93 protein-coding genes, 14 tRNA genes, 1 other RNA gene and 1 riboswitch (1 of these 109 running past the window's edge) are annotated in these 115,015 nt (G+C 72.6%); of the genes, 52 read left to right on the top strand and 56 right to left on the bottom strand.

Going from position 1 to position 115,015, the window contains the following annotated elements:
• The 3 genes from lhgO to OG776_RS22500 form a co-directional block, all read left to right on the top strand.
• Positions 1–134 carry the end of an L-2-hydroxyglutarate oxidase gene (lhgO, locus tag OG776_RS22510; protein ID WP_329322440.1) on the top strand. It extends 1,102 nt beyond the left edge of the window, so only the last 134 of its 1,236 coding nucleotides appear in the window; its start codon lies beyond the left edge, outside the window; its stop codon occupies positions 132–134.
• Positions 135–420: 286 nt separating this feature from the next.
• Complete coding sequence (trmB, locus tag OG776_RS22505) at positions 421–1,242, top strand: tRNA (guanosine(46)-N7)-methyltransferase TrmB (protein WP_443077374.1); 822 nt, start codon at positions 421–423, stop codon at positions 1,240–1,242.
• A gap of 64 nt (positions 1,243–1,306) precedes the next feature.
• A complete protein-coding gene (locus OG776_RS22500) occupies positions 1,307–2,689 on the top strand; it encodes a PrsW family intramembrane metalloprotease (protein ID WP_148009141.1) in 1,383 nt (460 codons plus the stop codon).
• Positions 2,690–2,729: 40 nt separating this feature from the next.
• Here OG776_RS22500 and OG776_RS22495 read toward each other — a convergent pair whose 3' ends face one another.
• From OG776_RS22495 to OG776_RS22475, 5 genes are all read right to left on the bottom strand, one after another.
• Positions 2,730–3,674, bottom strand: coding sequence for an aldo/keto reductase (locus OG776_RS22495; RefSeq protein ID WP_148009142.1), 945 nt, complete (start codon positions 3,672–3,674; stop codon positions 2,730–2,732).
• A gap of 67 nt (positions 3,675–3,741) precedes the next feature.
• Positions 3,742–4,779, bottom strand: a complete 1,038-nt coding sequence (locus OG776_RS22490; RefSeq protein ID WP_148009143.1) for a M23 family metallopeptidase — start codon at positions 4,777–4,779, stop codon at positions 3,742–3,744.
• An 11-nt stretch (positions 4,780–4,790) separates the two neighbouring features.
• Positions 4,791–4,948, bottom strand: a riboswitch (cyclic di-AMP (ydaO/yuaA leader).
• 215 nt (positions 4,949–5,163) lie between these two features.
• Positions 5,164–6,330 (bottom strand): PP2C family protein-serine/threonine phosphatase, encoded by a 1,167-nt coding sequence (locus OG776_RS22485; protein WP_148009144.1) that lies wholly within the window; start codon positions 6,328–6,330, stop codon positions 5,164–5,166.
• Positions 6,331–6,650: 320 nt separating this feature from the next.
• A tRNA-Met gene (locus tag OG776_RS22480) sits at positions 6,651–6,724 on the bottom strand.
• 164 nt (positions 6,725–6,888) lie between these two features.
• Complete coding sequence (locus OG776_RS22475; protein WP_148009145.1) at positions 6,889–8,028, bottom strand: dihydrofolate reductase family protein; 1,140 nt, start codon at positions 8,026–8,028, stop codon at positions 6,889–6,891.
• A gap of 111 nt (positions 8,029–8,139) precedes the next feature.
• Between OG776_RS22475 and OG776_RS22470 the strand changes: the two genes are divergently transcribed.
• Together OG776_RS22470 and OG776_RS22465 are read left to right on the top strand one after the other, a co-directional pair.
• The gene (locus OG776_RS22470) at positions 8,140–8,643 is read left to right on the top strand and encodes a MarR family winged helix-turn-helix transcriptional regulator (protein ID WP_148009146.1); all 504 of its coding nucleotides are present in this window, start codon (positions 8,140–8,142) and stop codon (positions 8,641–8,643) included.
• Between the two features lie 177 nt (positions 8,644–8,820).
• Complete coding sequence (locus OG776_RS22465; protein WP_148009147.1) at positions 8,821–9,447, top strand: GTP cyclohydrolase II; 627 nt, start codon at positions 8,821–8,823, stop codon at positions 9,445–9,447.
• Between the two features lie 63 nt (positions 9,448–9,510).
• Here OG776_RS22465 and OG776_RS22460 read toward each other — a convergent pair.
• The 4 genes from OG776_RS22460 to OG776_RS22445 form a co-directional block, all read right to left on the bottom strand.
• Positions 9,511–9,583 (bottom strand) — tRNA-Lys (locus OG776_RS22460).
• Between the two features lie 131 nt (positions 9,584–9,714).
• The gene (locus OG776_RS22455; RefSeq protein WP_148009148.1) at positions 9,715–11,250 is read right to left on the bottom strand and encodes an amino acid permease; all 1,536 of its coding nucleotides are present in this window, start codon (positions 11,248–11,250) and stop codon (positions 9,715–9,717) included.
• Positions 11,251–11,764: 514 nt separating this feature from the next.
• Positions 11,765–14,008: a DEAD/DEAH box helicase gene (locus tag OG776_RS22450; RefSeq protein ID WP_148009149.1), complete on the bottom strand. Its 2,244-nt coding sequence runs from the start codon at positions 14,006–14,008 to the stop codon at positions 11,765–11,767.
• Positions 14,009–15,053: 1,045 nt separating this feature from the next.
• Positions 15,054–15,404, bottom strand: a complete 351-nt coding sequence (locus OG776_RS22445) for a metallopeptidase family protein (protein ID WP_187285606.1) — start codon at positions 15,402–15,404, stop codon at positions 15,054–15,056.
• Positions 15,405–15,564: 160 nt separating this feature from the next.
• Here OG776_RS22445 and OG776_RS22440 point away from each other — a divergent pair, with 160 nt between their 5' ends.
• The 8 genes from OG776_RS22440 to OG776_RS22405 all read left to right on the top strand — a co-directional run bounded on the left by OG776_RS22440 (position 15,565) and on the right by OG776_RS22405 (position 22,785).
• A complete protein-coding gene (locus OG776_RS22440) occupies positions 15,565–17,181 on the top strand; it encodes a metallophosphoesterase (RefSeq protein ID WP_329322428.1) in 1,617 nt (538 codons plus the stop codon).
• Between the two features lie 81 nt (positions 17,182–17,262).
• Positions 17,263–17,335, top strand: a tRNA-Glu gene (locus OG776_RS22435).
• A 46-nt stretch (positions 17,336–17,381) separates the two neighbouring features.
• Positions 17,382–17,456 (top strand) — tRNA-Asp (locus OG776_RS22430).
• Between the two features lie 24 nt (positions 17,457–17,480).
• A tRNA-Phe gene (locus OG776_RS22425) sits at positions 17,481–17,554 on the top strand.
• Positions 17,555–17,701: 147 nt separating this feature from the next.
• Positions 17,702–18,076: a hypothetical protein gene (locus OG776_RS22420; RefSeq protein ID WP_329322426.1), complete on the top strand. Its 375-nt coding sequence runs from the start codon at positions 17,702–17,704 to the stop codon at positions 18,074–18,076.
• A gap of 66 nt (positions 18,077–18,142) precedes the next feature.
• Positions 18,143–22,111 (top strand): ATP-dependent RNA helicase HrpA, encoded by a 3,969-nt coding sequence (hrpA, locus tag OG776_RS22415; RefSeq protein ID WP_148009150.1) that lies wholly within the window; start codon positions 18,143–18,145, stop codon positions 22,109–22,111.
• 93 nt (positions 22,112–22,204) lie between these two features.
• A tRNA-Asp gene (locus OG776_RS22410) sits at positions 22,205–22,279 on the top strand.
• Positions 22,280–22,596: 317 nt separating this feature from the next.
• Positions 22,597–22,785 carry a DUF6274 family protein gene (locus OG776_RS22405; RefSeq protein WP_329322423.1) on the top strand — a complete coding sequence of 63 codons (189 nt, stop codon included), beginning with the start codon at positions 22,597–22,599 and terminating at the stop codon, positions 22,783–22,785.
• Between the two features lie 526 nt (positions 22,786–23,311).
• On the opposite strand, the gene bldC is transcribed toward OG776_RS22405, so the two are convergent.
• Both bldC and OG776_RS22395 read right to left on the bottom strand, forming a co-directional pair.
• Entirely contained in the window at positions 23,312–23,518 is a 207-nt protein-coding gene (bldC, locus tag OG776_RS22400; RefSeq protein WP_003949541.1) for a developmental transcriptional regulator BldC, read from the bottom strand.
• Between the two features lie 694 nt (positions 23,519–24,212).
• Positions 24,213–25,061 carry a hypothetical protein gene (locus tag OG776_RS22395; protein ID WP_148009152.1) on the bottom strand — a complete coding sequence of 283 codons (849 nt, stop codon included), beginning with the start codon at positions 25,059–25,061 and terminating at the stop codon, positions 24,213–24,215.
• A 245-nt stretch (positions 25,062–25,306) separates the two neighbouring features.
• Between OG776_RS22395 and OG776_RS22390 the strand changes: the two genes are divergently transcribed.
• On the top strand, positions 25,307–26,395 hold the full coding sequence (locus OG776_RS22390; RefSeq protein WP_329322420.1) for a Leu/Phe/Val dehydrogenase: 1,089 nt from the start codon (positions 25,307–25,309) through the stop codon (positions 26,393–26,395).
• Positions 26,396–26,740: 345 nt separating this feature from the next.
• Positions 26,741–26,995 carry a DUF3073 domain-containing protein gene (locus tag OG776_RS22385; protein ID WP_037615441.1) on the top strand — a complete coding sequence of 85 codons (255 nt, stop codon included), beginning with the start codon at positions 26,741–26,743 and terminating at the stop codon, positions 26,993–26,995.
• 186 nt (positions 26,996–27,181) lie between these two features.
• On the opposite strand, the gene purM is transcribed toward OG776_RS22385, so the two are convergent.
• The 7 genes from purM to purS all read right to left on the bottom strand — a co-directional run bounded on the left by purM (position 27,182) and on the right by purS (position 34,943).
• Positions 27,182–28,282: a phosphoribosylformylglycinamidine cyclo-ligase gene (purM, locus tag OG776_RS22380; protein ID WP_329322418.1), complete on the bottom strand. Its 1,101-nt coding sequence runs from the start codon at positions 28,280–28,282 to the stop codon at positions 27,182–27,184.
• 43 nt (positions 28,283–28,325) lie between these two features.
• A complete protein-coding gene (gene purF, locus OG776_RS22375) occupies positions 28,326–29,852 on the bottom strand; it encodes an amidophosphoribosyltransferase (RefSeq protein ID WP_329322416.1) in 1,527 nt (508 codons plus the stop codon).
• A 61-nt stretch (positions 29,853–29,913) separates the two neighbouring features.
• A complete protein-coding gene (locus OG776_RS22370; protein WP_148009156.1) occupies positions 29,914–30,705 on the bottom strand; it encodes an META domain-containing protein in 792 nt (263 codons plus the stop codon).
• Between the two features lie 78 nt (positions 30,706–30,783).
• Positions 30,784–31,617, bottom strand: coding sequence for a sterol carrier family protein (locus OG776_RS22365; protein ID WP_148009157.1), 834 nt, complete (start codon positions 31,615–31,617; stop codon positions 30,784–30,786).
• Between the two features lie 109 nt (positions 31,618–31,726).
• Complete coding sequence (purL, locus tag OG776_RS22360; protein ID WP_148009158.1) at positions 31,727–34,003, bottom strand: phosphoribosylformylglycinamidine synthase subunit PurL; 2,277 nt, start codon at positions 34,001–34,003, stop codon at positions 31,727–31,729.
• Positions 34,000–34,680: a phosphoribosylformylglycinamidine synthase subunit PurQ gene (gene purQ, locus OG776_RS22355; protein WP_148009159.1), complete on the bottom strand. Its 681-nt coding sequence runs from the start codon at positions 34,678–34,680 to the stop codon at positions 34,000–34,002. Before purQ ends, purL begins: the two co-directional genes overlap by 4 nt.
• A complete protein-coding gene (gene purS / locus OG776_RS22350; RefSeq protein ID WP_148009160.1) occupies positions 34,677–34,943 on the bottom strand; it encodes a phosphoribosylformylglycinamidine synthase subunit PurS in 267 nt (88 codons plus the stop codon). The genes purQ and purS overlap by 4 nt, the downstream gene beginning before the upstream one ends.
• Before the next feature lie 361 nt (positions 34,944–35,304).
• Here purS and OG776_RS22345 point away from each other — a divergent pair, with 361 nt between their 5' ends.
• The 8 genes from OG776_RS22345 (at position 35,305) to OG776_RS22310 (ending at position 40,418) form a co-directional block, all read left to right on the top strand.
• The gene (locus OG776_RS22345) at positions 35,305–35,622 is read left to right on the top strand and encodes a histone-like nucleoid-structuring protein Lsr2 (RefSeq protein WP_148009161.1); all 318 of its coding nucleotides are present in this window, start codon (positions 35,305–35,307) and stop codon (positions 35,620–35,622) included.
• Positions 35,623–35,790: 168 nt separating this feature from the next.
• A tRNA-Gly gene (locus tag OG776_RS22340) sits at positions 35,791–35,862 on the top strand.
• 67 nt (positions 35,863–35,929) lie between these two features.
• A tRNA-Gly gene (locus OG776_RS22335) sits at positions 35,930–36,005 on the top strand.
• Positions 36,006–36,313: 308 nt separating this feature from the next.
• Positions 36,314–37,336, top strand: coding sequence for an ABC transporter ATP-binding protein (locus OG776_RS22330; RefSeq protein ID WP_148009162.1), 1,023 nt, complete (start codon positions 36,314–36,316; stop codon positions 37,334–37,336).
• Entirely contained in the window at positions 37,333–38,133 is an 801-nt protein-coding gene (locus OG776_RS22325; RefSeq protein ID WP_148009163.1) for an ABC transporter permease, read from the top strand. The genes OG776_RS22330 and OG776_RS22325 overlap by 4 nt, the downstream gene beginning before the upstream one ends.
• 22 nt (positions 38,134–38,155) lie before the next feature.
• Positions 38,156–39,688 carry a sensor histidine kinase gene (locus OG776_RS22320; protein ID WP_329322409.1) on the top strand — a complete coding sequence of 511 codons (1,533 nt, stop codon included), beginning with the start codon at positions 38,156–38,158 and terminating at the stop codon, positions 39,686–39,688.
• Positions 39,685–40,323: a response regulator transcription factor gene (locus OG776_RS22315; protein WP_329326471.1), complete on the top strand. Its 639-nt coding sequence runs from the start codon at positions 39,685–39,687 to the stop codon at positions 40,321–40,323. Before OG776_RS22320 ends, OG776_RS22315 begins: the two co-directional genes overlap by 4 nt.
• A 22-nt stretch (positions 40,324–40,345) precedes the next feature.
• A tRNA-Gly gene (locus OG776_RS22310) sits at positions 40,346–40,418 on the top strand.
• A gap of 58 nt (positions 40,419–40,476) precedes the next feature.
• On the opposite strand, the gene OG776_RS22305 is transcribed toward OG776_RS22310, so the two are convergent.
• From OG776_RS22305 to ffs, 6 genes are all read right to left on the bottom strand, one after another.
• Complete coding sequence (locus tag OG776_RS22305) at positions 40,477–41,376, bottom strand: phosphoribosylaminoimidazolesuccinocarboxamide synthase (RefSeq protein ID WP_148009165.1); 900 nt, start codon at positions 41,374–41,376, stop codon at positions 40,477–40,479.
• Between the two features lie 134 nt (positions 41,377–41,510).
• Positions 41,511–43,019, bottom strand: a complete 1,509-nt coding sequence (locus OG776_RS22300; protein WP_148009166.1) for a N,N-dimethylformamidase beta subunit family domain-containing protein — start codon at positions 43,017–43,019, stop codon at positions 41,511–41,513.
• A 234-nt stretch (positions 43,020–43,253) separates the two neighbouring features.
• Positions 43,254–45,146, bottom strand: a complete 1,893-nt coding sequence (locus OG776_RS22295) for a hypothetical protein (protein ID WP_187285630.1) — start codon at positions 45,144–45,146, stop codon at positions 43,254–43,256.
• 309 nt (positions 45,147–45,455) lie between these two features.
• On the bottom strand, positions 45,456–46,733 hold the full coding sequence (gene purD / locus OG776_RS22290) for a phosphoribosylamine--glycine ligase (RefSeq protein WP_148009168.1): 1,278 nt from the start codon (positions 46,731–46,733) through the stop codon (positions 45,456–45,458).
• 152 nt (positions 46,734–46,885) lie between these two features.
• A complete protein-coding gene (locus OG776_RS22285) occupies positions 46,886–49,279 on the bottom strand; it encodes a DNA polymerase III subunit gamma and tau (RefSeq protein WP_329322403.1) in 2,394 nt (797 codons plus the stop codon).
• A 92-nt stretch (positions 49,280–49,371) separates the two neighbouring features.
• Positions 49,372–49,470: signal recognition particle sRNA small type (ffs, locus tag OG776_RS22280), an RNA gene on the bottom strand.
• A 119-nt stretch (positions 49,471–49,589) separates the two neighbouring features.
• Here ffs and OG776_RS22275 point away from each other — a divergent pair.
• The 4 genes from OG776_RS22275 (at position 49,590) to OG776_RS22260 (ending at position 52,737) form a co-directional block, all read left to right on the top strand.
• Positions 49,590–49,677 (top strand) — tRNA-Ser (locus tag OG776_RS22275).
• A gap of 196 nt (positions 49,678–49,873) precedes the next feature.
• Entirely contained in the window at positions 49,874–50,173 is a 300-nt protein-coding gene (locus tag OG776_RS22270) for a hypothetical protein (RefSeq protein WP_187285607.1), read from the top strand.
• Positions 50,174–50,302: 129 nt separating this feature from the next.
• Entirely contained in the window at positions 50,303–51,820 is a 1,518-nt protein-coding gene (locus tag OG776_RS22265) for a wax ester/triacylglycerol synthase domain-containing protein (RefSeq protein WP_329322401.1), read from the top strand.
• Positions 51,817–52,737, top strand: a complete 921-nt coding sequence (locus tag OG776_RS22260; RefSeq protein ID WP_329322399.1) for an SDR family NAD(P)-dependent oxidoreductase — start codon at positions 51,817–51,819, stop codon at positions 52,735–52,737. The genes OG776_RS22265 and OG776_RS22260 overlap by 4 nt, the downstream gene beginning before the upstream one ends.
• Here OG776_RS22260 and OG776_RS22255 read toward each other — a convergent pair.
• Together OG776_RS22255 and OG776_RS22250 are read right to left on the bottom strand one after the other, a co-directional pair.
• Entirely contained in the window at positions 52,666–53,886 is a 1,221-nt protein-coding gene (locus tag OG776_RS22255) for a beta-ketoacyl-[acyl-carrier-protein] synthase family protein (protein ID WP_148009171.1), read from the bottom strand. The two genes, OG776_RS22260 and OG776_RS22255, sit on opposite strands and share 72 nt — an antisense overlap.
• A gap of 8 nt (positions 53,887–53,894) precedes the next feature.
• The gene (locus OG776_RS22250; RefSeq protein WP_148009172.1) at positions 53,895–54,113 is read right to left on the bottom strand and encodes an acyl carrier protein; all 219 of its coding nucleotides are present in this window, start codon (positions 54,111–54,113) and stop codon (positions 53,895–53,897) included.
• A gap of 111 nt (positions 54,114–54,224) precedes the next feature.
• Between OG776_RS22250 and OG776_RS22245 the strand changes: the two genes are divergently transcribed.
• Positions 54,225–55,484 carry an aminotransferase class I/II-fold pyridoxal phosphate-dependent enzyme gene (locus OG776_RS22245; protein ID WP_329322396.1) on the top strand — a complete coding sequence of 420 codons (1,260 nt, stop codon included), beginning with the start codon at positions 54,225–54,227 and terminating at the stop codon, positions 55,482–55,484.
• Positions 55,485–55,587: 103 nt separating this feature from the next.
• Here the strand turns inward: OG776_RS22245 and OG776_RS22240 are convergent, their stop codons facing one another.
• The 3 genes from OG776_RS22240 to OG776_RS22230 form a co-directional block, all read right to left on the bottom strand.
• Positions 55,588–57,600 carry a copper resistance CopC/CopD family protein gene (locus OG776_RS22240; protein ID WP_329322394.1) on the bottom strand — a complete coding sequence of 671 codons (2,013 nt, stop codon included), beginning with the start codon at positions 57,598–57,600 and terminating at the stop codon, positions 55,588–55,590.
• A 96-nt stretch (positions 57,601–57,696) separates the two neighbouring features.
• A complete protein-coding gene (locus OG776_RS22235) occupies positions 57,697–58,356 on the bottom strand; it encodes a GNAT family N-acetyltransferase (protein WP_329322392.1) in 660 nt (219 codons plus the stop codon).
• Positions 58,346–60,568, bottom strand: a complete 2,223-nt coding sequence (locus OG776_RS22230; protein ID WP_329322390.1) for a penicillin acylase family protein — start codon at positions 60,566–60,568, stop codon at positions 58,346–58,348. Before OG776_RS22230 ends, OG776_RS22235 begins: the two co-directional genes overlap by 11 nt.
• Positions 60,569–60,646: 78 nt before the next feature.
• Here OG776_RS22230 and OG776_RS22225 point away from each other — a divergent pair, with 78 nt between their 5' ends.
• From OG776_RS22225 to OG776_RS22210, 4 genes are all read left to right on the top strand, one after another.
• Positions 60,647–61,375 carry a siderophore-interacting protein gene (locus OG776_RS22225; protein WP_329322388.1) on the top strand — a complete coding sequence of 243 codons (729 nt, stop codon included), beginning with the start codon at positions 60,647–60,649 and terminating at the stop codon, positions 61,373–61,375.
• 53 nt (positions 61,376–61,428) lie between these two features.
• Positions 61,429–62,001: an HhH-GPD-type base excision DNA repair protein gene (locus OG776_RS22220; RefSeq protein WP_329322386.1), complete on the top strand. Its 573-nt coding sequence runs from the start codon at positions 61,429–61,431 to the stop codon at positions 61,999–62,001.
• Positions 62,002–62,698: 697 nt separating this feature from the next.
• Positions 62,699–63,055: a hypothetical protein gene (locus tag OG776_RS22215; RefSeq protein ID WP_329322384.1), complete on the top strand. Its 357-nt coding sequence runs from the start codon at positions 62,699–62,701 to the stop codon at positions 63,053–63,055.
• A gap of 51 nt (positions 63,056–63,106) precedes the next feature.
• A complete protein-coding gene (locus OG776_RS22210; RefSeq protein ID WP_148009179.1) occupies positions 63,107–63,301 on the top strand; it encodes a hypothetical protein in 195 nt (64 codons plus the stop codon).
• Positions 63,302–63,375: 74 nt separating this feature from the next.
• Here OG776_RS22210 and OG776_RS22205 read toward each other — a convergent pair whose 3' ends face one another.
• A complete protein-coding gene (locus OG776_RS22205; RefSeq protein ID WP_329322382.1) occupies positions 63,376–65,019 on the bottom strand; it encodes a helicase HerA-like domain-containing protein in 1,644 nt (547 codons plus the stop codon).
• 170 nt (positions 65,020–65,189) lie between these two features.
• Between OG776_RS22205 and OG776_RS22200 the strand changes: the two genes are divergently transcribed.
• Positions 65,190–65,486, top strand: coding sequence for a type II toxin-antitoxin system VapB family antitoxin (locus OG776_RS22200; protein WP_003955420.1), 297 nt, complete (start codon positions 65,190–65,192; stop codon positions 65,484–65,486).
• Between the two features lie 146 nt (positions 65,487–65,632).
• Positions 65,633–66,274, top strand: coding sequence for a LytR C-terminal domain-containing protein (locus tag OG776_RS22195; RefSeq protein ID WP_148009485.1), 642 nt, complete (start codon positions 65,633–65,635; stop codon positions 66,272–66,274).
• A gap of 325 nt (positions 66,275–66,599) precedes the next feature.
• Here the strand turns inward: OG776_RS22195 and upp are convergent, their stop codons facing one another.
• Positions 66,600–67,235 carry a uracil phosphoribosyltransferase gene (upp, locus tag OG776_RS22190; protein WP_148009181.1) on the bottom strand — a complete coding sequence of 212 codons (636 nt, stop codon included), beginning with the start codon at positions 67,233–67,235 and terminating at the stop codon, positions 66,600–66,602.
• A gap of 96 nt (positions 67,236–67,331) precedes the next feature.
• Here upp and OG776_RS22185 point away from each other — a divergent pair, with 96 nt between their 5' ends.
• The 9 genes from OG776_RS22185 to OG776_RS22145 all read left to right on the top strand — a co-directional run bounded on the left by OG776_RS22185 (position 67,332) and on the right by OG776_RS22145 (position 73,208).
• Positions 67,332–67,616, top strand: coding sequence for a hypothetical protein (locus OG776_RS22185; protein WP_148009182.1), 285 nt, complete (start codon positions 67,332–67,334; stop codon positions 67,614–67,616).
• Positions 67,617–67,854: 238 nt separating this feature from the next.
• Positions 67,855–68,394 (top strand): tRNA adenosine deaminase-associated protein, encoded by a 540-nt coding sequence (locus OG776_RS22180; protein WP_148009486.1) that lies wholly within the window; start codon positions 67,855–67,857, stop codon positions 68,392–68,394.
• Between the two features lie 82 nt (positions 68,395–68,476).
• Positions 68,477–68,908 (top strand): tRNA adenosine(34) deaminase TadA, encoded by a 432-nt coding sequence (tadA, locus tag OG776_RS22175; protein WP_148009487.1) that lies wholly within the window; start codon positions 68,477–68,479, stop codon positions 68,906–68,908.
• A gap of 88 nt (positions 68,909–68,996) precedes the next feature.
• Positions 68,997–69,081 (top strand) — tRNA-Ser (locus OG776_RS22170).
• 350 nt (positions 69,082–69,431) lie between these two features.
• Positions 69,432–69,611, top strand: coding sequence for a hypothetical protein (locus OG776_RS22165; RefSeq protein ID WP_148009183.1), 180 nt, complete (start codon positions 69,432–69,434; stop codon positions 69,609–69,611).
• 34 nt (positions 69,612–69,645) lie between these two features.
• Positions 69,646–69,939, top strand: coding sequence for a Dabb family protein (locus OG776_RS22160; RefSeq protein WP_148009184.1), 294 nt, complete (start codon positions 69,646–69,648; stop codon positions 69,937–69,939).
• A gap of 336 nt (positions 69,940–70,275) precedes the next feature.
• Positions 70,276–71,181: an RNA polymerase sigma factor SigF gene (locus OG776_RS22155; RefSeq protein WP_410093183.1), complete on the top strand. Its 906-nt coding sequence runs from the start codon at positions 70,276–70,278 to the stop codon at positions 71,179–71,181.
• A 244-nt stretch (positions 71,182–71,425) separates the two neighbouring features.
• Positions 71,426–72,364 (top strand): RNA polymerase sigma factor SigF, encoded by a 939-nt coding sequence (locus OG776_RS22150; protein WP_148009185.1) that lies wholly within the window; start codon positions 71,426–71,428, stop codon positions 72,362–72,364.
• Positions 72,365–72,431: 67 nt separating this feature from the next.
• Positions 72,432–73,208 carry a hypothetical protein gene (locus OG776_RS22145; protein ID WP_329322376.1) on the top strand — a complete coding sequence of 259 codons (777 nt, stop codon included), beginning with the start codon at positions 72,432–72,434 and terminating at the stop codon, positions 73,206–73,208.
• A gap of 28 nt (positions 73,209–73,236) precedes the next feature.
• Here the strand turns inward: OG776_RS22145 and OG776_RS22140 are convergent, their stop codons facing one another.
• Entirely contained in the window at positions 73,237–73,437 is a 201-nt protein-coding gene (locus tag OG776_RS22140) for a hypothetical protein (protein WP_148009188.1), read from the bottom strand.
• 226 nt (positions 73,438–73,663) lie between these two features.
• Between OG776_RS22140 and OG776_RS22135 the strand changes: the two genes are divergently transcribed.
• The 4 genes from OG776_RS22135 (at position 73,664) to OG776_RS22120 (ending at position 78,178) form a co-directional block, all read left to right on the top strand.
• Positions 73,664–74,173: a MarR family winged helix-turn-helix transcriptional regulator gene (locus OG776_RS22135; protein WP_148009189.1), complete on the top strand. Its 510-nt coding sequence runs from the start codon at positions 73,664–73,666 to the stop codon at positions 74,171–74,173.
• 28 nt (positions 74,174–74,201) lie between these two features.
• Positions 74,202–76,736 (top strand): MFS transporter, encoded by a 2,535-nt coding sequence (locus OG776_RS22130; protein ID WP_148009190.1) that lies wholly within the window; start codon positions 74,202–74,204, stop codon positions 76,734–76,736.
• 91 nt (positions 76,737–76,827) lie between these two features.
• A complete protein-coding gene (locus tag OG776_RS22125; RefSeq protein ID WP_148009191.1) occupies positions 76,828–77,649 on the top strand; it encodes a YceI family protein in 822 nt (273 codons plus the stop codon).
• 58 nt (positions 77,650–77,707) lie between these two features.
• Positions 77,708–78,178, top strand: coding sequence for a PPOX class F420-dependent oxidoreductase (locus OG776_RS22120; RefSeq protein ID WP_148009192.1), 471 nt, complete (start codon positions 77,708–77,710; stop codon positions 78,176–78,178).
• Positions 78,179–78,224: 46 nt separating this feature from the next.
• On the opposite strand, the gene OG776_RS22115 is transcribed toward OG776_RS22120, so the two are convergent.
• The 8 genes from OG776_RS22115 to OG776_RS22080 all read right to left on the bottom strand — a co-directional run bounded on the left by OG776_RS22115 (position 78,225) and on the right by OG776_RS22080 (position 88,231).
• The gene (locus OG776_RS22115; protein WP_148009193.1) at positions 78,225–79,010 is read right to left on the bottom strand and encodes a TetR/AcrR family transcriptional regulator; all 786 of its coding nucleotides are present in this window, start codon (positions 79,008–79,010) and stop codon (positions 78,225–78,227) included.
• 266 nt (positions 79,011–79,276) lie between these two features.
• Positions 79,277–81,577 (bottom strand): ArnT family glycosyltransferase, encoded by a 2,301-nt coding sequence (locus OG776_RS22110; protein ID WP_148009194.1) that lies wholly within the window; start codon positions 81,575–81,577, stop codon positions 79,277–79,279.
• The gene (locus tag OG776_RS22105; RefSeq protein ID WP_148009195.1) at positions 81,574–83,085 is read right to left on the bottom strand and encodes a bifunctional glycosyltransferase family 2/GtrA family protein; all 1,512 of its coding nucleotides are present in this window, start codon (positions 83,083–83,085) and stop codon (positions 81,574–81,576) included. Before OG776_RS22105 ends, OG776_RS22110 begins: the two co-directional genes overlap by 4 nt.
• Before the next feature lie 14 nt (positions 83,086–83,099).
• A complete protein-coding gene (locus OG776_RS22100) occupies positions 83,100–84,749 on the bottom strand; it encodes a sensor histidine kinase (RefSeq protein WP_148009196.1) in 1,650 nt (549 codons plus the stop codon).
• Positions 84,746–85,486, bottom strand: a complete 741-nt coding sequence (locus tag OG776_RS22095; protein ID WP_187285610.1) for a response regulator transcription factor — start codon at positions 85,484–85,486, stop codon at positions 84,746–84,748. Before OG776_RS22095 ends, OG776_RS22100 begins: the two co-directional genes overlap by 4 nt.
• A 99-nt stretch (positions 85,487–85,585) precedes the next feature.
• Positions 85,586–86,494, bottom strand: coding sequence for an amidohydrolase family protein (locus tag OG776_RS22090; protein ID WP_148009198.1), 909 nt, complete (start codon positions 86,492–86,494; stop codon positions 85,586–85,588).
• A gap of 179 nt (positions 86,495–86,673) precedes the next feature.
• Positions 86,674–87,546 carry a DUF2797 domain-containing protein gene (locus OG776_RS22085; RefSeq protein WP_329322367.1) on the bottom strand — a complete coding sequence of 291 codons (873 nt, stop codon included), beginning with the start codon at positions 87,544–87,546 and terminating at the stop codon, positions 86,674–86,676.
• A gap of 232 nt (positions 87,547–87,778) precedes the next feature.
• Positions 87,779–88,231 (bottom strand): MarR family winged helix-turn-helix transcriptional regulator, encoded by a 453-nt coding sequence (locus tag OG776_RS22080; protein ID WP_148009200.1) that lies wholly within the window; start codon positions 88,229–88,231, stop codon positions 87,779–87,781.
• A gap of 106 nt (positions 88,232–88,337) precedes the next feature.
• Between OG776_RS22080 and OG776_RS22075 the strand changes: the two genes are divergently transcribed.
• Complete coding sequence (locus tag OG776_RS22075) at positions 88,338–88,751, top strand: DUF1398 family protein (protein ID WP_329322363.1); 414 nt, start codon at positions 88,338–88,340, stop codon at positions 88,749–88,751.
• A 359-nt stretch (positions 88,752–89,110) separates the two neighbouring features.
• Here the strand turns inward: OG776_RS22075 and OG776_RS22070 are convergent, their stop codons facing one another.
• A complete protein-coding gene (locus OG776_RS22070; protein WP_261994523.1) occupies positions 89,111–91,156 on the bottom strand; it encodes a cell wall-binding repeat-containing protein in 2,046 nt (681 codons plus the stop codon).
• A 289-nt stretch (positions 91,157–91,445) separates the two neighbouring features.
• On the opposite strand from OG776_RS22070, the gene OG776_RS22065 reads away from it, so the two are divergent.
• Positions 91,446–94,016 carry a hypothetical protein gene (locus OG776_RS22065; protein WP_148009202.1) on the top strand — a complete coding sequence of 857 codons (2,571 nt, stop codon included), beginning with the start codon at positions 91,446–91,448 and terminating at the stop codon, positions 94,014–94,016.
• Positions 94,017–94,485: 469 nt separating this feature from the next.
• Here the strand turns inward: OG776_RS22065 and OG776_RS22060 are convergent, their stop codons facing one another.
• The 3 genes from OG776_RS22060 to OG776_RS22050 all read right to left on the bottom strand — a co-directional run bounded on the left by OG776_RS22060 (position 94,486) and on the right by OG776_RS22050 (position 96,388).
• Positions 94,486–95,736, bottom strand: a complete 1,251-nt coding sequence (locus tag OG776_RS22060) for a calcium-binding protein (protein ID WP_187285611.1) — start codon at positions 95,734–95,736, stop codon at positions 94,486–94,488.
• Positions 95,737–96,031: 295 nt separating this feature from the next.
• Positions 96,032–96,104 (bottom strand) — tRNA-Arg (locus tag OG776_RS22055).
• A 193-nt stretch (positions 96,105–96,297) separates the two neighbouring features.
• Positions 96,298–96,388, bottom strand: a tRNA-Ser gene (locus OG776_RS22050).
• Positions 96,389–96,557: 169 nt separating this feature from the next.
• Between OG776_RS22050 and OG776_RS22045 the strand changes: the two genes are divergently transcribed.
• Together OG776_RS22045 and OG776_RS22040 are read left to right on the top strand one after the other, a co-directional pair.
• Complete coding sequence (locus tag OG776_RS22045) at positions 96,558–97,121, top strand: SSI family serine proteinase inhibitor (RefSeq protein ID WP_148009205.1); 564 nt, start codon at positions 96,558–96,560, stop codon at positions 97,119–97,121.
• A gap of 501 nt (positions 97,122–97,622) precedes the next feature.
• Positions 97,623–101,900 carry a hybrid sensor histidine kinase/response regulator gene (locus OG776_RS22040; protein ID WP_329322358.1) on the top strand — a complete coding sequence of 1,426 codons (4,278 nt, stop codon included), beginning with the start codon at positions 97,623–97,625 and terminating at the stop codon, positions 101,898–101,900.
• Between the two features lie 315 nt (positions 101,901–102,215).
• Here OG776_RS22040 and OG776_RS22035 read toward each other — a convergent pair whose 3' ends face one another.
• The 8 genes from OG776_RS22035 to OG776_RS22000 form a co-directional block, all read right to left on the bottom strand.
• Positions 102,216–103,892, bottom strand: a complete 1,677-nt coding sequence (locus tag OG776_RS22035) for a long-chain fatty acid--CoA ligase (RefSeq protein ID WP_148009206.1) — start codon at positions 103,890–103,892, stop codon at positions 102,216–102,218.
• A gap of 200 nt (positions 103,893–104,092) precedes the next feature.
• Positions 104,093–104,665, bottom strand: coding sequence for a SigE family RNA polymerase sigma factor (locus OG776_RS22030; RefSeq protein ID WP_148009207.1), 573 nt, complete (start codon positions 104,663–104,665; stop codon positions 104,093–104,095).
• Positions 104,666–104,862: 197 nt separating this feature from the next.
• On the bottom strand, positions 104,863–106,053 hold the full coding sequence (locus OG776_RS22025) for a lipid-transfer protein (protein WP_329322355.1): 1,191 nt from the start codon (positions 106,051–106,053) through the stop codon (positions 104,863–104,865).
• The gene (locus tag OG776_RS22020) at positions 106,050–106,499 is read right to left on the bottom strand and encodes a MaoC/PaaZ C-terminal domain-containing protein (protein ID WP_148009209.1); all 450 of its coding nucleotides are present in this window, start codon (positions 106,497–106,499) and stop codon (positions 106,050–106,052) included. Before OG776_RS22020 ends, OG776_RS22025 begins: the two co-directional genes overlap by 4 nt.
• Positions 106,496–107,641: an acyl-CoA dehydrogenase family protein gene (locus OG776_RS22015; RefSeq protein WP_148009210.1), complete on the bottom strand. Its 1,146-nt coding sequence runs from the start codon at positions 107,639–107,641 to the stop codon at positions 106,496–106,498. The genes OG776_RS22020 and OG776_RS22015 overlap by 4 nt, the downstream gene beginning before the upstream one ends.
• A 1-nt stretch (position 107,642) precedes the next feature.
• Positions 107,643–108,560 carry a bifunctional MaoC family dehydratase N-terminal/OB-fold nucleic acid binding domain-containing protein gene (locus OG776_RS22010; RefSeq protein WP_148009211.1) on the bottom strand — a complete coding sequence of 306 codons (918 nt, stop codon included), beginning with the start codon at positions 108,558–108,560 and terminating at the stop codon, positions 107,643–107,645.
• A complete protein-coding gene (locus OG776_RS22005; protein WP_148009212.1) occupies positions 108,557–109,720 on the bottom strand; it encodes an acyl-CoA dehydrogenase family protein in 1,164 nt (387 codons plus the stop codon). The genes OG776_RS22010 and OG776_RS22005 overlap by 4 nt, the downstream gene beginning before the upstream one ends.
• A 299-nt stretch (positions 109,721–110,019) precedes the next feature.
• Positions 110,020–110,325 (bottom strand): hypothetical protein, encoded by a 306-nt coding sequence (locus tag OG776_RS22000; protein ID WP_329322351.1) that lies wholly within the window; start codon positions 110,323–110,325, stop codon positions 110,020–110,022.
• Positions 110,326–110,696: 371 nt separating this feature from the next.
• Between OG776_RS22000 and OG776_RS21995 the strand changes: the two genes are divergently transcribed.
• Complete coding sequence (locus OG776_RS21995) at positions 110,697–111,590, top strand: bifunctional DNA primase/polymerase (protein ID WP_329322349.1); 894 nt, start codon at positions 110,697–110,699, stop codon at positions 111,588–111,590.
• Between the two features lie 120 nt (positions 111,591–111,710).
• On the opposite strand, the gene OG776_RS21990 is transcribed toward OG776_RS21995, so the two are convergent.
• The 4 genes from OG776_RS21990 to OG776_RS21975 all read right to left on the bottom strand — a co-directional run bounded on the left by OG776_RS21990 (position 111,711) and on the right by OG776_RS21975 (position 114,995).
• Positions 111,711–112,256: a GNAT family N-acetyltransferase gene (locus tag OG776_RS21990; protein WP_148009214.1), complete on the bottom strand. Its 546-nt coding sequence runs from the start codon at positions 112,254–112,256 to the stop codon at positions 111,711–111,713.
• A gap of 120 nt (positions 112,257–112,376) precedes the next feature.
• The gene (locus tag OG776_RS21985) at positions 112,377–112,925 is read right to left on the bottom strand and encodes a hypothetical protein (RefSeq protein WP_148009215.1); all 549 of its coding nucleotides are present in this window, start codon (positions 112,923–112,925) and stop codon (positions 112,377–112,379) included.
• Positions 112,926–113,350: 425 nt separating this feature from the next.
• Positions 113,351–113,437 (bottom strand) — tRNA-Ser (locus tag OG776_RS21980).
• 46 nt (positions 113,438–113,483) lie between these two features.
• The gene (locus tag OG776_RS21975; RefSeq protein ID WP_148009216.1) at positions 113,484–114,995 is read right to left on the bottom strand and encodes a trypsin-like peptidase domain-containing protein; all 1,512 of its coding nucleotides are present in this window, start codon (positions 114,993–114,995) and stop codon (positions 113,484–113,486) included.
• Between the last annotated feature and the right edge of the window lie 20 nt (positions 114,996–115,015).

Below are 115,015 nucleotides of genomic sequence, written 5' to 3'. Positions count from 1 at the left end.
TGGACGACTTCCTGATCGAGGAGGGGGTGCGGACGGTGCACGTGCTGAACGCGCCGTCGCCCGCCGCGACGGCGGCGCTGCCGATCGGCAGGGAGGTGGCGCGCCGGGCACTCGCCGCGCTGGCCTCGACCTGAGTCCCCTCGCCGCCCGACCCGACCCCCGGGGCTCCGCCCCGGACCCCGCCAGGGGCGCTGCGCCCCCTGAACCCCCGCTTCGGCCTGAACGGCCTCGTCCTCAAGCGCCGGACGGGCTGGAGATGCCCGGGCGTCGGCCTTTGAGCGCAGGCGGACACACTCAGCCCGTCCGGCGTTTGAGGACGCCCTTCGGGCGATGCGGGGGCCTGGGGGCGGCAGCCCCCACCCGGCAGCGGACGGCACCCACGAGTCCTGGTCGTAAAATCGTCGCATTGTGTCTGAGTTCCTGAGCAGCTCCCCCGAAGAACCCCAGCCCACCCGCGACACCCCGCGGGAGCGCCCCCGTGCCAAGGGGGAGCCCCGGTTCCCCGACGGGCCGAAGGCCGATCCCGCCGGGTCGCACTTCGAGCGGCGGATCCGGAGCTTCCAGCCGCGCCGGAGCCGGGTGACGACCGGGCAGGCGGACGCGCTGCAGCGGCTGTGGCCCAAGTGGGGGCTCGACATCGACGGGCAGCGGGTCATCGACCTGGCCGAGCTGTTCGGCGCCGGCCTTCCCGTCGTCCTGGAGATCGGGTTCGGCATGGGGGAGGCCACGGCACGGATGGCCACGGAGGACCCGGGGACGGGCATCCTGGCCGTCGACGTGCACACCCCGGGCCAGGGCAACCTGCTCAACCTGGCGGACCAGAACGGACTGTCCAACATCCGGGTCGGCAACGGCGACGCGATCATCCTGCTCCGCGAGATGCTCCCGCCGGACTCGCTGAGCGGGCTGCGCGTGTACTTCCCCGACCCGTGGCCCAAGAAGCGCCACCACAAGCGCCGGCTGATCCAGCCGGAGTTCCTGGACCTCGCCGCGACCCGCCTCGCGCCGGGCGCCCTGGTGCACTGCGCGACCGACTGGGAGCCGTACGCCGAACAGATGCTGGAGGTGCTGACCGCGCACCCCGCGTTCGAGAACACCGCGCCGGACGGCGGTTTCGCGCCCCGTCCGGCCTTCCGCCCGCTGACCCGTTTCGAGGGCCAGGGGCTGGAGAAGGGTCATGTGGTGAACGACCTGCTCTTCCGGCGCGTACAGCACCGGCAGCAGCACACTCCGCGCGACTGACACCCCCGCGGACCGCCTCCGGCACCGTCGTGGGCGCCGCCCCTGCCTCGTTAGGGTCAATGCCGTGGCCAGCTTTCCCGCGTACCCCGCGCACCCCGGCCCGCCGGGCCGCGAGCAGGCCGCCGGTGCGCCCCGGCACCCGCACTGGTGGCAGCGGCCCTGGGTGCGCTACGGCGCGCCGACCACGCTGCTCGCGCTCTCCGGTCTCGTCATCCTGGCCCTGGTGCGCCGGCAGACCGGCACGGAGGGCTTCCTGGTGGGTCTTGGCCTCGCCGTGCTGCCCGTCCCGCTCCTGCTCACCGCGTTCCGCTGGCTGGACCGGGTCGAGCCGGGCCCCTGGCGGAACCTGATCTTCGCGTTCGCCTGGGGGGCGTGCGCGGCGGCCCTGATCGCGATCGTCGCCAACAGCTTCGCGACCCGGTGGATAGCGACCGCCACCGCCGACCCGTCGAGCGCGGACACGCTCGGTGCGACGGTCATCGCGCCGATCGTCGAGGAGTCCGCGAAGGCCACCGCCGTGCTGCTGGTCTTCCTCTTCCGCAGACGGGACTTCACCGGGATCGTCGACGGCGTGGTCGTCGCCGGGGTCACCGCGACCGGCTTCGCCTTCACCGAGAACATCCTCTACCTCGGCAACGCCTTCGGCACGGACCAGCTCAGCGGCGAGCGCGGACTGTCCTCCGTCACCGCCGCGACCTTCTTCGTCCGGGTCGTGATGGCGCCCTTCGCGCACCCCCTGTTCACCGTGTTCACCGGCATCGGCTTCGGCGTCGCGGCACTGTCCGCCGAGCGCCGGCGGCTGCGCCGTGTCCTGCTGCCCCTGGCCGGACTGCTGCTCGCGATGGGCATGCACGCGATGTGGAACGGCTCGTCGAGCTTCGGGGAGTACGGGTTCTTCGCGGTGTACGGCACGTTCATGGTGCCGGCGTTCGGCCTGCTCACCTTCCTCGTCATCTGGACGCGCCAGCGCGAACTGCGGACCGTCCGCGCCGAACTCCCCGCGTACGCGGCCGCCGGGTGGCTGACGCCGCCCGAGCCGTTCGTGCTCGGTTCGATGCGGGCGCGCCGGATCGCCCGTCAGTACGCGGCCCACCACTTCGGCAGGGCGGCGGCGCGGTCGGTCGCGCGGTACGAGGCGTGCGCGACCTCGCTGGCGTTCCTGCGGCATCGGGGGCGCCGCGGCCGCGCCGGCGCGGACTTCGTCGTACGGGAGCGGGAGCTGCTCCAGGAGTTGTGGCGGCGCCGTGAGGTCGCCCGTCCCTCCCTCGCGTACGCGGCTCGGGCGACCGCACCGGCGGTGCCGCCGCCGTGGCCTCCGTACGGCCATGGCCAGGGCGGCTACGGCTACGGGTACGTGCCGGCGCAGCCGTCCGCCCGGGACGGCCGGTCGTACCCGGGCCCGGACCCGGCGGCGCCCCGCCCCGCGTACGACCCCTACCGGCCCTGAGTGGTGCGGGGGCCGGACGGCCGTCCGGCCCCCGCGCCGCTCAGGCCGACGCCTCCGTCAGCCGTGCCAGTTCGTCGTCCTTCAGCGTCAGGTCCGCGACGGCGAGCAGCGCCGGAAGCTGTTCCACCGTCCGTGCGGAGGCGATCGGGGCCGCGACCGTGGGCCGGGCGGCGAGCCAGGCGAGGGCGACGGTGGCGACCGGCACGTCATGGGCCCGGGCGACCTCGTCGAGGGCGTCGAGGACCCGCGGGCCCCGCTCCGTCTCCAGGTGCTTGCCCGCGCCCTCGGCCCGTGCCGAGTCGACGGACGTGCCGGGACGGTACTTGCCGGTGAGGAAGCCCGCGGCGAGGGCGAAGTACGGGACGGCGGCCAGTCCGGTCCGGGAGGCGACCTCCTGGAGCGGGCCCTCGTAGGTGTCGCGCGAGACGAGGTTGTAGTGGGGCTGGAGCGCGGTGTAGCGCGCGAGGCCCTCGCGGTCGGAGAACTCCAGGGACTCCGCGAGCCGCTCGGCGGAGAGGTTGGAGGCGCCGATCGCCCGGACCTTGCCCGCCCGGACCAGTTCGTCGAGGGTGCCGATGATCTCCTCGACCGGGACCGACGTGTCGTCGAAGTGGGTGTAGTAGAGGTCGATGTAGTCCGTGCCGAGCCGGCGCAGTGACGCGTCGGCCGCCGCCCTGATGGTGTCCGGGGCGAGCCCCTTGTACTGGGGATGGGCGCCGACCTTGGTGGCGAGCACGACATCGGAGCGGTTGCCCCGCGCCGCGAACCACTTGCCGATGATCGTCTCGGACTCGCCGCCCTGGTTGCCGGGGGCCCAGGCCGAGTAGCTGTCGGCGGTGTCGACGAAGTTGCCACCCCCGGCCGTGTAGGCGTCGAGGACGGCGAAGGACTGTGTCTCGTCGGCGGTCCAGCCGAAGACGTTGCCGCCGAGGGCGAGCGGGAAGACCTCGATGTCGGAGGATCCGAGCGTGCGGAGAGGAGTCATACCCCATTTCAACAGCCGTACCGGACGGCCGCATTCCGCACCCGCCGTGTTCTCGGCGGGCACGGGGTCAGGGGTTGATGCCCTTGCTGTGCAGCCAGGCCATCGGGTCGATCGCGTCGCCGCCGCCGGGGTGGACCTCCAGGTGGAGGTGCGGCCCGGTCACGTTGCCGGTGGCGCCGACCCGTCCGATGACATCACCCGTGGCCACCTTCTGGCCGACGCTGACGCTGATGGAGGACTGGTGGCAGAACCACAGCTCCGTACCGTCGTCGAGGGTGAGGATCGTCCGGTAGCCGTACGCGCCGGCCCAGCCCGCCTCGGTGACGGTGCCGCTGTGGACCGCCTTGATCAGCGTGCCCGTGGGCGCGGCGAAGTCGAGACCGGTGTGGTAGCCGGAGGACCACATGGAACCGGCGTCGCCGAAGCGGGAGGTCAGGGTGTACGAGGAGGTCGGCAGCGAGAAGCTCTTGGCGAGCTTCGCGAGGCGGGCGGCCTCGGCCTTCTGCTTGGCCTCCGCGTCCGCCTTCTTCTTCGCGGCGGCTTCCTTGGCCTTGGCCTCGTCCTGCTGCTCGGCGGCCAGCGCGACCGCCTTCTTCGCGGCGGCGTCCTCGGCGGCGGCCTGGGCCGCGCTGTCGACCTGGTCCTGCTGGGACTCGGCCTGCTCGATGATGCGGGCACGCAGCGCCTCGCCGGCGTCCGCGTTGCCCTGCGCGGCGTCGGCGCTGGTCAGTCCGGCGCCGGTGAGCGGGGTGGAGGAGCCCTTCGGCGTGCTGGAACCGCCGTCGGATATCAGGGCCTTGGCCGACTCGGTGACCGAGGAGAGGTCGGGCAGCGAGATCGACACGGGCGGCTTGCCGGGCGCGGCGGTGGCGATGCCACCCGCGCCGACGGCGGCCAGCACACCGACGCCGAGAACGGTGGAGCTGCGGGCGAGTCCGCCCCCGCGCTGCTTGGAGACGCGGTGCCGGCCGCGGACGGGACGGACGGAATCCGCGGTGGGATTCCACTCCTCCCAGGGCCCCTCGTCGTCGCCGCGGGCGTAGCCGAACGTCTGGGTTTCGTTCGGCGCGAACGAGGTGGGCCGGGCAGGCGGGTTGGACGCCACGTGGGCGCGCTCCTTTCCTTCCTTCTCGCCTACCGGGTTAGCTGACGGGTTCGGAGCAGGAAGGTCTCCTACGCGCGTCAATCCACGGTGTCTCCACCGTGAAAGACGCTCGATTCACCCCAAGTTGGTGGTTCCCCGGTTCCCTCGCGGGATTCGGCGCGTGCGCACGGAGCCATCTCTTGTGACGGCTGAAACGACCGCGCTGCGTTATCGAACGTTAATAGACTCGGGTACCGGATTCCAAGCCGTTCGTTCGGATCATTGCGCACTCTTGGCCAGGACTTACGGGGCATGACCGGGGGAAAGCGGGCGAGTTGGCCCCAGCGGGTTTTCGCCATCCGTTCTGACGGTGTGTCAGTCGTTACGCGGAGGGACACCGTCCGGCTACTCCTCGTCACCGTGTTCGAGGAGCCCCGGCGTCTCCCGGGGGCGCCGGACCGCGAGCAGCGCCATGTCGTCGGCCAGGGCGCCCCCGGTGTACCGGCGGACACTCGTCGCGAGCGCGGTCAGCAGAGCCTCCGGATCACGGAACGTCCGCCCCGCGAGCCGTTCGGCAGGCTCGTAGAAGCGGCCGTGGCGGTCGCGGGCCTCGGACAGACCGTCGGTGTGGAAAAGGAGCGTGGACCCGGCCGGGAAGTCCACCGTCCCGGCGCGGTCGGGCCGGGCGTCCAGGTCGCCCATCCCGAGCGGCAGCGCGGGGTTCTCGACGGCGAGGACGGCCAACGTGCCGTCCTCGTGCAGGAGCAGCGGCGGCGGATGCCCCCGGTGGACGATCCGTACCGATTCGCCGTCGTGCGGGATCTCCGCGAGCACGGCCGTGGTGAAGCCCTCGAAGGCGTCCAGGCCGCCGCGCCGGGCGCCCTCGCGCGCCAGCGCGCGTTCCAGCCGCCGTGCGACCGCCTCCACCGTCGCCTCCTGTTCGGCCGCCTCACGGAACGCCCCGATGAGCACCGCGACGGCGGCCACCGCGCCCATGCCCTTGCCGCGGACGTCGCCCACCACCAGCCGTACGCCGTGCGGCGTGTCCTGCACCGCGTACAGGTCGCCGCCGATGGACGCGCCCTCCTGGGCCGCCTCGTAGCGCGCCGCCACCTCCAGGCCGCCGATCCGTGCCTCGGGTTCGGGCAGCACGGCGCGCTGCGCGGCCTCGGCGATCTGGCGGGCCGAGGCGAGCCGTTCGTCCGAGCGGCGGACGAGGACGTTGATGAGGAGCGCGATGACGACGACGGTCGCCACCGTGACGACCTCGGTGACCGAGCCGATCCCCATCCGCAGACCGAGCCTGAGGCGGAGCGCGAGCAGCGCGGCCAGCGTCAGGAGCCCCGTGAGGAAGGTGCCACGCAGCGAGAACAGCGGCGCGGCGACGAGCGGGGCGGCCGTGAAGAGCGGGGCGGCGGTGAAGTCGGGCGGCGTCGCGAGGTCGTAGGCCACCGCGCTGACGACGAGCAGTACCGGCAGTGCCCGTACCAGGGTCCAGGTGTGGGAGATCCGGCCCGGGTCCGTGCCGGCCCGCACCCGCGACGGCTCGCCGTCCGGTCCCGGACCGGGCACGGGGCCGCCGGGTGGCCGCCGGTCCGGCCGGCCGTCGGGCCTTTCGGCCCGCCACGCACCTCCTCGCTGCCCCACCCGTACAGGTTTCACGGAGCGGGGGGAGGGGGCCAGCGGTGTGGACCGACCGAGCGACGGCACCGGCGCCGGCACTCGTACGGGTGAGAGTGACCGTTCCCTCTCGCCGGGGGGCGGGCAACGCCGGGGCCGGAAACACCGAAGGGAGACATGAACGACCGAAAGCACCAGGGCCGGAAACACCAAGAGTCGGAAACACCAAAGGCCGGAACTCGTGAATCCGAGTTCCGGCCCTTGGCCTTCAGTAGCGGGGACAGGATTTGAACCTGCGACCTCTGGGTTATGAGCCCAGCGAGCTACCGAGCTGCTCCACCCCGCGTCGTTGACACCAGTGTACGCCATGTTCGACCCCCCGAGCACACCCGTTTACGCACGTCCCACGACCAGGCCTTTTCCCCGAGCCACGACCGTCGCCCGGTGCGCCGGAAGGCCCTCCGGGAGACGGGCCCCTCGCTCCCGGCCCCCGGGGTCAGCGCCCGGCGCTCAGCCGTCCCCGAGGAGGTGCCGGTTCGGTGCCGTGGCCCGCTCCTCGAACTCCGGGAGCACCACGACGTCCGCCCCCGCGGCCGCCAGCAGCCCGTTCCCGTCCGCGTCCGTCACGAAGGTGTCCGGTTCCCGCCAGGCGGTCACCACCCTGCGCACCCCCGCGTCGAGGATGAGCCGGGCGCAGGGCGCGGGCCGCGAGGCCCGGCGGGCGCACGGTTCCAGACTGCTGTAGACCGTGGCGGAGGCCAGCCGCGGATCCCCCGCGGGGATCTTGGCGAGGGCCGCCTCCTCGGCGTGCGCGACGGGGTCGTCCCCCTCCCGCGAGTGTCCGCGGGCCAGCTCGGTGCCGTCCGCGGCCACCACCACCGCGCCCACGCTGAACGCGGTCCGCGACGGCGGGCACAGCGCGGCCAGCTCGCACGCCACCCCCAGCCAGTGCCGGTCCGCGGCGGCGGCAAGGCCGCCGGTGCCGGGCGCGGTGGGGACGTAGCGGATGAGGACGACGTCGCCCACCGCCCGGGTCTCCACCAGCCGCATCCGGCCGGGCGGGTATCCCCCGGGGCCGAAGAGCCGCGGCGCGTCCGCCTGGCCCACGAAGAGCGGTGCGACGGCGAGCTGCAGCTCGTCGGCCAGCCCCTGGGTCATCAGCTGGGTGTGCACCCGTCCGCCGCCCTCGACCATGAGGCGGCGCACCCCCCGTACGTCATGGAGGTGTTCGAGCACGGCGCGCCAGTCGACTTCGGCCCCCGTCGCCACCACGTCGACGTCCGGACCGCGCAGCCCGGCGGCCCGTTCGGCCCCCTTGTCGGTGGTGTAGAGGATCTTCTCGCCGCCGGTGTGCCAGAAGCGCGCGCCGGGGTCGAGGTCGCCCGACCCGCTGACGGTGACCTTCAACGGGTAGGCGGGGCGGCCCCCGGCGACCCGGGCCGCGCGCCGCTCGGCGGAGTTGACGAGGAGCCGCGGGTTGTCCGAGCGGATGGTGCCCGCGCCGACCAGGATCGCGTCGCAGGACGCCCGCACCTCGTCGACCCGGTCGAAGTCGGCCGGACCCGAGAGCAGCAGCCGCTCGGGGCCGGTGTCGTCCAGGAAGCCGTCGAGGGAGACGGCGGCGGACAACAGGACATGGGGATGGGGCATGGGACGCTGCCTCCGGGTCTGCGCGCGCCGGGCGATCGGTGCGGGCTGGGGAACTGGGGACTGCTGGACGAACAAGTGGTTCAACTTTTGAACAATACCTAGACTGGTGGCATGACGACCCGCTGGCTCACCCCCGCCGAGCAACGCGCCTGGCGCTCGTACATCGCCGCCACCTCGCTGCTGGAGGACGCGATCGACCGGCAGCTCCAGGCCGAGACCGGCATGCCCCACCTCTACTACTCCATCCTGGCCATGTTGTCCGAGGCTCCGGAGCGCCGGCTGCGGATGACCGAGCTCGCCGAGGTCCTGAAGATCACCCGCAGCCGGCTGACGTACGGCGTGACCCGGCTGGCCAACGACGGCCTGGTGCGGCGCGAGGGCTGCCCCACGGACCGGCGCGGCCAGGTCGCGGTCCTCACCGACGAGGGTATGACGGTCCTGGAGCGGGCGGCGCCCGGGCATGTCGAGCAGGTGCGCACGGCGCTCTTCGACCGGCTGACCCCTGAGCAGGTGGGGCAGTTGGAGGAGATCTGCGCGAGCGTCACGCGCGGCCTCCAGGGGGAGACACCCGGGGCCCAGGGGGAAGATCTGCCCTGGCGCCGGCGTTCCTCCTGAGGGCGCACGGACGAGGCGGGCGGGCGGGGCGGACGAGCCGCGGTCGGCTCATCCCTCCCCGAAGTGTTGCTTGAACTTTAAAGCATCAGGTACGGTCGGCTTCCGAGGATGTGCTTCAAATATGAAGCACAGTTCCCGGAAACCACTGCCACCGACCCGCTGGACCGGAGAGACAACATGCGCGACTTCCCCACCGCCACGGTGCGCACCCGCGTCGCCGTGCCCCTGCGTTTCGGCGACGGCTACTCGGTCGACGCGGAGCTGGTCACCTTCCACGGTCTGGCCGACGGCCGGGAACACCTCGCCGTCGTACTCGGCGAAGTGGGCCAGGACCCGCTGGTGCGGCTGCACTCCGAATGCCTGACCGGTGACGTCTTCGGCTCGGCCCGCTGCGACTGCGGCCCCCAGCTGCGCGAGGCGGTGGAACGGATCGCGGAACGGGGCGGTGTGCTCCTGTACCTGCGTCAGGAGGGCCGCGGCATCGGCCTCTACAACAAGCTCGACGCATACGCCCTCCAGGACCAGGGCCTCGACACCTACGCCGCCAACGCCGCCCTGGGCCTCCCCGAGGACGACCGCGACTACACGGCGGCCGCCCAGATGCTGCGGGCCCTCGGCGTCGGTTCCCTGGACCTGCTCTCCAACAACCCCGACAAGGCCGAGCAGCTCCGCGACCTCGGCATCGAGGTCTCCCACCGCGTGCCGACGGGCGTCTTCACCACGGCCCACAACGTGCGCTACCTCCGCGCGAAGGTCCTGCAGACCCAGCACACGCTCCCGCTGCCGGAGCTCACGGCGGGCTGAGCCCGCCACCCCCAACACACCGGAGCCCCGGGCCGGATACGTATCCGGCCCGGGGCTCGTCGGTAGACCCTGTGGGACTCGAACCCACAACCAATGGATTAAAAGTCCACTGCTCTGCCAATTGAGCTAAGGGTCCACACACCGGCCCGCATCCCTCACGCGCCGACGCATCCCCGAGCATAGCCGGACGAGGCCCGGACTCCGATCGGGTATCGGCCTCCCGGCCGCGCCGAGGTGCGCACGGCCGGGGACCGGGCACGCGCGGGGCTACGGATCGACCGGCTCCGGCGCGCCCTTGCGCGCCGCCTCACGGGCGCGGGTACGGGCGTGGTCGGGGTTGAGGAACCAGTGGCGCGCCGAGGCCGTCCACCAGGCCGCGGCGGACCCCAGGACCACGAGGACGGCGACCGGGGCGTAGTTGAACGTCTCCCAGGTGACCGGGGAGACCTGCGGCAGCATGAACAGCACGGTGATGACGGCCACCCAGGCGACCGAGACCACGCCGATCGCCCGCGACCACCGGCCCAGATGCCACGGCCCCCGTTCGAACGCCTCCCCCTTGCGCAGCCGCAGCAGCGTCGGGATGACGTAGGCGATGTACAGCCCGATCACGGCGATCGACGTCACGGCCGCGTACGCGGTCACGTTGATGAGGTAGGGCAGCCCCAGCACCAGCGCCCCCAGCGCCGCCAGCCACACCGCCGCGACCGGGGTGCGCGTGCGCGGGCTCACGGTGTGCCAGACCCGGGAGAACGGCAGTGCCCCGTCACGCGAAAAGGCGTAGATCATGCGGCTGTTGGCGGTCACGGACGCCATTCCGCAGAACAGCTGCGCGCCGATCACGACCAGCAGCAGGAGCTTGCCCGCGGTGGCCCCCAGCGCGTCCAGCAGGATCTGGGCCGGCGGCGCGCCGGTCGCCGAGCCCAGCTCCTTGTCGTACGACTGGATGGCGAAGGTGAAGCCGAGCAGGAGGACGAAACCGGCCACCCACGACGTCCAGATGGACTGCACGATGCCCTTGGGACCGGCCGTCGACGCGTCGTGCGTCTCCTCCGTCATGTGGGCGGAGGCGTCGTATCCGGTGAACGTGTACTGCGCCATCAGCAGCCCGACGAGGACGACGTACACACCGCTGCCCCAGCCGGTGTTGTTCACGAAGTGCGTGAAGACGAAGGACGCGGACTGGTGGTGGTCCGGCACGAAGGCGAGGGCGCCCACGATCACCCCGACGCCCAGGACGTGCCACCACACACTGATGTCGTTCAGCAGGGCGACGATCCGCACCCCGAAGGTGTTGAGCAGCCCGTGCAGGACCAGGATGCCCGCGAAGAGCAGGATCGTCCGGCCCGGGGTGACCTCGAAATCGAACTGCAGGTTCAGGTAGGCGCCCAGGAAGGACGCGGCGCCGAAGTCGATGCCCGCGGTCACGGCGACCTGCCCGAGGACGTTGAACCACCCCGTGAACCACGCCCAGGCCGCCGCGGAACGCTCGGGGGCCAGGCGGTGCGCCCAGAAGTACAGCCCGGCGGAGGTCGGATAGGCCGAACAGATCTCGGCCATGGCCAGACCGACGAACAGCGTCATCAGTCCGACGGCGACCCAGCCCCAGGTGATCACGGCGGGACCGCCGGTGTTCATCCCGAACAGATACAGCGTCAGACAGCCCGAGAGCACCGAGATGATCGTGAAGGAGACCGCGTAGTTGGAGAACGCCGACATGCGGCGGGCGAGAACCTGCGTGTAGCCGAGCTGGGCAAGCCGCTCTTCGTCCGACGGCCCACTCGCCTTGACGTCGTTTGTCATGCCCCCAGCGATTCCCTCGCCGGGAGCCCGACATGCGTCGCACTACGGCCGAAACTCGACCGTGACCGGGCCGGAACAAGCCCCCACGCCCCCGCCCCCGGCCCGTCGGACCTCCGTGGCCCCGTCCCGCCGGTTGCGCGACCCGGGTCCGTGCGGGCGCACCGGTGCGGGCGCGCACCCCGCCGACCCGGCCCCGCGTGTGCCCGCCCCGGCCGTCGGCGGTCGCGGCCCGTCCGGTCCGAAAGGGGCCGGCGGTCTTCGCGGCGTAGGAGTACGCGGCACCTGCCGCCGGTCGGCCGTCGACGTACGGCCGGATCGCGTCCACCTCGTCGTCGTACAGTCGTCGTACACCAGTGCCACCCGCTGGACCCATCCCGGGTACGACGGCGCGCTCTCCGCGGCGACCGCGAAGTCCCCGTGGGACGCCGAAGGGCCCGTACGACGGGGATGTCGTACGGGCCCTTCTCAGTCCTGGTGGTGCGCCGGCGTCAGTTCACCGGATCGGTCCGGCGGATCAGCCGTTGCGCTTCCAGCGCGGCTTCTCGTCGCGGCGGAAGCCGCCGCCGGTGCCCGGGCCGGTGCCGGTGCCGCGGTGGTCGTCCCGGCGGGCGTAGGGACGGTCGTGGCCGCCGGTACGGAAGCCGCCGCCCGAGGGACGGTCGCCCTGACGGTCGCGGTTGAAGGGACGGTCGCTTCCCCGGTGGCCGCCACGGTCGTCACGGCGCTCGAACGAACGGCCGCCGGTGCCACGGTCGTTGTCGCGGCGGAAGCCACCACGGTCACCGTCCCGGCGGTCGTCCCGGCGGAAACCGCCACGGTCGCCGTCCCGGCGCTCGGGGGAACGGCCGCCGCGGTCGTCGCGGTTGAAGCCGCCCCCGCGGTTGTCGTCACGGCGGAAGCCACCACGGTCGTTGTCACGACGCTCGAAAGAACGGCCGCCACGGTCGTCGCGGTTGAAGCCGCCCCCGCGGTTGTCGTCACGGCGCTCGAAGGAGCGGCCGCCACGGTCGTCCCGGCGGTCGTTGTCGCGGCGGAAGCCACCACGGTCACCGTCCCGGCGGTCGTCCCGGCGGAAACCACCGCGGTCGTCGCGGTTGAAGCCGCCCCCGCGGTTGTCGTCACGGCGGAAACCACCACGGTCGTTGTCACGACGCTCGTAGTTGCCCCGCTCGTCACGGCGCTGACGCGGCTGCTCGTAGGACGGACGCTCCGCGGTCTGCTCGGACTCGACGGCCGGCGCCTCGGCGGGAGCCTCGGCCGCCGCCTGCTCGACCACGGCCTCGGCGGCCGCGGCGACCGCGGTCTCCGGGTCCTCGCCCCGCTCGCGCGCGGCACGGGCGACCAGACGGTCGGCCTCACCGCGCAGCTCGGCGGCACGACGCTGCGCGCGCTCCAGCTCCTTGGTGAGCTGCGTGACCTCGCGCTCGGCCTGCTGGGCGGCGTCGCCCGCCGACTGCGCCTGGACCTCGGTCATCGACCGGGCGCCGGTGATCTCGGCGACCTCGGGCTCGAAGGCCGTACCGGAGTTGATGATGTGACGCGCGGCGTCGACGCCCGCGTCCTCCATCAGCCGGAAGATCTGGCGGCGCTGGTGCGGCAGCGACAGCGACACGACGGTGCCGGAGCGGCCGGCGCGCGCGGTGCGGCCGGAGCGGTGCAGGTAGTCCTTGTGGTCACCGGCCGGGTCCACGTTCAGGACCAGGTCGATGCCGTCGACGTGGATGCCGCGGGCGGCGACGTCGGTCGCGACGAGCGCGTTGACGTAACCGTCCTTGAAGTCGGCCAGCGTCCGCGTACGGGCGCCCTGCGTCATGCCGCCGTGCAGCGCGTCGGCCTTCACACCGGCGTCGCGGAGCTGCTCGGCGATGCGGTCGGCGCCCAGCTGGGTGCGGACGAAGATGATCGTGCGGCCCTTGCGGGAGGCGATCGCCGCGGTGACCGGCGCCTTGTCCTTGGGCTTCACGATGAGGATGTGGTGCGACATGGTCGTGACGTTGCCCTGGGCGCTGTCGACCTCGTGCGTGACCGGGTTGCTCAGGTAGCGCTTGACCAGCGTGGAGATCTCGTTCTCCATCGTGGCGGAGAACAGCATCCGCTGGCCGCCGGCCGGGATCTGGTCGAGCAGCTCGGTGACCTCGGGCAGGAAGCCCAGGTCCGACATCTGGTCGGCCTCGTCGAGGACGGCGATCTGGGTGTTCTCCAGGGAGCAGGCGCCGCGGTTGATGATGTCGCGCAGACGGCCCGGGGTGGCGACGAGGACGTCGACGCCGCGCTCCAGGGCGTAGATCTGGTTGCCCATCGACGTACCGCCGCAGACGACCTTCATCTTCAGGCCGAGGACGTCGCCGTAGGGCTGCAGCGCGTCGGCGACCTGCATGGCCAGCTCACGGGTCGGCGTCAGGATGACGGCGCGCGGCTTCTTCTTCTCGGTGTGGCCGCCGGCGAGCTGCGCCAGGGTCGGCAGACCGAAGGAGAGGGTCTTGCCGGAGCCGGTGCGGCCGCGGCCGAGGATGTCCTTGCCGGCCAGGGCGTCCGGGATGGTCGCGGCCTGGATCGGGAACGGGCTGGTCACACCGTTCTGGGCGAGCTTGCGGACGACGCCCTCGGGGAGACCGAGGTCGGCGAAGGTGATCTCGGGGGCGGAGGCCTCGACGGCTTCCGTGGTCTCGACGGTGGTCTCGACGCCCTCGATGGTGTCGACGTTGACGCCCTCGTTGTTCTCGGGCACGACGACGTGATCAGTACTGGAAACAGACATGCGAAATGCGAACCTTCCGGAGTTCTTCGGCACGCGCCCAAACTCCGTGAAGTCGCAATCGACCGCCTCTATGCGGTCCGGCCACGGCAAGGGAGAGTACGCGCCACGCGGCGCTCTCTGCGTTGGCGCCGGGCAAATGGGATCAAACGATCTACTACCATACGCACCCCTCACCCCTGAAGGCAAACCGGCCCCGAAGAGCCAGGTCAGGCGCGTACGGGAAGAGGAACACGGCCGTCTCCGAACCTATTCCCCGGCCCCCTCACCTCTCTCGTCCCTCGCGTCCCCGCGTCCCCCGCCGACCTCATCCCTTCCGGTCCGCACCGTCCGCGTCACCACCGGCCGTGCGGTCCGCGTCACCAACGGCCGTGCGATCCGTGTCACCACCGGCCGTGCCGGACCGGCAGCCCGGCCCGCGGCGCCGGCATCCGGTTCAGCATCTGGGTGCCCTGTTCGTGCGCGGACGACGAGGGCTCCGCCGTACTCGGCTCGGGGGACGGCGACGAGGGCGGGGGCGGAGGCGGAGGCGGGGGTGTGGGATCGGACGTCGCGCGGGTGGGACTCGGCTCACCGCCGGACGGGCCGGGCCGGGCCGGCCGGCCCTTCCCGTCCCCGTTCCCGCTCGCCCCGCCGGACGGCTTCGCCGTGCCCGACGCCGACGCGGACGCGGACGCCTTCCCCGACGGCGACGCGCCGGGCCGGTCCGGGCCGCCCCCCTTCGCCCCCGTCCCCCCGTGGAACCCGGCGCCCCCGCCGCCCCCGGACCCTCCGTCCGGTGCCCCGTGGCCGCGGTGCCCGGCCGAGTGCGCGGGCTCGGGGCGGCCCGCGTCGTCACCCACACTCATGCAGCCGGCGGCGGCCGCGGCGACGATGACCGTGGCGGCCAGACGGACGGGTACGTACAGGGCGCGCACGGGCAGCCACCTCCGGTTGGGGTCTCCCCCGCTCGATCGCTCCCGAGAGCCCGGGGAAGTTCGGGGAGTCCCCCTGTCCAACTCCCGCCGCCCGCAGGAGGACACGCGAAGGCGCCCGCCCGCCGGACGGCTCACCCGTAGCCCAGCGCGTGCAGCCTCTCGTCGTCGATCCCGAAGTGGTGGGCGATCTCGTGCACCACGGTCACCTCGGTCTCCGCGATCACGTCCTCCCGGGTCGCGCACATCCGCAGCGTGGGACCCCGGTAGACCGTGATCCGGTCCGGCAACACCCCCGCGTACCACTCCCCGCGATCGGTCAGCGGGGTCCCCTCGTAGAGCCCGAGCAGCTCCGGGTCGGACGGGTCCGGCTCGTCCTCGACGAACACCGCCACGTTGTCCATCAGCCGTGTCAGCTCCGGGGGAATCCGGTCCAACGACTCGGCGACCAGTTCCTCGAACTCCTCGCGCGTCATCTCCAGCACAAGGCCATTGTCCGGCACGAGCGCCCCGCGGGAGAGCCGACGACGGCCCCGCACGGCACACCGGGGAGGCGCCGGGGGCACCGAACCCGCCGGGCACGGGCGCGTCCGCCCGCCCGTGCCGCACCGCATACCCGCCCGCCCCCTTGGGCATACGGGACCAATGGCCCGCGTCCCCGCTGCCGTAACCGTCCCCACGACCGCCCTGGCCCGCCGCTGCCGCGCCCTCGGCAGCCGCGTCCGCCGCACCCCGCGTGTCCGCCCCCTGGCCCAGGAACTCGTGCAGCAGCCGTCCCCGTACGCCCGAGCGCTCGGCCTGACGGCCGTCGTCCTGCTCGGCGCCTGGCTGGGCCTGCTCATCGTGGGCAACGTGCGCGTCCCGGTCGGCCCGATGAACACCACGATGACCCTGCGCCCGTCGGTGACCGGCGGCACGAAGATAAACGTCTCGCCGCTGGGCGCCCTCGAACTCGACAGCCATGTCGCCCCCGTCCGGCTCGACGTCAACGTCGACCAGCTGGACCCGGTCCGCGCACAGGTCCTGGTCGACCACCCGGAACGCCTCTCCGGCCTTCAGGAGGAGGTCGCGCGGGACGTCGAACACGGCACCCTCGACCTCGCCGTCCGGTCCTGCGTCGCGGTCGTCTCCGGGGCCACCGCGCTCGGCCTCGCGGTCTACCGCCGGCCCCGCCGCGCCCTGGCAGCCGGCGGACTGGCCCTCACCCTGCTCGCCGCCTCGGGGGCGACGGCCTTCGCCACCTGGAACCCGGACTCCGTGCTGGAGCCGAAGTACTCGGGCCTGCTCTCCTCCGCCCCCTCGCTGGTCGGCAACGCCCGCAGCATCGTCAGCGAGTTCGACGTCTACCAGAAGGAACTCGCCCGCCTGGTGACGAACGTGACGAAGCTGTACGACGTCACCTCCACGCTCCCGGCCTACGAACCGGACCCCAGCACCATCCGGGTCCTGCACGTCTCCGACGTCCACCTCAACCCGGCCGCCTGGAAGATCATCGCCTCGCTGGTGAAGCAGTACGACATCAACGTGATAGTCGACTCGGGCGACACCATGGACCACGGCACCGCGGCCGAGAACGGCTTCCTGGACCCGATAGCGGACCTGGGCGCCCCCTACGTCTGGGTCAGGGGCAACCACGACAGCCGCGTCACCCAGCGCTACCTGGAACACCTGAAGAACGCGCACGTCCTGGACGACGGCCGCGCGCTCACGGTCGCCGGCCTGCGCTTCGCGGGCATCGGGGACCCGCAGTTCACCCCCGACCGCTCGGTCGCGCCCGGCGGCGGCGCCGCGGAGGAACTGGCCGGCGCCCGCCTCGCCTCCGCCCTGCGCGACCAGCGCGCCGCGGGCACCCCCGTCGACGTCGCGATCGCCCACGAACCCTCCGCGGCCCGGCTGACGGACGGCGAGGTGCCCCTGGTCCTGGCCGGCCACCTGCACCACGAACAGACGGAGGTCATGAAGTACGGCACCCGCCTGCGCGTCGAGGGCTCGACGGGCGGCAGCGGACTGCGCGCGATCGAGGGCACCTACCCGGACCCCATCGAGGCCTCGGTCCTCTACCTGGACCGGGACACCCGCCGCCTCCAGGCCTGGGACGAGATCCGGCTGGGCGGCCTCGGGCTCACCACGGCCGAGGTCAGCCGCCACCTCCCGAAGGAGAACCACCCGGGCGCCCTCCCGTCCCCGTCACCCACGGTTCCCGGCGCCTCCGCCTCAACCACCCCGCCCACCTCTCCCGGCCCCTCGCGGACGGCCCCGTAAACCGTTTTGGCGATACCTCCCGCCATCCCATATGCTTCTCACGTCCCCGACGCGCTGAGGAAGCGCCCAGGCGGGCCGATAGCCCTCATCGTCTAGCGGCCTAGGACGCCGCCCTTTCAAGGCGGTAGCACGGGTTCGAATCCCGTTGGGGGCACGCAACACCGTGTGCGACACTGTTCACGCGTCGCACGCAACAGCTTGGTCCTGTGGAGCAGTTTGGAGTGCTCGCCACCCTGTCAAGGTGGAGGCCGCGGGTTCAAATCCCGTCAGGACCGCTGAGGTTTCCCCGGAAACCTCGTGGCTGGGTAGCTCAGTTGGTACGAGCGATCGCCTGAAAAGCGATAGGTCGCCGGTTCGACCCCGGCCCCAGCCACAAGAATGAAGGCCCCCTCCGGCTCGACCGGAGGGGGCTTTCGTCGCTCCTGGGCCTCCGGACGGGCCCGCTTGGCACCAGCACCCGGCCGCCGCTATGTTCTGGCCGGTCGGCCGATCAAGCAGGTTTCTTCGGGGCGGGGAAGACATGAGCCGGGACGAGTCCAGAGCTGTCCGGGACACCGAGCTGGAGAAGGAACGGGCCCGTTACGGGCTGCTCGCCGTGGTCGTCAGCATCCTCGCGATCTCGGGCGTGACGGTCTTCGGCGTCTGGCGGCTCGACGGCGACAAGGCCGTGATCGTCGGCGTGCTCACCGCCGCCTTCACCGCCGTGAGCAGCATGACCACCGCCTATCTGGGCATCAAGGCCGTCTCCAACACCGCCCGGTCCATGGCCATCGAGAACCGCCCCCGCCGGGAGCCAGCGCCCGAGTCCGCCGCCGCGCCCGGGCGCACACCCGCCGCCTCCCCCGGGCACACCGCCGCCGCCTCCCCCGAGCCCCCGGCACAGCGCACCCCCTGAGCCGCCCCACGCCCGGCCCAAAACCGTTCGCCAGGAATTTCGCCGAGGTGAGATCCTGGACCGCGTATGTCTACGCACCCTGCCCCCGCCCTCGGCGATCTCGCCCCCCGCCTGGCCGAGCTGTCCCTGCGCGACGCGCACCGGCTCGGCCGCAGGCTCGAGGGCGCGCGCCGGATCCGCAAGCCCGAGGCCCGCTCCGCCGTGTTCGCCGAGATCGACGCGGAGGTCACCAGGGCCGAGACCCGCATGGCCGAGCGCCGCTCCCGCGTGCCCGCCGTCACGTACCCCGAGCAGCTCCCGGTCAGCCAGAAGAAGACGGACATCGCCGACGCCATACGCGACCACCAGGTCGTGATCGTCGCCGGTGAGACCGGCTCCGGCAAGACCACGCAGATCCCCAAGATCTGCCTCGAACTCGGCCGCGGCGTCCGCGGCATGATCGGCCACACCCAGCCCCGCCGCATCGCCGCCCGCACGGTGGCCGAGCGGGTCGCCGAGGAGCTGGACACCCCGCTCGGCCAGGCCGTCGGCTGGAAGGTGCGCTTCACCGACCAGGTCGACCCGGACGGCACCTTCGTCAAGCTCATGACGGACGGCATCCTGCTCGCCGAGATCCAGACCGACCGCGAGCTGCGCGCCTACGACACGATCATCATCGACGAGGCCCACGAGCGGTCCCTCAACATCGACTTCCTGCTGGGCTACCTCGCCCAGCTGCTTCCCAAGCGGCCGGACCTCAAGGTCGTCATCACCTCCGCGACCATCGACCCCGAGCGCTTCTCCCGGCACTTCGGCGACGCCCCCATCGTCGAGGTCAGCGGCCGCACCTACCCCGTGGAGGTCCGCTACCGCCCCCTGCTGGAGGAGGAGGGCGACGACGCGGACCGCGACCAGATCACCGCGATCACCGACGCCGTGGAGGAGCTGCAGGCCGAGGGCAAGGGCGACATCCTCGTCTTCCTCTCCGGCGAGCGCGAGATCCGCGACACGGCGGACGCGCTCACCAAGAAGAACTACCGCTTCACCGAGGTCCTCCCCCTCTACGCCCGTCTCTCCCACGCCGAGCAGCACCGGGTCTTCCAGCCGCACACCGGCCGCCGGATCGTGCTGGCGACGAACGTCGCGGAGACCTCGCTCACCGTCCCGGGCATCAAGTACGTCATCGACCCGGGCACCGCCCGCATCTCCCGCTACAGCCACCGCACCAAGGTCCAGCGCCTGCCGATCGAACCCGTCTCGCAGGCCAGCGCCAACCAGCGCAAGGGCCGCTGCGGACGTACTTCCGACGGCATCTGCATCCGCCTGTACTCCGAGGACGACTTCGCCGCCCGGCCGGAGTTCACGGACGCCGAGATCCTCCGCACGAACCTGGCGAGCGTCATCCTCCAGATGACCGCGGCCGGCCTCGGCGACATCGAGAAGTTCCCCTTCATCGACCCGCCGGACCACCGCAACATCCGTGACGGCGTCCAGCTGCTCCAGGAACTGGGCGCGCTGGACCCGGAACAGAAGGACGCGCGCAAGCGCCTCACCGACACCGGCCGCAAACTTGCCCAGCTCCCCGTCGACCCCCGCCTGGCCCGGATGGTGCTGGAGGCCGACAAGAACGGCTGCGCGCGCGAGGTCATGGTGATCGCCGCGGCGCTGTCCATCCAGGACCCGCGCGAGCGCCCCTCCGACAAGCAGACGCAGGCCGACCAGCAGCACGCCCGCTTCCGCGACGAGACCAGCGACTTCCTCGCCTTCCTGAACCTGTGGCGGTACGTCCGCGAGCAGCAGCGGGAGCGCGGTTCCTCCGCCTTCCGCCGCATGTGCAAGCAGGAGTTCCTGAACTTCCTCCGCATCCGCGAGTGGCAGGACATCTACACCCAGCTGCGCACGGTGGCCAAGCAGATGGGCATCCATCTGAACGAGGAGGACGCGGCCGGCCAGGCCGTCCATGTCTCGCTCCTGGCGGGCCTGCTCTCGCACGTCGGTATGAAGGACGTGAAGGAGACCGGCGGCGAGAGCGGCCGTGGCGGCGGCAAGAACGAGTACCTGGGTGCCCGCGGCGCCAAGTTCGCGGTCTTCCCCGGTTCGGCGCTCTTCAAGAAGCCCCCGCGTTTCGTGATGTCGGCCGAGCTGGTGGAGACGTCCCGGCTGTGGGCGCGGGTCAACGCGCGGATCGAGCCCGAGTGGGTCGAGCCCCTGGCCGGTCACCTCCTCAAGCGGACGTACAGCGAACCGCACTGGGAGAAGGACCAGGCGGCCGTGATGGCCTACGAGAAGGTCACGCTGTACGGCGTGCCGATCGTCGCCCAGCGGAAGGTCAACTACGGGCGGATCGACCCGGAGACCTCGCGCGAGCTCTTCATCCGCAACGCCCTCGTCGAGGGCGACTGGCGCACGCACCACAAGTTCTTCGCGGACAACCGCAGACTGCTGACCGAGGTGGAGGAGCTGGAGCACCGCGCCCGGCGCCGGGACATCCTGGTCGACGACGAGACACTCTTCGACTTCTACGACCAGCGGGTGCCGGAACACGTCGTGTCCGGGGCGCACTTCGACTCCTGGTGGAAGCACAAGCGCCGGGACGAGCCCGAGCTCCTCGACTTCGAACGTTCGATGCTCATCAACGAGAAGGCGGGGGCCGTCACCAAGGACGACTACCCCGACTCGTGGCGGCAGGGGCGTCTCAAGTTCCGTGTGACCTACCAGTTCGAGCCGGGCGCGGACGCCGACGGCGTGACCGTCCACATCCCGCTCCAGGTCCTGAACCAGGTGACGGACGAGGGCTTCGACTGGCAGATCCCCGGCCTGCGGGAGGACGTCGTGACGGAGCTGATCCGTTCCCTCCCCAAGCCGATCCGCCGCAACTACGTGCCCGCCCCGAACGTCGCGCGGGCCTTCCTCGACCGTGCGGTCCCCCTCCAGGAGCCGCTGACGACGACGATGGCCCGCGAGCTGAAGCGCATGGTCGGTGTCACGCTCACCGCCGACGACTTCGACTGGTCCCGGGTCCCCGACCACCTCAAGATCACCTTCCGGATCGTCGACGAGCGGCGCCGCAACCTCGCCGAGGACAAGGACCTCCAGGCGCTGCAGCTCCAGCTGAAGCCGAAGGCCCGCAAGGCGATCTCGCAGGCCGCCGCGGCGACGGCGGAGCGCGAGGGCGGCGAGTCCCTGGAGCGCACGGGTCTCACGGACTGGACGATCGGCTCGCTGGCGCGCGTCTTCGAGACCCGCCGGGCGGGCCAGCCGGTCAAGGCTTACCCGGCCCTGGTGGACGACGGCGACACGGTCTCCGTGCGTCTCTTCGACACCGAGGCCGAGCAGGCCGAGGCCATGTGGAAGGGCACCCGGCGGCTGATCCTGCGGAACATCCCGGTGAACCCGGGCAAGTTCGCCTCGGACAAGCTGACGAACGCCCAGAAGCTCGCCCTGTCCGCCAATCCGCACGGCACCGTGCAGGCCCTCTTCGACGACTGCGCGACGGCCGCGGCGGACAAGCTGATCGGTGACTTCGGAGGCCCGGCGTGGGACGAGGAGTCGTACCGCAAGCTGTACGACAGGGTGCGCGCCGAGATCGTCGACACGACGGTCCGTACGGTCGGCCAGGTGCAGCAGGTGCTGGCCGCCTGGCAGGCCTGTGAGCGCCGCCTGAAGGGCGTCAGGAGCACCGTGCTGCTGGCCAACCTCGCGGACGTACGAGGGCAGCTGGACGCCCTCGTGAAGCCCGGCTTCGTCACGGCGACCGGTCTGCGGCGGCTGGCGGACCTCATGCGCTATCTGGTGGCCGCGGACCGCCGGCTGCAGCAGATGCCGACCAACGTCCAGCGGGACACCACCCGGATGGAGAAGGTCCACGAGATGCGGGACGAGTACGCCTGGCTCCTGGAGCAGTTGCCGCAGGGCCGTCCGGTCCCGCGACAGGTCCTGGACATCCGCTGGATGATCGAGGAGCTCAGGGTCAGCTATTTCGCCCACGCGCTCGGCACGGCGTACCCCGTCTCCGACAAGCGCATCGTGAAGGCGATCGACGCCGCGGCACCGTGACGGACCCCGCACGGTGGGTGAGTTCGACCCCGGGCTCACCCTCCTGTACAGTCTCTTCTCGCAGCACAGCGCAAGAAAGTGACTGCGAAACCTGGTCCTGTGGAGCAGTTTGGAGTGCTCGCCACCCTGTCAAGGTGGAGGCCGCGGGTTCAAATCCCGTCAGGACCGCAGTAGATACGAGAGCCCGGGTCTTCGGACCCGGGCTCTCGTGCGTCCGGTGCCCCTCCGTGCCCGGCGTCCCTCCGTGCCCGGCGTCCCTCCGTGCCCGGCGTCCCTCCGTGCCCGGTGTCCATACGTGTCCGGCACCCCCGTGCGTACCGCACCCCGTGCGTGCGGTGCCCCCGTACGCCTCTCCCGGGCGTGCTCCCCCCCACGCGTCCCGTGCCCCCGGGCGTGGCACCGCCCGCCGCGCTCCCGCGTCTTGACGACGCCACCTTCCCCCGGTACCCCGGAAGCCAGGGCTCTCGACCCCTTGGAGGTGGCCCATGGCGGCATCGGCCCGGCACGAGACGCGCGCCCTGCTCCGCGCCCATTTGTCGGCCGCCTCCGGGTACCGCCATCTGACGCGGCACTGCCCGATCTGCCATCAGCTCCTGCGACTGGCCACGGAACCCGCGGCGCTCGGGGAGGAGGACGAGATGGCGGCCGAGGACGAGACTCCCTCCAAGGCCTGAGCCCTCCGGGGAATACACCCGCGCTCCAACTCCTTTAGCGCAGGGGCGTCGTGAGCGACAAGGACTCTGGCATGTGACGGGTGTCACCGCATAAGTTTTCAGAAGAGCGAAACTTACACCCCACCTACAACTGGTCAATTTAATATGTGCAATTGCACCACCTGTCGAGGACTCCCACAGGAGATCCGACACCCCTCCCCAGACCCACACAAGGCCGCGCACAGACCCTCCGTACCGCCCACGCACCCGCCCTCCGGTCACCCGCACGGGGCGTCGAGGCGGCTCGCCCGGGGCGCCGACGGAGCACCGGGAGGGCGGCGGCGGCCCCGGCTCGGGACCCGGGCGGGGCACAAAAAAATCGCGCTGGACCCGGCGGAGTCCAGCGCGATCGACGACGCACCCTTGTCACGAGTGGAACTGGGTCGGGCGTGAGCCCTGTTGGGGCAGGACCCGCGTCGCTTGAAGCTGTGGTTCGGACCCTCCGGCGGGTTGGGGGAGCTGCCGGATTGTCCGGTTATGTAGTTGTTCAGGCCTCGCTGCGCTGCTGCGGAATGCCCGCGAGCAGTGCACGGACCTCCGCTTCGCGGTAGCGGCGGTGCCCGCCGAGCGTGCGGATCGACGTGAGCTTGCCGGCCTTCGCCCACCGCGTGACCGTCTTGGGGTCGACACGGAACATGGTGGCAACCTCAGCCGGGGTCAGCAGCGGCTCGGCATCAGGGGTGCGAGCGGTCATGAGCGGCCTCCTCGGGAGAACCGAACCTTCTCGGTTCTTTCCTCTAAATTCTGCACCTTGACCCGCGTTGCCCGAAATGGCGGACGCGAGTCGAGTCGGTTATAGGACGAACGGCTTGTCCTCGGCACTACAACTACACCATCCGTCCAGCCGCGTCGGCCAAACCGATGGAATTGCCCTCCCAGGTGTTCATCAGCGACGGAAGCCGATGGACCATGCCATAGCGGACAGTCACGACACTGTGACGATCAGTCACAGGACGATCAGGAGTCACCAGACCCCCCATAGCGTGCAATGCGGAGATTCCACCCGAACACGGGTAGAAGGAGTCCTCCCCGGACTCCTTGTCCTATTTTGGCACGGGGAGGGGTAAGCGATGCAAGAGCCAGGTAAGTGCCATCCGTCACGCTTGACACGCCGTTGACGCAAAAGACCGGATCGGGACCTACGTCCCGTAGTCAGGACGTACGTCCCACAGTGGCACCTCTTCGGCGTGCCAGGACCATACGTCAGTTCGGTTGCCGTCGGCCGAGATCCGCGTCACAGGGCACGGGCAGGACCATGACGCGACCCCGACGGCACCGCCTGCCGCACCGGCCCACCGCGTCGCGCCCGCCCCGCCCGTCCCGTCGACCCCGCGCAGCACGCGGGTCCCGGACGGTCCACCCGGTCCACCGGATCCACCCGGCGGACCTCAGTTCGACGACTGCCGGTCCCGGACCGAGCGCCAGCGCTCCACCAGCCGTCCGTACGCCTCGCCCGCGGTGGCGCCGTCCCCGCTCCGCAGCGCCTCGATGCCCTCCGCGACGTCCGCCGCCGAGTGGTCGTCCTCCAGCTGCCCGGCCGGCAGGGCGTGCACCAGACCGCCGTAGTCCAGCTCGACCAGCGAGCGCGGGTGGAACTCCTCCAGCCAGCGCCCCACGTCCACCAGGCCGTCGATGAGCGGCCCTTCGTCGAGGGTGTCGCGCAGTGTCTTCAGCGCCCGCGCGGTCCGCCGGCGGGCCTGCACCATCGGCGTCCGGTAGCGCAGCACCGGCGCCACCCCGTCGCCGCCCGTGCCCTTCTCGTACTCCCGCTCCTCGTCGGAGACGAGCACGAACCAGTTCAGCGGCACCTGCCAGGTCGAGGTGCGGATCCACGGACGGGCGTCGGGGTTGCGGGCCATCCACCGCTCGTAGTCCAGCGCGGCCTGACGCCGGACGAGCGGGGGCAGCACCGCGTCCAGGACGGGCGCCGGCAACTCCTCGGCGAGTTCACCCAGCGCCTGCCAGCCGCGCAGCCGGGTGCGCCACGGGCAGACGCAGACCACCCCGTCGACCTCCAGCACGAACGCGTCCGCGCTCTCGTGCACCGGCACGGGGATCGGCGGCGTGGGGAGCAGATCGGCCAGGGAGCGGCGCAGTTCGTCCTGGTACGACGGACGCCGCGCGCGCCGGGCGTAGCGCGCCCAGTGGCCGCGCTCCGGCTCCGCGAAGGCGGCCAACGGTTCGTAGACGCGCAGATAGGACGCGTACGGGACGACCACCGAGGACACCTTGGGCACCTCTGCTCCCTCCCCATCGGACCGGACACGAAACCCGGACGGGACCGTGTCCCACCGGCGCACGAGCGACCGGGAAAACACAGCAGATCGTCCCACGGCCGTGCGGAAACGTACTCCGGGAGAAGGTGATCCTGAACACTGCGCGGATGGTGACCGGGCACAGGCTCTACCCTCGTGCCCACGGGCGCCCGCCATCCGCACGGGCACCGTCCTCAACCGCCGCTACTTACCTGGGAGTCACCACAGTGACCGACGTAACCGACGGCGTCCTGCACACCCTGTTCCACTCGGATCAGGGGGGTCATGAGCAAGTCGTGCTGTGCCAGGACCAGTCCAGCGGCCTCAAGGCCGTCATCGCCATCCACTCCACCGCCCTGGGCCCCGCCCTCGGCGGAACGCGTTTCTACCCGTACGCGAGCGAGGAGGAGGCCGTCGCCGACGCGCTGAACCTCTCGCGCGGGATGTCGTACAAGAACGCCATGGCCGGTCTCGACCACGGTGGCGGCAAGGCCGTCATCATCGGCGACCCCGAGCAGATCAAGAGCGAGGATCTGCTGCTGGCCTACGGCCGGTTCGTGGCCTCGCTGGGCGGGCGTTACGTCACCGCCTGCGACGTCGGCACCTACGTCGCCGACATGGACGTCGTGGCCCGGGAGAACCGCTGGACGACCGGCCGTTCGCCGGAGAACGGCGGCGCGGGCGACTCGTCGGTGCTCACCGCCTACGGGGTCTTCCAGGGCATGCGGGCGAGCGCCCAGCACCTGTGGGGCGACCCGACGCTGCGCGGCCGCAGGGTGGGTGTCGCGGGCGTCGGCAAGGTGGGCCACCACCTCGTGGACCATCTGCGCCAGGACGGCGCCGAGGTCGTCATCACGGACGTGCGGCCCGAGTCCGTGCGCCGGATCCTGGACAAGCACCCGACCGGGGTCACCGCCGTCGCCGACACCGAGGCGCTGATCCGCGTGGAGGGGCTAGACATCTACGCCCCCTGCGCGCTCGGCGGGGCCCTGGACGACCACTCCGTACCGGTCCTCACGGCCCGGATCGTGTGCGGCGCCGCCAACAACCAGCTCGCGCACCCGGGCGTCGAGAAGGACCTCGCGGACCGCGGCATCCTGTACGCGCCGGACTACGTCGTGAACGCGGGCGGTGTCATCCAGGTCGCCGACGAGCTCCACGGTTTCGACTTCGACCGGTGCAGGGCGAAGGCCGCGAAGATCTTCGACACCACGCTGGCCATATTCGCACGTGCGAAGGAGGACGGGATTCCACCGGCCGCCGCGGCCGACCGGATCGCCGAGCAGCGGATGGCGGAGGCACGGCTGCGCGGCTGACGGAACCGGACAATCGGAACCTCTTATTCCGGCTCATTTTCCGCTTGCCGGCCGCTTGTCAGCTGCTTGTCAGGGACCCGCCGAGGGGACACTGGGAGAGAACTCTCACTCCTGTCGGCGGGTCGGGAGCCCAGAAGAGGTTAAAATCGCGGTTGACCAGCGGGGACAGGGCACCTCGCAGGTTCTGGGCGAAGGCGCGTCCTGCGGGCGACGTACCGTATGGGCGCGGGCTCAGGTACCGTGGAAGCCCTACGGACCGGTCTCTCCACGGAGAGCCCGTTCCAGATCATGAACGCGTGTCAAGACTCTGGGGCCACCGAGCCCCGTATCCGAGGGGGTCGAGCCATGGGGCGCGGCCGGGCAAAGGCCAAGCAGACGAAGGTCGCCCGCCAGCTGAAGTACAGCAGCGGCGGGACTGACCTCTCGCGCCTGGCCAATGAGCTGGGCGCTTCGACTTCGAGCCAGCCGCCGAATGGCGAGCCGTTCGAGGACGACGACGAGGAAGACGACCCGTACGCTCAGTACGCGGATCTCTACAACGACGACGACGAGGACGAGGACGACCAGTCCGGTCCCCAGTCTCAACGTCGCGGCGCTTGACGCAACAGCGTCCCTCGCGGATTCCGCGATCTCCCGTAGCAGATTCAGCTGGGCGGACTTCTGCCGACAGATCTTCGCCGCCGGTCATCCGTCGGCGGGTTCTGTCGGCAGAATTCTGACGAGAACCGCACTTCACCCGGTCCGGTGCAGCAGCGCCGGACCGGGTTTTGTGCTGCCCGGCGGGCATCAGCTCGCGTAGTCGCCGATCAGGGCCGCGCCTGTCGTGTGCTCGCCGCGCTCGGTGATCTCACCGGCGATCCAGGCGTCCACACCGCGGTCCCCGAGGGTGGCGAGCGCCGCGTCCGCCGATTCCTCGGGGACGATCGCGATCATGCCGACGCCCATGTTCAGCGTCTTCTCCAGCTCCAGCCGTTCGACCTCGCCGGTCCGGCCGACCAGGTCGAAGACGGGCGCCGGGGTCCAGGTCTCGCGGTCGACGATCGCGTGCAGACCGTCCGGGATCACCCGGGCCAGGTTCGCCGCGAGACCGCCGCCGGTGACGTGGCTGAAGGCGTGCACCTCGGTGGTCCGGGTGAGCGCCAGACAGTCCAGCGAGTAGATCTTGGTGGGCTCCAGCAGCTCCTCGCCGAGCGACCGGCCGAACTCCTCGATGTGCTGGTCGAGGCTGAGGCTCGCCCGCTCGAAGAGGACGTGCCGGACGAGGGAGTACCCGTTCGAGTGAAGTCCGGAGGCGGCCATGGCGATCACCGCGTCCCCGGAGCGGATACGGTCCGCCCCGAGCAGCCGGTCGGCCTCGACCACGCCGGTACCGGCGCCCGCGACATCGAAGTCGTCCGGACCCAGCAGGCCCGGGTGTTCCGCCGTCTCGCCGCCCACCAGGGCACAGCCCGCGAGGACGCAGCCCTCGGCGATGCCCTTCACGATGGCCGCGACGCGTTCCGGGTGGACCTTGCCGACACAGATGTAGTCGGTCATGAAGAGCGGCTCGGCGCCGCACACCACGATGTCGTCCATGACCATGGCGACCAGGTCGTGGCCGATGGAGTCGTACACGCCGAGCTGTCGGGCCAGGTCGACCTTGGTGCCCACGCCGTCCGTGGCGGAGGCGAGCAGCGGGCGCTCGTACCGCTTCAGGGCGGAGGCGTCGAAGAGGCCGGCGAAGCCGCCGAGGCCGCCGAGGACCTCGGGGCGCTGCGTCTTCCTCACCCACTCCTTCATCAGCTCCACGGCGCGGTCGCCCGCTTCGATGTCGACGCCGGCGGCCGCGTAGGAGGCACCGGAGGGGCGGCCCGCCGCCGGAGACGACTGATCAGAGACAGAAGACATTGCCTGGGATCTTTCGGGTTGGTGAAACGGGGCTCTGCGGCACTTACGGGCGACGGATGGCGTCAGCCGCGGCCGTGGCTGCGGGACCCGCGGCCAGCTCGGTCTCCAGGAGCTGCTTGCCGAGCAGTTCGGGGTCGGGAAGCTCCATCGGGTACTCGCCGTCGAAGCAGGCGCGGCACAGGTTCGGCTTGTCGATGGTGGTGGCCTCGATCATGCCGTCGAGGGAGATGTACGAGAGCGAGTCGGCGCCGAGCGAGGTGCCGATCTCCTCGATGGTCATGCCGTTCGCGATCAGCTCGGCGCGGGTCGCGAAGTCGATGCCGAAGAAGCAGGGCCACTTCACGGGCGGGGACGAGATCCGGATGTGGACCTCGGCGGCGCCGGCCTCGCGCAGCATGCGCACCAGCGCGCGCTGGGTGTTGCCGCGAACGATCGAGTCGTCGACGACGACCAGCCGCTTCCCCTTGATGACTTCCTTCAGGGGATTCAGCTTCAGACGGATGCCCAGCTGCCGGATGGTCTGCGAGGGCTGGATGAAGGTCCGGCCCACGTAGGCGTTCTTCACCAGACCCGCGCCGAAGGGGATGCCGCTGGCCTCCGCGTAACCGATGGCGGCGGGCGTCCCGGACTCCGGGGTCGCTATCACCAGATCGGCCTCGACCGGGGCTTCCGCGGCGAGCTTGCGGCCCATCTCGACACGCGACAGATAGACGTTCCGGCCGGCGATGTCCGTGTCCGGACGGGCCAGGTAGACGTACTCGAAGACACAGCCCTTGGGCTTCGCTTCCGCGAATCGGGAGGTCCGCAGGCCGTTCTCGTCGATGGCGACGAACTCGCCCGGCTCGATCTCCCGGACGTACGCGGCGCCGCAGATGTCGAGGGCGGCGGACTCGGAGGCGACCACCCAGCCGCGCTCCAGCCGGCCGAGGACCAGCGGACGGATGCCCTGCGGGTCGCGGGCCGCGTACAGGGTGTGCTCGTTCATGAAGACGAGGCTGAAGGCGCCCTTGACCTGCGGGAGGACCCTCGCGGAGGCCTCCTCGACGGTCAGCGGCTTGCCGTCGTCGTCGACCTGGGCCGCGAGCAGCGCGGTGAGCAGGTCCGTGTCGTTGGTGGCGGCCACCCGGGTGGTGCGGCCGTCCTGCTTGGGGAGGTCGGCGACCATCTCGGCGAGCTGCGCCGTGTTGACCAGGTTGCCGTTGTGGCCGAGCGCGATGGAGCCGTGCGCGGTGGCACGGAACGTCGGCTGGGCGTTCTCCCATACGGAGGCGCCGGTGGTCGAGTAGCGGGCGTGACCGACCGCGATATGACCCTGGAGCGAACCGAGCGAGGTCTCGTCGAAGACCTGGGAGACGAGACCCATGTCCTTGAAGACGAGGATCTGGGAGCCGTTGCTGACCGCGATACCCGCGGATTCCTGGCCTCGATGCTGGAGGGCGTAGAGCCCGAAGTAAGTGAGCTTGGCGACCTCTTCACCCGGGGCCCAGACTCCGAAGACGCCGCAAGCGTCCTGGGGGCCTTTCTCGCCGGGGAGCAGATCATGATTGAGTCGACCGTCACCACGTGGCACGACACCGAGTGTAGGCGAGATCGACCACTGGTCCGAATTGGGGATACGGGCCCGGAACGGCTCACTCCTCGGCGACCGCCGTCACCTGCGTGCCGTTTGCGCTGGTCAGAGCGAGGCTGCGGTGATCCAGCACGTAGTCCACCGTGCCGTCGAAGAGGCGCAGCAGCGTCCGCTCGGTGTCCATGAGTGAGGCGTCGCACACCATCCGGGTGGTCCTGGGGGCGCCGAGGGTGATATGTCCGTCGCGGACGGTGGCCTTCGCGGACACGCTGTTGCAGCCGAGGCGGCCGGAAAGCGATCCCCGGTGCCCGTCCAGGACGAGGTACGCGGAGGCTCCGGCGGGCAGGGACCCGGCCACGTCGCCGCCGCCCACGGACGTGATGGTCCACTTCGTGCCCAGGAGGGGGGCGTCCGCCTCCCTGGTGAGGGCGACGCGGTCGCCTGCGTGGGTGGTGAGGGTGAGGCCGTCGCCCTCGACCGCGGTGGTGAGCGTGTCCCCGTCGAAGGCGCGGGCCAGACCCTCCTCGAAGGCCATCGGGGTCTTCCCGCAGGCCATCTCCGTCGTCCGCAGGGAGCCGAGGTCGAGGCGGTCGCCCCGGACGGTGGCCGTCGCTCCGAAGCCGTTGCAGCCGAGGTTGCCGCTGACCCGGCCGTCCCGGTCGATCCGCAGATAGGCGCCGCCCGGCGAGCGGGTGGTCCGCCCGTCGACGGTGAGGCTGTCGACGTTCCAGTGGACACCGGTGACACCACCGTCCCCTGCCACGCCGACGGACGACGGGTCCGTCCCGGTGCCACAGGCCACGGCGAGCGGAAGCAGGGTCAGGACGCTGAGGGTCAGTCGCTGCTTGTCCATGGCGATGGGACGGGACGGGTGGGGTGGTCGGTTCCCCCGGGCCGGCGGGAGCCCGTCGCGGCGGCGTGCGGGCGCCGGTCAGCCCATGAGCGGCAGCAGCGGGCCGAGGTCCGCCCGCTCCCCGCTCGCGGCGACCCTGGCCTCGTCCAGCGCCGTCCGCCAGTCCGTCCGTCCCGTCGCGAGCCGGATCCAGGTCAGCGGGTCCGTCTCGACGACGTTGGGCGGCGTGCCCCGGGTGTGCCGGGGGCCCTCCACGCACTGCACGACGGCGTACGGCGGGATCCGCACCTCCGTCGACGCGCCGGGCGCCTTCGCGGCGAGCGCGTCGGCGAGCAGCCGGGTGCAGGTCGCCAGGGCCTGCCGGTCGAAGGGGATGTCGGTCCCGGCGGCGCGGTTCAGGTCGTCGGTGTGCACGACGAGCTCAACCGTGCGCGTGACGAGGTAGTCGGCGAGGGTCATGGCGCCGGTGGGGGCGCCGGCCTCCGCGGTGGAACCGGCGGTGCGGCGGAGGGTGGCGAGCGGCCGCCCGTCGGGGGCGGCGGCCAGCTGTTCGGCGAACCGCTCCCCGACGCGGGCGTAGAGCGCGTCCAGGTCGGGGTGGTCCGCGGCCAGCCGGCGCGTGCCGGCGGCGATGTCGTCCGCCCGTCCGGCGGTGGCGAGCGGCCAGTCGAGCAGCGCGACTTCCCGGCCCGCGGGTTCCGGCTGGTCGAGGCCCCGGCTGACGTTCTCCAGGGCCGTCGTGACGTGCGCGGCCAGTTCCCGCACGCTCCAGTCCCCGAGGCCCGAGGGGCGCGCCAGCCGCTCCTCGTCGAGGCCGCGTACGCCGTCGCGCACATGGGCGAACTGCGCGAGCACCGCCGCGCGGGTCTTGACGGGGTCGTAGGCGCGGGCGCGTTTCCTGGCCGGAGGCATGATCCCCAGGGTAGGCGGTGGGGGGCCGCGCTCGGTGGGCACGGGCGTGCGAAGGCCCCGGCCGGGATTCCTCCCGGCCGGGGCCCCGAGGGCTCCGAGGGCTCCGGTGCTACGCGAGCAGCGCCGGGATCGTCCCCTCGTGCGCCGTGCGCAGCTCCGTCAGCGGGAGCGTGAACTCGCCCTGCACCTCGACCACGGCGGTGGCGTCGGCCTCGGTGCCGTCCACGACACCGACGCGGGTGACCGGCAGGCCGCGCGCACCGCACATGTCGTTGAAGCGCAGCTCCTCCGACCGCGGGACGGCGACGACCGCGCGGCCCGCCGACTCCGAGAAGAGGAAGGTGAACGCGTCGAGCCCGTCCGGTACGACCAGTCGCGCGCCCTTGCCGCCGAGCAGCGCCGATTCGACCACGGCCTGGATCAGACCGCCGTCGGACAGGTCGTGCGCGGAGTCGATCATGCCGTCGCGGGAGGCGGAGATCAGGATCTCGCCGAGCAGCCGCTCGCGCTCCAGGTCGACCCGCGGAGGCAGTCCGCCGAGGTGGTCGTGGACGACCTGCGACCAGGCCGAACCGCCGAACTCCTCGTGGGTGTCGCCGAGCAGGTAGAGGAGATGGCCCTCCTCCTGGAAGGCGACCGGCGTGCGGCGGGCGACGTCGTCGATGACGCCCAGCACGGCCACGACGGGGGTCGGGTGGATGGCGGCCTCGCCCGTCTGGTTGTAGAGCGAGACGTTGCCGCCGGTCACCGGGGTGCCCAGCTGCAGGCAGCCGTCGGCGAGACCGCGGACGGCCTCGGCGAACTGCCACATGACGGCCGGGTCCTCGGGCGAGCCGAAGTTCAGGCAGTCGGAGACGGCGAGCGGCTTGGCACCGGTCGTCGCCACGTTGCGGTAGGCCTCGGCGAGCGCGAGCTGCGCACCCGTGTACGGGTCGAGCTTCGCGTACCGGCCGTTGCCGTCCGTGGCGATGGCGACGCCGAGGCCGCTCTCCTCGTCGACGCGGATCATGCCCGAGTCCTCGGGCTGCGCCAGCACCGTGTTGCCCTGCACGAAGTGGTCGTACTGGGAGGTGATCCAGGACTTGGAGGCCTGGTTGGGGGAGCTCACCAGCTTCAGGACCTGGTCCTTGAGCTCCTCGCCGGTCGCCGGCCGCGGCAGCTTGTTCGCGTCGTCGGCCTGGAGGGCGTCCTGCCACTCGGGGCGGGCGTACGGGCGCTCGTAGACCGGACCGTCGTGCGCGACCGTGCGCGGGTCGACGTCGACGATCTTGCCGCCGTGCCAGAAGATCTCCAGCCGGTCGCCGTCGGTGACCTCACCGATGACGGTGGCGATGACGTCCCACTTGTCGCAGATCTCCAGGAACCGGGCGACCTTCTCCGGCTCGACGACCGCGCACATGCGCTCCTGCGACTCGCTCATGAGGATTTCCTCGGGAGAGAGCGTCGAGTCCCGCAGGGGTACGTCGTCCAGGGTGACGCGCATGCCGCCGGAGCCGTTGGACGCCAGCTCACTGGTGGCGCAGGACAGGCCGGCCGCGCCGAGGTCCTGGATGCCGACGACCAGCTTCTCGGTGAAGGCCTCCAGGGTGCACTCGATGAGGAGCTTCTCCTGGAAGGGGTCGCCGACCTGGACGGCGGGACGCTTCGACGGCTTGGCGTCGTCGAAGGTCTCCGAGGCGAGGATCGACGCGCCGCCGATGCCGTCGCCGCCGGTGCGGGCCCCGTAGAGGATGACCTTGTTGCCCGCGCCGGACGCCTTGGCGAGGTGGATGTCCTCGTGCCGCATGACGCCGATGGCACCGGCGTTGACCAGCGGGTTGCCCTGGTAGCAGGCGTCGAAGACGACCTCGCCGCCGATGTTGGGCAGGCCCAGGCAGTTGCCGTAGCCGCCGATGCCCGCGACGACGCCCGGCAGGACGCGCTTGGTGTCGGGGTGGTCGGCCGCGCCGAACCGCAGCGGGTCGACGACGGCGACCGGGCGGGCGCCCATCGCGATGATGTCGCGCACGATGCCGCCGACGCCGGTGGCCGCGCCCTGGTAGGGCTCGACGTACGACGGGTGGTTGTGCGACTCGACCTTGAAGGTGACGGCGTAGCCCTGGCCCACGTCCACGACACCGGCGTTCTCGCCGATGCCGACGAGGAGCGCGTCGGACTGCGGGGCCTTCTCGCCGAACTGGCGCAGGTGCACCTTGGACGACTTGTACGAGCAGTGCTCGGACCACATGACGGAGTACATGGCGAGTTCGGCGCCGGTGGGCCGGCGGCCGAGGATCTCGACGACGCGCTCGTACTCGTCCTTCTTCAGGCCCAGTTCGGCCCAGGGCAGCTCGACGTCGGGGGTCGCGGCCGCGTTCTCGACCGTGTCCAGAGGCGTGCGGCTCATGCGGTGACCAGCTTCTTGAGGATCGAGGTGAAGAAGGGGAGGCCGTCGGTGCGGCCGGAGCCGACGAGGGGCTCGACGGCGTGCTCCGGGTGCGGCATCAGACCGACGACGTTGCCCGCCTCGTTCGTGATGCCGGCGATGTCGCGCAGCGAGCCGTTCGGGTTGACGTCGACGTAACGGAACGCGACCCGGCCCTCCGCCTCCAGCATGTCGAGCGTGCGCTCGTCGGCGACGTACCGCCCGTCCATGTTCTTCAGCGGGATGTGGATCTCCTGGCCGGACGTGTACTCGGCCGTCCAGGAGGTGCCCGCGTTCTCCACCCGCAGCTTCTGGTCGCGGCAGATGAAGTGGAGGTGGTTGTTGCCCAGCATCGCGCCGGGGAGGAGGTGCGCCTCGGTGAGGACCTGGAAGCCGTTGCAGATGCCGAGCACCGGCAGTCCGGCCTTCGCCTGGTCGATCACGGTCTCCATCACGGGCGAGAAGCGCGAGATGGCGCCGGCCCGCAGATAGTCGCCGTACGAGAATCCGCCCGGCAGCACCACGGCGTCGACCTGCTTGAGGTCCTTGTCCTTGTGCCAGAGGGCGACGGGTTCGGCGCCCGCGAGCCGGATCGCGCGCTGGGTGTCACGGTCGTCGAGGCTGCCCGGAAAAGTGACGACCCCAATACGAGCGGTCACTTTCCTGCCTCCACCTTCTCGTCCTCCACCTTCACGGTGAAGTCCTCGATCACGGTGTTGGCGAGGAAGGATTCCGCCAGTTCACGGATGCGGGCGAGCGCGGCGTCGTCGACCGGTCCGTCCACTTCCAGTTCGAATCGCTTTCCCTGACGTACGTCGGAGACGCCTTCGAAACCGAGACGCGGCAGTGCACGCTGCACCGCCTGGCCCTGGGGGTCGAGGATCTCCGGCTTGAGCATGACGTCGACTACGACGCGTGCCACTGGCACTCCCGGTGTGTGGTGCTGAGCAGGTCCCTTCAGACTACCCGTACAAAATTTCTACCCGCGTAGATTCGTAGAATCGTACGTGACCCCGATCACGATCTCGCATCGGCACGGGGGCCCGCACGGAAAATCCTGGGAAAAACCGCTGAAGAGCGGTGGGACCCCATTGCCTCCGGACACGCGGAAGGATTTAGTCGGACTTCACAATGCAATGCCCGGCACTGTACAAAGGAATTGGCAATAGCCGATACTTTGCCCAATAACAGCCGGACAGTCGACATCTCCCCGACAACTCCGTGACGTCCACGCACGTCATGGGGCGTGATCGCAGAGGTGTCGCACGAAGGGACCGATATTCGTGGCGCAGCGTGTCGTGGTCACTCTCTTTGACGACATCGACGGCTCGGAAGCGGCGGAGACGATCGCCTTCGGACTCGACGGCAAGTCGTACGAGATCGACCTCAATCCAACCAATGCCAAGAAACTGCGTAAGGTCCTCGCGCCCTACGTCGAGGCCGGCCGCAAGCGGTCGAAGTCCGGGAAGGCCTACACGCACACCGCGTTGACGCCCGACCCGGCCGCGGTCCGCGCCTGGGCCCGCTCCAACAAGCTGGACGTGCCGCCGCGCGGCCGCATCCCCAAGAAGGTCTACGAGGCGTTCGCCGAGGCCCACTGAGGCCCGCGCCCCTCCTCGCGCCGGGGCGCCCCCCACCGCCGGGGGTGCCCACGAGGGCCCGTCAGCGGCCCCCCGCGGCAACCGACTTGCGCAGACCCCCAGGTGATCAGCTACAGTCTGGAACACGCCGAGGGGCAAGGCCGAAAGGCCCGAACCCCGAGGAGTCACGCGGGTGTAGTTCAGTAGCAGAACATCCCCCTTCCAGGGGGAAGGCGCAGTGTGCAATTCCTGTCACCCGCTCTGCAACCCTTATCGATCAGGTAGGGTGGTGCTCGCACCGATCGGTGAAAGCCGGTCGGGAGAAAATGCGGACGTAGCTCAGTTGGTAGAGCGCAACCTTGCCAAGGTTGAGGTCGCGAGTTCGAGCCTCGTCGTCCGCTCCAGGAAGTAAAGACCCCGGTCAGTCGACCGGGGTCTTTCTCGTATGTCCGCCCGACCCGTGATCCGCCCGAGGTGTCCACGATCCGCCGCCCGCCCCGCACATGTGCCGAAAGCGCGTGTCCGCGTCGCGTGATGAGGGTCCGTGCCCGGGGCGTGTGCCGGAGGACCTTCCCGAAGGACCCGGCCATCCCTCGGAAGCCGGCGGAAGGGATCGACGGGAAGCACCGGCGTACGGGCGACTGACATGTGTCATGCGGAGTGATGACACCGCGCACTGCTGACGCGCCGGGTCCACGGGGACGCTGATTCCATGAACACGAACGAGCACGACGAGGTGATCGAGGTCACCGATCTGCGGCGCGTGTACGGGGGAGAATTCGAGGCCGTGCGCGGAATCACCTTCTCCGTGGGCCGTGGTGAACTCTTCGCACTGCTGGGGACGAACGGGGCGGGCAAGACCTCCACGGTCGAGCTGCTGGAGGGCCTCGCCCCACCGGCCGGCGGACGGGTCCGGGTCCTCGGGCACGACCCGTACGAGGAGCGTGCCGCCGTCCGCCCCCGGATCGGCGTGATGCTGCAGGAGGGCGGCTTCCCCTCCGAACTGACGGTCGCCGAGACCGTACGGATGTGGGCGGGCTGCACGAGCGGGGCACGGCCCGCGGACGAGGCACTTGACCTGGTGGGGCTCACCCGGCGGTCCCGGGTACGGGTGAAGCAGCTGTCCGGGGGCGAGAAGCGCCGCCTGGACCTGGCGCTCGCCCTCCTCGGCCGCCCCGAGGTCCTCTTCCTCGACGAACCGACGACCGGGCTGGACGCCGAAGGGCGCCGGGAGACCTGGGAGTTGGTACGGGAGCTGCGCGACACCGGCACCACCGTGCTGCTGACCACGCACTACCTGGAGGAGGCGGAACAGCTCGCCGACCGGCTCGCGGTGCTGCACGAGGGGCGCATCGCGGCCGCCGGCACCCCCGCCGAGGTGACCGCGTCCCAGCCGTCCCGGATCTCCTTCGAACTGCCCGCCGGCTACTTCCTCGGCGACCTGCCGCCGCTCGGCACGCTCGGCGTGACCGGCCACGAGACGGCCGGCCGGACCGTCAGGCTGCGCACCGACGAACTCCAGCGGACCGCGACGGAGCTGCTGGTGTGGGCCCGCGGTGAACAGGTCGACCTGCGGGGGCTCGACGTACGCCAGGCCTCCCTGGAGGAGGCGTTCCTGCGCATCGCGCGGGACGCGGCCGGCGCGGGCTCCGGATCCGCGAACGGGTCCGGGTCCGGGTCCGGGTCCGGCGACCGTGGGGCCGGGGCGACGGCGGAGACGGGGGTCGCGGCATGAGCGCGGCGACCGCGACCGCTCCCCGTGCGGGGACCACCACGGCGGCCGGGCGGATGGCAGCGCTGGCGCGCGCCGAGCTGACCCTGCTGAGCCGTACCAGGGCGACGCTCGCCGCCGCCGTGTTCGTGCCGGTGGCCCTGCCGTTCAGCCTGCGCTCGACCGTCGGCCAGATGGATCTGAAGGGCACCGGCCTCTCGGTCGGCTCGGTCGTCCTGCCGTCCTCCGTCGGCTTCTCCCTCCTCTTCGCCGTCTACGGCTCACTGGTCAGCGTGTACGCGGCCCGCCGCGAGGAACTCGTCCTCAAACGACTGCGCACCGGCGAACCGCGGGACGCGGAGATCCTCGCGGGCGCGGCCCTGCCTTCGCTCGCGATCGGTCTCCTACAGTGCCTGGCCCTGACCGTCGCGTGCGCCGCCGTGCTGCACGTCGGGGCGCCCGAAGCCCCCCATCTCGCCGTCCTCGGACTGCTCCTGGGCCTGGCGATGTGGCCTCCGCTCGCGGCCGTCACCGCGAGCCTCAGCCGGAGTGTCGAGGGCGCGCAGGTGGCCGCCATGCCCCTGACGCTGCTGTCCCTGCTCGGTTCGGGCACGTTCGTCCCCCTCCAGATGATGCCCGGCGCGCTGGCCTCGGCCTGTGAACTGCTGCCCCTCACCCCGGTGATCACCCTGGTCCGCGGCGGCTGGACCGGCGGCCTGTCCGCGCACGACGCCCTGGGCGCGATCGGCACGGCGGTGGCCTGGATCGTGTTCGCCGTGTTTGCTGTACGGCGGTGGTTCCGCTGGGAGCCGCGGCGGTGACCACGGACCTTCGGAGGTCGGCATGAGCGGGCCGGGAGGCTGGTGGCGGGGCAAGAGCACGCCGGCGAAGGTCGAGACGTACACACGGTGGTCGTTCCACTTCTTCGCCCTGATCGAGGTCGTCTCGATCGGACTGCCCCTGTTCTCGAACGTGTCCGGCACGCTGCCGTGGTTCCTGTTCCCGCTGGTGTGCGCGCACTCCGTGCTCTGCGCCGCGACCGCGTCGAGGGCGCTGGACTGGGCGCGCGGCACCCGGGAGCGTCCCCGGCGGATGCTGATCGCGCTGGCGGCGGCCACCGCCCTGGTGGCCGTGGTGGCGCTCACCCTCTCGGGCACGGACTGGCGTCCGGCGACCGACGCCGAGGTACGGCTGGGCGCCTCGATGTTCGTCGGCGTCATCGCCTTCGGCACCGGCACCCTCGCCCTCGGCACCCGGGACCGGCGCCGGATGACGCATGTGGTGTTCGGGGCGACGGTGGGCGCGGGCGCGGCGTCGTTCCCGCTCGGTTTCCCCGGGCCGGCCGCGCTGATCACCGCCGCCACGGTCCTGCTCGCCGCCGGGTTCCTCACCTTCACCGCCGCCTTCTCCGTCTGGCTGCTCGACGCCGTGTACGCGCTCGACGCGGCCCGCGAGACCCGGGCCCGCCTCGCGGTCGCCGAGGAACGGCTGCGTTTCGGTCGCGATCTGCACGACGTGATGGGCCGCAACCTCGCGGTGATCGCGCTGAAGAGCGAACTCGCCGTCCAGCTGGCCCGGCGCGGCCGGCCGGAGGCCGTGGACCAGATGACCGAGGTGCAGCGGCTGGCCCGGGAGTCGCAGCGCGAGGTGCGGGAGGTCGTACGCGGCTACCGCGAGGCCGATCTCGCCGTCGAACTCGCGGGCGCCCAGGGCGTGCTGAAGGCCGCGGGCATCACCTGCGAGGTGACCGGCTCCACGGCGGGACTGCCCGCGCAGGTGCAGTCGGCGCTCGCCTGGGTCGTACGGGAGGCGACCACGAACGTGCTGCGGCACGGGGACGCGCGGCGGTGCGGGGTCTCGCTTCGGGTGACGGAGGGGACGGTCGTCCTCACCGTGGAGAACGACGGAGTGCCGGACGCGGCCGCCGCGGCCCCCCGCGCGGAGGCGGACGCCCGGCCGGGCGGGGAGGACGCCGGGCGCGGCGGGGGCTCCCGGCCGGAGGGGGCCTCGGGAACGGGTGACGGCCCGCGGCCGGGTGGCGGCACGGGAACCGGTGGCCGCACGGGAACGGGTCGCGGCACGGGAACGGTTGGCGGTTCCGGGCTCGTGGGCCTGCGGGAACGGCTGACCGCGCTGGACGGGACCCTGCGGGCCGGGCCGGCCGACGGCGGCACGTTCCGTCTGACCGTCGAGGTCCCGATGCCGGACCGGCCGGGACCGGAAGCGCATCTCCCCGACCGGAATCCGCCGGGACCGGAGCTGTCCGGCCCGCGTCCGCCGGAACCGGGCCCCTCCGAGCCGTCCGAGCCGTCCGGGCCGATGCCGGGTCCGTCCGAGGCGCCCCTGTCGCGTCGAGTGAACGAGGTCGGATCATGACACCCCTCCCGCCCCCGCCCCCCGTACCGCCCGTCCGTCTGCTGCTCGCGGACGACGAGCACCTGATCCGGGGAGCGCTCGCCGCGCTGCTGGCGCTGGAGGACGACCTGGTGGTGGTCGCCGAGGCGGCCACCGGGCCCGAGGCGCTGGCGATGGCGCGGGCGCATCTGCCCGACGTCGCCGTGCTCGATCTCCAGATGCCGGGGGCGGACGGTGTGAGCGTCGCCACATCGCTCCGGGCCGAACTCCCCGGCTGCCGGGTGCTGATCGTGACGAGTCACGGACGGCCCGGTCATCTGAAACGGGCCCTCGCGGCAGGTGTGCGCGGCTTCGTCCCGAAGACCGTCAGCGCCCAGCGGCTCGCCGAGATCATCCGTACCGTGCACGCGGGAAACCGCTACGTGGACCCGGAGTTGGCCGCCGACGCGATCTCCGCCGGGGACTCCCCGCTGACCGCGCGGGAGGCCGAGGTCCTCGAGTTCGCCGCCGACGGGGCGCCCGTCGCGGAGATCGCGGAGCGGGCCGCCCTGTCGCAGGGAACGGTACGGAACTATCTGTCGTCCGCCGTCTCCAAACTCGGCGCGGAGAACCGCCACGCGGCAGTGCGTCTCGCACGGCAGCGAGGTTGGGTATAGTTGCTCTCGCACCACAGCGCACGCGGACGTAGCTCAGTTGGTAGAGCGCAACCTTGCCAAGGTTGAGGTCGCCAGTTCGAACCTGGTCGTCCGCTCCGGTGCAGAAGCCCCCGGCCTCCGGCCGGGGGCTTCTGCGTGTGCCCTCCGGCGTCCTCAGCTCCAGCTGGTGCCGGTCAGCCGCTCGAACGCCTCGATGTACTTGGCGCTGGTCGCCTCCACCACCTCCGCCGGGAGCGCGGGCGGCGGCTGCTCGCTCCTGCGGTCCCAGCCCGACTCGGGGGACGTCAGCCAGTCACGGACGAACTGCTTGTCGAAGGACGGCTGGGCACGGCCCGGCTCCCACGCGTCGGCCGGCCAGAAACGGGACGAGTCCGGGGTGAGCACCTCGTCGGCGAGGACGAGGGTGCCGTCCTCGTAGCCGAACTCGAACTTGGTGTCGGCGAGGACGATACCGCGGTCGCGGGCGATGTCGCGGGCGCGGCCGTAGACCGCGAGGGTCGTCCTGCGCAGCTCGGCAGCGGTCTCGGCGCCGACCTGACGGGCGACCTCCTCGTACGAGACGTTCTCGTCGTGCTCGCCGACCTCGGCCTTGGTGGCGGGGGTGAAGATCGGCGCGGGGAGTTCCGAACCGTCGACGAGACCCTCGGGCAGGGCGAGTCCGCAGACCGTCCGGGAGGCGTCGTACTCCAGGAGCCCGGAGCCGGTGAGGTAGCCGCGGGCCACGCACTCGACCGGGACCATCCGCAGCGACTTGCAGATCAGGGTGCGGCCGGCCCACTCGGCGGGGGCGCCGGGCGGGAGTTCGGTGCTCAGGACGTGATGGGGGACCAGGTCGGCGAGCTTGTCGAACCACCACAGGGAGAGCTGGGTGAGGACCCGGCCCTTGTCGGGGATCTCGGTGGGCAGCACCCAGTCGTAGGCGGACAGGCGGTCACTGGCGATCATCACGAGGTCGCCCGCCTCGTTCCGGTACAGGTCGCGCACCTTGCCGGTGTGCAGATGCACCAGACCCGGGACCTGGAGGGGCTCGGGCTTTTCGACGAATCCGGACACGGTTCCTCCCCGTATTTCTGTCCAAGTGGCTCGATTCTCCCGTACGCGGAGAGCGGTTCCGGCCACGGGGTGCCCGGACGGGCCCGGGGAGGTCCGGCGCCTTCCGCCCGGCGGGTGCGTGGCGCGGGGTGTGGTCAGTCCCGTTTGCAGATGCGGTCGAGGAGGTTGGCCGTGGCCCGCTGGACCCGCGTGTCGACGTGGCCCGGCCGGTCCAGGGCCGGCGACCAGGCGAACGTCCCGGATGCGAAGACCAGCGCGCCGGAGGGCGCCCGGTAGAGGGAGGTCTCCTGGTGACGGACGGCGCCCTCGCTGTCCCGGTACGGGGAGTGGGCGAGGAGGATGCGGCCGTGGTGCTCCGGCAGCGGGGCGCGCGGGAAGTAGCGGTCGGCCTCGCCCGCGACCATGCCCTCCAGTTCGTCGCCCTCGTGCGCGCCGGTGGCGTCCCACAGCCAGTGGTCGGCGTTGCGTACGACCAGCGGGTGCGGGTCGGGGACCCGGCCCGCGTACTGGATGCCGATCAGCTGCTGTTCGGGCCGGTCGATCTCGCGCCAGAGCGCGGGCTTCCCGGGGCCCCGCCGCTTGCGGCAGGTCAGCAGACGGTCCGCGACCCCGGACGGCGAGGGGCCCAACTCCACCTGCCAGTACATGGTGTTGGCGGACAGGAAGACCAGTGAAGTGCCGTTTCCGCCGGCGAGTTCCACGGTGCGCCGCATGGCCGGCGACCAGTACTCGTCGTGACCCGGGAAGACCAGTCCGCGGTAGCGGGAGGGGTCGACGCGCCCGGCGTGCAGGTCGCGGGCATCGGCGTAGGCGAGGTCGTAGCCGTAGCGCTCGGCCCAGCGGATGAAGTCGTAGGCGTGGCCGACGTGCAGGGGGAGGCCGGCGCCGGCGTAGGGGCGGTCGAAGGAAACGGTCGTCGCCGCGTCCGCCTCGCCGAGGAGCCGGCCGTGCTCGTCCCACGCGTGGTAAAGGCTGGCGCCCGTACGGCCGTCCTCCGGGTAGAGGTTGTACGCCTGCCAGGTGATGTCCGGGAGCAGGAGCAGCAGGTCGGCGGGGTGGTTGTCGCGGACCGTGAAGGGGACGTGGGAGCGGTAGCCGTCGGCGGTGGTCAGGACGGCCACGTACGCGCCGATGCTCCAGTAAGTCGGGATCTGCAGGCGCCAGGACAGCCACCAGTGATGGCAGGAGACGGTTCTGTCGGCGGTGAGCGGCGGTGGCTGGACGATCCCGGAGAGACGGGGGCTGGTGGTGATCTTGCAGGCGCCGTCGCCTCCGTAGTGCCCGATGCGGTAGATGTCGACGCTGAACTCCTGCGGCGGGTCGACGGTGACGTGGAAATCGATCGACTCGCCCGGTGCGGCGGCGCCGTTGGAGGCGAAGCCCTTGATCTGGCGGTGCACGTCGTCCGCGGAGCGGGGGCCCCCGATCCTGGGCTGGGGAATGGCGCCCTTCACCGGCTTCGTGGCGTCGCGCAGGAGGGTGGCGCCCGGCGCGTGGTCGATGTACCAGGGGACGACGTGCCCGGTGTCGTCGAAGTACTGCTCGTCGCCGCGGAGCCAGGGCACGGGTCCCTGGCCGAAGGGGTCCGTCACGGCGTGCGCGAGAGCTCCCGACTCCCAGCGGCGGATCTGTTCCGATCCCATGCCTGCTCCCCTCCCTCGGTGCCCCCGTCGGTTCTCTTGCTCTGCCCTGCGCGCCGGCCGTCGCCCCGCACGCGATCGGTCCCAGCACATCACATTACGCACGCACTCCGTCACCGTTCGTCGCGAATTGACGTGAACGGAACGGAGGGATCCGGACCGGGATGAGTGGGAGGGTCCCACCCACCGGGCGCCGGAACCGGCACTCGTCCCGGCACCGGCGCGTCGCCGCCGTGCTCAGACCAGCCGGACCGGCTTCTCCGGCCGGACGCCGAGGCGGCGGAGCCAGTCCCGGAGAGGAGCCGGGTCCCCGTCCTCGACCAGGGTCAGGACGCGAGGGCCCAGGTCGGCGGCGCGCTCCCCGCCGACCAGGAGGGACGGTCCGTCGAGCCAGTCGAGGCCCGGCGCCGCGCCCGCCGTGTCCATCGCGGCGCAGCAGACCATCGCGGTGACGTGGTCGGCCAGCAGTTCGCGTCCGGTGCGCGGGGGCTGGAGCGGGAAGAGCGGGAGCATCCCGTCCTCCCAGAACGCCAGGTCCGGTCCCGGCTGCTCCGCGCCGCCCCCCGGTACCGCGGCCGCCACCGCCGCGTCGTCCCGGGCCAGCTCCGCGCTGAGCCCGGCCGCGAGCGCGGCCGTCCGTTCGCTGCCGAGGCCGAGGTCGCCGTCCTCCTCGTCGATGCCCATCTGTTCGTAGGCTCCGCGGCGGCGGCCGACGAAGGGAGCGGGCTCCGCCCCCGGGGCCGTCCCGGCGGCGGGGTGCGGGCCGACGCCGGTGTCCGTGTCCGGGTCCTCAGCCGTGTCCGCGCCGGTCCCCGCGCCGGTCCCCGTGCCGGCCGCGGCTCCGGTCGGCGGTGCGGTCAGGTGGTCCAGTACGCGGGCCAGCGTCGGGCCGCCCCGGTCGGGAACCGCCGGGTCCGAGGAGTGGCGGACACCCAGCGCGTCCAGCACCCGGTGCAGCCGGGCCGCGTCGGCCCGCCAGGTGCGGTCGACGACCTCGTCCGGGTACTCCTGCCAGTCCACCGGGGCCCAGTCGGGTCCGGTCTCCGCGGGGCCGCCGTGGAAGAGCCGGGCGGCGAGCAGCGAGGCCGCCTCGTCCACCGTGCCGGGCTCTTCGAGCAGGTCGCAGGCGGGACGCTCACCGAGGCGCGAGGTGAAGCCCTCGGCCAGCCGGTCGCGGCGGGAGAGTTCGGTGAGGGCCGCGACGACACCCGCGTCCAGCCGGGACGGCCAGCGGCCCATCCGCCAGGCGGGCAGCGCGACGCGGTTCAGCAGCCGGTCCCAGCCCGCGTAGGCGAGGCCCACCTGTTCCTGGGCGACGATCCGCAGGCCGTAGTCCACGGCCTGGGCGCGCTCGGCGGCGGCGGCCGCCACTCCCCGCTCCATCTCGGCCGCGTGGCCCCGGCAGCTGCGCAGCAGCAGGCGGGTCACCCAGCCGACACCGGCCAGCACCGTACGGACCACGGGGCCGTGGGCGGGCGCCGAGGCCACGGCGACGGCCGCGTCGAGTCCGCGTACGAAACGGCGGGCCGCGGCTATGTCGGGGTGCGCGGAGGGTCCCGTACCGGCGACGACCGGGGCGAGGACCGCGCGCAGCTCACCGACGCGCATCCACCACAGGAACGGCGAGCCGATGACGAGGACGGGGGCGGCGGGGGTGCGGTGGACCTGCGCCGAGGCTCCCCGGACGCCCGCTATCTCGTCCCCGGCCCCGGTCGGCGGCGGACCGTGCGCCGGGTGGGTGCGGTCCTCCAGCCAGCTGTCGCAGTCCGGGGTGAGCGCTATCGCCGAGGGGGGCGGGACGTCCAGGCGGTCGGCCAGGTCCCGGACCATGCGGTACAGGTCGGGAGCGGACGTCTCCGCGATCGGGACCGTGGGGCTCACGGCGGGCCGGGCGCGGGCGACGACGAGCGCGACGCCCGCGGCGGCGAGGAGGACGAGACCGGCGAGGCCCGTCACGACCCAGCGCGTCACGGGCCAGGCCCCGCCGGTGAGGTGACCGGTCGAGCCGCCGACGAGCAGCACGACCGCGACGGCCGCGGGCAGCAGGGCTACGGCCAGCGCCCGGCTGCGGATCCGCAGCACGGCGAGAGCCCGGGAGCGCGCGGCCTGCGCGCCCACCTCCACACCCATACCGGTCACGACCGGAGGTCACCCCCTACTGTCCGCTCGTACGGGGCCGTGTGACAGGCCGCGTCGGCGAATGCCCTGGCTTTGCTCACTCCCCCACTGTGGCACCCGCCACCGACATCGCAATGCCGGTGGGCCAAGTGCCGGAATGCTTTCGCCGCACCCTAGTTGGGGCCCCGGTCCCCGTCAGGCGGTTGGGGCATCGCTCACTCGATGGAATGGCTTTGGGGAAAGGTGGATGACCGTGGGCAATGATCAGGCCCCGGATTCCGTACAGAATCCGGGGCCCGGGGGCTGGTCGAGGACCGGGTCCTACGCCGTCGTGGTGGCCCCCGCCGAGGCTTCCGCCGCGGCCTTCGCGGCGATGTCCGTACGGTGCTGGGAACCGTCGAGGCCGATCCGGGCGACGGCCGCGTAGGCGCGGGCGCGCGCCTCGGTGAGGCCGGTGCCGGTCGCCGTGACCGACAGCACGCGGCCGCCCGCGCTCACGACCGCGTCGCCGTCGCGCTTCGTCCCGGCGTGCAGGACGTACGCGTGCGGGGCGTCCTGGGCGGCCACCTCGTCGAGCCCGGTGATGGGGTCGCCGGTGCGCGGGGTGTCCGGATAGTTGTGCGAGGCCACGACCACGGTGACCGCCGACTCGTCGCTCCAGCGCAGCGGGGGGAGGTCGACGAGGGTGCCCTCGGCGGCGGCGAGCAGGACACCGGCCAGCGGGGTCTTCAGCCGGGCGAGGACCACCTGCGTCTCGGGGTCGCCGAAGCGGGCGTTGAACTCGATCACCCGCACACCGCGGCTCGTGATCGCGAGGCCCGCGTAGAGCAGCCCGGAGAACGGGGTGCCGCGGCGGCGCAGCTCGTCGACGGTCGGCTGGAGGACGGTCTCCATGACCTCCTCGACCAGCTTGGGGTCCGCCCAGGGGAGGGGCGAGTACGCTCCCATGCCACCGGTGTTCGGGCCCTGGTCGCCGTCGAGCGCGCGCTTGAAGTCCTGGGCGGGCTGCAGCGGGACGACCGTGACGCCGTCGGTGATCGCGAAGAGGGAGACCTCGGGGCCGTCGAGGAACTCCTCGATGACGACGCGTTCGCAGGCGTTGGCGTGCTCCCGGGCCTTCGTGAGGTCGTCGGTGACCACGACGCCCTTGCCGGCCGCGAGCCCGTCGTCCTTCACCACGTACGGGGCACCGAAGGCGTCCAGCGCCTCGTCGACCTCGCCGGGGGTCGTGCAGACGTACGAACGGGCGGTCGGTACCCCGGCCCGTGCCATCACGTCCTTGGCGAAGGCCTTGGAGCCCTCCAGTTGCGCGGCCTCCTCCGAGGGGCCGAAGCAGGGGATGCCCGCGGCGCGCACGGCGTCGGCGACCCCGGCGACGAGCGGTGCCTCCGGGCCCACGACGACCAGCTCGGCACCGAGTTCGGTGGCCAGCGCGGCCACCGCGGCGCCGTCGAGGGCGTCGACCGCGCGCAGCTCGGCCACCTCCGCGATGCCTGCGTTCCCGGGGGCGCAGTGCAGGGCGGTGACGGCGGGATCGAGGGACAGGGAACGGCACAGGGCGTGTTCGCGGGCGCCGCCGCCGATGACAAGGACCTTCACGGGGCCAGCCTAGCCGTCGCGGCCGAGCGGGTTAGTGGGGGCTTCCGAAGCGGGGGGCCTGCGGAGTTGGTGGGATCGTCCAAACGGTCCGGGAGCCGGTACCAAACCTCTGCGGAGCAGACCCGGGCGGCCCCCCGGCCCGACCGACCCGGCTACTCGTTCGAGAATTCCTCGACCACCGTCGCGCCCAGTTCGCGGACGATCAGGTCGTGGCCCGAGAGGGCGGACTCGTCGAGGTCGGGATCGTCGTCCTCCGGGATGTCGTCCTCGGGGGCGACCGGGGGCGGCTCGGGGGCCGGAGGCCCGCTGGGTCTGGACGCGGGCGCGGCCGGTGCCTGGCCCGCCTGCGGTCCCTGCGGCGCGGCGGGGCGCGAGGCCGGGGCCTGCGGCTGCGGGGCCGAGGGGCGCGGTGCGGCGGGTGCGCCGCCGTAGCCGCCACCTCCACCGCCGTAACCGCCGCCGCCACCCCCACCGCCGTATCCGCCGCCGGGTGCCGTCATCGGCGGGGGCGCCGAGCCGCCGGAGGCGTCGACGATCGCCTCGATCTTCCAATGGATGTTGAACTGCTCGGCGAGCGCCTGCTTCAGCACGTCCTCGCTGCCGCTGCCGGCGAAGTTGTCCCGCGCGCCCGCGTTCACGAAGCCGATCTGCAGCGTCGTGCCGTCGTAGCCGGTCACCTGGGCGTTCTGGCTGAGCAGGATCCAGGTGAAGCGGCGGCGGTTCTTGACCGCCTCCAGGATGTTCGGCCACAGGGCGCGGGGGTCGGGGCCGCCCGCCGCGGGCACCTGCGTCGGCGCGGCCGCGGGTGCCGCCGGGGTGCCGGGGGGTGCGGGAGCCGCAGCCGTCGGCGGTGCGGCGGGCGCGGACGGCGGCTGTCCGCCGCCCGCGGGGGCCGCCGTCGGCCACCCGCCGGGCCGCCTGCCGCTGCCGGCGGCCGTCGCGGTGGGCCACGCGCCGGGCGCGGCTCCCGACGGGGGCGCGGCCGCGGCGGCAGCCGGAGCGCGGACGGGCTCGGCCTCCGGAGCGGGGCCGGTGGGAACGGGACCCGCAGGAACGGGAGCCTGGGGCGCGGGAGCCTGGGGCGCGGGAGCCTGGGGCGCGGCGGCGGGTGCGGCCGGGGCCGGAGCCCCCGCACCCTGCACCGGAGACCCGGCACCCTGCACGGGAGCACCGGCACCGGCCGTGTCGTACCCCCCGGGCGCCTGCCCTGCGCCGCCGGGGCCCTGCGCCCGTACGGCGGCCCGGGCCGCCGCAGGGCCGCCGCCCGGCGGGACTCCGGGGCAACCGGGAGCCGGAGCGGGTGCGGGTGCGGGTGCGGCGGCCATCCCGTGCACCTCGGGACCGGGCACGTATCCCATGGCGGGGGTGCCACCACCGGCGGAGAAGTTCACCCCGCGCTCGATGCGGTCCAGCCGGGCCATGAGGGCCCGCTCGTCCCCGTAGGCGGCGGGCAGGAGCACGCGCGCGCAGATGAGTTCGAGCTGGAGCCGCGGCGAGGTGGCGCCGCGCATCTCCGTCAGTCCCTCGTTGACCAGGTCGGCGGCGCGGCTGAGCTCGGCGGCACCGAAGACCCCGGCCTGGGCCTGCATGCGCTCGACCACGTCGGACGGGGCGTCGATGAGGCCCTTCTCCGCGGCGTCGGGCACGGCCGCCAGGATCACCAGGTCGCGCAGCCGCTCCAGCAGGTCGGCGACGAAGCGCCGCGGGTCGTTGCCCCCCTCGATCACCCGGTCCACGACCTCGAAGGCCGCGGCGCCGTCCCCCGAGGCGAACGCCTCGACGACCGAGTCGAGCAGGGACCCGTCGGTGTAGCCCAGCAGCGAGGTGGCCATGGCGTACGTCACACCGGCGTCGGCCGCTCCCGCGAGGAGCTGGTCCATGACGGACATGGAGTCACGCACGGATCCCGCGCCCGCCCGTACGACCAGGGGCAGCACCCCGTCCTCGACGGGGATGCCCTCGCGACCGCAGACCTCGCCGAGGTACTCGCGCAGGGTGCCCGGGGGCACCAGCCGGAACGGGTAGTGGTGCGTACGGGACCGGATCGTCCCGATGACCTTCTCGGGCTCCGTGGTCGCGAAGATGAACTTGAGGTGCTCCGGGGGCTCCTCGACGACCTTCAGCAGCGCGTTGAATCCCGCCGACGTGACCATGTGGGCCTCGTCGATGATGTAGATCTTGTACCGGCTGCTCGCGGGCCCGAAGAACGCCTTCTCCCGCAGGTCACGGGCGTCGTCGACACCACCGTGGGAAGCGGCGTCGATCTCGATGACGTCGATCGATCCCGGGCCGCCCCGCGCGAGGTCCTGGCAGGACTGGCACTCTCCGCAGGGCGTCGGCGTGGGCCCCTTCTCGCAGTTCAGACAGCGCGCCAGGATGCGCGCGCTGGTGGTCTTCCCGCACCCGCGCGGACCGCTGAACAGGTACGCGTGATTGACCCGGTTGTTCCGCAGCGCCTGCTGCAGCGGGTCCGTTACATGCTCCTGCCCGATGACCTCGGCGAACGACTCCGGGCGATAGCGGCGGTACAGCGCGAGAGACGACACATCTACGAGGTTATAGGCGCCCACTGACAACAAGGACCGCCCGCGAGAACAGCGCACGGCGACGGGGACGGCTCTCCCTCACATCCCCGGCGGACGCAAGCGCCCCCCACGCACCCGCCAGAGCCGACCTACCCTTGCTGCCTTCCGGCCCTGGGGGAGTTCAGTCAGATAGCGCCACGTGAGGGGCTGCGCTCACAGTACCCGATCCGAGCGGGCGGAACGAACCCCGATCCGAGGGGCGGAACCAACCCGATCCGAGCCGGGGGAACGGGTTCGCGAGCACTCCTCAACGTCTTGTATTGTTTGCCGCGGAGGATTCGCCTAGAGGCCTAGGGCGCACGCTTGGAAAGCGTGTTGGGGGCAACCCCTCACGAGTTCGAATCTCGTATCCTCCGCCAGTGCCTCACCGGGCACGACTCGAAGGGCCCCACCGCGAGGTGGGGCCCTTCGACGTTGTCCGTCTCGGCCACCCACGCGCGCGATGATCTCGACAGGGGCCGTTCGCCTCTCCATCGCGGCGATCGAACCCGCACCTCAGAACAAGCCTCCGGCGGGGGCGCTCAGACTCCGGGACGGACGGGGCAGCGCACCCGGGTGCCGGCCCGTAGAGGGCGCGCCTGGGGTTCTTCCATCGCCCTGCGCACCATCACACCGGCGCTCGGCCCGGCCGCGGCGGACGAGGCCTGGGACTGGCTGTACGACGGCCGTATCGAGATGAGACAGGCACTGCTGCGCTCGGAACCCTGTTCGGTGTCGGTCGACAACGCGACGACCCGGCTCACCTGGACCGCGCGGCCCGTCCTCTTCCTGCCGCTCGCGCGCCGCGCGGACACCGGCCTCCCGGACTGCGCCGACCGGCCCACCGGCGGCGCCGACCGGCCCCGCCGCCGCTGAGCCGGCACCTCGCGCCGCCGGCCCGCGGCGGACCGGGACCGCCGGTTCTCCGCGGGGCACGCCGTGACCTTTCCGCCGCGCGTCCTGTTAGCGACTCTGCCCGCAGCCCACCCGCGCCAGGGAAGCCCCATGACGATGACCGGTCCGTCTCCTGCGGTGCCCGTGACCACGACGGTTCCCCGCCCCAGCGCGGTGGACGGCTGCTTCCTCAGCTACGAGCGGGACGAGCCCGGCTTCCGGCCGTACGTCGGAGCGGTCCTGGAGGTGACCGGCTCCTGCCCGGGTCCCGACCCGGTGCGTGCGCAGATCGCCGAGCGGGTGGCCCGGATGCCGAGCCTCGCCTGCCGGGTCGGCCTGCGGGGCGGCCGGACGGTCTGGGAGCTCGACCCCGGCTTCGACCCGCGCCGTCATGTCCACGAAGTCCGCGTGGACGACGGCCCGGCCTCGCTCGACCGGGCCGTGGACGCGCTGCTCGGCGAGCCGATCGACGCCGGCGCGCCGCGCTGGGGCGTCTGGCTCCTCCACGGCCACTCCCCCGACCGGTACGCGCTGTTCTACCGTGCGCACCACGCCGCCCAGGACGGGCAGGCGGTGCTGGACGCGCTGACGGCGCTCTTCGGGGTGGGCCCCGCCGTTCCTCCGCGCACGCCCGTCGCCGAGGCGCCCGGCGGCCGGGGCACCGGCGGGTTCAACCCGCTCGCCCGGGTGCGGAACATCCCGGCGCGGGCCGTCGCGCGGAACGCGGCCGACACCGTTCGCGGTCTGCGGTCCACCCTGACCTGGACACCGCACCGCCCCCTGACCGGCCGGACGCGGCTGCTGTCCGCGGCCGTGCCCGCGTCCTGGCCCCGGGACGTCGCCGGGGCCCTCGGGGCCACGCCCAACGACGTCTGCCTGGCCGCGCTGGCGGAGGCGGTACGGGAGTGGGTGCCCGCGGAGTGGCGGGCCCGCCCCGGGCGCGGCCGCGAACTGCACGTGGCGCTGCCGGTCAGTCTCCGCCCGCCGGAGGAGCGGTTCGCGGTGGGCAACAGGGTCTCCGCCGTGCGCGTACCACTGTCCTACTGGGCGGCGTCCCCCACCGACCGGGTGGTCGCCGTGGCCCGCGCGACCCGCCGGGTGCGGACCGAGGGGATGCGGCGGGTGCTGCGGGCGCAGTTGGAGTGCCTGCCGGAGTGGCTCGTCTACCGCTTCGTACGGCAGTCCTGCGCCGCGAGCAGCGCGGTGGACACCTCCGGGCTGCTGCGGGTTCCCCGCCGGCTGGCGCTCGGGGCGGATCCGGTCGAAGGCGTGGTGCCCACGCTGTTCCTGCACGGCGACCACCACTTCGCGGTGTCGTTCCTCTCCTACCAGGGGCGCGTCCGGGTGAGCTTCACCGTCGACCGGGCGCTGGACGACGCCGGTGATCTCGCCGCCCTGTGGGCCGGAGCCGTCGAGCGGCTGTGGCGTGAGGTCACCGTCGGTCCACGCGGTCCGCACGATCCCGTCAGTCCGCACGATCCCGTCAGTCCGGCCGATCCCGTCAGTCCGGCCGGTCCCACCGGTCCCGCTGATCACTTCAGTCACGAAAGCCGCGAAAGCCACGTAGAGCACGCACATCACGTCGAGCACAGGGACACGCACGCGTCCCGTCCGGGGGAGAACTCATGAGCACGACCGGTGGGGCCGGCTCCACGGCCCTGGTCACGGGCGCCAGTTACGGCATCGGCGCCGACATCGCCCGCGCCCTCGCCGCCCGCGGCCACGACCTCGTCCTGGTGGCCCGGAGCGCCGGGCCTCTGGGCCGGCTCGCGGCCGCCCTGGAGACCGAGTACGGGATCACCGCCCGGCCGCTGACCGCCGACCTGAGCACCGAGGCCGGTCTGGAGGCGGCCGCCGCGCTCGCGTGCGAGGCCGACGTCCTCGTCAACAACGCCGGTGCGGGGCTCGGTCTCTCCTTCGAGCGCACGGCGTGGGAGGAGGAGCGGCGGATGCTGGCCCTCAACGTCGTCGCCCCCTCCCGGCTCGTCCACGCGGCGCTGCCCGGCATGCTCGGCCGGGGCCGCGGGCGCATCCTGAACGTCTCCTCGGTGGCCGCCACCGCGCCGGTCTGGCTGGGCACCTCGTACGGGGCCTCCAAGGCCTACGCCCTGGCGCTGACCGAGTCGCTGGCCCGCACCCGCCGCGTCCGCCGCTCGCCGGTGGCGCTGACGGCCCTGGTCCTCGGGCACACCGTCTCGGAGTTCCACGAGCGGGCCGGTATCCCGCCGTCCCCTCCGTCGCTCACCCTCGGATCGCCGTACGTCGCCGAGCGGGCGGTGCGGGCCATCCTCCGGCGCCGCCCGCCGGTCGTCTGCGTGCCGAGCGTCCGCTACCGGGTGCTGGCCGGGCTGCTCGGGCATCTCCCGCACCGGATCGCCGCCCTGCCCCCGCTGGCCGACGACTTCACCGTCACCTCGTACGGGGCGCCGCAGCCGTCGTACGGGACCGGGGAGCCGCCGGCCGGCGGGCCGGAGTCAGCCGGGGGTGACGGCCAGGACGGCGTTCTGCCCGCCGAAGCCCATGGACAGCGAGAGCGCCAGCCCTAGCCCGCCGGGGCGGCTCTCGACCGGGATGTCGAGGTCGATCGCCGGGTCGGCCTCCGCCAGGTTGGCGGTCGGCGGAACGAGCCCCTGCTCGACGGCGAGGACGGTGAAGGCCGCCTCCACCGCGCCCGCCGCTCCAAGCAGATGCCCGGTCACCGGCTTCGTGGACGTCACCGGCGGGCGGTGCGGGAAGAGCCCCGCCAGTACCGCGGCCTCCGCCAGGTCGCCGGCCGGTGTCCCGGTGCCGTGGGCGTTGACATGGGTCACGTCCCGCGCGCTCGCGCCGGACTCCGCGAGGGCCTGCCGGACGGCCGCGCCGAGACCGGTGCCGTCCGGGTGCGGCCGCACCACGTGGTGCGCGTCCGAGGAGGCTCCGAAACCGCTGATCCGGGCCCGGGAGCGCGCCCCGCGGGCCCGGGCGTCGGCGGCCCGCTCCAGGACCAGCATCCCGGCGCCCTCGCCGATGACGAAGCCGTCCCGCCACCGGTCGAAGGCGCGCGGCGCTCCCGTGGGGTCGTCGAAGCGGTGGGAGAGCGCGCCGATCCGGTCGAACCCGCCGACGTAGAACGGTGTGATGGCGGCGTCGGCGCCACCGGCCAGCGCGATGTCGCAGCGGTCCAGGGCCAGCAGGTCCCGCGCCGTGCCGAGGGCGGTCGCCCCGGAGGCGCAGGCGGTGTTGACCGTGCAACTGGCGCCCGAGGCGGCGAACTCGATGGTCAGCTGGGCGGCCAGGGAGTTGCCCAGCGCGGCGGGCACCGCGTAGGGCGACATGTCCTGCGGGCCGCCCGCCAGCAGCGCGCGGTGCTCGGACTCCAGGGTCCGGGCGCCGCCGGTACCGGATCCCACGACCACCGCGACCCGCGCGCCGTCCCAGTGCGCCGGGTCCAGGCGGGCGTCGGCCAGCGCCTCCCGCGCGGCGAGCAGGGCCAGCTGGGCGCAGCGGTCCGGCCTGCGGGCCCGGGCCCCGCCCAGCCGGGCCGGGTCGAAGCCGCCCACCCGGCAGGCCAGGTGCGGCGGGACCGTCTCCCGCTCCTCCACCAGTACGGCGGTCGGCAGTCCCTTGCAGACCCGCTCCCAGCCGGCGGCCCAGCCGTCCCCGGCCGGGGTCACCAGTCCGAGGCCCGTGACGCGTACGTCCACGCGACCGGTCATGCGGAAGGTCACCTCGCTCCGACGAGGGCGGCCACGTCCGCGACGGTGTGCGTGGCGCCGATCTCCTCCTCCGTCACCGTCACCCCTTTCTCCCGGCGCAGCACCAGCGCCAGTTCGACGACGGCGATGGAGTCCAGGCCCGCTTCCTCGCGCGTGGCGTCCGGGCTGATGTCATCCTCGGACAGCCCGAGAGAAACAAGAACATTCTTGAGTTCTTCGTATGACACGATTTCTCCGTCGCATGGATAGCAAGGCAGACACCTCAAAGTACCATCTCCGGGAGAGCCGAATTATTCGGGAAAATTAATGCAACAGGCGAGCGACGGGTGAACGCAGTCATGGATATTCTGCAAAAGTGCCGGCCATGGACCGCGGAGCATCTGCTGGTGACGGGACGGGACTGTTACTTCCGGGCGGTCGGCGATACGTTCGACGGAACGGAGGCCGATTTCCAGGGCCGCCGGGTGATCGTCGCGGCCTCCCACGACTATCTGGGGCTCTCCGCCGAGCCCCGGGTGCGGGAGGCCGCCGTCGCCGCGGTACGGCGCTTCGGCACCTCACTGGGCGGCTCCCGGGCGGTGAGCGGCTCGCTGGAGCTGCACGAGGAACTGGAGCGCGGACTGGCCGCGTTCCTGGGCCACGAGGCGGCCGTCGTACTCCCTTCCGGATATCAGGCGAATTTGATGCTGGCCCCCCTCCTCGGGGACGGCGACATGGTATTCAGCGACTTTTCCAATCACGTTTCCCTGGAAGATGCCGTCCGCCTCGGCCGGGCGAAGGAACGCAAATTCCTGCACGGCGACCTCGGTCACCTGGAGGAATTGCTCGTCGTCGCCGACGGAAGCGGAACCGAAAACACCGGCGGAAAGCTGATCCTCACGGACGGGGTCTTCTCGGTGGACGGGGACGTCTGCGACCTCCCCGGCCTCATGAAGCTGGCGGACGCGCACGGGGCGCGGGTCGTCGTCGACAGTTCGCACGACCTCGGGGTGCTCGGCCCGACCGGAGCGGGCGCCGGAGAGCACTTCGGGCTCCGCCCGGACCTCGTCACCGGCGCCCTGTCCAAGAGCCTGGCCTCGGTCGGCGGGGTCATCGCGGGGCCGGCCGACGTGATCCGCTATCTGCGGTTCCACGCGCGGGCGGCGCTGTTCACCGCGGCGGCCTCACCGGCCAACGTCGCCGCCGCGCTGGCCTCGCTGCGCATCCTGCGCGCCGAACCGGAGCGGCGCGTACGGGTCCTGGACCTGGCCGAGCGGCTGCACAACGGTCTGCGCGCACTCGGCTTCGACACCGGGGCGTCCGTCACCCCCGTGGTACCGGTGCTGGTGAGCGGCCGTGAGCGGTGTCTGCGCGTGTGGCGGCGGCTGTTCGACGCCGGGGTGTTCGCCGCGCCCATGGTCCACCCGGTCGTCAGGGCCGGCCGTGAGGTGCTGCGGGTCACCCTCACCGCCGCGCACACCGACGACCAACTGGAGCGGGTCCTGGCGGCGTTCGAGCACGTGGGCCGCGTCGAGGGGGTCATCCCCGGCTCCGCGCCCGCTGCGCACACCCCGGTACGGATCGCCCGCCCGCGCGGTCCCCTGGCCACCGCGCGCTGACCACCGCGCACGACGGCGGGTCCCCCGGACCGAGGGAGACACGGCGCGCCGCCCACGGGGACGGCGGCGGCGCACCGCGGGGGACCGGCGGGTCAGCCGGTCCTCAGCCGATCCGCACGGTCTTCGAGACGGTGACCTGGTCGATGTCGGTGGTGCGGACCGTCGCCTTCATCGTCCAGATGCCGGCCACCGGGAGGGTGACGTCGTCGGCCGCCCAGTAGCCGCCCCGGTCCGAGAGTTCCGCGTCGATCGGGCCGATCCGCTGCGACTCCAGGGTGAAGGTGAGGCGGAGTTCGGGCACGGTCGAGATCCCCCCGTCGGGGCCGAAGATCACGGCCTGCACGGAGTTCTCGCCCACCCGGCCCGGCGCCAGTTCGATCTGCACCTTGCCGCGGCCGCCCGGTGTGCCCACGTCGAACGGGACGACCGTCGTGGTCCCCGTCTGCTCGCTGGCGGCCGCCGCCGCCGAGGCCTCGGCGGTCTCGGTGGCGGCCCGGCCCGGCTGGGTCCCGGTGAGCAGGGTGGTGATCACCAGCACGAGGATGCCGACGGTGATCTCGGCCAGGACCGAGCCCCGCAGGGCGCGCCGGTAGCGCGCGCTCTCGTCGGAGGAATCGGAGGGGGATTCGGTGGAGGAATCGGCCGGGGATTCGGTGGAGGAGTCGGCGGGGGGCGAGTCCGGAGCCGTGCCGGGGTCCGTCCCCGCGTCGGTGCCCGTGCCTGTTCCTGTGCCGGGGTTCGGAGCCTCCCCGGGGCCGTCACCCGCGTCGGCCGAGGCGCCGGACCCGGACCCGGCCTCGGCCTCGGGCACGGCCTCGGACACGGTCCCGCCCCGGCCCACGACGGCCGGCACCTCGCCCCGGCCCGCGGGCCCGGCCGCCGGCGCCCCTACGGTCTGCGGTACGCGCTCGGGCACCGCCACCGTCGCCGCCGCGGCCTCGACGCGCTCCTGCGCCGCCACCATCAGCCGCCCCGCCCAGCGTCGCGAACAGGCCGCCCCCGCCAGCAGACACAGCACGGCGAGCAGCTTGACGACGAGAAGGCGGCCGTACGAGGTCGAGGTGAGGGCGTCCCAGGAGCCGAGGCCACGCCAGGACTGGTAGACGCCGGTGACGACCAGGACGGCGACAGAGCCGAGGGCGAGCCGGGAGAAGCGGTTGACGACGGCCGCGGGGAGCGGTTCGGCCGACCGGTACAGCGCGGTCAGCAGGGCGCCGAGTCCGCCCAGCCAGACCGCCATGGACAGCAGGTGCAGGACGGAGGACGCCATCGCCACGGGCACCTGGATACCGGCGGACGCGTGCTCGGCGGCGGCCCAGGTGACGGCGAGGGAGACGGTGAGCAGCGCGCCGAGGGCGAGGACCGGGCGCTCCCGCCGGTCCGCGCGCACCGGGTAGAAGGCCACCGCGGCCAGCAGCACGAGCCGGGCCAGCAGGACGAGCCCCGGCCGGCCGGCCAGCGTCTCGTTGAGGACCCCCGGGTCCATGGCGTCGGCGAGGCCGGTGCCGCGTTCGTAGGGGCCCCGCAGCAGGAGGAGCGCGAAGGTCGACACGAAGAGCGTCGACCAGCCCGCCAGGAGCAGCCGCCGCACCGGGCCCGGGAATCCGCAGACCAGGACGAAGGACGCCGTCCCGATGAGCAGGGCCAGACCGCCGTACGCGACATAGCGCGCGATGTCGTAGAGCGTGGTGGAGAGGGTGTTCCCGGCGGGGTCGACGGGGATCGGCGCGACGCTCGCGGAGGGCTTGCCGATGGAGAAGGTGAAGGCGCCGGAGACCGGGTGGCTGTCGGCCGAGACGACCCGCCAGGCCACCGTGAAGGTGCCGGTGCCGAGCCCCTCGGGCAGGGTCACCCGGGCGGTGTCGGACCGTCCGTCCGCGTGCCCCGGCTCGCCGGTGCGGACGCGCCGGTTGCCGGGGTCGAGCACCCGGAAGGAGTCGTCGAGAAGGCCGATCGACTCGGTGAACGTGAGGGTCACCTGGCGGGGTGCCGTCTTCAGCACGCTGCCGTCCTGGGGATCGGCACCGGTCAGCGCCGCGTGGGCGGACGCGCCGCCCACCCCGCCGAAGAGGACCAGAACCAGCACCGTGCCCAGCAGGGCCAGGCCTCTGGCCACGCGCCGTCGCTCCCGCCGTCCTCGTCCGCTCACGCGCCGTTCCCGTCTCCGTGTTTCCCGAGTCACGGATACGTACGGACGAATCCGGCGCCGTGCTCACTCCACCGGCGAAGCGCCCGGTCCGGCCGGGGTGCCGGGCGCGTCCGCGCCGAACGCCGTCTCCCGGCCCAGGAAGGCGAGCCGGGCGCGCTTCTCGGGCAAGTAGACCCCGGGAAGGTCGATTTCGGGAAGCACGATCTCGGGACCCGGTTCGAAGCCCTGCCGGACCAGGCGGGAGATGGCCTTCGTGTTGCGTGCGTCGGGTTCGACCACGACCCGCCGCCGGTCGAGGCCGATCAGCACGTAGGTGGTGAAGGCGGTCAGCAGTCGCGCGGACCAGCCCGGCCGGGCGCCGTCCGCCCCGGCGGGGCCGATCAGCAGGTGGACCCCGATGTCTCCGGGCTCGACCTCGTAGCACTCGCCGACCCGGTCGGCCTCGGGCTCGTAGGTCTGGAAGAGCGCGGCGGGCTCACCGTCCTTGACCGCGAGGAAGGCGTGGTGCGTGTCGAGCAAGTCGAGATGGAGGTAGGTCTCCAGGACCTGTTCCCGGGTCAACCCGGTCATGCCCCAGAAGCCGGCGCGGTCCTCGGTCACCCACCGGTGGATGACGTCCAGGTCGGCGCGGGGGTCGACGGGCAGGACACGGACGGTGCCGAAGCCCTCGACCTCCTGTTCGTGGACGGCCTCGCGGGCGGGGGCGTAGGTCTCAGTGGTCATGGTTCTCCTCGTGGTCCCGGACGGCTGCCGGGGTGTCGTGCGGGACCGGTGACGGTTCCCGGGTCAGTCGGTTCCAGTCGGTGCTGACGGGGACCAGTTCCCCCCGCAGCCACAGGGGCAGCTGGTCGCGGTGGTGGGCCGAGCCGGGGACCCCGGAGGCGCCGAACGGCACCACCCAGAGACTGTTGTCACGGTCGGCGAGGTCCCAGACGTAGCGGGCGGCCGGGCCGCGTGCGCTCAGGTCGCCGACGCCGGGGACGGCCGAGGTGCAGAGCACGCAGTCGTGGTCGCCGGCGAGCCCCGGTTCCTCGTACGCGTCGCCGGTCAGTGCCCGCCAGGGGGCGAGGCGGTGGCTGTCACCCCAGACCCCGAGCGGCCGCGCGGCCGCCTCCTCGACCGCGGCACGCACCAGGTCGGCACGGTCGATGCCGTACAACTCCTCGGCCCTGAGCAGGTTTTCGAGGGCGAAGCCGACGCGGGGGAGCAGGGCGAGCCAGGGGCGCAGCACCTCGGGGTACGCGGGCGGGTCGGCCAGTACGGCGAGGACGGGGTGGGCGGCGAGCCGTCGTACGACTCCGGTGCGGACCGCCGCGTACGCCGCCGCTCCGGTGCTGTCGGCCTCCATCCGGCGGTCCCACAGCAGCAGCCGGTCACGCAGGGCCGCCGCCCGCGGGGTGAGCCCGTCGAGGGCGGCGAGGTGGTCCAACAGCGGGGCGGCGGAGGCGAGATGAGTATCCATGTGGACGGCCGCCATGTCGGGGGCCGGCCAGGCGGTCCGGGAGGTGAGCAGTTCGCGGATGCGCGCGGCGCGGTGCGGCGGGGCGAACTCGACGCCGAGCGGGGTCGCGGGTCCGCGCTGGTTGGCCATCACGGCGATGCCGTCCTCGACGGTCCCGTACGGCGTCTCGTGCCAGCCCCGCCACTCGTGTCCGGGCTCCCAGGCGGCGACGATCCGGGTGCGGTTGTCCCGGCCGCGGACCGGGACCCGGCCGGCGACCCGGTGCAGCACCCCGCCCGCGGTGTCGGCGGCCTGGACGACGTTGACGGGCTCGGCCCAGAGGTCGAACGCCCGGTCCACGTCGGCCACTTCGCGGGCCCGCAGCAGCGGGAGCAGGGCGCTGAAGCCGAGATCCCCGGTGACGCGGGGCGGATAGCGGAGGCTGACGGGCCCGACGGCTCCGCGGCCGTCGGCGCCCTCCGGACCCTCCGGGACCGCGCCGTGACCCTCCCGGCTCTCCTGGTCCTCCCCGCTCCCTTGGTCCTCCCCGCTCGCCTGGTCCGCGTCGCTCCCCCCGATGACGACCGGTCCGCGCGCGGTCTCGATCACCTCGACCTCGACCGGTGCGCCGCCCGCGACCTCGACCGTCTCCAGGTGCCGGGTCACCGCCCGCCACCGGCCGTCCGGATCGAGTGCCTCCAGGTCCTGGCCGCCGTTCCCGGTCCGGCGCAGCCGTTCCCGGTACAGGTCCTGGTAGTCGGCCATGGCGTTGGTGATGGCCCATGCGACCGTGCCCGTGTGGGCGAAGTGCGCGATGCCCGGGACGCCGGGGACGGCGAGGCCGACGACGTCGAACTCGGGGCAGGAGAGGTGGATCTGCTGGTAGACGCCGGGTTCCTCGATGAAGCGGTGGGGGTCGCCCGCGATCACCGGCCGCCCGGTGGCGGTCCGTTCCCCGGTGACGAGCCAGCCGTTGCTGCCGGAGGTGCCGGGGCCGTCGGTGGCGAAGAGCCCCACGGCCTCGGCGCCGAGCCGCCGGACGACCTCCTCGCGCCAGAGCTTGGCGGGGAATCCGGCGAACAGGATGTGGGTGGCCAGCCAGACGCCGAGCGGGGTCCAGGGCTCCCAGCGGCCGGGCACGAGCCCGGTCCGGGCGAACTCCGGGGTGCGGCGGGCGCCTTCGGGGAGTCCCTCGTTGACCCCGTCCACGTAGCGGACGACCCACGCGGCGGTCTCCGGGTCCCGCCTCTCCAGGGTGGTGAAGCAGCGTCTCGCGGTGTCGTCGAGCCGGGCCCGGCGGGCGAACACGTCCCAGGAGGCCTCCCCGGCGCCGAGGAACGCGGCGGAGGTGCCGCGCGAGCGGTGCCGTTCGACCTCCAGCTGCCAGGCGCGGTCGACGGCGGTGGTACGGCCCTGGGCGTGGGCGAGTTCGAGCGCGCTCCCGGCGCGCAGGTGGGGGATACCCCAGGGGTCACGGTAGAGCTCGGCGGTCACGGGTCCATCCCCACTTTTATCAGGTTAGGCTAACCTAACTTCAGTTGGGCGAGATCGTACGCGAGGGGTGGAGACAGGATGGGCCAGGGGCACGGCTGGGAGGGCGCGGTGCTCAAGCTGCTGCGCGGCAAGGACTTCACGTTCACCGTGACCGGAGCCGAGGACGTCACTCCGCACTACCGGCGGCTGCGCTTCACGGACGGCGGCATGCTCGCGGCGACCGGGGTCCACCCCACGCTGTGGGTCCGGCTGTGGTTCGACAACGCGGGGAAGCCGCACCAGCGGGCGTACACCCTGGTCGATCCCGATCCGGCGGCCGGCACCTTCGGTCTGGAGTTCGCCCTGCACGAGGGCCGCGCCTCGGACTGGGCACGGGCGGCCCGCCCCGGGGACACCATCGAGGCGACGGTCCAGGGCACCGCGTTCACGGACCCGGACCCCGCCCCCTCCCATGTCTTCGCGGTCGCCGACCCGGCCTCGCTGCCCGCCCTCAACTCCCTGCTGGACGCGATCGGGCAGGCCCCCGCGACGATCTGGTTCGAGACGGACCACGGCGTGGACGGGCTCCCCTTCCGCACGGTTCCCTCCCGCCACACCGTCCGCCCGGTGCCCCGCCGCGACCAGGGCGCCCACCTCGTCGCCGAGGTCAGGACGGACCTCCCCGGCCTCCTGGAGGGCGAGCCGGACCCGTACGTCTGGATCGCCTGCGACACCGCGACGACCCGCTCCCTGACGGCCTGGGTCCGCAGGGAACTCGCCCTGCCGAAGCAGCGCGTCAACGCCATGGGCTACTGGCGTACGACCTGATCCGCGCCGCGTGCGAGGAGGCGGCGGCGCCGTCCGCGCCGGATCATCGACGCATGGACATCAGTCTTCACATCGCCCAGGATCCCGACGCCGACGAACTCCTCGGCCGCAGCCCGCTCGCCGCCCTCATCGGCATGCTGCTCGACCAGCAGGTGCCGATGGAGTGGGCGTTCAAGGGGCCCCTCACCATCGCCGGGCGCCTCGGCACCGACGACCTGGACGCCCACGAGATCGCGGCGTACGACCCGGAGAAGTTCACCGCGCTGCTCTCGGCGAAACCCGCCGTGCACCGCTACCCCGGCTCGATGGCCAACCGGATCCAGCAGCTGTGCCAGTACCTCGTGGAGCAGTACGACGGAGACGCCGCCGCCGTCTGGAACGACGCCGGCACCGGCGCGGAGCTCCTCCGCCGCCTCCACGAGCTGCCCGGCTTCGGCGCCCAGAAGGCCCAGATCTTCCTGGCCCTCCTCGGCAAGCAGCTCGGCGTCCGCCCCAAGGGCTGGCGCGAGGCCGCGGGCGCCTACGGCGAGCCGAAGGCGTTCCGCTCGGTCGCCGACATCACGGGCCCGGAGTCCCTGGCGAAGGTCCGGGCCCACAAACAGGAACTCAAGGCCGCCGGCAGGTGACCAGGTCCCTGGGGGCTCCGCCCCCGGCGGGGACCCCCTTGGCCGGCGTGGGCGCCCTGTCCCTGGGGGCTCCGCCCCCAGACCCCCGTTCGGCCTGAACGGCCTCGTCCTCAAACGCCGGACGGGCTGAGAGTGCGGGCCCGCGCAGGACGGCCGGCAGAGGCTGACGGTCGGACGGCAGTGGCTGGCGGCCAAACCGGAACCATCCGGCATCGGCCCGCATCCCCAGCCCGTCCGGCGCTTGAGGACGAGCCCTTCGGGCGATGGCCCGGGACCCGATCAACCCAGGCGCGCATCTACAGTCCGTCCGGCGCTTGAGGACGAGCCCTTCGGGCGATGGCCCGGGACCCGATCAACCCAGGCGCGCATCTACAGCCCGTCCGGCGCGTGAGGACGAGCCCTTCGGGCGATGCGGGGGTCCAGGGGGCGCAGCGCCCCTGGCGGGGGTCCGGGGGCGGAGCCCCAGGGACGGGACCGCGGGGCCGAGCGTCGACTCCCTCCGAACCCCCGGCAGGGGTCCCGTGTGGGCCACCCCCGCTGGCGCACCACCTCCCACCCCCCAAACATGGGACGTGACGCACGGCCGAGGCACCCGAACCACCCCCACCGTCAACCCGACGCCTCATCCGTACGCCATGAGGGCGGATCTCCCCGCCACCTGATGAACCTCCCTCCCGCCGAGGGGACATGACCTGACATGAGTCCCGCCCCGCCGTGCCACCGGCCGCACCCGCGGCACCGGTACCGGCACGCGTGGATGCGGTTGCTGGCCCTGCTCCTCGTCGCGTTCCTCGCCGCGGGCGCGCAGGCCGGGGCACTCACCGCCGCGGCCCCCACGGCGGTCGCCGACGCCCCGGGCCACGGCGCCGAGCACGACGTGCTCGACACGGCCCTCCGGCCGCCCGGCCGCCCCGCGCACGGCCACCTCACCCGCCCGCGCCCCACCCCCCTCGCCGCACCCGGCCGCCCGGACCCCGCGTCCCGGCCCCGCCCCGCGGCGGCTTCGCCCCGACCCGCCCAGGACACCTCGCGCTCGGTGGTCCTGCGCTGCTGACGGACCCGGTCGACCGACGGACCAGGTACCAGCGAACGCAAGGACACAGCCATGCCCCACGATCCGTACGCGATCCTGCACGCCCTGCTGCGCGCGGAAGCCGCACGCGATGCGCAGAAGCCGAACCCGGACGCCACCCGGCCGCCCGCCCCGGACGAGGGCCGGTACACCTCGTCCCGGCCCTCGCCCCTGGCCTCCCCCGTGGTCACCCCGAGGAAGCGCGGACGCGACCAGTCCCCCGGGTAGCGCGGAACGGCCGTCCCGCGCACCGGGGCGGCCGTCCCTGGAACCCGTCGAGAACCCCGTCCCGGCGGCGCGCCCTACCGGCCGCGGCGGGCCGTCCCGAAGAGGGACCGGGTGATCTCCCGCCCGAGCTGCGTCCCCACCGACCGCGCCAGGGACTTGAACACACCGCTCGCGACGACCTGCTCGACGACCGAACGCTCCTCCCGCCGACGCCCCTTCGCCGGCGCCCTCCCGGGCGCGGGCGCGGCGTCCGCGGCCGCCTGCTCCCGCGCGGCCTCCCGCGCGGTGAGCTTCTCGTAAGCGGACTCGCGATCGACCGCCCGCGCGTACCGCCCGTACAGCGGGGACTCCCGCACCGTCCGGTCCAGGGCGTCGCCGTCGGCCGGACCCATCAGGGATCCCGGCGCCCGCAGCCGGGTCGCGGCGACCGGTGTCGGCGCGCCCCGCTCGCTCATCACGGTCACCACGGCCTCCCCGATGCCGAGCCCGGTGAGGACCTCCTCCAGGTCGTACCCGGAGTCGGGGAACGTCTTCACCGTCGCCGTCAGCGCCTTCCGGTCGTCCGGTGTGAAGGCGCGCAGCGCGTGCTGGACACGGTTGCCGAGCTGCGCGAGGACGTCGGCCGGCACGTCCTTGGGCGTCTGGGTCACGAAGAAGACGCCGACCCCTTTCGAGCGAATCAGACGGACCGTCTGCGTGACGGACTCCAGGAAGGCCTTCGAGGCGCCGGTGAAGAGCAGATGGGCCTCGTCGAAGAAGAAGACCAGCTTCGGTCTCTCGACGTCGCCGACCTCCGGCAGGTCGTGGAAGAGGTCCGCGAGCATCCACATCAGGAAGGTCGAGAAGAGCTGCGGCCTGTCCTGGACCTCGGGGAGTTCGAGGACGGAGACCACACCGCGCCCGTCCGGCGCCGTCCGCAGCAGCTCGCCGGTGTCGAACTCAGGTTCCCCGAAGAACGGGCCCATGCCCTGCGCCTCGAACGCGGTGAGGGACCGCAGGATCACCCCGGCCGTCGCCGTCGAGAGGCCGCCGATCCCCTTCAGCTCCTGCTTGCCCTCGTCCGAACTCAGGAACGCGACGACCGCCCGCAGATCCTTGAGGTCGAACAGTTCGAGGCCCTTCTGGTCGGCGTAATGGAAGATCAGACCGAGGGACTGCTCCTGCGTCGGATTGAGCTGGAGCACCTTCGACATCAGCACCGGGCCGAAGCTGGTGACCGTGGCCCGTACGGGAATGCCGTGCCCCAGGCCCCCCAGCGCGAGGAACTCGGCCGGACAGCCGGCTGGTGTCCACGCCTGCTGGACCTCCTCCGCCCGCGTCCGCACCTTCTCCTGTTCCGCACCCGGCTCCGCGATCCCGGACAGGTCGCCCTTGACGTCGGCCAGGAACACCGGCACGCCCTGCGCCGACAACTGCTCGGCCATCAGCTGCAGCGTCTTGGTCTTGCCGGTGCCGGTGGCGCCCGCGACCAGGCCGTGCCGGTTGAGCATGGCCAGCGGCACACGGATCTGCGCGTCCGGCAGACACCGCCCGTCCCAGATCAGGGCACCCAGGTCGAGAGCGGGTCCGGTGAACGCGTACCCGGCGGCGATCCTCAGCGCTTCGGCGGGGAGCGCGGCTCCCCCGCTCACCGCCTCCGGCCGGACGGCCGCCGCGCCGCTCACCCGTTCGGGTGCGGCGGTCGGGGGCGTGCCCGCCCCGGTGTCGCTGTCGCTCATGTCAGGCCCCTGTTCCCCTGTTCCCCGTCGCTTCCCGGTCCGGGTGTGCCCGGTGGGTCCCGGGCCGGCAGGGAGACTTACCGGTTCGCCCGGGTTTGGGACATCTTTTCCAGCGTCGCACTCCGTCGCCATGGCTGCGCCCGGAAGGCCGGGGCCGGTAGGCTTTCCGTGTGATCTTCAAGCGCATCGGAAACGGCCGGCCGTACCCCGACCACGGCCGGGAAAGCACCCGGCAGTGGGCGGACGTCGCACCGCGCCCGGTCCGCCTCGATCAGCTCGTGACGACGAAGGGCCAGCTGGACCTGGAGACCCTCCTCGCCGAGGACTCCACCTTCTACGGCGACCTCTTCGCGCACGTCGTGAAGTGGCAGGGCGATCTGTACCTGGAGGACGGCCTGCACCGCGCCGTCCGCGCCGCGCTGCAGCAGCGCCAGGTGCTCCACGCCCGCGTCCTGGAACTGGGTTAGTACCCGCCGGACCGGCGCCCGGCCTCCTCGATCGGACCAAGGTTGACCCTTTTGGGTTGGACTGCGTGCGGGTCAATGATCATTTAGTAGGCATCGCCGCCGCGGCACACTACGCTGCGCCCATGAGCATGCTCACTCCCCCTGGCATGGGCGGCCAGTACCGGATCACGGGGGACAAGTACCCACGGATGCGCCGGCCCCGAGGGCGCCGCAGGCTCGTGTTCCTGGTCGTCGCCTCCGTCACCGCGCTCGGGCTGATCGGGTGGGGAACCCTGCAGCTCATCGACGTCTTCACGGGCGGCGGTGACAAGGCCACGGCGGCCGGCACCAAGGCACACTGCGCGCCCAGCCCCGGTCCGTCGGCCAAGGCGTCCGCGGCCGCGTTGTCCACCGCCGCGGGCGCCCTGCCGGAGCCCGGCAAAATCACGGTCAACGTCCTGAACGCCACGCCCCGCAGCGGGCTCGCCAAGGACACCGCCGACGAGCTCAAGAAGCGCGGGTTCCGCATCGGCGACGTGGGCAACGCGACGAAGGCCTACGACAAGAAGGTCGCAGGCCCCGGACTGCTCCTCGGCTCCGCCGCGGCCGTCAAAACCGCGCTGCCGGTCCTGGGCACCCAGCTCGCGGGTGCCCAGGTGAAGTCCGACGGGCGCCCCCGGGCGGACCAGGTCGACCTCATCATCGGCACCGGCTTCACGTCGCTCGCCAAGAAGGCGGACGCGGACAAGGCGCTGGCCCTGCTGAGCGATCCGAAGCCGGACGCCTCCACCAGGCCGAAGAACTGCTGACCGGGGTGCGGTTCGGCCCCCGGGGTCCCGTCCCGGGGGCGCCGCCCCCGGACCCCCGTGTCGGCCCGGACGGCCTCGTCCGCAAGCGCCGGACGGGCTGAAGACGTCGGCAGGCGCCGGACGGGCTGGAGATGCCGGCCGGTGCAGGACGGTTCCGGTCCGGCCATCGGCCCCTGCCGTCCGGCCGCCGGCCTTCCGGCGCGGGCCCGCACCCTCGGCCCGTCCGGCCGCTCGAGGACGGGTCCTTCGGGCGATGAGCGGGCGTCAGGGGCGCAGCGCCCCCTGGCGGGGCCCGGGGCTGAGCCCCGGGGACGGACGCCGAGGCCTACTCGGCCGCCCCGTACATCCGGTCCCCCGCATCGCCCAGACCCGGCACGATGTACCCGTTCTCGTTCAGGCGTTCGTCGACGGAGGCCGTGACGACGGTGACGGGCGTGCCCGCGAGGTCACGTTCCATGACCTCCACGCCCTCGGGCGCGGCGAGCAGCACCACCGCGGTGACGTCGTCGGCGCCCCGCTTGATCAGCTCCTGGATCGCCGCGACGAGCGTGCCGCCGGTCGCGAGCATCGGGTCCAGGACGTAGACCTGCCGCCCGGAGAGGTCGTCGGGCATCCGGGTCGCGTACGTGGACGCCTGGAGGGTCTCCTCGTCGCGCACCATGCCCAGGAAGCCCACCTCGGCGGTCGGCAGCAGCCGCACCATGCCGTCGAGCATGCCGAGGCCCGCCCGCAGGATCGGCACGACCAGCGGGCGCGGGTGGGACAGCTTGACGCCCGTCGTGGAGGCCACCGGGGTCACGATGTCGACCTGCTCGGTGCGCACGTCCCTGGTGGCCTCGTAGGCGAGCAGGGTGACCAGTTCGTCGGCGAGCCGCCGGAAGGTCGCGGAGTCGGTGCGCCGGTCGCGCAGGGTGGTGAGCTTATGGGCGACCAGGGGGTGGTCGACGACGTGGAGACGCATGCCCCCCACAGTAGCCGGGCGCCCGCACCGCTCGCGCTGGCATCAAACCGCCCGTCCGGGGGAAGGCGGGAAGGACGAACCTGGGGTGGTGTGCGTATGCCGGACCGGAAAGACAAGTCCCCGGAGCAGTCCACGCGGCCGGAGCGGCCGGAGCGCTCGGCGCGGCCCGAGCGGCCCGAGAACGCCGGGCACCCGCAGCGGTGGCCCGAACGGCCCGTCCAGCGGCCGGAGCAGGAGACGGACGCCCAGCGCAGGCGGCGCCGGGCCCAGTTCCTGCGTGAACTCACCGAGGCGCGCGAACTGCGCGACCGTGTCCAGCCGCGCCGCGCCAAGGTCGCCCGCCTCCGTCACGCCATGCGCATGCGCACCTTCCGCTGGTAGCTCGCGGGATCCGCCCACGCCGTGAGGGCGTAGACATGCACGCGTGACGCCGAGTGCCGCGTACGATCCGCTGGTAGCGATCAAAAGAGGCAGACACAGCAGGCCGAAGACGTCCCCTGAACGCTCTGTTTCTGCCACGATTCCGAGTGGGTGGGGTCTCGGAGCAGCACTCCCCGCCCATCAACCTCCGCCGGGGGGACCCCCAACCGGCACGCCTATGACCAGTGGGAGAGTCACGGTGTACTTCGCCGCACTGCTCGCGCGCACCGAAGACGGGTGGGAAGCGAGCGACACAGAGCTCGACGATGTGGAGACCCTGTCGGATCTGACCGACCTGGCCCGTGAAGCCTCGGAGGAGGACACGGTGCTCGTACTCATCGAGCAGGAGGACGCGTGGTTCGGCGTCGTCCGCGTGGACGGCGAGGAGGACCCTCGTATCTACGTCTCGGACGCCGCAGCCGCCGCCCGCAGCTCGTACGGCGAGATCCTGCTCACGGACGAACTACTAGGACGGGACCCGGGCGACGACGACGCCGACCTGGACTCCCTCGACCTGGACGGCACCGAGGACGGTGAACCCGACGACGCAGACGACTCCGACGACGAGGACGAGGCCGTGGCCGCCGAGGCCGTCTCGCACAGCCCCGTCGGGGACCGCGAGATCCTCGCCGACCTCGGGGTGAGCGAGAAGGAGCTGCTCGCCCTGGACGAGGGCGACGCGCTCAGCACGATCGCCGACGCCCTCGGGGCGGCGGAGGTCCTGGAGACCGTCCGCTAGCTTCCCGGGTTAGGTTTCCCGGGTGAGCGGCACGACACAGACCATTCCACGAGATCCGGTACGCGACCGCTGGCGGGCCGCGATGCGGCTCGCCCTGGACGAGGCCGACCGGGCCGTCCGGGGCGGGGACGTCCCCGTCGGCGCCGTCGTGCTGTCCACGGACGGCACGACGGTGCTCGCGGCCGGACACAACGAGCGCGAGGCCACGGGTGACCCGACGGCGCACGCCGAGGTGCTCGCGATCCGCGGGGCCGCCCAGCGGCTCGGCGAGTGGCGACTGTCCGGCTGCACCCTCGTCGTCACCCTGGAGCCCTGCGCGATGTGCGCGGGCGCGCTGGTGCAGTCCCGGGTGGACCGGGTGGTCTTCGGCGCCCGCGACGAGAAGGCGGGCGCGGTCGGCTCCGTCTGGGACCTCGTGCGCGACCGCCGGCTCAACCACCGGCCCGAGGTGATCGGCGGGGTGCTGGACGAGGAGTGCGGGCGTCTCCTCACCGGATTCTTCCGCTCCCGCTGAGCACCGGGTTCCGCCGCCCCCGCCCGGCTCCGAGGGGTGCGGGAAACGGATTTCGGACCACGGCCCACCTTGGGGTAGGGTCTTCCTCGGTAGCGTGTCCGAGCGGCCGAAGGAGCTCGCCTCGAAAGCGAGTGTGGCGCAAGTCACCGAGGGTTCAAATCCCTCCGCTACCGCTTGAGAAGGGCCCCGTCGCGAGACGGGGCCCTTCGTGCGTGTCCCCGCCACTGGGGGCCGGGGGAAGCGGCGCGGGGGACGCGCCGCCGCCCCGGCGGGGAAAGACCTCAAGTCCGCGTCGCGGGATTCGGGTGATTCCCGCGACGTGGACCCCGCAGTGAGGTCCGTCCCCGGCCCTGCGGGCTCCCGACCGCCGGACTCGGCTCCATCCTGCGCCTCCGCCGCCCGGGACGGGACCGGCAAAAGGCCCCGGCCAGCAGGCCGTTGGTCCATAAAAAGGGCGTGAAGGTTACACTCGCCGCCGGCAACAGGGGGCCCACCGGGCGCAGCAGTCACAGGGGAGGCCGCGATGGCGGTGAATTCGAAGAAGATCGCCGTCTATGTGCTCGTGGTCTTCGCGCTGTACGTGATCATCACGGATCCGGCGAAGGCGGCCGACTACGTCCAGATAGGGTTCGAGGGCATTTCGTCCGCCGCTCGGTCCGTCGGCGACTTCATGACGTGGATCGCCGACGGAGCCAAGAACTGAGCGGGAACCCGCGCCGCGCCACCAGGGAGTACCCGTGATCCGCCATCTGGTCCTCTTCAAGCTCGACGAGGGCGTCCAGCGCGACGACCCGCGCGTCGTCGAGGGAGTGGCCGCCTTCCGCGCGCTCGGCGGCCTGATCCCCGAGCTGCGGTTCTGGGAATGCGACTGGAACATCACCGACCGGCCGATCGCGTACGACTTCGCGATCAACTCCGCGGTCGACGACCCGGACGCCCTGCAGCGGTACTTGGAGCATCCGGCGCATCAGGCCGGCGTCGCGCTCTGGCGTGAGTTCGCCACCTGGGTGATCGCCGACTACCCGTTCTGAGCCGCGCTTCACGCAGCCCCTCGCCACGACCGGCGAGGGGCTTCTTCGCGTCCCGGTCCTCCAACTCTCCACAATTCCCGCTCAACACGGCTTTATGCGGTGCTTGCACACAGTGCACATGTCTTGTGATGCTATGACCGCTTTTGACGGATGAGTTGACGGATCTGACGGATGATAGAGGTGGAGTTGACCGTGCCGGCCAGTACTGCGCCTCAAGCACCGCCCCAGGACCCGACGGCCTCCCTGGAGCGGCCGCCGCTCCACGAACAGGCACCTCCGAAGGAGCGGTCCCCCCTCCAGGAACAGCCGGCACCTCCCCAGGAGCGCGCCCCGCTCCTGGGACAGCCGGCACCTCCCCAGGGGCAGGCGCCCGCGCTCCAGGACCGCGCGCCGGAGCACGAGCGGGCGCCGGAGGGACACAGCGCGCCGGAGCAGGAGCGGGCGCCCGAGCACGAGCAGGAGGCCGCCCCCGAGCGCCGCCGCGGCGCCGACACCCGGGCCCTCACCCAGGTGCTCTTCGGCCGCCTCAAGACGCTGGAGCCGGGCACCGCGGAACACGACCACGTACGCGGGGCCCTGATCGAGGCGAACCTGCCGCTCGTCCGCTACGCCGCCGCCCGCTTCCGCAGCCGCAACGAGCCCATGGAGGACGTGGTCCAGGTCGGGACCATCGGCCTCATCAACGCGATCGACCGCTTCGACCCCGAGCGGGGGGTGCAGTTCCCGACCTTCGCGATGCCGACGGTCGTCGGCGAGATCAAGCGGTACTTCCGCGACAACGTCCGCACCGTGCACGTACCCCGCCGGCTGCACGAGCTGTGGGTGCAGGTGAACAGCGCCACCGAGGACCTCACGACGGCCTTCGGGCGCACGCCCACGACCGCCGAGATCGCCGAGCGGCTGCGCATCACCGAGGAGGAGGTGCTGTCCTGCATCGAGGCCGGGCGCTCGTACCACGCGACCTCCCTGGAGGCCGCCCAGGAGGGCGACGGACTGCCGGGACTGCTCGACCGGCTCGGGTACGAGGACCCGGCCCTGGACGGAGTGGAACACCGCGACCTCGTACGCCACCTGCTCGTGCAACTGCCCGAGCGCGAACAGCGGATCCTCCTGCTGCGCTACTACAGCAATCTGACGCAGTCACAGATCAGCGCTGAGCTGGGCGTCTCGCAGATGCACGTGTCAAGGCTCCTCGCCCGCAGCTTCGCGCGACTGAGATCCGCAAACAGGATCGAGGCGTAACCGGCAAGAGCGAATCGCTCACAGTTTCTTTTTCCGTCAGTTCACCCATGAAAAGCCGTCAGACCCCCTTTTTCCAGGGCCGATTCACCCCCTCCATGTCGACATGTCACTACAGCGTGTTGCCGACATGTGACATTCTGCCGGAAGCGCGTTTGCCGTGGCCTCCCGACCGGTATTCAGGTGGAGGCTGCGTTCCTCCGACGGGAGCGTCCGCCGCGACCGTCCGCGACCCAAAGGGGGTGGCATGTCCGCAGACCAGGGCAGCTCGAAGGTGCTCACGCTCGCCAAGAGCGACTCGGAGCCCGACGCGCTTCACGCAGTCGACGTCGTCGACGTCGTCGACATGGTCGACGCACCGGCCCTTCCGGCCCCGGACGCCGTCCCGGCCGCTCCGGCCGCCCAGGCCGCTCCGACCACGGAAGCCATCGACACCCGCACCCTGTCCCGCTCCCTGTTCCTGCGGCTCGCCGCGCTCGACGAGAACAGCCCGGAGCGCGGCTATGTACGGGACACGCTCATCGAACTGAACCTCCCGCTCGTCCGGTACGCGGCGGCCCGCTTCCGCTCCCGCAACGAGCCGATGGAGGACATCGTCCAGGTCGGCACCATCGGCCTGATCAAGGCGATCGACCGCTTCGACTGCGAACGCGGCGTGGAGTTCCCGACGTTCGCGATGCCCACCGTCGTGGGTGAGATCAAGCGCTTCTTCCGCGACACGTCCTGGTCGGTGCGGGTGCCGCGCCGCCTCCAGGAGCTGCGGCTCGCCCTCACGAAGGCCAGCGACGAGCTCTCCCAGAAGCTCGACCGCTCGCCGACGGTCGCCGAACTCGCCTCCGTGCTGGGCGTGTCCGAGGAGGACGTGGTCGACGGCCTGGCCGTGGGCAACGCGTACACGGCGTCCTCGCTGGACTCGCCGGCGCCCGAGGACGACGGCGGCGAGGGCTCCCTCGCGGACCGCCTCGGCTACGAGGACACCGCCCTGGAGGGCGTCGAGTACCGCGAGTCGCTGAAGCCGCTGCTCGCCAAGCTCCCGCCCCGCGAGCGCCGCATCATCATGCTGCGCTTCTTCGCGAACATGACCCAGTCGCAGATCGGCGAGGAGGTCGGCATCTCCCAGATGCACGTCTCCCGGCTGCTCACCCGCACCCTCGCCCAGCTGCGTGAGGGGCTCATCTCCGACTGAACCGCGAGCACACGAGAACGGCCGCTCGCGTCTTCATAATTGACGACCCGTCAGTCACACTGGCGCGATGCGTCGAGCGACTTGTGGTCCCAGCCGTCGAGGCGCCCTGATGGGCGCCTCGACGGCTGTGGTGTGCCTGGGTGCCGTGCTGGTCGCCTGCGGGAGCGGCGGGGGCGGCGGCCGGGTCGCCGTGGGCGTGCCCGGAGGGTCCGGCAGGGCCGTGGCCCCCACCGGGGACGTCTCACTGGCCCCCCTGGCCGGGAAAGGGGCCTCGGGCCCCGGACGGAGCCCGCACGGCGGCGACGGTGGCAGCGGTGACGGCAGCGGCACCTCCGAGGGCACGACGGCGGACGCCGGGGCTCCAGGAGTGCGCGAACCGTCCGCCGGCGTCACCGGGAGGACGGCGCCCGAAGGCGGCGCACCGTCGGCTCCCCCCTCCGGGGGAGGCGGCTCCGGGCCCGCGCGGCCGGGTTCCGGCGGTACGCCGGCGCCCGCCCCGCCCACACGGTCGACGCCGTCCGCGCCGTCCACGCCGGCGCCCGCCACCCTCGTGGTGGGCGCGCCCGAACGGGAGGCCACCGACCGGCGCTGGTGCGAGAAGGTGACCCTCTCGTTCCGCAACACCGGTGGCACCGCGGTGCGTTCGGGCACGGTGTCCCTCGGGACGCACATCATCGGGGCGCTCGGGATCGACTGGGCCACGATCGGTTCGACGCGGGACCTGCCCGCGCCCATCGCCCCGGGAGCGGGCACCGAGAAGTCCTGGACGGTGTGCGTCGACGCCTGGCGTGTGCCGCTGGGCATGCACGTCGAGACGCGGGACGTGTCCGTCCAGTGGGAGTGACCCGCCGCCGGTCAGCGGCGGGGCGTCGCTACGACAGGGCGAGCCACGCCACGGCGGCCACGACCGCCACCGCGACGACGATGCCGATGATGAGGCCGATGCGGGGCCCCGCCGAGGCGGTGACCTGCTGCTGCTGACGGGCCTGGGGGCCCTCGTCGACGAAAGCGCGGAACATCTGGGTGCTACCCGCGGGGTCGTAGTTGCCCTCGGGGCCCTGGGTGTTTGCCATGGCCCAGGACCCTAGCGAATAGCCGGGGTCAGCCCAAGTGCGGGGGGCCCTCCGGTGCGGAGCGGCCCCTCACAGCGAACTCTCAGTCTGGCACCGCTCTCACCAGCGGGTTTACATTCGCCAATCCTTGCCTTTGCCATCTTTTTGTTCCAGCGGGGCCCATTTCGTTTGCCTGCAGCAACCAACTGGATTTATGGTTGCCCCAAGCAACGAAAGTGGAGGGGCGATGGCCGAGCGGGCGCAGTACGAGGAGTTGGCCCGTCAGCTCAGCGCCATCGGCGCCGTGAAGCGGGAGCTGGCGCGGATCCTGCCGCACGACTGCCCGGCGGGTTCCGCCGCCGTGCTGACGCTGCTGGGCCGCCACGGGGACATGCGCATGAGCAGGCTCGCCGAGCTGCTCGCCGTCGACATGTCCGTGACCAGCCGCCACGTCGCGCACGTCGCCGACCGGGGCTGGATCGAACGCCTCCCCGACCCGGCCGACAGACGCTCGCGCATCCTGCGTCTCACCGACGCCGGACACGCGCGGCTCGACGAGCTCTCCCAGCGCTCCTCACAGCTCTTCGCCGACCGGCTCAGCGACTGGTCCGACCACGAGGTCGGGCTCCTCAGCCACCTGATGGGCCGGCTGCGCGAGAGCTTCGGCGACAGCCGCACCACCCAGCGGCTCCCCTGTCCGGCGGAGGCCGCGGCGGTCCACGCACCGGAACCGACCACCACCCGTACACCCGCGTAAGCACACGAAGCACTAGAGAAGGAAGCCCATGGCAACGACCACACCAGCCGGTGTGCGGGCTCACGCCAAGCACGGAGGTGGGTCCTCCGACGGCGCTCCGATGACGCACCGGCAGATCATGGAGGCGCTCTCCGGACTCCTCCTCGGCATGTTCGTCGCGATCCTGTCGTCGACGATCGTCACCAACGCCCTGCCCGAGATCGTCGGCGACCTGGGCGGCGGCCAGTCCGCCTACACCTGGGTCGTCACCGCCGCGCTGCTCTCCATGACCGCGGCCACACCCCTGTGGGGCAAGCTCTCCGACCTGTACAGCAAGAAGGCGCTCGTACAGATAGCCCTGGTCATCTACGTCCTCGGGTCCGCCGCCGCGGGTCTGTCGCAGAACGCCGGCATGCTGATCGCCTGCCGCGTGGTCCAGGGCATCGGTGTCGGCGGTCTCTCCGCCCTCGCCCAGATCGTCATGGCGGCGATGATCTCCCCGCGCGAGCGCGGCCGGTACTCCGGCTACCTCGGCGCGACCTTCGCCGTCGCAACCGTCGGCGGCCCGCTGCTCGGCGGCGTCATCACCGACACCTCGTGGCTCGGCTGGCGCTGGTGCTTCTACGTGGGTGTGCCGTTCGCGGTCATCGCGCTGATCGTGCTGCAGAAGACCCTCCACCTGCCCGTCGTGAAGCGGGACGTGAAGGTCGACTGGGGCGGCGCGTTCTTCATCTCGGCCGCGGTCTCGCTGCTGCTGGTGTGGGTCACCTTCGCCGGTGACAAGTACGACTGGCTGTCCTGGCAGACCGCCGCGTTGGTCGGCGGCGCGATCGTCCTCGGCGCGGTCTTCGTGCTCGTCGAGTCGAAGGCGACCGAGCCGATCATCCCGCTGCGGCTGTTCCGCAACCGCACCATCACCCTCTCCTCCCTCGCCTCGCTCTTCGTGGGCGTCGCGATGTTCACCGGCACGGTCTTCTTCAGCCAGTACTTCCAGCTGGCCCGTGACAAGTCCCCGACGATGTCGGGCGTGATGACCATCCCGATGATCGGCGGCCTGTTCATCGCCTCCACGGTCTCCGGGCAGGTCATCACCAAGACCGGCCGATGGAAGTACTGGCTGGTCAGCGGCGGCGCCCTGATCACCGCGGGCCTCGGTCTGCTGGGCAGCATCCGCTACGACACGCCGTACTGGCACGTCGCGGTCTTCATGGCCCTGCTCGGCCTCGGCATCGGCATGACGATGCAGAACCTGGTGCTGTCCACGCAGAACCAGGTGGCGCCCTCCGACCTCGGCTCCGCCAGCTCCACCGTGACGTTCTTCCGCTCCCTCGGCGGCGCGATCGGCGTCTCCGCGCTGGGCGCGATCATGTCCACCCGGATCACCGACTACGTCAAGGACGGCCTCGCCGGGCTCGACCCCAAGTACGCGGCCGCCGCGGCCGGTTCCGGCACCGGGACCATCCCGGACATGGACGCCCTGCCAGGCCCGCTGCGCACCCTCCTGGAGAGCGCGTACGGCCACGGCATCGCGGACGTCTTCATGATCGCCTCCGTGCTGGCGCTGCTCGCCTTCCTGATCATGCTCTTCATCAAGGAGGTCCCGCTGCGGACCTCGGGCGCGCTGGCCCAGGCGGCGCAGGCCGCGCAGGCCGACGCGGGGGTTCCGACCGTCGCCGCGACCGAGGAGGAGGCCCCGGCCCGGACCGTCGCCACCGCCGCCGTGACGGCGGACACCGCCACCGACACCGCAGGCGCTCCGGAGACCGACCGGCGGCTCGCCGCCGTCGCCACCGCGACGAGGGAGAGCGCCCCGGCGCCCTCCGGCGGGATCCCGGTCCGCGGCCACGTCCGCGGCGCCGAGAGCGCGCCGGTGCCGCAGGCCGCGGTCACGCTGATCTCGCTCGCGGGACGGCAGCTCGGACGGGTGGTCGCCCAGGCCGACGGGTCCTACGCGGTGGACGCGCCCGGCACGGGTTCGTACGTCCTGATCGCGTCCGCGGACGGCTTCCAGCCGCAGGCCTCGACGGTCGTCGTCAACGGTGAGCCGCTGGCGTACGACATCCTGCTGAGCGGCACGAGCGGGCTGACCGGGCTGGTGCGGGCCGCCGGGACCGGGACCCCGGTCAAGGACGCCATGGTCATCGTGACCGATGTGCGCGGTGACGTGCTGGCCACCGGAACCACCGGTGAGCAGGGCGAGTTCGGTTTCGCCGAGCTGGTGCCCGGTCCGGTGACCGTCGCGGTGAACGCGGCGGGCCACCGCCCGCAGGCCCTGCCCGTCGAGGTCGGCGGCGCCGGCGTCACCCGGGTCGAGGTCGAACTCCGCGTGGGCGCCCGGCTCCAGGGTGTCGTACGGGCGCCCGGCGGTCCGCTGCCGGACGCGCGGGTCACGCTGGTCGACGCGGCCGGCAACGTGGTCGGGACGGCCCGCACCGGCACGGACGGCGCGTACGCCTTCACCGACCTGGACGGCGGTGAGTACACCGTCATCGCGACGGGATACCCGCCGATGGCCACCGCGCTGACCGTGGGCGGTCACGGTGTCGACGACCACGACATCGAACTCGCCCACCCCGGCGAGTAACAGGAGACCCCCGGCCCGTGGGACGCGCGCTCCGAGCGGAGGCCGCGCTCCCACGGGCCGGTTCATGTGCAAGACAGGCAGGAGAAACGGGATGGGACTGACCGCACGGATTCGTACCCGGGACGGATGGGCCGTGTCGCACGCGGTCGTCACGGTCACCGACATGACCGGGACGCAGGTGCTGCGGGCCGAGGCGGACGCCGAGGGCGCCGTACGGGACGCGGGCGAGCTGGCGCCCGGCGCGTACACCGTGATCGTCACCGCGGTCGGGTACGCGCCCGCCGCCTCCAGCGCGATCGTCACGGCGGGCGGCCGGGCCGAGATCAGCACCGTGGTCCTCGCCCGGCAGGGCGGCACCGAGCTGCCCCCGCCCGGCCCCTGGACCGTCGACCCCGCCCACTCCTCGGTGGGCGCCGTCGCCCAGCACCTGGGCATCTCCAGCGTGCACGGCCGGTTCACCGACTTCTCGGCCACCATCGAGATCGCCCCGGACGAGGTGGCCAAGTCCCGGGTCGAGGCCGTGATCCAGGCCGCCTCCATCGACACGGGCAACGGGATGCGCGACGGGCACCTGAGGTCCCCCGACTTCCTGGACGTCGAGACGTACCCGCTGATCACCTACCGTTCCACCGGTCTGACCCCGGCCGGCTCCGACCGCTGGACCGTCCACGGCGAGCTGACCCTGCACGGCGTCGTACGCCCCGTGGACCTGGACCTCGCCTACCTGGGCACCGGCGCGGACCCGTGGGGCGGCACCCGCGCCGCCTTCCGTGCGACGGCGGAGCTCCACCGTGAGGACTTCGCGATGAACTACAACCAGGTCGTACAGGCGGGCATCTCCGCGATCGGCACCACGCTGAAGGTGGAACTGGACGTCCAGGCGGTGCAGGGCGGATCGCTGCCGCAGATGTGAGACGACACCCCCCGCGGCGCCCCGTTCCGGTGCGCGGGCGAGCGCTTAGGCTGCCCTCATGGCACCGAACATCGCGACGAACACCTCCGTATCCCGCGACGAACTGCTGGACTTCGTCCGCCCGCGCCACCGCGCCGTCCTGCTCACCCGCCGGGCCGACGGCAGCCCCCAGGGCTCGCCGTTGACCTGCGGGGTCGACGACGCCGGCCGCATCGTCGTCTCGACCTACCCCGAGCGCGCCAAGACCCGCAACGCCAAGCGGGACGAGCGCGTCAGCCTGATCGTGCTGAGCGACGACTGGAACGGGCCGTGGGTCCAGATCGACGGTACCGCCGAGGTCATCGACTCACCGGACTCCGTCGAACCCCTCGTCGAGTACTACCGGAACATCGCGGGCGAGCACCCGGACTGGGACGAGTACCGCGAGGCGATGCGCAAGCAGGGGAAGTCGATCATCCGGATCACCCCCGAGAAGTGGGGCCCGGTCGCGACGGGCGGCTTCCCGGCCCGGCTGTCGTCCCAGGACTGAGGACACCGCCCCGCGGCCACCGGCACCGGGGCGAGCGGGACAGCCCTCAGGGCGTGTCCGCGCCGCGGGCCGTCATCGTCTCGATGCCCGCGATGAGCGTCTCCAGGGCGAACGTGAAGTCGCGTTCGCGCATCTCCTCGACCGTGTCGCCGCCGCGGGCCTCGATCAGGTCCGCGGCGCTCTCCAGGTCGACCGAGAACTGCGGCTGTGCACTGATCGTACTCATGGCCTGCCGGAAGTACTCCTCCTGGCTCATGCCGGCCGAGGCGCAGCGCTGCACGAAGTGGCCCTCGATGGTGCCGAAGCCGTACACGAACTGGAAGACCGCGGAGAGCGCGCCCATCTGCCCGTGGGGCGGCAGACCCGTGCTGCGGACCACCTTGCGGACGCAGAGCGAGAAGGCCAGATAGTGCGGGCCGATGTTCAGGAACGTGCCGATGAGCGGTGACACCCAGGGGTGGCGGACCAGCAGCGCGCGGTAGCCGACGGCGACGGAACGCAGCTGGTCGCGCCAGTCCTCGCCCGACTCGGCCTCGGGCAGCGCCAGTTCGCCGAAGACCGCGTCCAGGGCGAGTTCGAGCAGGTCGTCCTTGGTGTCCACGTACCAGTACACCGACATCGCCGTGACGTTCAGCTCGGCGGCCAGCCGGCGCATGGAGAACCCCGCCATCCCCTCGGCGTCCAGCAGCCGTACCGTGACCTCGGTGATCCGGTCCCGGTCGAGCCCGGAAGGCTGACCACCGCCGCGTGCCGCACCGCCCCGGGGGGCCTTGCCCTCCAGCCAGACACTGGTCCGCGCCGGACGCTCGGCCCGGTCGGCTGCCCTCACCATGGCGTACCTTCCTCGGAACGGGGGACTGCGGTCACTCGCGGCGGGCCGGGACGCTCCCGTCCGTCCTCCTCGATGCTAAGCGCGTGCTCCGCGGAAGCCGCCACCGCGGAGTCTGCCCCCTCCGCCCACCCGGGCAACTCCGCGACCGGCGTGGGCGGGCGCCATCGGCCGGTACCGCCGGCGAGGCGCCGCACGCGGGCGTGCGGTGGCCCGGAGCCCGATCGCTCCGGCGCCACCGCACACGGGGGTCGCGCAACCCTCCAGGGTCAGCCCGTCGGCTGCGTCAGGTCGTAGAAGGTGGCCGAACCGACCGTCACCTCCTTGAAGTTGGCGGTGACCCAGGAGCTGATCCGCGAGGAGGCCGAGGAGTTCGCGCCGTCGCCCATGCCGCCGCCCATGCCCCCGCCCGAGATGAAGTAGTGGATCTTCCCGTCGGTCACGTACTTCTTGAACTGGGCCAGGGTCGGCGACGGATCGGTGCCGTTGAAGCCGCCGATCGCCATCACCGGCTTGCCGGTCGCCAGTTGGTAGCTCGCCGAGTTCTGGGAGCCGACGGCCGCGGCCGCCCAGGTGTAGTCGCCGGCGTCCTTCGACAGCAGCGCCCTCGCCTCGGAGCTGACGTTCGCCCCGTTCAGCAGTCCGCCCGCGCCGCCGCCTCCCCGCGGGCCGCCCTCACCGGTCCCGCCGCCGGGCAGGGCGCCCCACGGATTCCCGCCCCGGGTACCGCCGCCCGCGCCGTTGCCCTGGGTGTTCCCGTTGCCCTGCTGGTTCTGGCCGGGGAACCCGCCGGTGCCGCCCGGGAGTCCGCCCGTGCCGCCGCCCTGCTGCCCGTTGCCGGCGCCGTTTCCGGGCTGCCGGTTCTGGCCGCCGCCGGGGAGGCCGCCCCGCATCCCGCCACGGCCTCCGCCGGGCCCGCCCATCGAGCTCGCCCCGGCCGGACCGGCCGTCACGATGGAGCCGGAGTGCCCGGTGTCCACCGTGGAGAGGGTGTACGCCGCCGGGCCCGCGACCGCCGCCGCGAAGCTCAGCCCCGCGGTCGCCAGTGCGAGGGTGCGGCCGAGACGGGTCACGAAGATCAGGCCGAGCGCGCCCGCCAGCCCGCCCACGAGGACCACCCACTTGAGCCAGGGCAGGTAGTCGGGGGTGCGGTGGAGGAGGACGTACCCCCAGGCGGCGGAGGCGGTGGCGGCGGAGGCCAGCGTGAGCGACGCCCACACCCTGCCCCGCTCCTCCCACAGCACCGTAGCGCCCATGCCGACCACGGCGGCGATGTAGGGGGCCAGCGCCACCGTGTAGTACTGATGGAAGATGCCGGCCATGTAGCTGAAGACGAGCATGGTCATCAGCAGTGAGCCGCCCCAGGCCAGGAACGAGGCCCGCGTCAGGTCGGTCCGCCGCGCCTTCCTGGTGAGGACGAGGCCCGCCACCAGCAGGATCAGGGCCGCCGGCAGCAGCCAGGAGATCTGGCCGCCGTTCTCGGAGTTGAACATCCGGTCCCAGCCGGTCTCGCCCCACTGCCCGGTGCCGCCTCCGCCGCCACCGCCGCCGACGCTGCCGGTCTCGTCGCCGCTGATCCGGCCGAGTCCGTTGTAGCCGAAGGTCAGCTCCAGGAAGGAGTTGTTCTGCGAGCCTCCGATGTAGGGGCGCGAGGACGCGGGCCACAGCTCGACGATCGCGACCCACCAGCCGCCGGCGACGAGCATCGCCCCCGCCGACAGACCGATCTGCGCGCACCGCCTGCGGAGACTCACCGGCGCGCAGACCGCGTACAGGACGGCCAGCGGCGGCAGGATCAGGAACGCCTGGAGCGTCTTGGCGAGGAACGCGAGTCCGACCGCGACCCCCGCCCACACCAGCCACTTCGTGCGGCCGTCCTCCAGGCCCCGGATCACGCAGTAGACCGTGACGGTCATCAGCAGCGCGAGCATCGCGTCCGGGTTGTCGAACCGGAACATCAGCGCGGCGACGGGGGTCAGCGCGCAGACCGCGCCCGCGATCAGCCCGGCCGCCGGGCTGAACCGGCGGCGCACGGCCGCGTACAGGACGCCGACCGTGGCGACGCCCATCAGCACCTCGGGGACGAGGATCGCCCAGGAGCTGAGGCCGAAGATCCGCACCGACAGGGCCATCGGCCACAGCGAGGCCGGGGGCTTGTCGACGGTGATGGCGTTGGCCGAGTCGAGCGAACCGAAGAAGAAGGCCTTCCAGCTCTGGCTGCCGGCCTGGACGGCCGCCGAGTAGAAGGAGTTGGCGTAGCCGGAGGCGCTCAGGCCGTACAGGTACAGCACCGTGGTGGCGAGCAGCAGCGCGAGGAACGCGGGGCGTGCCCAGCGCGGGTCCCCGGGCCTGCCCCGCCGGAGCCGGTGGAGGAAGGGCCGGACGGGTTCACCGCTCCCCGGTACGGCCGCGGGACCGGCCGGCTCCGGCGGGTGCGTGACGCCGGCCCGCTCCGGCGCGTGCGTGGGGGCGGGCGGCGCCCAGGCGGGGGCGGAGTCCCCGGCGGACCCGCCGTCCGCCGGTGCGGCGCCCCCGGCGCCGTTCCTGGTCCTGTCGGGCTGCGTCGTCATCGGGCGTTCCTCGGGTCGTGGTCGTGCGGGCGCACCGGCTGCGTCCGCGTGGTCGGGTCCCCCTGGTCGGGGTCCGCGGCGTCGGCGGGGAACCGCGCTCCGTCGTACGGAGCCGGGTCGCCGTCCCGGGCCGCGGGCGCCGCCTGCCGCACGGACAGCGGCCGCTGGTCCACCGGCCCCCGCCGCACGGGCAGCGGGTACGGCTGCGCCGGGCGCGCGGCGGGCCGGGCCGGCCGGTGCGGGTCGGCCGCCGGAGACCGCGGCCCGTCCTGCCGGTCCGGGAAGACCCAGGCGCGGAAGAGCAGGAACCGCAGCACGGTCGCGGCCAGGTTGGCGGCGATCAGCACCGCCAGTTCGGTGGAGTGCGCCGGGCTGCTCGTGGCCGCGTTCAGAGCGGCGAGCGATCCGCTGGTCAGCGCGAGCCCGATGCCGAAGACGACCAGGCCCTGCGCCTGGTGGCGGACCGCGCCGCCCCGGCCGCGGACCCCGAAGGTCAGCCGCCGGTTGGCCGCGGTGTTGCCGACCGCCGAGACCAGCAGCGCGAGCGCGTTGGCGGCCTGGGAGCCGGAGAAGGAGCGGAAGCCGCTGTAGAGCAGCAGGTAGAAGAGCGTGGACAGGGCGCCGACCGCGCAGAAGCCGACCAGCTGGCGGGCGAGGCCCTTGGGGACGCCGGTCAGGTCGCGGTCGCGCGGGTCGTCCCCGAAAGGGCGCGCGAGCCGGTCCAGGGGCAGCGATCCGGTGCCGAGGGCGCGCCCCACGCGCCAGACGCCCTTCAGGTCGTCGGTCGCCGTCCGCACGATGTGCACGGTCGAGTCCGGGTCGTCGACCCAGTCGACCGGCACCTCGTGGATGCGCAGCCCGGCCCGCTCGGCCAGCACCAGCATCTCGGTGTCGAAGAACCAGCCGGTGTCCTCGACCAGCGGCAGCAGCACCTGGGCGACGTCCCGGCGGATCGCCTTGAAGCCGCACTGGGCGTCGGAGAAGCGGGCCTGCAGCGAGCCGCGCAGGATCAGGTTGTAGCCGCGGCTGATGAACTCCCGTCTGGCGCCGCGCACCACACGCGAACTCCGGGTGAGCCGGGAGCCGATGGCGAGGTCGGAGTGGCCCGAGATCAGCGGGGCCACCAGCGGCAGCAGGGCGTTGAGGTCGGTGGACAGGTCGACGTCCATGTACGCGAGGACCGGGGCGTCCGAGGCCGACCACACGGTGCGCAGCGCGCGCCCGCGCCCCTTCTGTTCGAGCCGGCGGGACCGCACCTCCGGTATCCGTGACTCCAGCCGCGCGGCGACCCGGGGCGTGCTGTCCGTCGACGCGTTGTCCGCGACCGTGATGCGGAACGCGTACGGGAACGTGCGCCTGAGGTGTTCGTGGAGTCTCCCCACACAGCGCTGGAGGTCCTTCTCCTCGTTGTGGACGGGGATCACCACGTCCAGGACAGGCGTACCGGCGGACCCGGCCGGAAGGTGCTCCCGCGCCGGCAGGGCGCCGGGAGAAGAGTCGGTTCGCATGGGAGCGACTCTGGTCAGACGCCCTGTCGCACCGATGTGGTGGCGCTGTGCTGTGCCTGTGAGTGGTGTCGCGCCGCCGCGTCCCGTGTTTCCGGTGCCGCGTCCACGGCCGCGGCACCGGGCGGCGAGGGCAGGTGCAGGGTGAACACCGTCCTGCCCGGCACGCTGTCGACGGTGACGGCGCCCCCGTGCGCGGCGGCGACGGCCTGCACGATCGCGAGTCCCAGACCGGTCGAGCCGGAGGCGCGGGAGCGGGAGGAGTCGCCGCGCGCGAAGCGTTCGAAGACGCGGGGCAGCAGGCCGGGCGGGATGCCCGGCCCGTCGTCCTGGACGTCCACGCACAGCCAGGGCCCGTGCCGGTGCACGCGGGCGGTGACCGTCGTACCGGGCGGGGTGTGCGTCCTGGCGTTCGCGAACAGGTTGACCATGACCTGTTGCAGCCGGGCGGCGTCCGCGAGGACCGGCGCCGGCTCGTCCGGGAGCTCCAGGCGCCAGTCATGGTCCCGGCCGGCCGCCCGGGCGTCGCTCACCGCGTCGATGACGAGGGGGACGAGGTCGGTGTCCTCGTACTGGAGCGGACGCCCGGCGTCGAGGCGGGCGAGCAGCAGCAGGTCCTCCACCAGCCCGGTCATCCGGGCGGCCTCGGACTCGATCCGCCCGAGGGCGTGCCGGGTGTCGGGGCCGGTCTCCTCACGGCCGCGCCGGGTCAGCTCGGCGTACCCGCGGATCGACGCCAGGGGGGTGCGCAGCTCGTGGCTGGCGTCCGCGACGAACTGCCGTACCCGCGTCTCGCTCTGCTGGCGGGCGTGCAGCGCGCCGTGGACGTGGTCGAGCATCCGGTTGAGCGCGGCACCGACCTGGCCGACCTCGGTGCGCGGGTCGGCCTCGGACTCCCGGACGCGCTCGTAGAGGGTCACCTCACCGGTGTGCAGCGGCAGTTCGGAGACGCGCGTGGCGGTGGAGGCGACCCTGCGCAGCGGCCGCAGGGCCAGTCCGACCAGGACGCTCCCGGCGATGCCGGCCGCGACGAGACCGGCGCCGGTGACGCTGACCTCGACGAGGACCAGGGTGTTGACGGTGTTGGTGACGGTCCTGGTGGGGATGCCGACGTAGTAGGCGCCCCGGTACCCCTCGCGGTACTCGACGCGGTACTCGCCGAGGCCGGGGACGTCCACGCTGTGGGTGCCGGTCCTCGGCACGGACCCGAGCGCGGTCTTCTGGACGGCGCCGAGTTCCTTGATGCCCATGTCCGGGACGCCGCCGACACTGGTGGCGTTCTCCTCGGAGACGACCGCCCTGGTGATCACGCCGTTCGAGACGACGGCGCCGATGGTGTCCGCCTGGTTCGGCCCCCGGGTGAGGAAGTCGAAGACTCCGCCCGAGACCATGCCGGCGCCGCCGGACCGGGAGTTCGGCGGAATCCCGGTGTCCCCGCCGGCCTGGTCGCCGCCCGGTGCCAACGGGCCGCTGGCACGGCCCGCGACCTCGCCCAGCGTGTCGTCCAGCTGGTCGTACAGATGGGACCGCAGCGCGAGCGTCGTCACCGTCCCGATCACCGCGCACACCACCGCGATGAGCGTCATCGCATAGACGACGAGCCGGGTCCGCAGTGTGCGCGGCGGTCGCCCCCGCCCCTGCTTCCGCGGCCGTCGTCGTCCGCTCATGACACCGCGGGTTTGATCAGGTAACCGGCTCCGCGCCGGGTGTGGATCATCGGCTCGCGCCCCGCGTCTATCTTCCTGCGCAGATACGAGATGTAGAGCTCGACCACGTTGGCCTGGCCGCCGAAGTCGTAGGACCACACGCGGTCGAGGATCTGTGCCTTGCTGAGCACGCGCCGCGGGTTGCGCATGAGGAAGCGCAGCAGCTCGAACTCCGTGGCGGTGAGGTGGATGTTGTCCCCGGCCCGGAACACCTCGTGGCTGTCCTCGTCGAGGATCAGGTCCCCGACCACCAGCGTCGACTCGGAGCGCCGGTCGGCGGCGCCGGCGCGCCGGATCAGTCCGCGCAGCCGGGCCACGACCTCCTCCAGGCTGAACGGCTTGGTGACGTAGTCGTCCCCGCCGGCCGTCAGACCGGCGATACGGTCCTCGACGGCGTCCTTGGCGGTGAGGAAGAGGACGGGCACGTCCGGCAGTTCACGGCGCAGCCGCCCCAGGACCGCGAGTCCGTCCATGTCGGGGAGCATCATGTCCAGCACCACGGCGTCGGGACGGAACTCGCGTGCGCTCTGCACCGCGCCCTGTCCGTCACCCGCGCTGCGGATCTGCCACCCTTCGTACCGGAGGGCCATGGACAGCAGTTCGGTGATCGACAGCTCGTCGTCCACCACCAGGACTCGGACGGGGCTCCCGTCCGGCCGCAGCAGTTCGGTGCGCCCCTGGGGCGAGGTCGTGGTCATAGCGGACACCTTGCTGGGCCCCGCTGAGAACATTCTTTCGGCGACCTGTGATTCTTCTGAGAAACGCACAGGCGCCTCTCAGGGAAACCCCTGCGAGGGTCAGCCGGGGCCGTCCGCGGCCGGGGGCGCGATCCCGAAAAGGCGGGCGCCGTTGTCGTGGCAGACCGCCCGGAGCCAGTCGTCGCCGAGCCCGAGCCGTTCCAGGGCGTGCAGTTGATGGGCGTAGGGGTACGGGATGTTCGGGAAGTCGGTCCCGAGCAGGATCCGGTCACCGAGATCGGCGAGCCGGGCCGACGCCTCCCGCGGGAACGGCGCGAGCCGCTCGCTGAAGTCCGTGAACGCCATCGTCGTGTCGAACCGCACCTCCGCGTAGCGCTCCGCGAGACCGAGGAACTCCTCGTACTCGGGCATCCCCAGGTGCGCGACGACCAGCCGCAGCCCCGGATGCCGGGCGAGGACCCGGCCGGCCGGACCGGGCCCGGTGAACTTGCCGGGCGTGGGCCCGGACCCGCAGTGCATCACGACGGGGATCCCGGCCTCGGCGAGCAGGCCCCAACTGGAGTCGAGGAGCGGGTCGGCCGGGTCGTACGCGCCCACCTGGACGTGCGCCTTGAAGACGCGGGCGCCCTGCTCCACCGCCTCCCGTACGTACGTCCCGGCGTCCGGCTCCGGGAAGAGGGTGGCGGTGTGGAGGCAGTCGGGCGTGCGGCCGGCGAAGTCCACGGCCCACGAGTTGAGCCACCGCGCCATGCCGGGCTTGTGCGGATAGAGCATCGCGGTGAAGGCCCGTACGCCGAACCCGCGGATCACCGCGAGCCGTTCGTCCTCGTCCCCGCGGTAGGTGATGGGCCATTCGATGCCGCCGGTCAGCGGGCCGAGACCGTCGAAGTAGTCCCACACCTTGCGCAGGACCCGCTCGGGCATGAAGTGGGTGTGGACGTCGACGAGTCCCGGGAGCCCTAGCCGCTCCCAGAACCGCCGTACGTCCTCGGCGTCAGCCGTGTGCATGCGGGGACCTCCCGCCGCGCCGGTCGCCGACAGGGGTCAGGGGTTGATCGTTCATGGAGCCCACGATCGCCGTCAGTGTCACCGCCGGTCCACCCCCTTCCCGAAAGCGGACCCCGAGGAACCGGGCTCCCACCGCTCTCACGCACCGGCACACCACCGGACCGCCGGCCTCCGCGTCCTCAGAACAGCCCGTCCTGCACCGCGGAGTCCTCCGCCTCGCGGAACTCCCGTACGGGCACGGTGAATCCGCTCGCCCCCGCGATCAGGTCCCACCCGGTCATGAGCCGTGTGTCGAGCACGACCACCCCGTCCGCGGTCGCCAGATGCAGATCGGGTCCGGCGGCGGCGACCAGCTCCCCGCTCACCGCGCCGCCCGCGGTCAGCTCACTCACCGCGCCCACGGGCGGCGGGACCCCGTCCAGCCCGAACACCCCGACGTGGTCGACGGCCAGGAACGGCGCCCTCCGCAGGGAGTCGGGCCAGCCCGCGAGCTCCGTGGCGCGCGCGTGCAGCTCGCGGATCTCCGCCGGCCGCTCAGCCGCGTCCGGCAGCGCCGACCGCGCCCGTCGCTTGTCGGCGTACCGGATCCGGTCCGGCACCCCGAGCGCGGCCCGCAGCAGCTCCTCGGCCCGCCGCGCGGCCATCAGCGGCCCCTCTCCCAGCCAGCTGAAGCAGACGGCTCCCTGCTCCAGCAGCCGCGCCGGCCCGCGCGCCGACCCGGTGATCCCGACCTTCACCATGCCGGGTCCGAACCAGGCGAGGTACACGCGGTACGGGCGCGGGTCATCGGCCATCGTGTCGGCGGCCACCGAGTGCGCCCGGTCGAGCCGCGCGCACTCCTCGCAGCGGGCGCCCGTGCTCCGCCCGGGGACGGCCGCCCGCACGGGGCACGCGTTGCCCCGGGCGCCCACGCATGTCCGTCCGCCGTCGCCCGCCACGGCGAAGGCGACGCTCTTCCCCCGGGGCAGCGCGCTCACCCGGCCGCCGCCCCACACCAGCACGGGACCGTCGGCCGACCACCGCAGACCCGAACATCTCCACGTCTGTGCCATCCCTCACGAGCGTAGGCGCCGCCACCGACAACACGTCGGCCGCCCGGACCCGGGGCCGGGCGGCCGACGCCAGGCCCGGTGAGGGGCGGGGCCCACCGGCCACCGGCCACCGGCCACCGGCCACCGGCCACCGGCCACCGGCCACCGGCCACCGGCCACCGGCCACCGGCCACCGGCCACCGGCCACCGGCCACCGGCCACCGGCCACCGGCCACCGGCCACCGGCCACCGGCTACCGGCTACCGTACCGGCTACCGGCATCGTGGCCCCGGACCTCCTCGATGAGTTGGCGCAGCAGCGCGCGGGCGTCGGCGATCCGACCCTCGGGGAGGCCGGCGGCGAGCGTGCGGTGGGCCTCGTCGGCACGGGCCGTGATCCCGTCCAGCACCCGATGGCCGTCGGGGGTGAGGGCCAGGAGCGGCGAACCCCGGTGGTCGGGGTTGGGCCGGAAGGCGGCCAGGTCCTCACCGACGAGGTCGTTCGCGACGCGCTGGACCCCCTGCCGGGAGACGCCGAGGCGGCGGGCGGCCTGCGCGACGGTCAGCGGGCTCGCGGAGACCGCGCTCAGCAGTTGCCAGCGGGCCTGCGTCTGCCCCTCCGTCGCGGCGATCGCCTCACCCGACCTGCGCAGCACTCCGGCCGCCTCGAACACGTCCGCCACCAGCAACGCGATCTCGTCCGGCATGCCCCACCACTCCTTTTGATTGACAACATGTTGCCACTCTGTGAACCTACTGTCAGTATAGGAACAGGAAGCGGGGAACCGCCCGATCACCCTCCCGGAGACGACCATGAACGACGCGATCGACCGCCTGCGGGCCGCCCTTGACCGTGCGGCCGCCATCCGCCCCGCGATCGGCGGGTTCCCCTGGCTGGCGGAGGTCCTGCGGCAGGCCGGGGTCACCCACTGCCGGATGGCCGTGCCGTCGAACACGATGCTCTACCTCACCGACGCGGGTCCCGTCGCCGTCCAGGGCGAGCCCCTGATCACGGGCACGGTCGGCGTCGCGCCGTTCGACCGCCCGGCCCTCCTCGCCGCACTCCGCACGGACCAGGCGGGTGAGAGCACATTCCCCGAGTTCGTCCGGGGCTGCTGGAAGGCCGGTGTCGTCCGGTACGACGTCGATCTCGCCGCGCGGAGGTGCGTCTACCACGGAGCCGACGGCGACAGCTACACCGAGGCCTATCCGGCCGTCGCGCTCTGACGGGCCGTGGACCGGGACCCCGCGGCTCCGCCGGTCGCAGGGGCACCCGGTCCGCGGCGCGCTCCCGTCCCCGCCGCCCGCACGCCGAAGTCCCGGGCCGCAAGAGCCTGTCGAGGCGTGACGCGGAGCCGTGGCCACCGGGTAGAAGGTACTGCGCCCCACCACGAAGGAAGCCGCGGCGGGACACGTGGCGGCACGAGAAGCGGAGTTCGCGCGCGCACGACGCGGCGACAGAAGCCGCGGCGGGGCAAGTCCCGCCGGGAAAGCCGGAGTTCGCGCTCACGCGGCGCGGCGAGGGTGTTCCCGGCCCGTGCGGCGGGGGCACCGTCCATGCCGGTCGGCGCCCCCGTCACGTCGCGCTACTGGTGCTGGACCGTCTTGAGCGAGTCCAGGTGGGGGTCCGCGCCGGTCGGGCCGGTACGGGCGACCGTGGCGGGCTGCCCGCCGTTGGTGCGGGCCACGTAGGTGCTCTGCCGCGAGGCCGTCGGGACGACGCCGTCGTAGTACGGGTGGTACACGAACTGGCTGGCGCTCGCGCTGATCGCGGCGCCCGCGGTGTCCAGCGCGGTCTTGGCGACCGAACCGGTTCCGCCGAACGCGATCACCGCGTCCGTACTGGCCGACTCGCGCAGCAGGTAGCTCTTGACCTCGCTGGAGAGGCTGTCCTTGGCGGTCCACAGGACGGGGCCGAAGACGTTCATGGCCGCGCCCGCGGAGACCCCGCCGCGCCAGGAGTCGGTGTAGGCGAGCGCCGCCGTACCCGGCGCGCTCCACCAGAACTTGGCGACGGCGACCGAGGTGGCCTCGTTCGTCGAGGCTGTGATCGGGTAGTACGTGTATGTCGACGGCCAGGTGGAGAAGTGCGTGTGTGTCAGCGCGTACTTCGCCGAGGCGCCCACGGTGATGACCATGGTCTTCTTCGGGTTCAGGCCGTTCAGGTACGACTTCACCGACGAGGACAGCGAGTTGCCGTTGTTGAGCACGACGCTGCCCGCGCTGCCCGTGCCGTCGGCACCGGCCGCGGAGGCGGCCGCGAGCGCCGAGTGGTAGTCGGTGCCGGTGGCCAGGAAGACGTACTTCGGGCTGCTCGTCACCGACTTGGCGACGGCGACCGAGGTGGCGTAGCGGTCGGTACCGGACAGCCGCTTCGGGGTGAAACCGAGCGACGTGACCTGCGAGGAGACCGTGCTGGTGAGGATGGACGTGCCACCGACGAGGTAGACGTTCGAGCCCGGCTTCAGGGTGCGCTTCAGCTCGTTCTTCACCGCGGTGGTCAGGCCACTCCTGGTGGTGCCGAGAACCGGGCCCTGCTTCTTGCCGGCCAGGGCGGGCGCGGTGAGCGAGTAGGCCGAGTCGTCCCGGTTGATCAGGACGGCGGCCTTGGCGTCCATCAGGCCCGGGACCTTGGCGGCGCCGTAGGTGTTCCAGGTCCAGCGCGACGAGGCGATGTTGCTGCCGTAGACGTCGGCGCCCCAGACGCGGCCCGCGGAGTTCTTGCGCAGCGGCTGCCAGCTGGGATTGCCGCCCTTCGGCGTGCCGGGGACCGCGGTCGTCGCGCCGGTGGCCACGTCGACGTACTCCGTGGTGTGCACGTCGGTGCTGTCGCCGGAGGTGTGGACGTCGGCGATGATCCGGGTGCCGGTCGGCGACCAGGACGGATTCGCGTAGCCGCGGGCGTCGGTGGTGATCTGCTTGACGTCGGTGCCGTCGGCGTTCGCGGTGAAGATCCGGCTGAGCCCGCCGTCGACGTTGCGGACGAAGGCGAGCCTGGTGCCGTCCGGGGAGAACGCGGGCTGCGCGGCGTCGGTGAGGACGCGCTTGACCGTGTTCGCGGAGGAGTTGTAGACCCAGACGCCGTCGTTGTCGTAGCAGCCGTAGTCGACGCGGCGGGAGAAGGCCACCAGGCCCTTCGGGCTGACCGTCGGGTCCTCGTCGCAGACGGTGGACGGCTCCTGGGCGGCCGACAGCAGGGGCTCGGGGGCCCACGAGGCGTCGGAGGGACCGTAGACGAGCTGGCCGCCGGTGGAGTAGACGACGTACCTGCCGCCCCACCAGAAGGCGATGTCCTTCTGCTCGGCGCTGGAGCGCACACCCGTCGCCCAGGGCAGGCTGAAGCGAGAGCTGCCGTCGGGCCGCTCGCTGGCGAGCTGGCCCCATTCGGAGACGATCCGGCTGCCGTCCGGGGACCAGGCCGCGTAGCTCCCCATGTGAGTGCCCACCTGGGTGGCTTTTCCGGTGGCCGGATCGACCAGCGTCGGGCCGTCGGTGAGGATCTTGCCCTCGGTGCCCGGCCAGGGCCCGGCGTCGTCCGCGACGGCGCCCGGAGCGCTCGCCAGGGTGCCCACCGCGGCGAGCGCCGCCGCGGTGGCGAGCGCCGCGGCACGGCGGCGCGTGAACAGTCTCAAGTTGTCGACCCCCCATGGATCAATGACACAGGCCCCGCACAGGGGCTGGGCAACTGTAGATCCCACGGCGACGCATGGGAACAGAGTTTCGGGGCCCTCTCGTCTGCGCACACCCGGCAGTACGCGAACCTCACGGCGCGGCGGTACGACCAAGCGGCGGTACAACCAAAAGGAGGGGCCGGCGGTCTCACGTGGATCGGGCGCCCACCCGGCGCCCGCCCGCGGGCTGCCCGGTCAGCGACAGGTGTGGTCGTAACGGCTGCCCGTTCACCCTCTCTCCAGGAGCACCATGCGCTTCCAGCAGGTCTCGCTCGCGACGGCGATATCCGTCGTCGCGGGTCTGACCACCGCCACCGTCGGCCTCACCGGTCCCGCCGCTCGGGCGGACGGCGCCGACACGGCCGCGCTGCCGCTGTCGCACTACGCCCACATGGTGGTCGACGGCGCTCACCAGCACCTCTTCTTCAGCCAGGGCGCCGGCACCACCGGCATCGTGGTGACCGACCTGTCCGGCACCCCCGTCACCACCATCGACGGCGCGCAGGGCGCCGACGGCCTCGCGCTGTCCGCCGACGGCAGGACGCTGTACGCGGCCCTGACCGACGGGGACGCGATCGCCGCCGTCGACACGGCGACGCTCACCGAGACCGGCCGCTTCGGTACCGGCGCCGCCAGCGCTCCGGTCTCCGTCGCCCAGGCCGGCGGCAAGGTCTGGTACAGCTACACGGCCGACGACGGCAAGGGCACCGTCGGCTCGCTCGACCCCTCCGCCGCGGACCCCGCGCCGACGCCGCAGCCCGTCATGCCGCACTGGCCGGGCGCCCCCCTCCTCAGCACGGGCGGCGGGGTGCTCGCGGTGAGCGCGGCGCAGGACGCCCACTCGTCCATGACCCACATCGCCACCTACGACGTCTCCTCGGGGACCCCCTCCCTCAAGGTCGACATGGGCCTCGGCGGCGCCGCGACGGGCCCCGTCCAGGTCACCCCCGACGGCACGAAACTCCTCGTTCCGCAGTCGGCGGCCGTGTACGTGTACAGCACGGCCGACCTCAGCACCGCCAAGCCGTACGTGTACTACACCGGCGGCGTCAGCTCCTCCCCCGACTCCGTCGCCGTCGACTCCGACGGCACGATCGCCCTCGGCGCCACCGCGGGCCCGGGCGCGGGCGCCTATCTCTACGCGGCCGATCAGATCGCCGAGAACCACTTCGCCTTCCCGGCCCGCACCGTCGCCCCCGACGGCCTCACCTGGGGCACCGACGGCCGCACGCTCTACGCCGTCACCCGGGACAACGGGTCCTACGCCCTCGACGTCCTCGGCGACGCCAAGCTCACGGACACCACGCTCACTCTGAACTCCCCTTCGCCGTACGCGATCCCCGCCCAGCCGTTCACGGTGACCGGAACGGTGGGCGGCCACGGCTTCGTGCCGGCCGGCGCCACGCTGAAGGTCACCCGCGACGGCACCGGTCTGCCCGACGCCACGGTCGGCGCGGACGGCTCGTTCACCGTCACCGACACCCGCCAGGACGAAGGCGGGTACGCCTACGAGGTGTCCTACGCCGGCGACGCGACGCACCGGCCCGCGACCACCTCGCTGAAGGTCTGGGTCTCCAGGGTCGGAACCTCCGTCCCGTACCCGGAGTTCAGCTCGCTGGCGCCGCACAGGGTGGCCTTCACCGGCACGGTCATGACCGACCTGAGCCGCGGCCCCTTCACCCAGGGCGACACCGTCCAGGTGACCCGGACGAACGAGGACACCCACGAGTCGACCCGGCTCCCCGCGGCCCCGCTCGACCCGGCCACCGGCCGGTTCACGGTCGCCGACGACCCGGGCACGGCCGGATGGTTCACCTACCGCCTGTCGTTCGAGGGCGACATCACGCACCAGCCGGGCGCGAACGACGTGAGCACCACCGTCTCCCCCTACGCCCCGGCCCTGACGTTGAAGGCCCCTGGGACCGCCACGCGCGGCGCCGCGCTGAGCTTCGGCGCCGTGCTGGGCGACGGCCCGTACGACAGCGGCGAGACGGTCACCGTGACCCGCACGGACGCGGCGCACACCACGACGCCGGTGACGTGGACGGCCCCCGTGGCCGCCGACGGCACGATCACCGTCAAGGACACCCCGTCCACCGGCGGCGCCAACACCTACACGGTCGGCTACGCGGGCGACGCCGGTCACCGGGCGGCCACCGCCTCCGCGATCGTCCAGGTCTCACGCGCCACGACGAGCCTGTCCGTGGCCGCCGACGCCTCGACCTACGCGTACGGCGCGACGGCCACCGTCACCGCCCACCTCGGCACCATGTACAACGGCCGTACGGTCTCGCTCTGGGCCACGCCCGCCGGCGGCACGAAGACGCTGGTCAAGACGGGCACCGTGGACAGCAGGGGCAACCTGACGGCCACGTACAAGCTCGCCCACAACACGACGTTCACCGCGTCCTACACGGGCGACTACCGCTACGCCCCGGCCACGGCCACCCGCGCCGTGAGCGACCAGGTGAAGGTCGCGCAGGCCCTGAGCGGCTCCTACACGACCACCACCTACAGCGGCACCACCTACCGCGTCTACCACCACACGGTGCGGCCGACGGTGACCACGACCGTGTCGCCGGACAAGTCCGGCCAGTGCGTGCACTTCCAGGTCCAGCAGTACTACAGCGGTGCCTGGCACACGCTCAGCACCTCGGGCTGCTTCGCCCTCGGCTCCAAGAGCACCGTGACGGCACGGCTGAGCCTCTCCCAAGCGGTCAACCAGAAGTTCCGGGTGCGCTCGGAGTACGTCCACAGCGCGAAGGACACCACCAATGTGAGCACGTGGGGCGGCTGGCAGTACCTGACGGTCAGGACCTGAGCGTCCTGAACCGGCGTCGGTCCGGACACCGAGGAGCGACCGGTACTTCTGACCGCACTCATGCGGAAGGCCCCCCGGGATCATCCCGGGGGGCCTTCGACCTGTGTGCACTCGGCAGGATTCGAACCTGCAACCTTCTGATCCGTAGGCGTGTGAACCGCCATCACGAACCGCTCGCCTGCTGGGATCCGTTGGCTCGTCCACCGATCACGGGCGTGCCACGGTGCGCGGTTGTACGCCTCTGTTGATGTCAGCTATTGATGTCACGCGGCACGCCCCGTTCGGGGGCGGCTGCTGGGTTGCGGTACTTCAGCCTGCCTCTGGACTCGGCTCCGTATGCGAGCAGGCTTCCTCTCCTCGGATGGACGAAGTGTTGAAACGGGCCTCGCGCGTGGGTCGCCGCTGCGGCGAGGGATGTGCCGGGGCCCGTTTCTGATGTTCGTCGATCAGGTCGGAGGCGTGTGCGGGCTCAGAAGCAGCCGGGTCCGGTGGAGGGGTTGAAGCAGGCGTTGGTGCCGGTGCCGCCGTCGTTGGTGTTGGTGCCGGGGCCGCCGAAGAGCGCGTCGTTGCCGGGACCACCGAAGAGGGCGTCGTTGCCGTTCCCGCCGTTCAGGGTGTCGGTGCCGTTGCCGCCCTCGATGCGGTCGTTGCCGTCGCCGCCGGTGAGGGAGTCGTTGCCGTCGCCGCCGCAGATGATGTCGTTGCCACCGCGGCCGTCGACCACGTCGTTGCCGCCGAGGCCGAAGATCACATCGTCGCCGGGAGTGCCGATCAGGACGTTGTTGCCGTTGGTGCCGGTGATGGTGGGCGTGGCGGTCGCGCAGGTGGGGGGGACCGGCTCGTAGGTGATGGTCACCTGGGCCGGCCCCGCGGCGGGAACGGAGGTACCACCCGTGGGGACACGGTTCGACGCACCACCGCCACCACCGGGACCGAAAGCTGGAGGAAAAGAAAGACGGTTGCAGCCTCCGCCGCCGCCTCCGCCGAACCAGCCGCCCCCGCCTCCGCCCGCCCCGAAGCCGCCTCCGCCGTTGCCGCCCGCACCGCCCGTGCCCGGAGTGCCGGATGTACCACCGGAACCGGGGCATACGGCTCCGCCTGCGCCGCCGGCTGTCTGGGTTCCGCCGCCTCCGCCCTGGCCGCTGTTCGTTCTGCTGCCGCCGGCACCCCCGGTGATTCCGGCGTCTCCGCCGGTGGCCTCCGGGTTGAGGTAAGTGGGGGGGAAGCCGCTTCCTCCGCCGCCTCCGCCGCCCGCGACGATGAGGCGGGGGTCAGTGCCGGGGACGCCGGTCAGGGTGCAGCCGGGGCCGGCCGAGCTGCAGGTGCGGACATCGCTGGAACCGCCGCCGGCACCGCCCGTAGACCCCCCTCCGCCGCCGGCGCCCCCGCCCGTGCCGACGTTGACATAGAGGATGGTGGTGCTCGGCGGCACGGTGACGGTGCCGGTGACGGTGGCGCCGTTGCCGCCTGCGCCGCCGCCGGGGCCGTTCTGGCCCGCGGCGCCGGTGGCGGTGACGGTCAGTTGGGTGACGCCGGCCGGGACGGTGAAGGGCTGGTCGGCGCCCGCGTTGAAGGTGACCGTCACCGGCGCCGCCGCGGCGGGCGTGGCCGTGGGCACCACCAGGGCCGCCGGCAGCGCCACCGTGGCGAACAGGACGGCAGCACGCCTGGCCGGGCGCCGCCGCTCACCAGCGGCTCCCGCGCCACGTCGAGGGAACATGGCATGTTGCAGGGTCGGTCTCACGATGGGGACTCCTCGACAAAGAGCGCGGCACTCAGCACGTGCCACGGCCGTCGGTTGATGTTGAGGCCCCTGCCGGGACCGCCCGACGATCAAGCCACAGCCACCCTGCGCGGCCGTACAGACACACCGTCATACCGCCCGCGATCAACCGACCAGACGCTGCCGGTCCCCTCTTGTCGCCTGCTACGACCTTGCGCTGCCGGGATGCCGAAATGTCATCCGCAGACGTCAAAGGCCCCGCCGGGCGAACCGGCGGGGCCTTCGATCTGTGTGCACTCGGCAGGATTCGAACCTGCAACCTTCTGATCCGTAGTCAGATGCTCTATCCGTTAAGCTACGAGTGCTTGTTCTGCTGTTGTACCGCTGTCCCGCTCCCGGGCTTTCGGCCCGCTTGCGGCGACAGGAAGAACATTACATGACTGCCGCCGCCATGTGAAATCCATTAGCCCCACCCCTTGTGAGCTGGGAAAACGTGATTCCGTGCGGGCGTAACGCCGAAGCCCCGGTCCAGTGGGACCGGGGCTTCGGATCTTGCTGCGGAGGCGGAGGGATTTGAACCCTCGATGGGCTTTAAGGCCCAAACCGCATTAGCAGTGCGGCGCCATAGACCGGACTAGGCGACGCCTCCAGCACTACCGCCCGCGCGAGCGCGAGTGGTGCGTTGCAGATGATGACACAGCCGGGTGGGCTGTCACCAATCGGCTCCTACGGTACTAGGCAGGCGGGCCGCAGAGCAAAGTCCCCCGGGCCGTCGGGGCGTCGCGCAACCGGGCGGAGCGCCGGGCGTTAGTCAGGTCATGTCGCGTCGTTCCGTCACCCGGTCCTCTTCTCTCCTCCCCCGCTCGCCTCTCGCGTCCCGGCTCGCGCTCGCGGCCGTGTCCGTCTCCACCGCGCTGTCCGCCGTGCCCGCCGCCGCGCACGCGGACGCCGCGCCGGGAGCGGGCCGGCACCCCGGGGCCGTGCGCCCGCAGACACCCCGCACGGGTCCGGCGGCCGCGGTCCTGGCACCCCCGCCGGTCCGCGCGGAGGACTCCGGGGACCGGCTGACCGTCACCGTCCGCCATCTCGGAGGCACCGCCGACGGCACGTACGAGCTGCGCTGTCATCCGGCCGGTGGCAGCCACCCCACCCCTGAACAGGCGTGCGAGGCGCTCGACCGGCGGACCACCTGGGGGAAGGACCCGTTCGCCCCCGTCGCGCCCGGATCGCTCTGCACGATGCTCTACGGCGGTCCCGCCACCGCCCATGTGACCGGGACCTGGGCGGGCCGCCCCGTCGACGCGCGGTTCGACCGCGCCGACGGATGCGAGATCGCCCGCTGGGACGCCCTGGTACCGCTGCTGCCGGACACCGGCGCGTAGTGACCCCGTCGGACACGGCGGACACGGCGGACACGGCGGGCGGAAGCGACGGCCCCCGGCGACCGTCGGTGGACGGAGGTCTCGGACCGCCGGCCGGCCATCGGGGGGATCCACTCCCCCCTGGCGACCGCCGGTGGGCCGAAGCACCGGAGCCCCGGCGGGAAGAGGCACCGGACCCCTGGCGACCCCCGGCGGGAAGAGGCACCGCACCCCTGGCGACCCCCGGCGGGAAGAGGCACCGGACCCCTGGCGACCCCCGGCGGGCGGTGGCGGGCCTGGACGTCCGGCGGGGCGCGTAGCAGGATCGGGGTCCGGGGAGGGCGAAACGTGCGGTCACAGGTTCTTCGTCTCATCCGCGTCGGTTCTGCGTGCGACCTCCCTCTCATCCGGCACCGCGAGCGGAACCTCTGCCCGTAGACTCCCTCGCGTGACACGCTGCGGGCAGGTTGGCAAGATGGCCCTCGCGGTCGGCAAGGTGCGGTAACAGGGAGGAAGCGTCTCGTGAGCAGCAGGCCATCCCGAGGCGCTGCTCGCCTCGCAGCCATACTGGACGCGCTGCCCGACGCGTTGGTGCTGGTCAACACCAACGGAACCGTGGTCAACGCCAACACCATCGCCCTGGAGGCCTTCGAGGCCCCGGGCACCGCGCTGGTGGGGCGGGGCCTGCTCGACCTGCTTCCGCAGTTCGACTCGCGGCTGATCCCCGGGTCCATGCGCAGGCCCGACACCATCGACGAGCGCGGGCGGACCAAGCCGACCCGGATGGTCGCGCGGCGGACCGACGGGAGCGAGTTCCCCGTCGAGGTCACCAGCGCGAACCTGGAGGACGGCCGGCAGGCCTACGACAGCCACGGCTACACCGCCGACGAACTCCTCATGCTCGTCGTACGCGATCTGTCGGGCACCGTCGACACCGAGGCCGAACTCGCCCGTTCACAGCGGCAGACCGAGATGATCCTGCGGGCCGCCGCCGAGGGCGTCGTCGGCACGGACACCGAGGGCCGGGTCGTCCTCGTCAATCCGGCGGCCGCCCAGATACTCGGCTACCGGGCCAGCGACCTCGGCGGGCAGGACCTGCACTCCCTCATCCTGCACTCCCGCGCCGACGGCGAGACCTTCGCGTACGAGGAGTCCCCGCTCGCGGACACCCTGCGCTCCGGGCGCAAGCACCGGGTGCGCGGGCAGGTGCTGTGGTCCAAGTCCGGTGACAAGGTCCCGGTCGACCTCACCACCGCCCCGGTCCGCGACGGCGACCAGCTCGTCGGCGCCGTGATGACCTTCACCGACCGCCGCCCGTACGACACCCTCGTCGAGGAGAAGGACACCGAGGCCACCCGGCACGCCGAGGAACTCGTACGGATCGGCGAGGAGCACGCCGGAGAACTCGACGCGCTGCGCGAGCGGCACGCGGCCGAGCTGGCCGAGGTGCGCGAGCGGCACGAGGAGGAACTCGCCGCGGGCGACGAGCGCTACGCGGCGCTCGGTGAGCGCGAGAAGGACCGCTACGAGGCGCTGGCCGCCCGGCACGACCAGCTGCTCGCCGTGCTCGGGCAGTCCCTGCGCGGGCCGCTCGACCAGCTGCGCGGCGAGCTGTCGAAGCTCGCCGCCGACGACGCCGGTCAGCTGTGGCCGGAGGCCAACCAGGTCCTGCACCACCTCGCGGCCGGTTACTCACGGATCACGACGCTGGTCGACAACGTGCTCGGCTACCAGCGGCTCGACGCCGGAGCCGAACAGATCGTCCGGACCAACGTCATGCTCGACGCGGTCGTCGCGGCCGGGGTCGACGGCGCCGTCGAACTGATCGGGCCCGGGCGCGTGCAGTTCGCCGTGCACGCGCCGCCCATCGAGGCCGAGGTCGACGCCGGGCTGCTGGCGCGGGCCCTCGCGCACCTCGTCGCGGACGTCGCGGGCGTCGACGCGACCGGCAACACGCCCGTCTCCGCGGGCGGCTACATGGACAACACCGTCGTGGTCGCGGCGGCACAGCGCGGCGAGGTCGTACGGATCGAGGTGCGCGGGCCGTACGCCGGGGGAGACCCGGTGCACGAGCCGATCGTGCGCGGGATCGTGCGCGCGCACGGAGGCGTGCTGCAGACGCACGAGGTGCCCGGCATGAGCGGCAGCGCGTTCGTGCTCGAGGTGCCGATCGGAACCGGCGCCGGGGCGGTCGTCCCGCCCGTCGCCGCCTTGCCGCAGATCGAGGCCCCGCTCGCCACCGGCGCCGAGGTCGCGCTGCCCGAGCAGGCCTCGCACCAGGGAGGCGGCAGGCGGCGGGCCCGGCGGTCCTCCGTCGACGCCTTCCTGGAGAGCGAGGTCGCCGGCGGGGAGCAGACGCCGCCCGACAACGGCGCGGTCGCCCCCACCGGACGGCGCCGTCGGCGCGCGGCCGGTGAACAGGAGGCCGTGGAGGTGTCCGTGCCCGCGCAGGGCTCCGGCGCCGAGGTCTCCGGAGACGACGGCACCGGCCGCCGGCGCGGGCGGCCGAGCGGAGCCGAAGGCGCGGGTGACGGCGGGAACGAGGCCGTCTCCGAAGGCGCGGTCGTCATGGCGGGCGAGCACGGCGCGGGCACCGCGGCCGTGGGGACGGGACTGGGCGGGACGGTGCCTCCGCAGGGAGTGCCCCTGCCGTCCGGGCCCACCGGACCGTCGGGATCCACCGGGCCGTCCGGGACCACCGGGCCGTCCGGACGGCGTGCCCGGCGGGACGGCGAACAGCACGCCCTGCCGCCCGCCCTGCCCGTGGCCGCCGGCGCCCCGGGCGCCCCCGGCGCCCAGATCGCGGTGAGTGCGTCCGGTACGCCGGGCAACCAGGTCCAGCACGGGGCCGGTTCGCCCGCCGAGGGTTCCGGTACGCCGGCCGGCGGGCGGCGCCGCCGCGCGCTCGCCGCGGCGGCCGAACGCGCCGCGGCCGCCCAGGACACCGGTGCCCGTCCCGTGTTCGCGCTGCCGCCCGCGGACGCGGACCGCTCGCCCGAGTACATCCGCGCCCAGCAGGCGCAGCAGGCCCAACTCGCCCAGCAGCGGCTCCTGGAGCAGGGGGGCGAGGCCGGGCCAGGCCAGGGCGACGCGAACCGTCACGGGGTGGGGTCCGCCGACTCGGCCGACGAGCACACCCCGCCCCAGCCGCACCCGGTCTCCGCGCCGTCGGGCCGGCGCCGCGCACAGCAGCCGTCGGCCCCGGCCCAGCCGGGCACGGTGCCGCCCGGCGCGATCCCGGCGCCCCAGGTCCGGTCGGCGCCCGTCCGGCACGGTGCCGTCCCGCCGGGTGCCGTCCCGTCCGGTCCGGCGGGAGCCGCCGCGCAGGGCGTCCCGGCACAGTCGCCCCCGATGCCGGGGCTTCCCGGACAGGCCGTTCCCGGACAGGCCCGGCCCGCCGCGGGCGTCACGCCCGTCTCCCCCCAGGCCTGGCCCGCCCCGAGCACCGAGGACACCTCCGGCGCCGGGACTCCCGGCGCCCCCGCACCCGTACAGCCGGAAGCGGCAGCGGCCGCCCCCCGGCAGCAGCCCCGGCAGCAGCCCCGGCCCGAGAGCCCTGCCCCGGCCCAGGCCCAGGGCACCCCCCTGCCTCCCGAACTGCCCGCGCAGGCCCAGCCGCAGCTGCGACCGCAGGCGCAGGCACGGGTCGCGCAGCCGCTGCCCGCCGAAGCCGCCGCGCCCGTCGACCCCAACTCGACGCAGGGCCGCGCGATCAGCGTGCGGACGCTCGGGCAGGGCGTCCCGTTCGCCCGCCCGGCCGGTGCGGGCGGATCACAGACGGCGCAGGCGCAGTCCGCCACGCCTCCCCCGCACGCGACGAACGGCTCCGGCCGCCGCCGCAAGCTCGGCACGCCCCCGGAACCCGTCGTCGAGCGCCCGGAGACCGGAGCCCGCGCCCACCCGACGGCCGGCCAGACCCCCGGGGCCCGGCTGCCCGGCGCCACCGACGGCGCCGGACGGTCGTACGCCATAGGAGCCCCGGACGAGAACGCCGACGAGGGCCCCGAGCCGCTGGACGGTCCCGGCGGCGCGGTCGAGGTCGCCGACCAGCCGCATCCGCGGCCCGTGGACGACGAGTTGCCGCCCGAGCCGCTGGACAACCCGCGCCGGCTGCTCGTGTGGCCTGCTCCGGACGTGACGACCCAGCAGGCGCTGAGCGACCGCGGCTACCGGCCGGTCATCGTGCACTCGCGCGAGGAGGTCGACGCGCAGATCGCCGCGTTCCCGGCCGCGCTCTTCGTCGACCCGCTGACCGGCCCGATCACCCGCACCGCGCTCCAGTCGTTGCGCCAGGCCGCCGTCGCCGCCGAGGTCCCGGTGCTGGTGACGGCGGGGCTCGGACAGGCGACGCGCGAGGCCGCGTACGGCGCCGATCCCGCCGTGCTCCTGAAGGCGCTGGCGCCCCGGGACTCCGAGCAGCATCCGCCGCGGGTGCTGCTCATCGAGGAGCACGCGGAGATCGCGCTGGCGCTGACCTCGACCCTGGAGCGGCGCGGCATGCAGGTCGCGCGGGCGTCCACGGACGAGGACGCGGTGACGCTGGCCTCGCAGCTGCGGCCGAACCTGGTCGTGATGGATCTGATGCAGGTACGGCGCCGACGGGCCGGGATCGTCGACTGGCTGCGGGCGAACGGGCAGTTGAACCGCACGCCGCTCGTCGTCTACACCGCCGCCGTCGACCCGTCCGAACTGCCGCGGCTCGCCGCGGGGGAGACGGTGCTGTTCCTCGCGGAACGCTCGACGAGCGCCGAGGTGCAGGACCGGATCGTCGACCTGCTGGCACGGATCGGCACCAACTGACCCGACGCGCCGGGCCTCCGGCGCCCTCGGGCCCGCACGACGGCGATCCGGGTCCCGCCCGGTCGACGGCGTCGTCCGGGAGCGCGGTCGGCCGCGTCCGTACGGGCCGGGCTCCGGCTCCGGCTCCGGCTCCGGCTCCGGCTCCGGCTCCGGCTCCGGCTCCGGGATGTGTACGGCCCGGGCTCCGGCTCCCGTTCCGGTGGGCGTACGGCCGGGGTGCCGGTGTCCGTGGGGGCCCGCTCCGGTGTCCGTACGTGGTGAGCCGCGGGTACGCCGGGCGGGGAGCCGTGGGGCCGCCCGCCCGGCGTGCGGGGATCAGAGACTGGTGACGTCCAGCTCGCCCTGCGCGTACCGCCGGCGCAGCACCTTCTTGTCGAACTTGCCGACACTCGTCTTGGGGACCTCCGCGATGATCGTCCAGCGCTCGGGCAGCTGCCACTTGGCGATCCTGCCCTCGGCGGCGAGGAAGGCGCGCAGCGTGGCGAAGTCGGCGGTGGAGCCCTCCTTGAGGACGACGGTGGCGAGAGGACGCTCGCCCCACCGGTCGTCGGGGACGGCGACGACGGCGGCCTCGGTGACGTCCGGGTGGGACATCAGCGCGTTCTCCAGGTCGACGGACGAGATCCACTCGCCGCCGGACTTGATGACGTCCTTGGCCCGGTCGGTGAGGGTGAGGAAGCCGTCGTGGCTGATGGTGCCGACGTCACCGGTCTTGAGCCAGCCGTCCTCGCTGAACTTGTCGTCGGGCCGGAGCGGTTCGCTGCCCTGGCCGCCGTAGTACGCGCCGGCGATCCACGGACCGCGTACCTCCAGCTCGCCCGCGGACTCCCCGTCCCAGGGCAGCCGTTCGCCGGCGGGGCCGGTGAGGCGCGCCTCGACGCCGGCCGGGAAGCGGCCCTGGGTGAGCCGGTAGGCGAACTCCTCCGGGGTGCCCACGACGCCGGCCGGCGGCCGGGCGACGGTGCCCAGCGGGGACGTCTCGGTCATGCCCCAGGCGTGGCAGACCCGCATGCCCAGCTTGTCGAAGGCCTCCATGAGGGAGGGCGGACAGGCCGAGCCGCCGATGGTGACCTGGGTGAGGGAGGAGACGTCCCGGGGCGAGGCGGTCAGCTCGCCGAGCAGTCCCTGCCAGATGGTGGGGACGGCCGCGGCGTGCGTGGGGCGCTCGGTCTCGATCATCTCGGCGAGCGGCACGGGCTGCAGGAAGCGGTCCGGCATGAGGAGGTTCACGCCGGTCATGAACGTGGCGTGCGGCAGCCCCCACGCGTTGACGTGGAACTGCGGGACCACGACGAGCGAGGTGTCCTCGTCGGTGAGGCCCATCGACTGGGTCATGTTGACCTGCATGGAGTGCAGGTAGATCGAGCGGTGGGAGTAGACGACGCCCTTGGGGTCGCCGGTCGTGCCGGAGGTGTAGCACATCGCCGCGGCGGCGCGTTCGTCCAGCTCGGGCCAGTCGTAGGCCGTCGGCTTCCCCGCGAGGAGCTCCTCGTACTCGTGCACCCGCACACTCGCTCCGGCGAGCAGCGAACGGTCGCCGGGACCGGTCACCACGACGTGCTCCACCGTCGGCAGCTGGGGGAGCAGCGGTGCGAGCAGGGGCAGCAGGGAGCCGTTGGCGACGATCACGCGGTCGGCGGCGTGCCGGACGATGAACACCAGCTGTTCGGCGGGGAGTCGGAGGTTGAGGGTGTGCAGGACGGCGCCCATGGAGGGGATCGCGAAGTACGCCTCGACGTGTTCGGCGTTGTTCCACATGAGGGTGGCGACCCGGTCGTCGTCCGCGACCCCGAGGTCCTCGCGCAGCGCGTGCGCGAGCTGGGCCGCGCGGGCGCCGATCTCGGCGTAGGAACGGCGCTGCGGCTCTCCCTCACCCGTCCAGGTGATCACCTGTGAGGTGCCGTGGATGGCCGACCCGTGGGCCAGGATCCTGGAGATCAGCAGTGGTACGTCCTGCATCGTGCTCAGCACGGCGTCCTCCCGGGGCGACATTGCCTACGCGGTGGTAAGGGTTGCGCTGATTCTGCGCACATACCGCGCGGTATGTCACTAGTTCCGGGTGATCGATCAAGTCACAGGGGGGTGGGACGGCGGCGGTGACGCACGCCGGGACGGTCGGCGGGGCGGCCGGGCGGGCCCCGGAGGGAGCACGGGGCGGAGCGGGGAGCGGATCGCCGGACCCTGGCCCGCGGTCAGCGCACGGGCTCCAGCTCGGGGTCCTCACGCAGCTTGCCCAGGGCCCGCGACACGGCCGACTTCACCGTCCCGACGGAGACGCCGAGCACCTCCGCGGTCTGTGCCTCGCTCAGGTCCTCGTAGTACCGCAGGACGACCATGGCCCGCTGCCGCGCCGGCAGCTTCATGATCGCGCGCCACATCGCGTCGTGCAGCGCCTGCTGCTCGGCCGGGTCCCCGGCCGCCACCCCGTCGGGCTCCGGCAGCTCGTCGCACACGAACTCGTCGACCTTGCGCTTGCGCCACTGCGACGTCCGCGTGTTCAGCAGCGCGCGCCGTACGTAACCGTCGAGCGCCCGGTGGTCCTCGATCCGCTCCCATGCGACGTAGGTCTTGGTCAGCGCGGTCTGCAGCAGGTCCTCCGCGTCGCTCGGGTTGGCGGTCAGCGACCGGGCGGTGCGCAGCAGCACCGGCTGACGCGCCTTCATGTACGACGTGAACGACGGATAGGACGGGTAGGACGAGTACGACGGGTACGCCGAGGTCCGCGTCGCGACGTTCGCACCGCTGGTGCAGACGGGTGTGGTCATGACTCCACGCTAGGAGTGACCCCTACTCCTTCGGATCGGCCGGAGGTCCCGAAGCCGTGTCCCCCTCAGGTTGTAGGTGGGGGGTCCGCTCCACCTCCTGAGGGTGGACGAGCGGCGCCCGCCCCCTGAGGGTTCGCCCCTGAGAGACCCGTGGGGAGCCGCCGCGGCCGCCGTCCCGCCAGTCCCCGCGGGTGTCCTCACCAGACCCCGCGCGCCCGTTCCTCCCCGTCCGCCCCCAGGATCAGCCCCGAGGTGGGAACCCCGGTCCCCGCGGTGACCAAGGCGCGGACGGCGCCCGGTATCTGGTTCACGGACGTGCCGCGCAGCTGCCGGACGGCCTCCGCCACCCCGTTCATCCCGTGCAGGTACGCCTCCCCGAGCTGTCCCCCGTGGGTGTTGAGCGGCAGGCTCTCCGCGGCGACGAGATCCGTGGCCTCCCCCGGCCCGCAGAACCCGAACTCCTCCAGCTGCATCAGCACGAACGGTGTGAAGTGGTCGTACAGGATCGCCACGTCGATGTCCGCGGGGGTCAGCCCCGAGTTCCGCCACAACTGCCGCGCCACCACTCCCGTCTCCGGCAGCCCGGTCAGATCGTCCCGGTAGAAACTCGTCATCTGTTCCTGGGCCCGGCCGGCCCCCTGGGCGGCCGCCGTGATCACCACCGGCGGACGCGGCAGGTCCCGGGCCCGCTCCACCGAGGTGACGACCAGCGCCTGACCGCCGTCCGTCTCCTGGCAGCAGTCCAGCAGGCGCAGCGGCTCCACGATCCACCGCGAGGCGGCGTGATCGGCGAGGGTGATCGGTCTGCCGTGGAAGTACGCCGCCGGGTTGGTCGCCGCGTGTCTGCGGTCCACCACCGCGACCGGGCCGAAGGCCTCGGGCGTCAGTCCGTACCGGTGCAGATACCGCTGGGCCGTCATCGCCACCCAGGAGGCGGGGGTGAGCAGCCCGAACGGCAGTCCCCAGCCGAGCGCCACCCCCTCGGCCGACGGCTCCCGCTGCCGCACCCCGGCGCCGAATCTCCGTCCCGACCGCTCGTTGAACGCCCGGTAGCAGACCACCACTTCGGCCACGCCCGTGGCCACCGCGAGCGCCGCCTGCTGGACGGTCGCGCAGGCCGCCCCGCCGCCGTAGTGGATCCGCGAGAAGAAGGACAGTTCGCCGATGCCGGCCGCCTGGGCGACGGTGATCTCCGGGCTGGTGTCCATGGTGAACGTCACCATGCCGTCCACGTCCGCGGGCGTGAGTCCCGCGTCGTCGAGCGCCGCCCGCACCGCCTCGACGGCGAGCCGCAGCTCGCTGCGCCCGGAGTCCTTGGAGAACTCGGTGGCCCCGATCCCGGCGATCGCGGCCCGTCCGCCGAGGCGGTCCCTCGTCCGTACGCTCACGCGGCGCCCCCGGCCGGGAGGGTGACCGTGACCGTGCCGGTCACATGGCTGCCGATGCCGTTCGTCCCGACGACCCGGACCGTCGCCGTGGAGCCCGAGACCTCCTCGACCGTGCCGGTCAACACCATGGTGTCGCCAGGGTGGTTGGGGGCGCCCAGCCGTATGGCGACCTTGCGCAGGACGGCGCGCGGTCCGAAGTGGTCCGTGATGTACCTGCCGACCAGGCCGTTGGTGGTCAGGATGTTCATGAAGATGTCGGGCGCCCCCTTGCGCCGCGCCAGCTCCGGGTCGTGGTGCACGTCCTGGTAGTCCCGCGAGGCCAGAGCGCCGGCCACGATCAGCGTGCGCGTGATCTCGATCTCCAGCGGCGCCAGCACGTCGCCCGCTCTGGGCGGCGGCGGATCCCCGGTCCGCCCCGTCCTCGGCACGTCCTCGTCGGCCGTCATGTCCCTCCCTCGCTCCTCACCAGCAACTCTCCTAGTTCCTGCAGCACTTCGTCGCCACAGCCCAGGTACGCGTCGAGCTGCCGGCCCCACAGGAAGTGCCGGTGCACGGGGTGCTCCAGATCGGCGCCGGTCCCTCCGTGCAGATGCTGGCCCGTGTGCACGACCCGCCGGCCCGCCTCGGACGCCCACCAGGCCGCGGTCAGGGCGTGGGTCGCGTAGGGCAGTCCCTCATCGCGCCGCCAGGCCGCCTCGTACGCCGTCACCCGGATCGCCTCGGTGTCCATGTAGGCGTCGGCCGCCCGGAGTTGCACGGCCTGGTGGGTGGCGAGCGGGCGGCCGAACTGCTCGCGCGTGTTGGTGTGCTCCACCGCGCGCGCGAGCGATCCCGCGCACACACCGGCCTGCAGCCCCGCGAAGGCGGTCCGGGCGGTGGCGAGCACGTCCGCGTGGATCCTCCCGGCGTCCCGGGCCGGGGAGCCACCTCCGGCAGGAAGGACGCCACCGGCCCGCTCCCGTACCGCCGCACCGCCCGCCGCCGCGTCCGGGTGCACTTCCGCGGCCGGGTCCGCGTCCGCGCCCAGTCGCTCGCCCGGTGTGCCGTCGAGCGTGAGCCGCCCCGCCGACCAGGGCGCCGTCAGCTCCACGGGCTCGCAGCGCGCTTCGGCGGTCCGCACCAGCCACAGCCGCCGCCGGTCGTCGGCGACCAGCGCGTGGGTGGCGTCCCGCAGCCACGGCACCACCGGGACGACACCGGTCAGCCGCCCCTCGCCCACGGCACGGACCGGCGACGGCGGGCAGACCGCGCCGCACACCACCACCGTGCCGTCCGCGATGGAGGGCAGCAGCCGCTCCCGCTGCCCCGGCGAGCCGTGCGCCGTCACCGGCAGCAGCCCGTACGCGCAGGTCGCCGCGAACGGCACCTGAGCGGTGGTCCGTCCCTGTTCCTCCAGGAGCAGCACCAGACCGAGGAGTCCGGTCTGCGCCACACTGGCCACCAGCCCGGCCGCGCAGAGCGCCTTCCACAGCTCGGCGTCCCCGCCGGTCCCGGCGGCGGACAGCCGCTCGTGCGTGGCGAGGTCGCCGAAGATCCGGGCGGCCAGGCCGCGAGCCGCCGCCTGCTCCTCGGTGGGCGTGAAGTCCATGTCAGCGCCCGCCTCCCCCGGCGCCGTCCCCGGCCCGGAACACCGGCAGGACCAGGTCCTCGTCGTAGCGCTCGAACTCCAGCCGCACGGGCATCCCGATCCGCACCTTGTCGTACGGCACACCCGTCACGTTGCTCACGATCCGCACGCCCTCGGACAGCTCGATCAGACCGACCGCGTAGGGAGGGTCGAAGGCGGGGAACGGCGGATGGTGCATGACCACGTACGAATAGACGGTCCCCTCACCGCTCGCCGCGACGGTGTCCCACTCCGGGCAGCCGCACGCGCCGCATCCCGGCAGCCAGGGAAGGCGCAGCGTCCCGCAGCCGGCGCACCGCTGGATCAGCAGCCGGCACGCGGCCACGCCCTCCCAGAACCCGGCGTTGTCCCGGCCCACGACCGGCCTCGGCCGGGCGGCTCCCGGCCCGGCGGCCGTCGGGGCGTACTTGAGGATCCGGAACCGGTGGGTGCCCACGAGCTCGCCGGCCGACCGCACCTCCATCCGGGTCGTGACGAAGTAGCCGCCGCCGATCCGGGTCGTCTTGAACCCGGAGACCGATTCGATGACGGTGTCGTAGGTGATCTCGTCCCCGGGCCGCAGCGGCCGCAGGTACTCCTGCTCGCAGTCGGTGGCGACCACCGAGGTGCACCCGGCGTCGTCGAGCAGCCCGAGCAGGTCGTCGAACGGCCCGGCGCGCCGCACCTGGCCGGAGAGGCCCCCCATCGTCCACGCCTGGAGCATCGTGGGCGGCGCGACGGCGTCGGGCCCCGTGTACGCGGGACTGGTGTCGCCCATCGCCTCGCACCAGTGCCGGATCATCGGCCGGTTGACCGGGTCCCTGCCCACGGCCGCGACGGTGGCCGCCCGGCCCTCGTACGCCTTCAGCCGCGCCGTCAGCCCCGCGGATCCGGCGCTCACCGCCGCCCCCGGGTCATCCCCAGGCGCATGGTCGCCACGATCTCCCGCTGCACCTCGCTCACCCCGCCCCCGAACGTGTTGATCTGGGCCGCCCTGTTCATCCGCTCCAGCTCGCCGTCCCCGAACACCCCGGGCGAACCGGAACGCACCAGCGCCTCCGCGCCCACGATGTGCTGACATAAGCGATACGTCTCGACCGCCGATTCCGTTCCCGCGACCTTCACACCGCCGGCGTCGCCGGGCGCCGGGCCGCCGGCCCCCACCTCGGCCACCAGACGCCAGTTGAGCAGGCGGGATGCCGCCAGTCGCGCGTGCGCCTCGGCCAGCTCGGCCCGCACCCAGGGCTCGTCGGCCCGGCGCCGCCCCGTCACCGGGTCGGGGGTGCGCGCCGCCTCCAGCGCCGCCGCGCAGAAGTCCTCGGCCTGCATGCCGATCGCGGCCAGGGCGACGCGCTCGTGGTTGAGCTGGTCGGTGATCAGCCGCCAGCCGCGGTTCTCCTCGCCGACGAGACGGGAGGCCGGGACCCGGATGCCGTCGTAGTACGTGGCGGTGGTCGTCAGGCCGCCGACCGTCTCGATCGGCGTCCAGGAGAACCCCGGGGCGTCCGTGGGGACGAGAAGGACAGAGATGCCCCGGTGCCGGGGGGCGTGCGGGTCGGTGCGGCAGGCGAGCCAGATCCAGTCGGCGTCCTGGGCGTTGGAGGTGAAGATCTTCTGCCCGTGGACCAGGAAGTCCGTCCCGTCGCGCTCGGCACGGGTGCGCAGCGCGGCCAGGTCCGTACCGGCCGAGGGCTCCGTGTAGCCGATCGCGAAGACGAGTTCGCCGCTCAGGATGCGCGGGAGGAAGTACTCCTTCTGCTCCTCGCTGCCGTTCTTCATGAGCGTGGGGCCGACGGTGTTCAGCGTGACCATCGACACCGGTGCGCCGGCCCGGTACGCCTCGTCGAAGAACACGAACTGCTCGTCCGGGCCGCGCCCCTGCCCGCCATAGGCGGTCGGCCAGCCGATGCCGAGCAGTCCGTCGGCGCCGATGCGGCGCAGCAGCGCGCGCCGCCGGCCGGGCTCGTCGGCCGGCGGGGGCCCGTCCGGCATCAGGTCCCGGAAGTACCCGCGCAGCTCGGCGCGCAGCCGCTGCTGACGCTCGGTGGGGGCGAGATGCACGTCGGCGTCCCTCCCGGATCTCGTACGGACAAGGATTTCTGACTGTCCGTCAGATCTGATGGCCTGTCAAGCTTGCTGCGGGAGGCGGGAGGCGGGAGGCCGGAGGCCGGAGACGGGAGGCCGGGGGGCGGACGGCGGTCCCCGCACCCCGACCGTGCGGCCGGCCGCGCGGGAACGCGGAAACGTCCGCGCGACGGCACCGAAGCACCGTCGCGCGGACGTGTCACGACCCCAGGAAGCACGGCCCCCGTGAGGGAGACCGGACCGGCGGGCCCCGGCGGGGGCTCACCGGCCGACGCTCACCAGAGCCTGGTGAAGTGGACGACAGTGGGCGACTGGTTGACGACCGTGAACGCCGAACCGGTCACCTGCGCGGTATTGCTCTGGATCGAGGCTCCGGAGCCCACCGCCTGTTGCTGTGTGGTCGAGGAGTTGCCGCTGTTGTCGCGCCCGACACCGCCGCCGCTGACGGTCGCCACACCGGCGTTCGACCCGTTGTCCGCGATCGCGCCGTTGTCCGCCGCCGCGACGCCCGCGAACAGGGCGGCGGCGAGAGGCAGCGCCGAGACGGCGGCGAGAACGCGGGCGGTACGGATGCTTGCCATGTGAGTTCCTCCATGAACCGGATGCACGGACCGGCGGTGGGCCGGGCCGTACGGGGGATACGGCTGCTCCGAGGTGGTCGGCCGACCACCCCGGCGCTGTTCACGACGTCGCGAGTCCAGAGTTGCCCACCGAATCCCCGGCGAACCACCCCGGAAGGGACGATTCCCCCTCAAGCGTGAGGGCAAGTCGATAAACCCCCTTCGCGACAAGAAAGCCGCAGCTCAGCGCGGATCGGGCGGCTCGAAACCAGACACCGCAAGCGATGAAGCGTTTCACCACATTTCGGCGCCAGACCTCCCGGAGCACCCCCTCCGCATCCCCGGTCCGGCGCCCTCTTTCTTTTTTCGAACACTCGTACGAACATGGGGTCATGGCCACCATCGACCGGCAGGCCACGACCCTGGCCCTGGCCCACGCCCTGTCCGCCGCCGAGCGCGGCCTCGCGGTGATCCCGCTGTCGCGCACGAAACTCCCGGCCCTGCGCTCACCCCACCGCGCCGATCCCGGCCCCGACCCGGCGGCCCCGCCCTGCCACGGCGAGTGTGGCCGCTTCGGCCACGGCGTGTACGACGCCTCCACCGACCCCCGCCGCATCCGCGCGCTGTTCGCCGCCGCCCCCTGGTCCACCGGCTACGGCATCGCCTGCGGGCTCGCCCCGCACCACCTCATCGGCATCGACCTCGACACCAAGGCCGGCACCGACTCCTCCACCGCCCTGCGCGCACTGGCCCTGCGCCACCTGTTCACCATCCCCGACACCGTCGTCGTCGTGACCCCGAGCGGAGGCCGGCACCTCTGGCTGACCGGCCCGCCGGACGTGGTCGTGCCCAACTCGGCGAGCCGGCTGGCCCCCGGTATCGACATCCGTGGGGCGGGCGGCTATCTGGTCGGCCCCGGCTCACGCACCGAGCACGGCGTGTACGGCACGGCCCCGGGCACCGCCCACCTCCCGCCCGCGCCCTGCCCGGGTGAACTGCTGCGCCTCCTCACGCCCCCGGCCCGTACGCACCACCGCACACCCCCGGCCACCGGCGACCAGGGCCGGGGACTGGTCCAGTTCGTCCTCGCCGCCCACGCGGGCCAGCGCAACACCCGCCTGTTCTGGGCCGCTTGCCGTGCCTACGAGAACGGCATCGGCCCCGATCTGACCCCCGCCCTCGTCGAGGCCGCCGTCCGTACCGGCCTGACCGCGCACGAGGCCCGCTCGACGATCGCGTCGGCCTCCCGGATGTCGTCCCGGGAGCCCGGACCGCCGCGGGACTGAGACCCGCCCCGGACGGTCCGTCCGGCGGGAAGGCCACGTCCCGCGCCGCTCACCGTCCCCGGGGAGGGAAGCGGGGCGGGACGCCGGGCCCACCAGGGGCGGACGCCCCGTCCGTCCGGGTCACCCGGATCCGGGAAATTGCGTCCACTCCTCGGCGAGGAGGCCGAGGACCACGACGTCGGCGAAGGCGCCGTACACCCAGGCGGAGCGGCGCAGGGTGCCCTCGACCCGGAATCCGGCTCCGGTCGCGGCCGCGATCATCGCGGTGTTGTCGGCGAGCGTCTCGACCTGCAGCCGCTGCATCCCCCGGACGGTGAACCCGTAGGCGCACAGCACCCGGACGACATCCCCCGCCAGCCCGCGCCCCCGGAACCCGGGGAGCAGGGAGATCCCCAGGTGGGCCGTCCTGTTGTGCGGGTCGATCCCCCACAGCAGGGCCTCGCCGGCCAGTTCCCGCGACGCGAGCTCCACCACGGAGAAGTACGCCCTGTCGTCGGACGGCACGGCCGCCGCCGCGGGAGACTCCGCGGCGTCCGGCGGAAGCGGCCGCCAGGGACGGGAGTCGACGCGCGAACGCATCGCCACGTCCTCGTACAACTCGGCCTGGAGGACCGGCACATCACTGTCGCGCCGAGTTCGCAGCTCGACCTTCTCGCCTCGTATCACCGGTCATTGCTACCCCATGGACCGCGGCCGATCAACCGGGCGGACCGGGCGGGAAATAGAGGAGAGAAAGGGAATATCCGGTCCGGGTGAAGGGATTTCCCTCCACCCGGACCGCGGAAATCAGTTGTTGTTGACGTTGGTGCGACTTCCGTTGTTGTTATTGTTGTTGTTGTTGGCGTTCGCCGCGTTGTTGTTGTTATTGTTGTTGTTGACGTTGACGGTGATCCGCAGCCCGTCACCGAAGAAGTCCCACAGGTCGTAGTCCGGGTCGAAGTAGTCGTCGTCCTTGCCGCCCCGGTACGCCTTCTCGTCGTCCGCGCCCTCGACTCCGTCGGCGTCCGCCTCGTCCTTGAAGGCCCTCTGGTCGTCGGCGTCCTCGTCGCCCTTGGACATCTGCCGGTCGTAGGCGTCGTCGACGCCCTCGTCGTCCTTGAAGGCCGACAGGTCGACCTGCGCCTCACCGTCGGGGAAGGTGAAGACCTTGCTGGAGTGGAAGCTCCGGTGGTGCGTGTCATGACCCGCGGCGTGCGCCATGGGCGCCGCCCAGAGGCCCACCACCCCGCCACCGAGCACGACCAGGGCCGCCGCCCTCGCACCCAGGCGGGGGTGACGCGAGGGAGCGCGCTCGTCTTCGCGCCGGTCGCGCATCACCTTGAGTTTCGGGGACATCTTGCGTCCTCTCTCCTCGCACGAGCGAGGGAACTGTCCGATCGGTCCGAGGATGCTGACGTCGAGTCGCATCCAGCCTCATCACGCTTTCCGTGCGAACCGCATGCGATAACGGTTCACCCCGCCCTGTTAGGCCAGATGCTGGCATGTCTGCGACATGCGGCTCAGTTCCGATGGCGGCCCCGGGAATCCGGCGATAAAGTACGTGGCCCCTTTTACGTGACGGCCCGTCAGCTCTTCCGGCGGAGTCCCGGCCGGAATTCCGCCGAGACAGGAATGCGCCTTCGCCCACCGGACGGCGAGGGCCTCCCCACCGCCCCGGGACGTCCCGCACGCGGTGGACCCACGGCTCAGGGCCGTCCCGCCCACCGCCGCGCACACGGAAGGGGCGCCCCCGAGAACGGGGACGCCCCTTCGTACCTGCGCGGTGGGTGTGGGATTTGAACCCACGGTGACATCGCTGCCACGACGGTTTTCAAGACCGTTCCCTTAGGCCGCTCGGGCAACCCACCCCGCGCCACCCACATCCGCCGGTGGCGCGGGGACAAGACTAACCGGTCAGCTGTCGCCGTCGCGCTGGCCCAGGGTCACCTCGGTGGTACGGGTCTTGCCGTCGCGGGTGTAGGTCAGCTTCACGGTGTCGCCGGGCTGGTGGGTCCAGATCTCACCGATCAGGGTCGGACCGCTGTCGATCACCTGGTCGTCGAGCTTGGTGATGACGTCGCCGGGGCGCAGGCCGGCCTTGTCGGCGGGGCCGCCGGAGGTCACCGCCGCGGAGCCGCTCGCGCCCTGTTCGGTGATCTTCGCGCCGCTGGTGCCCTCTTCGAGGGAGACCGACGCGCCGATCACCGGGTAGACCGGCTTGCCGGTCTTGATGAGCTGTTGGGCGACGTGCTTCGCCTGGTTGATCGGGATCGCGAAGCCGAGACCGATGGAACCGGACTGGCTGCTGCCGCCGAGGCCGCCCCCGCTCGTCGACTGGATCGCGGAGTTGATGCCGATGACGGACCCCTGCGCGTCCAGGAGCGGGCCACCGGAGTTGCCCGGGTTGATCGAGGCGTCCGTCTGCAGGGCGCTCATGTACGAGGCCTTGCTGCTCGCGCTGCCGTCGCTGGAGGCCACCGGACGGTTCTTGGCGCTGATGATGCCGGTGGTCACCGTGTTGGACAGACCGAAGGGGGCGCCGATCGCGATCGTGGAGTCGCCGACGGCCACCTTGTCGGAGTTGCCGAGGGCGAGCGGCTGGAGGTCGGACGGCGCGTTCTTCAGCTTGATGACCGCGACGTCGTAGCCCTGCGCGTGGCCGACCACCTCGGCGTCGTACTTCTTGCCGTCGGGGAAGGTCGCCGTGAGCTTGCCGCCGTCGACCGCGTCCGCCACCACGTGGTTGTTGGTGAGGATGTGGCCCTGCTTGTCGAAGACGAAGCCCGTGCCGGTGCCGCCCTCGCCGTTGGTGCTCTCGGCCTCGATCGTGACGGTGCTCGGCAGCGCCCTGGCCGCCACGCCCGCGACCGTGCCCGAGGCACGCTTGACGTCACCGCTGTTGCTCGGGGCGGAGACCGTCGTCGAACCGGTGGAGCTGTCGTTGCCCTTGGCCAGCGAGTAGCCGATGCCACCGCCGACCCCGCCCGCGACGAGCGCGGCCACCAGGATGGCGGCGACCAGACCGCCCCGTCCGTTCTTCGGCTTCGGCGCGGGCTGCCCGTAGGTGGAACCCCACCCGCCGGCACCCGAGCCGCCACCGTCCGCGTAGGAGGGGGTGGCCGGCGGCGGGGGCGGCCAGCCCGCCTCGGACGCGGGAACGCCCCCGGGGGCCCCGGAGCCGTAACCCTGCGCCCCGGGAGTCCCCGCCCCGTGTCCGTACGGGTCGGGCGTCCCGGTACCCGTCGACGCGTACGCCGGTGCCTGCCCCGGTGCGCCGGGGGCGCCCGGAGGCACCGACGGGATCTGCGCGGTCGGCGCGCCCCCTTCGGGCGCAGCGTTCTGCGCGGAAGCAGCGGGAGTTTCCACCGGCACGGGAGGTGCGGACGGGGCCGGGGGTACTGCGGTGCCCTCGTTCTCGGTGCTCACAGCTCTTCTCCTCGATCCAC

This window comes from Streptomyces sp. NBC_01689 (genome assembly GCF_036250675.1).
Taxonomy (GTDB): Bacteria; Actinomycetota; Actinomycetes; order Streptomycetales; family Streptomycetaceae; genus Streptomyces.
The sequence above is the reverse complement of the archived record's forward strand: the minus strand, read 5'-3'. Positions and strand labels throughout refer to the sequence as shown.

Bases quoted from the DNA above. Each gene is read 5' to 3' on its own strand.
- OG776_RS22365 (WP_148009157.1), bottom strand. From the start codon at position 31,617: ATGCCTCCGGCCAGGAAACGCGCCCGCGCCTACGACCCCGTCAAGACC.
- OG776_RS22300 (WP_148009166.1), bottom strand. From the start codon at position 43,019: ATGGGATCGGAACAGATCCGCCGCTGGGAGTCGGGAGCTCTCGCGCAC.
- OG776_RS22100 (WP_148009196.1), bottom strand. From the start codon at position 84,749: ATGAGCGGACGACGACGGCCGCGGAAGCAGGGGCGGGGGCGACCGCCG.
- OG776_RS22195 (WP_148009485.1), top strand. From the start codon at position 65,633: ATGGGCGGCCAGTACCGGATCACGGGGGACAAGTACCCACGGATGCGC.
- OG776_RS22330 (WP_148009162.1), top strand. From the start codon at position 36,314: ATGAACACGAACGAGCACGACGAGGTGATCGAGGTCACCGATCTGCGG.
- OG776_RS22475 (WP_148009145.1), bottom strand. From the start codon at position 8,028: ATGCCCCATCCCCATGTCCTGTTGTCCGCCGCCGTCTCCCTCGACGGC.
- hrpA (WP_148009150.1), top strand. From the start codon at position 18,143: ATGTCTACGCACCCTGCCCCCGCCCTCGGCGATCTCGCCCCCCGCCTG.
- OG776_RS22045 (WP_148009205.1), top strand. From the start codon at position 96,558: ATGTCGCGTCGTTCCGTCACCCGGTCCTCTTCTCTCCTCCCCCGCTCG.
- OG776_RS22150 (WP_148009185.1), top strand. From the start codon at position 71,426: ATGTCCGCAGACCAGGGCAGCTCGAAGGTGCTCACGCTCGCCAAGAGC.
- OG776_RS22225 (WP_329322388.1), top strand. From the start codon at position 60,647: ATGGGCCAGGGGCACGGCTGGGAGGGCGCGGTGCTCAAGCTGCTGCGC.
- purL (WP_148009158.1), bottom strand. From the start codon at position 34,003: ATGAGCCGCACGCCTCTGGACACGGTCGAGAACGCGGCCGCGACCCCC.
- OG776_RS22135 (WP_148009189.1), top strand. From the start codon at position 73,664: ATGGCCGAGCGGGCGCAGTACGAGGAGTTGGCCCGTCAGCTCAGCGCC.
- OG776_RS22255 (WP_148009171.1), bottom strand. From the start codon at position 53,886: ATGACCGGTCGCGTGGACGTACGCGTCACGGGCCTCGGACTGGTGACC.
- OG776_RS22265 (WP_329322401.1), top strand. From the start codon at position 50,303: ATGACGATGACCGGTCCGTCTCCTGCGGTGCCCGTGACCACGACGGTT.
- OG776_RS22000 (WP_329322351.1), bottom strand. From the start codon at position 110,325: ATGGCAAGCATCCGTACCGCCCGCGTTCTCGCCGCCGTCTCGGCGCTG.
- OG776_RS22145 (WP_329322376.1), top strand. From the start codon at position 72,432: ATGCGTCGAGCGACTTGTGGTCCCAGCCGTCGAGGCGCCCTGATGGGC.
- upp (WP_148009181.1), bottom strand. From the start codon at position 67,235: ATGCGTCTCCACGTCGTCGACCACCCCCTGGTCGCCCATAAGCTCACC.
- OG776_RS22470 (WP_148009146.1), top strand. From the start codon at position 8,140: ATGACGACCCGCTGGCTCACCCCCGCCGAGCAACGCGCCTGGCGCTCG.
- OG776_RS22115 (WP_148009193.1), bottom strand. From the start codon at position 79,010: ATGGTGAGGGCAGCCGACCGGGCCGAGCGTCCGGCGCGGACCAGTGTC.
- OG776_RS22325 (WP_148009163.1), top strand. From the start codon at position 37,333: ATGAGCGCGGCGACCGCGACCGCTCCCCGTGCGGGGACCACCACGGCG.
- OG776_RS22315 (WP_329326471.1), top strand. From the start codon at position 39,685: ATGACACCCCTCCCGCCCCCGCCCCCCGTACCGCCCGTCCGTCTGCTG.
- OG776_RS22165 (WP_148009183.1), top strand. From the start codon at position 69,432: ATGGCGGTGAATTCGAAGAAGATCGCCGTCTATGTGCTCGTGGTCTTC.
- OG776_RS22455 (WP_148009148.1), bottom strand. From the start codon at position 11,250: ATGACAAACGACGTCAAGGCGAGTGGGCCGTCGGACGAAGAGCGGCTT.
- purM (WP_329322418.1), bottom strand. From the start codon at position 28,282: ATGTCTTCTGTCTCTGATCAGTCGTCTCCGGCGGCGGGCCGCCCCTCC.
- OG776_RS22295 (WP_187285630.1), bottom strand. From the start codon at position 45,146: ATGGGTGTGGAGGTGGGCGCGCAGGCCGCGCGCTCCCGGGCTCTCGCC.
- OG776_RS22125 (WP_148009191.1), top strand. From the start codon at position 76,828: ATGGGACTGACCGCACGGATTCGTACCCGGGACGGATGGGCCGTGTCG.
- OG776_RS22260 (WP_329322399.1), top strand. From the start codon at position 51,817: ATGAGCACGACCGGTGGGGCCGGCTCCACGGCCCTGGTCACGGGCGCC.
- OG776_RS22210 (WP_148009179.1), top strand. From the start codon at position 63,107: ATGCCCCACGATCCGTACGCGATCCTGCACGCCCTGCTGCGCGCGGAA.
- OG776_RS22075 (WP_329322363.1), top strand. From the start codon at position 88,338: ATGAACGACGCGATCGACCGCCTGCGGGCCGCCCTTGACCGTGCGGCC.
- OG776_RS22095 (WP_187285610.1), bottom strand. From the start codon at position 85,486: ATGACCACGACCTCGCCCCAGGGGCGCACCGAACTGCTGCGGCCGGAC.
- OG776_RS22090 (WP_148009198.1), bottom strand. From the start codon at position 86,494: ATGCACACGGCTGACGCCGAGGACGTACGGCGGTTCTGGGAGCGGCTA.
- OG776_RS22015 (WP_148009210.1), bottom strand. From the start codon at position 107,641: ATGGACTTCACGCCCACCGAGGAGCAGGCGGCGGCTCGCGGCCTGGCC.
- OG776_RS22120 (WP_148009192.1), top strand. From the start codon at position 77,708: ATGGCACCGAACATCGCGACGAACACCTCCGTATCCCGCGACGAACTG.
- bldC (WP_003949541.1), bottom strand. From the start codon at position 23,518: ATGACCGCTCGCACCCCTGATGCCGAGCCGCTGCTGACCCCGGCTGAG.
- OG776_RS22065 (WP_148009202.1), top strand. From the start codon at position 91,446: ATGCGCTTCCAGCAGGTCTCGCTCGCGACGGCGATATCCGTCGTCGCG.
- OG776_RS22110 (WP_148009194.1), bottom strand. From the start codon at position 81,577: ATGACGACGCAGCCCGACAGGACCAGGAACGGCGCCGGGGGCGCCGCA.
- tadA (WP_148009487.1), top strand. From the start codon at position 68,477: ATGCGGCTCGCCCTGGACGAGGCCGACCGGGCCGTCCGGGGCGGGGAC.
- OG776_RS22060 (WP_187285611.1), bottom strand. From the start codon at position 95,736: ATGTTCCCTCGACGTGGCGCGGGAGCCGCTGGTGAGCGGCGGCGCCCG.
- OG776_RS21995 (WP_329322349.1), top strand. From the start codon at position 110,697: ATGGCCACCATCGACCGGCAGGCCACGACCCTGGCCCTGGCCCACGCC.
- OG776_RS22220 (WP_329322386.1), top strand. From the start codon at position 61,429: ATGGACATCAGTCTTCACATCGCCCAGGATCCCGACGCCGACGAACTC.
- OG776_RS22105 (WP_148009195.1), bottom strand. From the start codon at position 83,085: ATGCGAACCGACTCTTCTCCCGGCGCCCTGCCGGCGCGGGAGCACCTT.
- OG776_RS22185 (WP_148009182.1), top strand. From the start codon at position 67,332: ATGCCGGACCGGAAAGACAAGTCCCCGGAGCAGTCCACGCGGCCGGAG.
- OG776_RS22130 (WP_148009190.1), top strand. From the start codon at position 74,202: ATGGCAACGACCACACCAGCCGGTGTGCGGGCTCACGCCAAGCACGGA.
- OG776_RS22020 (WP_148009209.1), bottom strand. From the start codon at position 106,499: ATGACGGCCGACGAGGACGTGCCGAGGACGGGGCGGACCGGGGATCCG.
- OG776_RS22205 (WP_329322382.1), bottom strand. From the start codon at position 65,019: ATGAGCGACAGCGACACCGGGGCGGGCACGCCCCCGACCGCCGCACCC.
- OG776_RS22035 (WP_148009206.1), bottom strand. From the start codon at position 103,892: ATGTCGCCCCGGGAGGACGCCGTGCTGAGCACGATGCAGGACGTACCA.
- OG776_RS21985 (WP_148009215.1), bottom strand. From the start codon at position 112,925: ATGTCCCCGAAACTCAAGGTGATGCGCGACCGGCGCGAAGACGAGCGC.
- OG776_RS22420 (WP_329322426.1), top strand. From the start codon at position 17,702: ATGAGCCGGGACGAGTCCAGAGCTGTCCGGGACACCGAGCTGGAGAAG.
- OG776_RS22440 (WP_329322428.1), top strand. From the start codon at position 15,565: ATGGCCCGCGTCCCCGCTGCCGTAACCGTCCCCACGACCGCCCTGGCC.
- OG776_RS22450 (WP_148009149.1), bottom strand. From the start codon at position 14,008: ATGTCTGTTTCCAGTACTGATCACGTCGTCGTGCCCGAGAACAACGAG.
- OG776_RS22385 (WP_037615441.1), top strand. From the start codon at position 26,741: ATGGGGCGCGGCCGGGCAAAGGCCAAGCAGACGAAGGTCGCCCGCCAG.
- OG776_RS22245 (WP_329322396.1), top strand. From the start codon at position 54,225: ATGGATATTCTGCAAAAGTGCCGGCCATGGACCGCGGAGCATCTGCTG.
- OG776_RS22030 (WP_148009207.1), bottom strand. From the start codon at position 104,665: ATGACCACACCCGTCTGCACCAGCGGTGCGAACGTCGCGACGCGGACC.
- OG776_RS22465 (WP_148009147.1), top strand. From the start codon at position 8,821: ATGCGCGACTTCCCCACCGCCACGGTGCGCACCCGCGTCGCCGTGCCC.
- OG776_RS22320 (WP_329322409.1), top strand. From the start codon at position 38,156: ATGAGCGGGCCGGGAGGCTGGTGGCGGGGCAAGAGCACGCCGGCGAAG.
- OG776_RS22215 (WP_329322384.1), top strand. From the start codon at position 62,699: ATGAGTCCCGCCCCGCCGTGCCACCGGCCGCACCCGCGGCACCGGTAC.
- OG776_RS22140 (WP_148009188.1), bottom strand. From the start codon at position 73,437: ATGGCAAACACCCAGGGCCCCGAGGGCAACTACGACCCCGCGGGTAGC.
- OG776_RS22370 (WP_148009156.1), bottom strand. From the start codon at position 30,705: ATGGACAAGCAGCGACTGACCCTCAGCGTCCTGACCCTGCTTCCGCTC.
- OG776_RS22495 (WP_148009142.1), bottom strand. From the start codon at position 3,674: ATGACTCCTCTCCGCACGCTCGGATCCTCCGACATCGAGGTCTTCCCG.
- OG776_RS22235 (WP_329322392.1), bottom strand. From the start codon at position 58,356: ATGACCACTGAGACCTACGCCCCCGCCCGCGAGGCCGTCCACGAACAG.
- OG776_RS22405 (WP_329322423.1), top strand. From the start codon at position 22,597: ATGGCGGCATCGGCCCGGCACGAGACGCGCGCCCTGCTCCGCGCCCAT.
- OG776_RS22080 (WP_148009200.1), bottom strand. From the start codon at position 88,231: ATGCCGGACGAGATCGCGTTGCTGGTGGCGGACGTGTTCGAGGCGGCC.
- OG776_RS22085 (WP_329322367.1), bottom strand. From the start codon at position 87,546: ATGGCACAGACGTGGAGATGTTCGGGTCTGCGGTGGTCGGCCGACGGT.